Below are 113589 nucleotides of genomic sequence, written 5' to 3'. Positions count from 1 at the left end.
GCAGGATCGCCGAGTCCAGCCCCTCGTCACCGGTCTGGTTGTACAGCGACACGTTGCCGCCCGTGACCGGGACGCCCAGCTCCTCGCAGGCCAGCGCCAGCCCCTGCACGGCCTCGGCGAACTGCCACATGACGCCCGGGTCCTCGGGCGAGCCGAAGTTCAGGCAGTCCGAGACGGCCAGCGGCTTCGCCCCGGCCGCGGCGACGTTGCGGTACGCCTCGGCCAGCGCCAGGGCCGCACCGGTGCGCGGGTCCAGGCGGGCGAACCGCCCGTTGCCGTCCAGCGACAGCGCCACCCCGAGGTTGGTCTCCTCGTCGACGCGGACCACGCCGGCGTCGTCGGGGGTCGCGAGCGCCGTCCCGCCCAGGACGTACCGGTCGTACTGGTCGGTGACCCAGGCGCGGGAGGACAGGTTCGGCGAACCCGCCATGCGCAGCAGGGTCGCGCGCAGCTCCTCGTCCGTGGACGGGCGAGGCAGGCGGTCGGGGGTGTCCGCCTGCAGCGCGTCCTGGGAGGCGGGGCGCTCGTAGGGCCGCTCGTAGACGGGGCCGTCGTGGGCGACGGTGCGCGGCGGCACGTCGACGACGGTCTCGCCGTGCCACTGCACCACGAGGTGGTCGCCGTCGGTGACCTCACCGAGCACGGCGGCCTCGACGTCCCACTTCGCGGTCACCGCGAGGAACGCCTCGATGTTCGCCGGGGTGACGACGGCCATCATGCGTTCCTGCGACTCGCTCATGAGGATCTCCTCGGGCGAGAGCGAGGGGTCGCGCAGCGGGACGCGGTCGAGGTGGATGAGCATCCCGCCGTCGCCGGCGGAGGCCAGTTCACTGGTGGCGCAGGACAGCCCCGCGCCGCCGAGGTCCTGGATGCCCTCGACGAGACCGGCGTGGAACAGCTCCAGGCAGCACTCGATGAGCACCTTCTCCTGGAACGGGTCCCCGACCTGGACGGCCGGGCGCTTGGACGGGCCCGTCGCGTCGAAGGTCTCGCTGGCCAGGACGGACACGCCGCCGATGCCGTCGCCGCCGGTGCGGGCGCCGAACAGCACGACGAGGTTGCCGACGCCGCGGGCGTTGGCCAGGTGCAGGTCCTCGTGCTTCATCGCGCCGACGCACAGCGCGTTGACGAGCGGGTTGCCCTGGTACGTCGGGTCGAACACGACCTCCCCGCCGATGTTCGGCAGGCCGATGCAGTTGCCGTACCCGCCGACGCCGGAGACGACGCCGGGCACCACGCGGGCGGTGTCGGGGTGGTCGATCGCGCCGAACCGCAGCGAGTCCATGACCGCGATCGGGCGGGCACCCATCGCCATGATGTCGCGGATGATCCCGCCGACGCCGGTGGCCGCGCCCTGGTAGGGCTCGATGTAGCTGGGGTGGTTGTGGGACTCGACCTTGAAGGTCACGGCCCAGCCCTGGCCGATGTCGACGACACCGGCGTTCTCCCCGATGCCCACCATGAGGTGCTTCTTCATGTCCTCGGTGACGTGGTCGCCGAAGGTGCGCAGGTGGACCTTGGAGCTCTTGTAGGAGCAGTGCTCGCTCCACATGACCGAGTACATGGCCAGCTCCGCGCCCGTGGGGCGGCGCTCGAGGATCTCGCGGATCCGCTCGTACTCGTCGGCCTTCAGGCCGAGCTCGGACCACGGCTGCGGGCGGTCCGGGGTCGCCGCCGCCTCGTCGACGGTGTCCAGCGTCCTCGTGCGCGTGCTCACGCGATCGCCCCCAGTCCGGCCTTCAGCACCGACGTGAACAGGCCGAGGCCGTCCAGCCCGGGACCGAAGAGCTCCTCGACGGCGTGCTCGGGGTGCGGCATGAGGCCCACCACGTTGCCGCGCTCGTTGCTGATGCCCGCGATGTCGCGCAGCGAGCCGTTCGGGTTGCCGCCCAGGTAGCGGAAGACCACGCGGCCCTCCCCCTCCAGGCGGTCCAGGGTCGCCTCGTCGGCGACGAACCCGCCCTCGCCGTTCTTCAGCGGGATCGTGATCTCCTGCCCGGCGGTGAAGTCGGCGGTCCAGGCGGTGGCCGTGGACTCCACGCGCAGCCGCTGGTCCTTGCAGAGGAACTTCTGGTGGTCGTTGCGGACCAGCGCACCGGGCAGCAGGTGCGACTCGCACAGCACCTGGAAGCCGTTGCAGATGCCCAGCACGGGCATCCCGCCCTCGGCGGCGCGCACGACCTCGGTCATGACCGGGGCGAACCGGGCGATGGCCCCGCAGCGCAGGTAGTCGCCGTAGGAGAAGCCGCCGGGCAGCACGACCGCGTCGACGCCGCGCAGGTCGGCGTCGGCGTGCCACAGCGCCACGGCCTCGCCGCCGGCGAGGGTCACGGCGCGGCGGGCGTCGCCGTCGTCGAGGGAGCCGGGGAAGGTGACGACGCCGACCTTCACGCCTGGACCTCGGCGGTGTCGGCCTCGCGGACGCTCACGACGTCCTCGATGACCGGGTTGGACAGCAGCGTCTCGGCCGCCCGGCGCGCCTGCGCCAGGACTTCGGGGGTGACGTCCCCCTCGACCTCCAGCTCGAAGCGCTTGCCCTGGCGGACGGAGGTGAAGACGTCGAAGCCCAGCCGCGGCAGGGCGCCGACGACGGCCTTCCCCTGCGGGTCGAGGATCTCGGGTTTCGGCATGACGTCGATGACGACGCGGCCCATGCGCGGCGCTCCTTCGGGGAGGGGGATCGGCGACCCCCAGGTTACCGCCGCTCAAGGGGGCGCCCGTCCCTGCCGATGGGGGGACGTGGGGACTGACCGAACCCGGCGCCGTCCGGGCGCCTCGGCACTGCTGGACGGTGCCGTGTTCGCGCTGGGCCTCGTCGTCCTCGTCGGCGCGGGCCTGTGGTGGCGCGCGGAGGGCGCGGACACCGGTCTGCTGACGGCGCTGGCCGTGACCGTGCCGGTCGCGGTGGTCCTGACCCGCTTCCCGCTCATGGTGACGGGCATGGCCTCGGGCATCTACGTCCCGTTCGCGCCGGTGCTGCTCTTCTTCCTGCTGACCGGCTACGAGCCGCCGCTGGCCCTGCTGGCGTGGACCCTCGCCGCGCTCCCGGCCTACCTGGTCGACCGCCGCTCCTGGCAGAGCCGCGTCTTCAACGCGGGCTCCTCGATGCTGTCGTCCCTGCTGGCCACGCTCGTGGTGACCGGCGCGGGGGTCCAGGAGCCCGTCAGCCCCGCCAAGCTGCTCTCCGTCCTGGCCGGGGCCGCGACCTACTACCTGGCCGACACGGTGCTGTCGGCCGTCTCCATCGCCGTCGAGCGCCGCAAGTCCGTGTGGCGCGAGCTCGCCGAGCCCGGCTCGGCGATCGGCGGGGCCCTGTTCGTGCTCGTCGCCGTCCTGGGCTACCTGGCCGCCGCCGTGAACATCGCCATGCCCACGTGGGTCGCCTACCTCACCGTCGTGCCCGGCATGGCCGTCGTCGTGGCGGCCTGGGCCTGGCGCCGGGCCCACCAGAGCCGCCGCCAGCAGCGCGAGCTGTTCGAGGCCGCCGTCCACGTCCACGCCGCCACCGACCTCGACGAGCTCGTCCGCGTCGTCGAGAGCCACGGCACGGCCCTGCTCTCCGGCAACCGCCTGGAGGTCCGCGCCAGCCCGCCGGGCCCGGGCGAGACCGGCTGCGAGGTCGACGACGACCACGGCACCAAGCGCTGGCTGGTGGCCCCCGTCGGCACCAACCAGCAGGCCCGGCAGTTCGACGAGGTCGCCCTCGTCTCCCTCGCCTCGCTGGCCTCGGCGGCGTTCCTGCGGGTGCGGATGACGGCCGAGACGCGGCGGATGGCCCTCGTCGACCCCCTCACGGGCCTGCCCAACCGGCGCGCCTTCACGGCGCAGCTGGAGACGGCGGTGCGCGCCGACGCGGCCATCGCGGTCCTCTTCGTCGACCTCGACGGCTTCAAGGCCGTCAACGACACCCTCGGCCACGCCGCCGGGGACGAGCTGCTCACCGAGACCGCGCGCCGCCTGCGCGAGACCTGCGGCGCCGGGGCGTTCCCCGCGCGGCTGGGCGGCGACGAGTTCGCGATCGTGCTGCCCGACCTGTTCCCCGGCGTCGCCGACGACGTCGCCGTGGCGCTCGTCGACCGGCTGCGCGAGCCGTTCCTGCTGGCCGCCGGACCGGCAACCATCAGCGCCAGCGTCGGCATCACGGCGTCCGAGCCGGGCGACGACGCCGACGCCCTGCTCTCGCGCGCCGACGCGGCGATGTACGTCGCCAAGCGCGCCGGCGGCGACGCGCACGTGCTGGCCGCCGACTCCTGAGCGGGCCACCGCACCGGTGCGCAGCGCGTCAGACCCGGCGCGCCTCCTCCAGCGACTCCCCGAGCTGCGGCGGCGGGTCCGAGCGCACCACCGCCGCGACTCCCGCCCCTCCCTCCTCGACCGGCGCGAAGCCGTCGAAGACGCTCACCCGTCCCAGCACGAGGAACGTCGCGGCGTCCGGCTCCAGGACGCGGTCGGCGACCGCGGCGGCAGCGGCGGGGTCCCACCCGTCGAAGATCAGGTGCACCCAGCCGTCCTCGAGGTGCTGCGAACGCACGCCGCGCAGTCCGGGCACGTCTTCAGCGGCCGAGGAGCGGACGGCGCGCGCCCGGCGAGCCTGCCGGCTGACGAAGGCGCGCACCGGCTCCAGGTCGAACGTCCCGTCCACGCCGCCGATCCTGCCCCCGGCCCACCCGGTGCGGGCCGGTTCGGGGAACGTCGCGGTCGGGGCGCCGTTTCGATGACGTGCCCGGTCACGTCGGGAACGTGTCGCGGCCGGCCAGGTCGTGCAGCGCCGCCTCCACGCCTTCGAGCCGCGCCCACCCGATCGAAGCCGCCCACCGTTCCCGCAGGGCGTCGTAGGCGGCGCCCCCCAGGCGGGACATCTCGTAGCCGCGGTCGGTGACCACGAGCCGCTTGCGCCGGGCGTCACTCGGATCGGCCAGTCGCCGGAGGTAGCCCAGGCTCTCCAGGGCCTCGATCGTCTTGGCGGCGGCCTGTCGTGAAACCCCGAGCGCACGTCCGAGTGCTGCGGCGTCGTCGGCCCCCTGGTCGATCGCGCGCAGCGCGAACTCGTGGGTCGCCGTGACAGCGGGATGCCCTCGTTCGGCCAACTCGTCGATGACCTGCCTCGTCAGCGACTCGAACCCGTCGAGCAGCAGGAGGGCCAGCTGGGCGCCACGCGAGGTGTCCACGCCGCTCAGCGTGGCAGTCGATCCCATGATTGACAACCAGGTTGCCCACACCGAGACTGACAACCACGTTGCGCATCAGCGTGACGGCGGCTCCTCGAGGAGGAAGTCATGGCCACCACCTCACCCACCTCGTCCCCCGACCCGTCCCCCACCGCAGCCACGATCCCCGGCGTGGAGCACCACCACGTGGCGATCGACGACACCACGCTGCACCACGTCACCGCCGGCACCACCGGATCACCGATCCTGCTGGTGCACGGTTTCCCCGAGACCTGGTGGGCTTTCCACGCGCTCTTGCCGCTGCTCGCGACCCGGCACCGGGTCATCGCCGTGGACCTGCGCGGCTTCGGCGACTCAGCCCCGGCCGCAGCCGAACACAGCAGTTCGACGGCCGCCGACGACCTGCACCAGCTCATCGGCCACCTGGGGCTGGGGCCGGTGCACCTGCTGGGCCAAGACCTCGCCGGCGCAGCCGTGACCCGCTTGGTCGCCACCCACCCCGAGGAGGTGCTGAGCCTGACCGCGGTGGAGATGGCCCTGCCCGGCTTCGGACTGGAAGCCTTGGCCGACGTCACCCACGGCGGCTCCTGGCACCTCGGCGCTCTGGCTGCTCCCGGCATCGCCGAGTTCATCCTCACCGGCCGCGAACGGGCGTTCCTCGCCGACCTGTGGTTCCCGCACATGACCACCGTGGCCGGCGCCGTCACCGACGCCGACCTCGAGGAGTTCACCCGCACGTACACCCGACCCGACGCGTGGGCCGGCGCCCGGGGCCTGTACTCCTCGGCGCTGCGGGAAGGCGACGACCTGCGCTCCCTGCTCACGGCCACGCCCCTGGAACCACCGGTCCTGGCGGTCGACGCGATGAGCGCCCCGTTCACGGCTGAGACGATGTCCGCGGTCGCCCGCGGCCCCGTCACCTCGACCGTCATCGATCACGCCGGCCACCACGTCGCCCTCGAGGCACCTCAGGCCCTGGCCGAGGCGGTGCTCCGTTTCACCGCGGCCGTCGACGCAGCCCGATGACCGACGCCGCCCCGGGCACCTCTCCGACCCGCGGGGATCAGTCCGGTGCCCGGTCGGCGCGCTCCGGCAGGTGGCGCGTGATCGCGCTGGTGGCGAGGGCGTGCGCAGCGGACGTGGACGTGGCGGCCGCGAAGGCCCGGTCCGGCGTGGTGGCGCGCCGGGCCCGGGCGGCCAGGACACCGTCGTACACGAGCAGCAGCTCAGCGGCCAGCGCCTCCGGGTCGTCCGCGCCCGCCTCGAGAGCGGACCGGCGCAACCTGGTGGCGAGCAGTTCGGTGTCGGCGTCGAACCACGCGCGCGCCGGGTGGCCGGGGTCGACGACCTCGACCGCTGCGCCGAGGAAGGCGCAACCGCGCGTGGTGTCCAGCACGTCCTGGAGGGCGTCGAGGGCGTCGAAGACCGACAGGGCCCGCGCGACGGGGTCCTGCCCTGCGCGCTCGAAGGCCGCGTCCCACGTCTGCCGCCACCGCTGGTGACGTCGTTCCAGGTAGGCGGCCACCAGTCCGTCCTTGCCGCCGAAGTGCGCGTACAGCGTGGCCGGTGCCACTCGGGCGCGGCGCAGGACGGCGTCGACGCCGGTAGCGGCGATGCCCCGCTCGTAGAACAACTCCTCCGCCGCGTCGAGCAGCCGCGCCCGCGGCGACCCCGGACCGGTGGATCCCCTCGACCCAGCCCTCGCCGAACTCCCCGTCACGGGCCTAGTGTAACGATCGTTATGGTGAATCGACCGCCTCAGCCCGCGAGCCGCTCCCCTCGCCGTTCGCCGGCACGATCCCGCCCCCACGCCCCCTCGGCGCCGCCGCAGCGCCGGGCGGCGCGCAGCCTCGTGGTCGCCGGGGCCGGGCTCATCGCCGTGACCTACGGGGTGGCCCGCTTCGGGTTCGGGCTGCAGCTGACCCAGCTCGCCGCGGAGTTCTCCCTCACCCCCGGCACCTCCGGGCTGATCGCCTCCGGCAGCTTCGCCGCCTACTGCGTCACCGCGTTGCTCGCCCGCCGGGTCATCGAGCGGCGCGGCGGGCGGCGAGCGCTGTGGCTGGCCGCGGCCCTGGCCGCCGCCGGAGCGGTCGTCGTCTCCCTCGCCTGGACCGCACCCGTCCTGGCCCTGGGGATCCTCGTCGCCGGGAGCGCGGCCGGGGCGGCCTCACCGGCGCTGGTGGCCGCGGTCTCCACCACCACCCCCCGGGAACTGGTCGCCCGCCGGCAGGCGGTCGTCAACGCCGGCACCGGGATCGGCGTGGCCGCCGCCGGGGTGGTGGCGTTGTTCGGCCCCCAGACCTGGCGCCCGGTCTGGATCGCGGCGGCCGTCGCCGCGCTCCTCACCGCCGCCGTGGTCGACCGGCGCACCACCTGGCCCCCGCGACCGGGCGACGACCACGACCCCGGCCAGGACCCCGCTGCCGCACCGGCCGGAGCGGCCACCGGCGAGGACGGCACCCGGCGGCCGTTGCTGCGACCGGTGCTGGCCGCAGCGCTGGCCGGTCTGGGCAGCGCCGCGGTGTGGACGTTCGGGCGCGACCTGCTCACCACCGTCGGGCAACTGCCCGGGCGCACCACCGCCACGTTGTGGGTGCTGCTCGGCGCCACCGCCGTCCTGGGAGCCCTCAGCGGCGACGCCGTGCGGGTCCTGGGCATGCGCTGGGCCTGGTGGCTGACCGTCGCCCTGTCGGCGATCAGCACCGGCGTCCTGGCCCTCGCCGCAGGTGACGTGGTGGCCGCCGGGATCGCCGTCGTGGTGTTCGGGGGTTCCTACACGGCGCTGAGCGGAGTGCTCATCACGTGGGCGGGCGCCCTGCGCCCGCACTCGGCCGGAGCCGCGACGGCCACCCTGTTCATCGCGTTGACGGCCGGCCAAGCCGCCGGATCCCTCCTCACCGGAGGGCTGGGCGCCGTCCTCGGCCCCCGCGCGGCCTTCCTGGTCTGCTCGGCCGTGCTGGTGTCCGCGGCGGTGGTGCCGCCTCACCGCCCACGCGCGGGACGTCGGTGATCGCCGGGCGACGTCGCGGCTGGGGCGCGCCGCGCGCGCTGCCGGCCCACGCCGGAGTTCCTCACCTGATGTGTGAGCTGCTGTTACATTAGCTGCTGTGACATCGTTGCGGGCACCTGGGCCCGACCCCACGCACCACAGCACCCTCACCCCCCTGTTCGACCTGCTGAACGCCATGGACGACCAGATCGCCACCGTCTACGCCCGGCACGGGGTGACGGGGGTGCGGCCCCGGTTCAGCAAGGCCCTCATCCGCCTGCACCGCCACGGCCCCATGACCATCAAGGCCCTGGCCGCCCACCTCGGCGTGACCCACTCGGCCATGAGCCAGACGGTCACCGCCATGCGCCGCGACGGCCTCCTGGACACCGCCCCCGGCGAGGACGCCCGCACCCGCACGGTCTCCCTCAGCGACGCCGGCCGGTCCCTCGTCCCCTTCCTCGAGGCCGAGTGGCGAGCCACCGAAGCCGCCTGGGCCGAGCTCGACGCCGAGGTGCCCCACCCCCTGCATCGAGTCGTCACCGACCTGCGCGAGGCGCTGGCCCGCCGTTCCTTCGCCGACCGGGTCGACCAGCACCTCGACGGCGTCGAACCGGCGACCACCTCCGCGAGGGAGGCGACCACGCCGCCCACCGCCCGGGACAGCACCCGGGGCCCGGCCCGGCGCAGGCGGTGACGCTGCTGGACCGTTTCGTCGACACCCGTCCCCTGCGGGTCTCCCCGGCCTTCCGGCGACTGTGGATCGGCAGCGCCGCAGCCGGTCTCAGCGGCCAGCTCGCCGCCACCGCGGTGCTCCACCAGGTCTGGGAACTGACCCGCAGCACGTGGTGGACCGGAGCCATCGGCCTGGCCACGGCCGTGCCCACCGTCCTCGGTGGCCTCGTCGGCGGCACCCTGGCCGACACCACCGACCGCCGCCGCCTGGTCCTGGTCACCAGCGCCGTCGCCGCCGTCGCCGCGGCCGGGCTCGCCGCCCAAGCCGGTCTCGAGGCCGCTCCGGTCGCGCTGGTCCTGGCCCTGGTCACGGCCCAGACCGCCGCGACCGCCCTCGGCGCGGCGGCCCGCCGCACCTTCACCGCCCGCCTGCTGCCCACCGGCCTCGTCCCGGCCGGGGTGGCGCTGCACCACGTCGGCTTCCAGATCGCCCTGCTCGCCGGCCCCGCCCTGGCCGGTGTCCTGCTGGCCACCGGCGGCCTGCGCGCGGCCTACGTCGCCGACGTCGTCGGCATCGCCGTCTCCTCCTACGGCGTGCTGCGCCTGCCCGAGGTGCGCCCCCACCCCGCGCCCGGCACCGGACCGGGCCCGGCGCCGGGACGCGGGACGTCGGCGCGACTGCGGGCCACCGGGCAGGGATGGCGCTACCTGCTGAGCCGGCCGGAGCTGCGCGGCTGCCTGGCCGCCGACCTCGCCGCCACCGGACTGGCCATGCCCGTCGCCCTGTTCCCCGCCGTCAACGACGAACGCTTCGGCGGCAGCGGGTTCACCTTCGGGCTGTTCGCCTCGGCGATCGCCGTCGGCGGTCTGCTGGCCGGGTCGGCCTCCGGGACCATCGTCCGCGCACCGGGGGCGGGGCGGCTCGTGCTGGCCGCGTCCGCGACGTGGGGGGCGGCACTGGTGGCGTTCGCCCTGGTGGACTCCCTGCCCGCCACGCTGGCGTGCCTGGCCGTGGCCGGCGCGGCGGACACCGTCGCCGTGATCTGCCGCGGCACGATCGTGCAGGTCACCACCCCCGACGCCTACCTGGGCCGGGTCAGCGCCGCGGAGAACGTCGTCGGGGTCGCGGGTCCCGGGCTGGGCAACGCCCGCGCCGGAGCGGTCGCCGGCGCGACGTCGGCTGCGACCTCGACCCTCACCGGTGGGCTCGCCTGCGTCGTGGTCGTCGCCCTCATCGCCGCCACCACCCCTGCCCTGCGGCGCTGGAGGCAGCCTCCCGCCACGGGCGCCCCCGCCACCTGACGGACCGGTGTCCACGCCGGTGTGCGACTGGTCCGCGGGGCGGTCAGCAGGTCACGCCCAACGCCTGGTTGACCGTGGCCAGGGTGCGGTCGGCGACGGCGCCGGCGTGCTCGCCACCCGCTGCCAGGACGGCCCGCAGGTGGTCGTCCGCGTCGGCGAGCTCACGACGCCGCTGCCGCAGCGGACGCAGGTGCTCGTTGACCGCCTCGGTCACCACCTCCTTCAAGGCCGCGGCCCCGCCGTCGCCGACCTCCTCCGCCACCGCCTCCGGGGTGGTGCCCCGGCACAGCGCAGCGGTCAGCAGCAGGCTGGACACCTCGGGTCGGTGGACGGGGTCGTAGGTGGTGCGCCGCTGCGCGTCGGTCCTGGCCGAGCGGATCAACCGGGCGGTCTCATCGGCGCTGGCGCGCAGGGGGATCGCGTTGCCGGCGCTCTTGCTCATCTTCGCCCCGTCGGTGCCCAGCAGCAGCGGGGCCGACGACAGCAGCGCCTCCGGTCCGGCGAAGACCTCCCGCCCGCCCGCGTACCGGTCGTTGAAGCGCCGGGCGATGACCCGGGCGGTCTCCAGGTGCGGCAACTGGTCCTGGCCCACCGGGACGAGGTTGGCGCCGCAGAACAGGATGTCCGCGGCCTGGTGCACCGGGTAGGTCAGCAGCAGCCCGCTCATCCCCCGTCCGGCGGCCCCACCCCGCGCGGCGGCAGCTGCGGCCTCGGCCTTCACCGTGGGGTTCCGCTGCAGTTCCGCGACGGTGACCAGGCTCAGGAACGGCAGCACCAGCTGGTTCAACGCGGGCACCGCGCTGTGGGTGAAGACCGTCGCGCCGGAACCACCCGGACCGTCCGGGCCGGTCGACGTGGCGGTGCGGGGAACCAGACCGGCGGCGAGGTGGTCCAGCAGCAGTTCCCGCACGTTCCCCCGCACGTCACCAGCCACGTCCCGGTCGGTGATGACCTGGTAGTCGGCGATCACCACGAACACCTCGACCCCGGCCGCCTGCAACCGCACCCGGTTGGCCAGGGTGCCGAAGTAGTGACCCAGGTGCAGCGGACCGGTCGGCCGGTCGCCGGTGAGGACGCGGAACCGCCCCGGGTCGGAGGAGATCAGCTGCTCGAGCTCGGCGCTGCGCCGCTGCGCGGCGACGACGGACGGTGTCGAGGACGCCGCCGGAACAGGAGTGGGCGTGGGGGATGGGGTGGAGTCGGGCACGGGAGTTCCTCAGGTCGGGGAGCCGCCCACCGAGGAGTGCCCGGGAACCACCGTGCGAGGTGGGTCCGAACCGCCGCGGGGCAGCTCGGACAGGTCCGGTCGCAGCCGCTACAGCGACTGCCACCAGGTGCACGGGATCGTCAGCACGCCACCACGCTAGCCAGCCGCTGCCGGGCCGGGCCAGGGTTTTACGCCCTCGTGGCGCCGGCCGGGGAACCGCCGACCGCGCTGTCCTGCCGCACAGCGGGGAGCCGGTCGAGCTCAGCTCACTCGTCGAGCTCGTGGCGGTGCGCCTCACGGAAGACCGACAACTCGTCGTCGTCCAGCCACTCCAGCTGCCACTGCTGATCCAGCCACGTGAAGACGCCCCGGTCAGCATCGTCCAGCAACTGCCGGAGGCCCTCACCCCAGGCCTGGTGGTTCGCCCGGTGCTCCTCACCCGGTCGACCGCTGGGGTCCCACGTCGAGGTGACCTCCGCGTCCCCCCACACGTGGCCGTCGACCAGGTGGAACGGCGCTGACCAGCGCCGCCACCACAGGTGACCCTCCGGCCGCGGGTGGACGAGGTCGACGGTGAAGAACGCGGTCCCCACTCGACCGTCGCGTCCGCGCAGCCGGGCCGCTCGATCGCGGAACCGCTCGAGACGCCGGTCCTGCACCGGGGTCGGGAACGGCGGCGGGCTCCAGGGCACGAGCCGATGCTGGCACGCCGCGACGACCCACCGCTCGGAGCGCCGACCGCGGCAGCGCCGTCACCCTCCGTGCGCCCCCTCACCCGGGTGGGGGTCCTCGGCCCCCGAGCACCCTGGACGACCCGCGCCGGCCGACAGACTGGACCGGTGGAACGGCGGAGACGGCACCCCGTGCCGCGACGAGCGGTGCTGGCCGGAACTCTCACCACGGCCGCCTTCGCGGCGTGGCGGTGGGGGTTCTCCCCCACCGTGGGGACGGGGACCCTCCTCCCCTGGACGGTCCTCGGTCTCGTCGTGGTCCTCGCCACGATCGGCGCCGACCGCCTCACCCGGCCCTTCGTCGGGACCGCCACCACCGCCGTCGCAGCCGCCGTGGCCGACCTGCTCACCGGGGCAGGGCACGACTCGGCGCCGTCCGGGGTGCTCGACGTCCTCGACGAGTTCCTGTACGCGGCCTTCGCCGCCGGTGCGCTGGCCGCCGCGGTCAGTGGCGGGCACCTGCTGTTCGCCAGGCTCCCCCGGGCCCACCGGCCCCGGGCCGGGGCCGTCGCGATCCTCGGCGCCTCGGCGTGGGTGGCGTGGATGGGGTGGTGGCCCCTGGACAACAGCGGCCCCGCCCGCGCGGGCGTCCTGGTCGCCGCGGCCGCAGGAACCCTGGTCCTCGCCACCGTCCTCGGCGAACTCACCCTCGGCCGGTGGCGGGGAGCGGTGTTCGCCCTGGTCCCGGCCGCGCTGCTCGCGGTGGCGCCCCTGGCGGCGTCGGACTCCTTGGGGCTGGTCGTGTGGATGGGTTTGACCACGGGCGCCGCGGTCGTCTGCCTGACGGCGGTGGGCGTGGTCGCGGCCGTCCGCGGAACCCACCGGCGCCTGCGCCCCGCCGCACGCTGACCGGCTCCGGCTCCCCGCCGTCAGACGGCCCGGACCACCAGGACCGCGTGGGGACGTCGCTCCCCTTCCCGGGGCCGCTGCAGGCGGTCGACCTCCGCGAAGCCGGCCGCGGCGAGTCGGCCCACCAGCTCCTCCACCGGCCACCGGTACGCCGTCGTGACCTTGTGCTCGAACGGTTCGCACACCGCGCCCTCGAAGAAACCCACGACGAGCACCCCACCCGGGGCCAGGAGCCGGCGGACACCGACCAGGGCACCGTCCAACTGGCCGGGGTCAAGGTGGATGAGTGAGTACCACGCGAGCACCCCGGCCACGGAGGCGTCCGCGCGGGCCACGTCGAGCAGCGACCCCACCTCGAAGGGCACGCCCGGGTGGGTCCGGCGGGCGTGGGCGATGAACTCCGGCACCAGGTCGATGCCCGTCACCTCGCACCCCGCGGCGTGCAGGTGGCCCGTCAGGTGCCCCGGACCGCAGCCCAGGTCCAGGACCGGGCCGGTCAGGTGCCCCAGGTGCCGTTCGATCAGTCGCAGGTCGTCACGGTGCACGGCCTCCACCGACCCCAGCAGGTCGATGTACTGCCGCGCGAGCGAGGAGTAGGCCTGCTGGACGTCCGGGGAACTCACGGCGCGCACGCTACCCAGCGCCTCGTCCTCCTCAGGGCGCGGCAGGACCCCGTCGCCCCGTCAGGCGGTCAGCCGCCCGCTGGACGCGCGCCAGACGGCTGTCGAGCGCCCGCTGCCGGGCCCGGCGCACCGTCTCGGGGTCAGCCGTCCGGGCTGAACCGTGGTCGAAGGGAGGCGCCGGGTCGTACTCCAACGCCAGCTGCACCCCCCGGGCCACGTCCTCACCGCACTCCAGCGCCGCCAGCTGCAGCGCGAAGTCGATGCCGGACGTGATGCCCGCCCCGGTGACGACCCGACCGTCGACGACCACGCGCTCGGACACCGGTTCCACCCCGAACTCGGCGAGCATTCCCAGCGAGGCCCAGTGACTGGTGGCCCGCCTGCCGTCGAGCAGCCCCGCAGCAGCCAGGGCGAAGGAACCCGTGCACACTGAGGTGACCCAGCGCGCCGTGGCGGCCTGCCGGCGCAGGAAGTCCAGCGCGGCCTCGTCCTCGAACAGGTCGAAGGCGCCCTCTCCCCCGGGCACGAACAGGACGTCCGCCGGTGGGCAGTCGGTCAGGGTGGTGGTGGGCACGACGGACCAGCCGCAGTCGGTGACCACCGGCGCGGTCTCGTGCCAGGCCAGGTGGACCCGGGAGCCGGGGAGGCGGTCGAAGACCTGCGCCGGCGCGGTGAAGTCCAGCTGCGTCACTTGCGGGAACAGCAGTACGACGATCTGCAGCTCAGGCACGGGGCCAGCCTAGGCAGCCGGCGGACGACGGCGCGGTCGTGGCACCCTGCGGGCGCTGTCGCGTTCATCGCACGGTCAGGAGCCTCAGCGACCGCTCCGCTGCGAGCGGTGGTCCCGCCCAGGGCCTGTCCTGCAGATCGTGGAGGGGCGACTTCACGGTCAGGGACGTCACGGTCAGGGACGTCACGGTCATGCCGATCTCCGTGCGTTGTCCTTGCACTTGATCACGGCGAGAGTGGACTCATGCCGCGACGCTGGGTCCCCGCCATCGCACCCGACGACACCGGCGTCCCCGCGCACGGTCCCCTCCTGCTCAGCCAAGCCAGCGGCATCCGCGCCGAGCTCGACCACGTCCAAGCCCACGCCCGACCTGCTGGCCTGATGCTGCACCTGCGCCTGCACGCGGACGGTCCACGCGCCGAGACCGCCCGCTGGCAAATGATCGACGGTCCCCGTCAGAAGCTGGACCCCGCCGGCGGCAAGCCCCCCGGCTCAGAGCCGGTGCTGCGGGTGGCGCTCAACGATCTCGCCGACCAGGTCCACGCCAAGACGACGTCGATGCACACCTTCGAGGACACGACGACTAACGAGGTTCGCTTCGTTCTGGAGTCCAGCTACTGGATCAACGAGCTGCCCGTGGACGGCCGCATGCACGTGAGCTTCACCTGGCCCCAGACGGGGCTATCAGACGCTGCCCACACTCTCGTCCTGACCTTGCCCACCTGAGAGCCACCGTTCGTACCGCACGGTCATCCCGCGATCCGAGCGCGACCCGACCGTGCGCTGGGTCGTGATCCGCAGGACAGGTTCTGGTACGTCTCGGCGGTCGGCCCCGGCCACAGGACGCCGATCAGCCAGTTCCCGACGAGCAGGGCGGCGACGAGTGCGAGGACGACGACCGCACCGAGCACCCGTGCGTCCTTCACGCTCCCCCTCCTCCCTGGTGTCGTGCGTTCGACGACCTCGTGGTCCCGCCGGGGGTCAGTGCCCCGAGTCGGTGGTGGCCAGCACGACCCCCAGCCCGATCATGGACACGCCTCCCACCCGACCGGTGGTCCGCAGGCGGGCCGGGGTGCCGGACAGCCACGTGCGCGCGCGACCGGCGACCAGCGCCCAGACGGTGTCGGAGACCAGCCCGATGACGATCGGCACCAGCGCCAGGACCAGCAGCTGCCGCAGGACGTGCCCGGCGGCGGGGTCCACGAACGGCGGCAGGATCGCGGCGAAGACGATGTAGGGCTTGGGGTTGGTCATCGCCACGACCACGCCGGTGCGCATCGAGCGCCACGGCCGCCCACCCGTGGTGCTGCGTCCATCGGCGGGCACGGCCGGGGTGGCGGGGTGCAGGCCGTGGCCGGCGTGGCGGACGGCCTGCACCCCCAGCCAGAGGAGGTAGGCCGCGCCGAGGTACTTCAGGACGTGGAAGACCGTCGTCGAGGCGGTGAGCAGCGCTCCCAGGCCCAGGGCGACGCAGAGGGCCACGAGGTAGCAGCCGACGGCGTTGCCGACCACGCTGGCCAGGGCGGTGTTGCGGCCGTAGCTCAGGGCCCGGCCGACGATGAACAGGACGCTGGGGCCGGGCACGACGATCAGCAGGGCGCAGGCCGCGGCCAGGCCCCACACCTGGCTGGCGGCGATCAGCACGGGACCGTCCCGTCCTGCTGGGGCGTGGTGACCATCGTGGGCTCCTCCGGTGATCGCGGGTGCTGCGACAGTAACCCGCCGACCGCCACGGCCCCGCCCGCTGCCGCGGTGCGTCCCGACGTGCGGCGCCGCGCGGGCGGGGGGTTCACCGCGCCTCGGGGTCCTGGCCGTGGGCGGCGCGGCCACCGTCGACGGGCACGACGGCGCCGTTGACGAACCCGGCGCCGGGTGAGAGCAGGAACGCCACGACGTCGGCGACCTCGGCCGGGGTGCCGACCCGGCCCAGGGGGTGCAGCGCGGCCATCTGCTGCGCCACCTCCGGGTGGGCGGCCAGGTGCTGCTCGTAGCGGGTGGTGGTGATCGACCCCAGGGCGACGGCGTTGGTGCGGATGCCGTCGGGGCCGTGGTCCACCGCGACGGCCCGGGTCAGCCCTTCGACGGCGGCCTTGGCGGTGGCGTAGGGCAGCGCCCCGCGCACCGGTCGCTGGGCCTGGTGGGAGGAGACGTTGACGATCGCCCCCGGGCGGTCGTGACGGCGGTAGTGGTTGACGGCGGTGTGGCAGCCGGTCAGGGCCAGCACCAGGTTGGCGGTGACGGCCCGCTCGATGTCCTCGACGCCGGCGCTCAGCAGGGTGGCGTCGCAGAAGACGGCGGCGTTGTTGACCCACCCGCTCAACGGTCCCAGCGCCTCGGCGCGCTCGGCGGCGCGGACCGCGACCGCGGGGTCACCGGCGTCACCGGTGAGCAGGTGAACGTCGTCGTGCCGCCGGGCGAGGTCACCGGAGAGGTCACCGGTGACGTCGACGACGACCGGCCCGTCGCGGGTGAGGCGTTCGGCGATGACGCGGCCCACGCCCCGCGCGGCACCGGTGACGACGAAGGAGGGGCGGACGGGCACGGGTGGGCTCCTCGACGGCGGGGCGGAGGCAGGGGCGGACACCCCGAGCGTGGTCGGTGCCCGCCGGGACGCCCACCCCCGACGTGCGGGTCGGCCGGAACCCGTCGGGGAACGGGCTTGACCTTGGTGCTGCATCAACCCTCCACCCTGGTCCCAGGCGTTCCCGCGCAGGGCGGGAGCGGCTCGACGAGGAGGAAGCGGAAGATGTCGGCTCTCATCGAGAAGGTCGTCGGCGACATCGGCGAGAAGAAGCGGTGGCAGCAGTACCGGGCGCGGGTGCGGGAACTCCCGCCCGGTCACCGGACGGCGGTCGAGGCGCTGGAGCGGTACCTGCTGCGCCGCGGGGCGATCACCGAGGGCGGTGTCCTCGTGGACCTGCACGAGGAACTCGTGGGGACCTTCGAGCAGGCCGCCTCGCGGGGCACGCCGATCGGCGAGGTCGTCGGCGCCGACCCCGTCCGGTTCGCCGAGGTCCTGCTGGGCGGGTACGCCGCGGGCGAGTGGATCGCCGGGGAGCGGCAGCGGCTGGTCGCCGCGTTCGCCGCCGCGCAGGCGCAGGACGGCGCGGCCTCGTGAGCACCGCGACCGCTGCCGGGCCCGCGATCCGGGTGCGGGGCCTGCAGAAGGCCTACGGCGAGCTGGAGGTGCTGCGCGGGGTGGACTTCGAGGTGGCGCGCGGGAGCGTCTTCGCGCTGCTGGGCTCGAACGGGGCGGGCAAGACCACCGCCGTGCGCATCCTGTCCACCCTGCTGCGGGCCGACGCCGGGACGGTGAGCGTGGACGGTTTCGACGTCGCGACCCGGGCGGGACGGGTGCGGGAGTCGATCAGCCTCACCGGGCAGTTCGCCGCCGTGGACGGGATCCTCACGGGGCGCGAGAACCTCGTGCTGGTCGCCGGGCTGCGCCACCTGCGGCACCCGGGCCGGATCGCCGACGAGCTGCTCGCCCGGTTCGGGTTGACCGAGGCGGGCGGCCGGAGGGCGTCGATGTACTCCGGGGGGATGCGCCGCCGGCTGGACATCGCCATGAGCCTCGTCGGGGACCCGCCGGTCCTCGTGCTGGACGAGCCGACCACGGGGCTGGACCCGCAGTCGCGCCTGGAGGTGTGGCGGAGCGTGCGGGAACTGGCCGAGCGCGGGACGACGGTGCTGCTGACCACGCAGCAGCTGGAGGAAGCCGAGGCACTGGCGGACCGGATCGCGATCCTGCACCGGGGACGCGTCGTCGTCGAGGGCACGCTGGAGGAACTCCGGGGGCTCCTGCCGCCCGCGGAGGTCGAGCGCGTCGAGAAGCTGCCGTCCCTGGAGGACGTCTTCCTCGCCCTCGTCGGCGGGGAACGAGCCGGCGGGGAACGGGCCGGCGGGCGCGCGCCGGGCACGGGGCGGGGGTGAGGACGGTGGTGGCGACGCACGCCCTCGCGGACACCGCCCGCCTGACCGGGCGGTCGCTCAAGCACGTCACGCGCAGCCCCGACACGATCATCACGACCGCCGTCATGCCCGTCGCGATCATGCTGCTGTTCGTCTACGTCCTCGGCGGCGCGATCGACACCGGGCCGCGGGCGGGCTCGGGTTCCTACGTCGACTACACGCTGCCCGGGATCCTGCTCATCACCGTCGCGATGGGCGTCTCCTACACGGCGTTCCGGTTGTCCACCGACGTGCAGGGTGGTTTCTTCGACCGGTTCGGCTCCCTGCCCATCGCCCGGTCGGCGCCGCTGTGGGCGCACGTGCTGACCTCGCTCGCGGCGAACCTCACCTCGCTCGTGCTCGTGGTGGGTGTCGCGCTGCTGATGGGTTTCCGCAGCGGGGCCGGCGTGCTGGGTTGGCTCGCAGCCGTCGGCGTCCTGGTCCTGTTCACCCTGGCGCTGACCTGGGTGGCGGTGGTCGCCGGGTTGTCTGCGACGTCGGCGGAGGGCGCGGGCGCGTTCTCCTACCCGTTGATCCTGCTGCCCTTCGTCAGTTCCGCGTTCGTGCCGACCGGGCCGATGCCCGGGCCGGTGCGGTGGTTCGCCGAGCACCAGCCGGTGACCTCGATCGTGGACACCCTGCGGGCCCTGTTCGCCGGGCAGCCCGTCGACGCGGGCGCCTGGGTGGCGCTGACCTGGTGCGTCGGTGTCCTCGTCCTCGCCCAGGTGCTCGCGTCGGTCGTCCACCGCCGCAGGAACGCCTGAGGGAGGATGCGGTCGTGCTCACCATCAGCCAGCTCGCCGCGCACGCCGGGGTGACCGTGGCCGCGGTGCGCCACTACCACCGGATCGGGCTGCTGCCCGAACCCGACCGCGACCGCTCGGGGTACCGCAGCTACGACGCGGCGGCGGTGGTGCGGCTGATCCGCATCCACGTCCTGGCCAGCGCCGGGGTGCCGCTGGCGCGGGTGGGGGACCTGCTGGACGCCGACGCGCAGGAGTTCACCGAGGGCGTCCGGGAGATCGACGCGCGGCTGCGGGCCGAGGTCCGCCGGTTGCGGGAGACCCGCGAGCGGCTGGCCCGGCTCGCCGCCGGTGAGCAGCTGGCGCTCCCGGCCAGCGTGGTCGGCTACCTGGACCGGCTGCGCGGGCTGGGGGTGGAGGAACGCTACGTCGAGAAGGAGCGCGACGCCTGGATCGTCATCGCGGCCCGGATGCCCGACCAGATCGACGCCATCATCGCCGACAAGCACGAGCGCCTGGACGACCCCGACCTCGTGCGGCTCTACAGCCTGCTGAGCAGCGCCCTGGACTGGAGCGCCGAGGACCCGCGCGTGGTCGAGACCGCTGACGTCCTGGACCGCATCATGACGCGGGCGTTCGCCGCCGGCGACGTCGGCGGGGAGGGCCCGGACGACGAGGTGGTCGCCCTGCTGGACGCCGCAGCGGCCGGGACCTCCCCCGCCGCCGGGCGGCTGCTCGCCCTCCTGGAGGAGCGGGGCTGGAAGGGCATCACGCGCGTGCGGCGCGTCCCCGCCGCGCCGAGCCGCGCGTAGCCCCCGACGCCGCGGTGTGCCGGTCCGCCCCCGGCGGGGAACTGGTGGCCGTGCGCGGGCTACTGGCGCAGCCTGGTCCCGGGCTGGCTGGAGCTGTCCGCCGGCAGGTCGACCTGACCGCCCGCGAACTCCTTGGGCCGGAACCGCCCGGCCCGCAGCCGGCTCTCGATGTCCTCCAGGCTGTGCCCGGTCAGTTCCGGCATCTTCCGGAACAGGAACACGAACGCGGCGACGTTGAACGCGGCGTACAGCCAGAACGTCTGCCCCGTCCCGATGGTGTCCATGACGGTCAGCAGCGTCAGCGTGATGAGCAGGTTCGTCCCCCACAGCGACGCCGACTGCGCGGCGGCCCCGGCGGCCCGGGTGGCCAGCGGGTAGATCTCCGAGCCGGTCAGCCAGCCCATGAGCTGGATGCCGCCGGCGGTGAAGGCCATGAACGCGATGAGGGTGGCGATGATCCACGGCACCTGCGCCTTGCCGTCGTTCCCCGTGACGAAGAACGTGCCCAGCACGATCAGCATCAGCGCGGCCCCGGGCAGGGTGAGCAGGGTCAGGCGCCGGCGCCCGACGCGGTCGATGACGGCCAGGCCGATGAGCTGGACCACGAGGTACGTGGCCCCCAGCCCGACGGAGACCCGCAGCGCCGTGCTGTCGGGGAAGCCGTTGTCGGTGAGGATCGTCGGGGAGTAGTACACGATCATCTCGATGCCGGACAGCTGGGTGAAGACCGCCAGCCCGCACCCGACGACCAGCGCCGGCCGCACCCACGCCTCCCGCAGCCCCCGCCAGCCGCGCGTGCTGGCCCGCTGCTCCTCCTCGACGAGCTCGCTCATCTCCGCCAGCTCACCGCTGACGTCGGCGCCGCCGGGGCGGACCCGTTCCAGGGACCGCCGGGCGTCGTCGCCGCGGTCCGCCGTCAGCAGCCACCGCGGGCTCTCCGGCAGGCGCAGCATGAGGGCGAACATGACGGCCGCGGGGACGGCCGCGGCGCCGATGGAGACGCGCCAGTCGACGGCCTCGCTGGCGCCCACCAGCGTGGCCAGCAGGATCCCGACGCCGATGGCGATCTGGAAGCACAGCACGAGCCGGCCGCGGTACTTCGTGGGCGCGAGCTCGGCGACGTACACCGGGGCGGTCTGGGTGGCCCCGCCCACGGCGAAACCCAGCACCAGGCGCGCCAGGGACAGCAGCTCGGGGTTCGGGGCCAGCGCGGCCCCGACGGTGCCGACGACGAACACCACCGCGACGACGAGCAGGGTGCCGCGACGGCCGCGACGCTCCCCCAGGCGGCTGCAGGTCAGCGCACCGATCACCGCCCCGGCGAGGATCGAGGCCGCGATGAGCTGCTCCCAGCCGTTGCCGATCTCGAACTCGTCGCCGATCTGGAGCAGCGCGCCGGAGATGATGCCGGTGTCGTAGCCGTAGAGGAGCCCGGAGATCGCCGAGACGAGGGCGACGACGACCACCGCCCCCGTCAGCCCGTTCCCGTCCGCAGTGCGTCCCCGCCCGGTCGTTGGGCTCACGGTTCCTCCAGCGTCCCCCGGGGGCGGCTGCCCCGACGTCCCAATCAAGCACTCCCGCGCGCGGACCGCCCGTCGGGGCGTGTGCCGCCGCCGCGGGCCGTCCGCGAGGATCGGGGTCCGCACCGCACCCGAGGAGGCCCCCCGTGACGACCCGCCCGGCCCGACGCTTCGACCAGGTCGACGTGTTCTCCCCCGACCTCCTGGGCGGGAACCCGCTGGCCGTCGTGCACGACGCGGACGGCCTCGACGACGAGGTCCTGCGCCGGTTCGCGGCGTGGACGAACCTGTCCGAGACGGCGTTCCTGCTGCGCCCCACCGACCCCCGCGCCGACTACCGCGTCCGCATCCTCACCCCCGACGAGGAGTTCGACTTCGCGGGGCACCCGACGCTGGGTTCGGCGCAGGCGTGGCTGGCCGCGGGCGGGACCCCCCGGCGCGACGGGGTCGTGGTGCAGGAGTGCGGGATCGGCCTGGTCGAGGTGCGCACCGACGGGGAGCGCCTGAGCTTCACCGCCCCGCCGCTGCTGCGCGAGGAACCGCTGGGGCCCGCGCTGCGCGAGCGCCTGCTCCGGGGCCTGCACCTGGACGGGGACCGGCTGGTGGCGGGCGCGCACCTGGACAACGGGCCCGGCTGGGTGGTGGTGCGGGTCCCCGACGCCGCGACGGTCCTGGCGCTGGACCCCGACCCGGCCGAGCTGGCCGGCCTGTCGGTGGGGGTCGTGGGGAACCACCCCGCCGGGCACGGGTGCGCGGTGGAGGTGCGCGCCTTCAGCGTCTCCCGCGACGGCCGGACCCTCGTGGAGGACCCCGTGACGGGCAGCCTCAACGCGGCCGTGGGGCAGTGGCTGGGCGACCTGCCGGACCGCTACGTCGCGGCCCAGGGCGCCCGGCTGGGCCGCCGCGGCCGGGTGCACGTCGTGCGCGAGGGCGGGCAGGTCCACGTGGGCGGCGCGGCGCGGGTCGTGGTGTCCGGCCAGGTGCGCCTGTGAGGCCCGCCCCGGGTCAGGCGCCGCCGCGCACGGCGTGGCGCAGCAGCACCGCGCCGCCGTCGAACCGCCGCACCTCCAGCAGGTCCAGGTCGACCCGCAGTCCCGTCGGCAGGGCCGGTCTGCCCCCGCCGACGCTCACGGGGTGCAGGAGCAGCAGGCACTCGTCGACCAGGCCGTGCCGGAACGCCTCCGCCCCCAGCGTCGCGCCGCCCACGCTCACGTCCCGGTCCGAGGTCTCCTTCAGCCGCCGGACGGCGTCGGGGTCGAAGCGCCGCTCCAGCCGCGTCCGCGCCGTCGGGACCTGCGCGAGCGTCGAGGAGTAGACGACCTTGTCGGCGTCGCGCCAGATCCCGGCGTACTCGCGCACGACGGCCGGTTCGCCCGCCAGCCACTCGTCGTCCTCCCAGACGCGCATGGTCTCGTACATGCGCCGGCCGTACAGCGACGTGCCGATCCCCCGCTCGTGCTCGTTCCAGAACGCGTGCACCTCCTCGTCGGGCACGGACCAGTCGAAGGCGCCGTCGGCGTCCTCGAGGTGGCCGTCGAGCGAGGTGTTGGCGGCGTAGACCAGCTTGCCCACGGGTGCCTCCGGGTGGACGGGGCTCCAGCCTCCCCGGTCGTGGTGCCGGGGGCAAGGTGCACCGGTGGACGGGCCCGTACCGTGCGGGGGTGACCGACGAGGAGATCCGGGCCGAGTTCGAACGACGGCTGCGCGAGCACGTCGACCCCGGTCTCGTCCGCGACGGCGACGTCCACGTCCTGCACCGCTGGGACCGCCGGGCGCAGGACCCCCCGTTGCGGCTGCACGCCACCGCGGGGCAGCTGGGGCGCCGCTGCCGCGTGGACGAGGGCACCCGCGACGCGCTGTGGCCCGGTTCCCCCGTCGAGGTCGCCGGCCTGAACCTCCTGTTCGTGAACCTCGACGAGGTCGTCGACCTCGCCCTGGACACCGCCCCGGGCGACGTCACGTCGTGCTCGACCCGTACCTGGCCGTGCTCACCGACCCGTCGGTCCCCGACGAGGAACCCCCACCGCCGCCGTCCCTGCCGGACCCGCCCCCGGGGGAGCACCGGTGGGTGGCCCACGCACCGCTCAGCGGTGAGACGTTCCCCCCACCGGGGCCGGACCCGCTCGGCGGGTGAACGCGACGCCCGCGCGGGCGCGCCCTCAGACCTTCCCGCGCAGCAGGCGGCGGAAGTAGACCTGCGGCAGGACGTACCGGTCGAACCACCACGCCGACCGGCGCGGCGTGAACGGGGCCGGCAGCGGCAGGGGGCGGGGTCCGCTGCGGTCGGCCTGCACGAGCATGAGCGCCTTCCGCGAGGTCGTCACCGGCATCACGGTGTACCCGTCGTAGGAGCGCAACCGGCGCCCGACGCGGGCGGCGGCGAGGTTGTGGGCCAGCACCTTCACCTGCTTGCGCAGCGCCCCGCCGGAGGAGCGGGTGCCGATCGAGGCGGCGTCGCCGAGCGCCCAGACGTCGGGGTGGTCCCGGGACCGCAGCGTCAGCGGGTCGACGTCGACGAGCCCGGCGGGCGAGGAGCCCCCCAGCCCGCTGTCGGTGATCCACCCGGGGGCGCGGTAGTGCGGCACGACGTGCGCGTAGGCGACGTCGTCCAGCCGCCGGGTGCCGTCGGGGGTGTCCACCTCGACCGAGCGCAGCACCGGGTCCACGGCCCGCACCCGGGACCGGCGCAGCACCGTGACGCCGTAGGAGGCGAACGCGGCCTCCAGGTGCTCGTCGGCCCCGGCCACGTCCAGCGCCCGCTCCTCCGGCAGCACCACGGTGACGTCCAGGTCGCCCAGCACGCCCTGGCGGCGCCAGTGGTCGCAGGCCATCAGGGCCGGTTTGAGGGCGGTGGGACCGCACGGGGCGGGTTCGGGCGGGACGGTGAAGACCACCGTGCCCCGCCGGACCCCCTTCAGCGCGGGCCACACCAGGGGCGCCGAGCCCGGGACGTACGTCGACCCCGCCCACCCGGCGGCGTAGGCGTCCTGCAGGCCCGGGGTCGCGGCCCAGTCCTCCCGCATCCCGGGGCACAGCACCAGCGTGGTGTACGTGATGACGGCTCCCCGCGCGGTCCGCACGGTGCGCGTCCCGGCGTCGACCGACGCGACGGCGTCCTGCACCCAGCGGCACCCCTCGGGCAGCACCGTGGCCGTGGGGCGTTCCACGTCGGCCGGGGTGGCCCGGCCGGCCCCGACGTAGTTCAGCAGCGGGCGGTAGCGGTGCACCGGCGACGGTTCGACGATCGCGACGTCGCGGGCGCCGTCGCGCAGGATCTTGGCGGCCAGGGAGGTCCCGGCGTTGCCGGCCCCCACGACGAGGACGTCGGCGTGGGTGACCGGCTCGCCGGGGCGGGCGGGAGGGCGCGGGGTGGGCACGGGGCAACCCTCACCGCCGGACCCCGCTCCCGCCAGTCGGCGCGGCGCGGCCTCAGACCAGCCGCATCGCCTCGGTGAGGGTGGCCCGCAGGACCTGCTCCATCTCGTCGAACTCCGCCTGCCCGGACGTCAGCGGCGGCGCGACCTGGATGACGGGTTCGCCGCGGTCGTCGGGCCGGCAGTACAGGCCGTTGCGGAACAGGGCCCCGGGCAGGAACTGCTTGATGAGCGTCTCGCGCTCGTCCGGCCCGAACGTCTCCTTCGTCGCCTTGTCCTTGACGAGCTCGACGGCCCAGAAGTAGCCGTCGCCGCGGACGTCGCCGACGATGTCGAGGTCGAGCAGCTTGCGCAGGGTGGCGCCCAGCGCCTGCTCGTTGTCCAGGACGTTCTGGTTCAGGCCCTCGCGCTCGAAGATGTCGAGGTTGGCCAGCGAGACGGCCGCCGAGACGGGGTGACCGGCGAAGGTGTACCCGTGCGGGAAGAAGTTCTTGCCCTGCAGGAACGGTTCCATGACGCGGTCGGTGGTGATCATCGCGCCGATGGGCCCGTACCCGGAGCTCATGCCCTTGGCGCAGGTGATGATGTCCGGCTGGTAGCCGAACTTCTCGGCCGCGAACATCGTGCCGTGGCGGCCGAAGCCGCAGATGACCTCGTCGGAGACGAGCAGCACGTCGTGGCGGTCGCAGATCTCGCGGACCCGCTGGAAGTACCCCGGCGGCGGGGTGAAGCACCCGCCGGAGTTCTGCACCGGTTCCAGGACCACGGCGGCCACGGTCTCGGGGCCCTCGAAGAGGATGGCCTCCTCGATGCGGTCGGCCGCCCACTTCCCGAACAGCACCGGGTCGGTGGGGGCGCCCATGCGCTCGGCGCGGTAGATGTTCGTGTTCGGCACCCGGAAACCCCCCGGGGTCAGCGGCTCGAACGCCTGCTTCATGGCCGGCAGGCCCGTGATGGCCAGCGCGCCCTGCGGGGTGCCGTGGTAGGCGGTCGCGCGCGAGATCACTTTGTGCTTCATCGGTTTCCCGGTGAGCTTGAAGTACTGCTTGGCGACCTTCCAGGCGCTCTCGACGGCCTCACCGCCACCGGTGGTGAAGAACACCCGGTTCAGGTCCCCGGGGGCGTACCCGGCGATCCGGTCGGCCAGCTCGATCGCCGGCTCGGTCGCGTACCCCCACACGGGGAAGAAGGCCAGCTCGCGGGCCTGCTTGGCCATGACCTCGGCGAGCTCGGCGCGGCCGTGGCCGACCTGGACGACGAACAGGCCGGACAGGCCGTCGAGGACCTTGCGGCCCTGGTCGTCCCAGATGTACGCGCCCTCGCCCTTGACGATGACGGGCGCGGGCCGGTCCTGGTAGGCGCCCATGCGCGCGAAGTGCATCCACAGGTGGTCGCGGGCGGCCTCGGTGAGCCCGGAGCCCCCCGTCCCCGCCACGCTCTGCTCGGTCACGGTCATGTCCGCCTCCTCCAGGTCGCACGACGTGCGGTTCCGATCGTCCCAGCCTGGCCGTGGGCGGCCGCGAACTCCAGCGACGTTCCGTCGGCCCCCGGCCCCGTGCGCCGACGTCCCGTCGTACCCTCGGCCCGTGCTGACGGTCGCCGACGTCCTGGCCCTGCCGGTGCTCGCGGGCGGGTCCCCGCACGTCGTGGCCGGGCACGACCGCCTCGACGCACCCGTGCGCTGGGCCCACGTCACCGAGCAGGCCGACGTCGCGGGCCTCCTCGACGGCGGCGAGCTGCTGCTGTCGACCGGCCTGGGCTGGCGCGGCGCCGCGTTCGACGCGCGGGCGTTCGTCACCTCCCTCGTCGAGGCCGGGGTCGCCGGGCTCGTCGTCGACGTCACCGAGCACCTCGTCGCCCTGCCCCCCGAGCTGGTGCGGGCGGCGCGCGCCGCGGCGCTTCCGCTGGTGGAGCTGCACCGGGTGGTCCGCTTCGTGGAGGTCACCGAGCAGATCCACGGCCGCCTGCTGCACGACCAGTACGAGCGGCTGCGCTTCGCCGAGCAGGTGCACTCGACGTTCGCCTCGCTGGCGGCCGCCGCGACCTCCACGCAGGAGGTCCTGGACCGGGCGGCGGGGCTGCTGGGCGGCCCGGTCGTGCTGGAGGACCTCGGTCACCGCGCCGTGGCGCACGCCGCCGGACCCCACGGGGCCGGGTTGCTGGTGGACTGGCCCCGCCGGTCGCGGCGCGAGGCCGCCAACGAGGGGTGGCTCGTGGTCGCCGCGGGCCCGGCCGGGGACCGCTGGGCCCGCCTCATCGCCCCGGGCCCCGTCGCGGCCCCGGACGGCCGGCTCGTGCTGGAGCGCGCCGCGGAGGTCCTGACGGTCCTGCGCCTGCTCCAGGGCGGCACGGCCGGCGGGGACGACCTGGCGCTGCGCGCCCACGACGACCTCGTCCACGACCTGCTGCGGGCCCGCGCCGTCGACGAGACCGCGCTGCGGCAGCGGCTGCGGGCCCTGGGGGTCAGCGCCCGCGGCGGCTACACCGCCGTCGCGGTGGTCGGCGCCGAGCGGGCCGAGGTGTCCCGGGCCCTGGCCGCCACCCGGGTCCCGGGGGTCACCGGCACGGTCGGCGACCGCGAGGGACCCGTCGTCGGGGTGCTGCTGGTGGGCGCCGCCCGCACCGTCGAGGAGTGCCTGCCGCGGCTGGCGGCGGCGCTGCCGGGCGCGGCGACGCTGGCGACCTCCGACCACGTCGAGCAGATCAGCGCGACGGGGCCGGGGTTCGCCGAGGCGCGGCACGTCGCGCAGGTGGCCGCGGCCTCCCCGGGCCGCGCGCCCGGGCAGGTGCACCGCACCGCCGACCTGGGGGTGCGCGGGCTGCTGTGGCGGCTGCGGGCGGACGCGCGGCTGGCGGAGTTCGCCGAGCTGCAGCTCGCGCCGCTGCTCGACCGCGCCGACGACCTGGCGCTGCTGCGCGACTACCTGGAGGTCGGCGGGTCCATGACGCGGCTGGCCGGGCGGCTGCACCTGTCGCGGCCGGCCGCGTACGGGCGGGTCGAGCGGCTGTCCCGGCGGCTGGGGCGCGACCTGGAGGACCCCGAGGTGCGCCTGGGCCTGCACCTGGCCCTGCTCACCGAGCCCACGTCCCCCGGCTCCCCCGGCCCGGCCGGTTCCCCGGGCGGCGGTCCCTGACGGGCGCGCGGTGGCTATGTTCGGGGCCATGCGCCTCACGCACTTCGGCCACTCGTGCCTGCTGGTGGAGACCGGCGCCGCCCGGGTGCTCGTGGACCCGGGCACGTTCAGCCACGGCTTCGAGGAGCTGGAGGACCTGGACGCGGTCGTCGTCACGCACGCCCACCCCGACCACGTCGACCTGGAGCGGCTGCCGACGCTGCTGGAGGCCAACGACGGCGTCCTGCTGCGGGCCGAGCCGTCGACGGCCGCCTCCCTCGCGGAGTCGGGCCTGCCCGCCGAACCCCTGCACCCCGGGGAGTCCGTCGCGTTCGCCGGTGCGCGGGTGGCGGCCGTCGGGGGGCGGCACGCCCTCATCCACGCCGACGTCGCCCGCATCGGCAACGTGGGGCTGCTGGTCTCGGCCGAGGGCGAGCCGACGCTGTTCCACCCCGGCGACGCCTACGAGGCCGTCCCCTCCGGCGTCGACGTCCTGGCCGTGCCGGTGAACGCGCCGTGGGCGGCGTCGAAGGAGACCGTGGACTTCGTGCGGGCCGTGGGCGCCCCCGTCGGGGTGCTCATCCACGACGGGCTGCTGTCCGCGCCGGGGCGGGCGGTGTACGGCGGGCACGTCCGCACCCTCGGCGGCCTGGACGTGCGCGAGTTCGAGGGCCCGCTGGAGCTCTGACCCGCGCCCCCGCCCCGGTGCGGCACACTCGTCCCGTGCCGAGCCTGTTGATCACCGGGGCCTCCGTCGCCACCGTCGACCCCGCCGGGACCGAGCACCGCACGGGGTTCGTCCTCGTGCGCGACGGTGTCGTCGCCGCCGTGGGCGCGGGCGACCCGCCCGCCGGGACCACCGCCGACCGCGTGGTCGACGCGCGCGGGCACCTGGTGACGCCGGGGTTCGTCAACACCCACCACCACCTCTACCAGTGGGCGACGCGGGGTTTCGCCGTCGACTCCGGCCTGTTCGACTGGCTCGTCACGCTGTACCCGGTCTGGGCCCGGCTCGACGCGACCGACGTCGAGGCCGCCGCCCGCGCCGGGCTGGCCCGGCTGGCCCTCAGCGGCTGCACGACGACCAGCGACCACCACTACCTGCACCCGCACGACGGCGGCGACCAGCTCGCCGCGACGGTCGGGGCCGCCGCGACGGTGGGGCTGCGGTTCTCCCCCACCCGCGGGTCGATGGACCTGGGGACCTCCGCGGGCGGGCTGCCGCCGGACTCGGTCGTGGAGACGGTCGACGTGGTCCTGGCCGCCACGGCCGACGCGGTGGCCCGCCACCACGACCCCTCCCCCGGTTCCATGGTCCGCGTCGGCGCCGCGCCCTGCTCGCCGTTCTCGGTCTCCCCGGACCTGCTGCGGCAGACGGCCGCGCAGGCCGCCGAGCTGGGCATCCGGCGGCACACCCACCTCGCCGAGACCGACGACGAGGAGGAGTTCTGCGCCCGCGTGTTCGGCCGGCGGCCCGTGGAGGTGCTCGAGGACCTGGGGTGGCTGGGCCCGGACGTGTGGCTGGCGCACTGCGTGCACCTGTCCGACGCGGACATCGCGACGCTGGCCCGCACGGGCAGCGCGGTGGCGCACTGCCCCAGCTCGAACGCGCGCCTCGGGGCCGGCGCGGCCCGCGCCCGCGACCTGCTGGACGCCGGGGTGCCGCTGGGCCTGGGGGTCGACGGCGCCGCCTCCAGCGAGCAGGGCAGCCTGGCCGACGAGCTGCGGCAGATGGTCTACACCGCGCGGCTGCGCGGGGGCCCGGCGGCCATGAGCGCCCGCGACGCGCTGCGGGCGGCCACGGCCGGCGGGGCCGCGGTGCTCGGCCGGGCCGGGGAGATCGGCTCGATCGAGGTCGGCAAGCGCGCCGACCTGGCCGTGTGGGACCTCACCGGGCTGGGGCACGCCGACCTCGACGACCCGGTCGTGGCGCTCGTCATCGGCCCCACGCCGCCGCTGGCGCTGTCGACCGTCGAGGGGCGCGTCGTCGTCGAGGACGGCGAGCTGCGCACGACGTCCGAGCAGCAGGCGGTCACCGACCTCGTCGCCGCCCGCCGGCGGGTCCTCGACCGGGCCTGACCGGAACCCGGCCCTCCGGGCGCGGGGGCCCCTCTCCCCGCGACCCGGCCCGGAGCGGCACCGCGGCGGCGGGCAGGATGGGCGCGTGCCCAGCAGCCCCGTCCTGTTCCTCGCCGTCCCCGCCGCCGACGGCACGACGACGTTCACCCCCGCGGACGCGCTCGCGCCGCAGCTGCGCGTCGACGACCTCGGCGCGACGCGCGGCGACGGCGTCTTCGAGTCCGTCGCCGTCGTCGGCGGCACGCCGCAGGGCCTGGCCCACCACCTCGACCGGTTCGCCCGCTCGGCCGCCCTGCTGGACCTGCCCGCGCCGGACACCGCGGCGTGGGCGGACGCGGTGCACCGGGCCGCGGCGGCCCACGAACCCCGCCCGGAGCTGCTCGCCAAGCTCGTCCTGACCCGCGGGGTGGAGGGCTCGGGGGTCCCCACGGGCTGGGTGCACGTGTTCCCCGGCGCCGACCACACCGAGCAGCGCACCGCGGGGATCGACGTCCTCGCCCTCGAACGGGCCTACCCCAGCGACGTCGTGGTCCGCGCCCCCTGGCTGCTGCAGGGCGCCAAGACGCTGTCCTACGCCCTGAACACGGCCGCCCTGCGGTACGCCCGCGCCCACGGCGCCCACGACGTCGTGTTCGTCTCCACCGACGGCGACGTCCTGGAGGGCCCGAACTCGACCGTGCTGGCCAGGTTCGCCGACCGCTGGGTGACGCCGCCGCCGGAGCTGGGGATCCTCGACGGCACGACGCAGGCCCGCGCGTTCGCGTGGGCGCGCGGCCGGGGCGACCGCACGGAGGTCGCCCGGCTCGGCGTCGACGACCTCAAGACCGCCGACGCCCTGTGGCTGTTGTCCAGCGGCCGGCTGTCCGCCCCGGTCCGCAGCCTCGACGGCGTCCCCCGTCCCACCGACGCCGCCCTGCAGGCCGAGCTGCTGCACCACCTGCTGACCGTGGCCGACTGACCGTCACCGCCGGGCGGGGAGGTCGCGGCCGTCAGAGGCCGTAGGTCTCCAGCAGCCGCAGCCACACCTCGCTGATCGTGGGGTAGCTCGGGACGGCGTGCCACAGCCGGTCCACCGGGACCTCGCCCACGACCGCGACCGTCGCGGAGTGCAGCAGCTCCGCGACGTCCTGCCCCACGAACGTCACCCCCACGACGACCCGCCGGTCCTCGTCGACGACCATGCGGGCCCTGCCCGTGTAGCCGTCGGCCACGAGGGAGGCGCCCGCGACGTCCCCGATCTCGTAGTCGACGACCTTCACGTCCAGCCCCGCCTCGCGCGCCTGCGCGGCCGTCAGCCCCACCTGCGCGACCTCGGGGTCGGTGAAGACGACCTGCGGGACGGCGCGGTGGTCGGCCGTGGCCGTGAACCTCGACCACGGCGGCGTCTGGACGGGGCCGGCGGCGCGGGCGGCGATGACGTCACCGACGACCCGGCCGCCGTACTTGCCCTGGTGGGTGAGCTTGGGCCGGCCCGAGACGTCACCGGCGGCGTACAGCCAGGAGCCGTCGACGCCCTCGACGAGCCCGGTGTCGTCGACGCTCAGCGCGCCGCCGTCCTCCAGCCCGACGGTCTCCAGCCCGATCCCGGAGGTGGCCGGGCGCCGGCCGGTGGCGACGAGGAACTCGTCGGCCTCCACGACGGACCCGTCGGACAGCTCGACCCGGACCGCGCCGTCGCGCGTGACGCGCGCCGGGGAGACGCCCCGGCGCACGTCGACGCCGTCGGCCCGCAGCGCCGCCTCGACCAGCTCACCGGCGAACTCCTCCTGCCCGCCGAGCAGCCCGCTGCGCGCCAGGAGGGTCACGGTCGAGCCGAGGCGGGCCCAGGCCTGGGCCAGCTCGACGGCGACGACGCCGCCGCCGAGGACGGCCAGCCGGCCCGGGACGGCCTTCGCGCTCGTCGCGTCCCGCGACGTCCACGGGCGGCTGCCGGCGAGCCCGGGCACGTCGGGCAGCACCGGCACCGACCCCGTGGCCAGCACGACGGCCTGCCGCGCGGTCAGCACGGTCGTCGTCCCGTCCGAGCCGGCGACCTCGACGCGGCGCGGCCCGGCCAGCCGGGCGATGCCGCGCACGAGGGTCAGCCCGGCCGACTCCAGCCACTGCACCTGCGAGGCGTCGTCCCAGTCGCTGGTGAAGTACGTGCGGCGGGCCAGGACCCGCTCGGCGTCCAGGGGGCCGGTGACGGCCTCGGCGGCGCCGGGCAGCCGGCGGGCGGCGGCCAGCGCCTGCCCCGGGCGCAGCAGCGCCTTGCTGGGCATGCACGCCCAGTAGGAGCACTCGCCCCCGACGAGCTCCTTCTCCACCACGACGACGGACAGGCCGGTGCGGGCGGCGCGGTCGGCCACGTTCTCCCCGACCGGTCCGGCCCCGACGACGACGACGTCCACGACCTGCTCGGTCCCTCGCTCAGCGCTCACGACCCGGACGGTAGGGCCTGCGGCGGTGGTGCGGCGAGGGGGGCACGGGTGTGGTGTGATCGTCGGGTGGGTCGACGCACGGTGGAGTTCAACGCCTCTCCCCGCCCGACGCTGGGCGTGGAGTGGGAGATGGTCCTGGTGGACCGCGGTTCGCGCGACCTCGCGTCGCGGGCCTCGGAGGTGCTGGAGACCGTCGACCGGGAGGCCTCCCCCACCGGCCCGCGGATCACCAAGGAGCTGCTGCGCAACACGCTGGAGGCCGTGACGGGCGTCTGCGACACCGTCGCGGAGGTGGCCGAGGACCTGTCCGGGACGCTGTCGGCGATCCGCCGGGTGACCGACCCGCTGGGCCTGGACCTCATGTGCGCGGGCACCCACCCGTTCGCGCGCTGGGACGAGCAGCTCGTGACGCCCGACCCGCGGTACGCCGAGCTGCTGGAACGGACCCAGTGGTGGGGCCGGCAGATGCTCATCTGGGGCGTCCACGTCCACGTCGGCGTGAACTCGGTCCACAAGGTCCTGCCGATCCTCAACACCCTGCTCAACCACTACCCGCACCTGCAGGCCCTGTCGGCGAGCTCGCCGTACTGGACGGGTTTCGACACCGGGTACGCCAGCAACCGGGCGCTGATGTTCCAGCAGCTGCCCACGGCGGGGCTGCCGTTCCAGTTCGAGCGCTGGACCGAGTTCGAGGACTACGTCGACGACATGTTCGTCACGGGCGTCATCGACGGGCTGTCCGACGTCCGCTGGGACGTCCGCCCCTCCCCGCGGTTCGGGACCATCGAGGTCCGGGTGTGCGACGGGACCCCCACGATGCGGGAGCTGCGGGCGATGACGGCGCTGGTGCACTGCCTCGTCGTGCACCTCGACGACCGCCTGGAGGCGGGCGAGGAACTGCCGACGATGCCGCCGTGGCACGTGCAGGAGAACAAGTGGCGGGCCGCCCGCTACGGCCTGGACGCCGAGATCGTCGTCGACGCCCGCGGCCGCGAGCGGCTGGTCACCGACGACCTCGACGAGTGGCTGAACCGGCTCGAACCCGTCGCCCGGCGGCTGGACTGCGCCGACGACCTCGCGCTGGTCGCCGACGTCCCGCGCCGCGGGGCGAGCTACCAGCGACAGCGGGCGACGTTCGAGGCGGCGTGCGCGCGGGGCGAGGCCGACCCCCTGCACCACGTCGTGGACGCGCTGGTGGCGGAACTGCGCGAGGGGTGAGCGGCCCTCCGCGGGACGGGGCCGTCGCGGGGGCGCCCGCGGGCGCGGTGCCGCGGTGACGCTGACCTCGCGGACGTTCGGCCTGCTGTCCGCCTTCACCCGCGAGAACCCCTCGATGCGGCTGGGGCAGCTGGCCGACGCCGCGGGCCTGCCCCTGACCACGACGCACCGGATCGTGGCGGACCTGCTCGCCTGCGGGGCCCTGGAGCGCGACGCGTCGGGTTCCCTGCACGTCGGGCTGCGGCTGTGGGAGATCGGGTCCCTCGCCCCGCGCGGCCACACCCTGCGCGAGGTCGCGCTGCCGTTCCTGGAGGACCTCTACGTCGCGACCCGCGAGAACGTCCAGCTCGCGGTCCGGGAGGGGCTGGAGAGCGTGTTCGTCGAGCGCCTCACCGGCCGCGAGGCCGTGACGGTGATGACCCGGGTCGGCGCGCGGTTCCCGCTGCCCTCCACCGGTGTCGGGCGGGCCCTGCTGGCCCACGCCCCTGCCGACGTGCAGGAGCAGGCCCTGGCGCAGCCGGTGCGGCGCTGGACGGAGCGCACCGAGACCGACCCTGCGCGGCTGCGCGCCGTGCTGGCCGAGGTGCACCGCACGGGCGTGGCGATCAGCGACCGGGAGGTGACCGACGACGCCGTGTCCGTCGCCGCGCCCGTGCGCGGGCCCGGCAGGGAGGTGGTGGCGGCGGTCTCCCTCGTCGTGCGGTCCGGCACGGCCTCCACCGCCGCCCTCGTGCCGGCGGTCCGCGCGGCGGCGCTGGGCGTCTCCCGCAGCCTGGGCGCGCCACCTTCCGCTGGCCGGAAGAACGGGTGGCGCGCGACGGCGGTCCCGGACCACCCTCACCCGACCCGCGCGAGGACGCGACGGGCCGCCGAGAGCACGTCGGGAGAACCACCGTGACCGAACTGGACGCCCCGGGCCGGGTGGCCGCCAAGATCTTCCCGCACCCCCTGAACGCCTGGTACGCCGCGGCGTGGGACCACGAGGTCACCGCGAAGGCGCCGATGGCGCGCACCGTGGCCGGCCGGCCGCTGGCCCTGTACCGCACGCAGGACGGGCGCCCCGTCGCCCTCGACGACGCGTGCTGGCACCGGCTGGCCCCGCTGTCGATGGGCACGCTCGTCGGACGCGACGGCATCCAGTGCCCGTACCACGGCCTGCAGTACAACTCCGCCGGACGGTGCACGGGGATGCCCGCTCAGCGCACCGTGAACCCCAGCGCGCTCGTGACGTCCTACCCCGTCGTCGAGCGGTACCGGTACGTGTGGGTCTGGCCCGGGGACCCGTTGCTGGCCGACGCCTCGGCCGTGCCGGACATGCACCAGATGGACTCCCCCGAGTGGGCCGGGGACGGCCTGACCATCGAGGCCCCCTGCAACTACCAGCTCGTCCTGGACAACCTCATGGACCTGACCCACGAGGAGTTCGTCCACGGTTCCAGTCTCGGGCAGGCCGAGCTCAGCGAGAGCGAGTTCACCACCCGGCTGGAGGACGACGGCAGCGTCACGGTCACCCGGTGGATGCACGACGTCGAACCCCCGCCGTTCTGGCTGAAGAACATGCGCGACCGGTTCCCGGGGTTCTCCGGCCGCGTCGACCGGTGGCAGGTCATCCACTACTACGCGCCGTCGACGATCTGCATCGACGTCGGGGTGGCCGAGGCCGGCACCGGTGCCCCCGAGGGCGACCGCTCCCGCGGCGTCAACGGGTACGTGATGAACACCGTCACCCCCGAGACCGACACGACCTCGCACTACTTCTGGGCGTTCATGCGCAACTACCGCCTGGACAGCCAGCTCATCACGACCCAGCTGCGCGAGGGCGTCCGCGGGGTGTTCGCCGAGGACGAGGCGATGCTGGTCGCCCAGCAGCGGGCGATCGACGCCCACCCCGACAAGGTGTTCTACAGCCTCAGCGTCGACGCCGGCGGCATGTGGGTGCGCCGCCTGCTGGACCGGATGCTCGCCGCGGAGGGGCGCGCCGTGCCCGCCTCCGGCGCCCCGGTGCCTCGGTGAACGGCGGGGTGACCGGCGGGGTGACCGGGCGCTGGGTGACCGGCGGGGTGACCGGGCGCTGGGTGACCGCGCGGGTGGTGGAGACCGCGGACGTCGCGGTCGGCGCGCGGCGCGTCGTGCTGGAACTGCCCGGGCCGACCCGGCGCGCGGACCCGGGCAGCCACCTGGACGTGCGCGTCCCGGTGGCGGGGCGCACGGAGGTGCGGTCCTACTCCGTCGTGGACGGTTCGGCCGACGGCCGGCGGCTGGCCCTGACGGTGCTGCGCTCGGCCACGAGCCGCGGCGGTTCGGCGCACCTGCACTCGCTGGCCCCCGGGGACCCCCTGGTCTGCACGGGCCCGCTGCAGAACTTCCCCCTGCGGACCGGGGCGGAGCGGTACCTGCTGCTGGCCGGGGGCGTGGGCATCACCGCGCTGGCGGCGGCGGCCCGCACCCTGGCCCGGCGCGGTGACGCCGTGGAACTGGTCTACGCGGGCCGCTCCCGCGACCGGATGCCCTACCTGCAGGACCTGGGCGCCGAGCTCGGGGACCGGCTGCGCGTCCACGTCTCCGACGAGGGCACCCGCCTCGACGTCGCCGCGCTGGTCCGGCGGATCGCCGCGGACGCCCCCGGGACCGAGGTCCACGCCTGCGGGCCGCTGGGACTGCTCGACGAGCTGCGCGCGGCGTGGGCGCGGGCGGGGCTGCCGCCGACGGCCCTGCGCTACGAGACCTTCGGCACCTCCGGCCGCCACGAGGCGCAGGCCTTCGAGGTGCGGGTCCCCCGCTGGGGCCTCACCACCCGGGTCGGGGCGGGCAGCACCGTCCTGGAGGCGCTGCAGGCCGCGGGCGCGGACCTCATGTACGACTGCCTCAAGGGCGAGTGCGGGTTGTGCGTCCTGCCCGTCCGCGCGACGGCCGGGACGCTGGACCACCGGGACGTGTTCCTCAGCGACGAGCAGAAGGCCGCGGGCGACCGCCTGTGCGTCTGCGTGTCCCGGGTCACCGCCGCGGACGGGTCGGGGGTCGTCACCCTGGACGTCCCCTGACCCGTGCGCGGGGCGGGTCGGGCCGGCGGGTCAGGCCAGCGCGTCGGCCAGGGTGGTCGACGAGAGACCGTGCGCCGCAGCGACTTCGGCGTTGACGAGCGAGCCGTCGTGGGTGGACAGACCCGCGGCCAGCGCGGCGTCGGCCGTCAGCGCCGCCTTCCAGCCGGAGTTCGCGAGCTTGGCGACGTACGGCAGGGTCGCGTTCGTCAGCGCGTAGGTGGAGGTGTGCGGGACGGCGCCGGGCATGTTCGCGACGCAGTAGAACACCGACCCGTGGACGGTGAACGTCGGGTCGTCGTGGGTCGTGGGGCGGGAGTCCTCGAAGCAGCCGCCCTGGTCGATGGCGATGTCGACGAGCACCGACCCCGGGCGCATCTGGGCGACGAGCTCGTTGCTCACCAGCTTCGGCGCCCTGGCCCCCGGGACGAGGACGGCGCCGATGACGAGGTCGGCCGAGCGGACCGCGCGGGCCAGTTCGTAGGAGTTCGAGACGATGGTGCGCACGGCGCCGCCGAAGCGGGCGTCGACCTCGCGCAGCTTGGGGATGGACAGGTCCAGCACGGTGACCTCGGCGCCCATGCCGAGGGCGATCTGCGCGGCGTTCTGCCCGGACACCCCGGCCCCGATGACGACGACGTCGGCGCCGCGGACACCGGGGACGCCGCCCATGAGGACCCCGCGGCCGCCGGCCGCGCGCATCAGGGAGTAGGCGCCGACCTGCGGCGCGAGCCGGCCGGCGACCTCGCTCATGGGGGCCAGCAGCGGCAGCGAGCGGTCGGGCAGCTGGACGGTCTCGTAGGCGATGGACGTCGTCCCGGCGGTGAGCAGGGCGTCGGTGCACTCGCGGGACGCGGCGAGGTGGAGGTAGGTGAACAGCACCTGGTCGCGGCGCAGCCGGTGGTGCTCGGAGGCGATCGGCTCCTTGACCTTCAGCAGCAGGTCCGCCGCGCCCCACACCTCCTCGACGTCGGACAGGACCTTGGCCCCGGCGGCCTCGTACTCCTGGTCGGGCAGGGAGCTGCCCAGCCCGGCGCCGGCCTGGACGAGGACCTCGTGGCCGTGGCCGACGAGCTCGTGGACACCGGCCGGCGTCAGCGCGACGCGGTACTCGCGGTTCTTGACCTCGGTGGGGACCCCGATGCGCATGGTGCTCACTCCTCCTCGTGCGTGTCCTCCGGTAGGTCCAGGGTGAACAGGCTTCGACCGGGCGACAAGCGGCCTGCAGAAGATTCGTGGCAGGCTTGGCTCGTGGAAGATGCTTCGAGCCGCACCCCGCCGGGAGGCGTCCAGCCGAAGAAGCTGCGACGGGTCGTGGACCCGGTCGACCGGGCGATCCTGCGCGTGCTGGCCGAGGACGCCCGCACCACGAACGCGGCGCTGGCGCAGCAGGTCGGGATCGCCCCCTCCACCTGCTTGCTGCGGGTCCGGGCGCTGCGCGAGTCCGGCGTCATCCGCGGCTTCCACGCCGACGTCGACCCCTCCGCGCTCGGGCTGGACCTGCAGGCGATGATCGCGGTCAAGCTCGCCGCCCACGCCCGCGGCAGCATGGGCCCGTTCGTGGCGCGGATGCGCCGGCAGCCGGAGGTGCTGGACGTCTACTTCGTCGCCGGGGCCGACGACTACCTGCTGCACGTCGCCGTCGAGAGCACCGCGGCCCTGCGCGACTTCGTGGCCGAGCACCTGTCGCAGGACCCGGACGTGGGGCTGACCGAGACCAGCCTGATCTTCGAGCACACCCGCGCCGCGGGCCGCTCCTGACCGCCCCCGCCCCTCCCTCGACCCTCCGGTGATCGATCAGCGCGGGGTCGAGGCGCTGGGGTCAGGGGGTGGTGGGTGGTGGGTCAGGCGCGGGAGGCGACGCACGCGCCGACCACGGGGGGTTCCAGCGGCCGCCCCACCAGGGGCGGCAGCTCCCCCGCCGGCGGGCAGACCGCGTCGGCGATGAGCAGGGCGTAGCGCCGCCAGGCGTCGGGGTGCTCGTCGCGGCTGCGGTCGGCGATGGAACCGATCATGGAGGTCACGGCCGCGACGTCGTCGCGCTCGAACCCCTGCCGCACGACGCCTTCGGCCTGCGCCCGCGCGACGACGCCGTCGATGACCGTCCACAGCCGTTCGCGCAGTTCCAGCGCCTCGGCGGTCTGCGGCGCCGCGCGCATGACGGCCGTGGACAGCGAGCGGTCGCTGGAGCGCAGCTCCATGGCCCCCAGCAGGTACTCGCGCAGGGCCTCGCGCCCGGTGGGCCGGGCGGCGGCCCGCTCGGCCAGTTCCAGGAGCGTCTCGTACTTGGCGGTCACGAGGCCGCCGAGCAGCGCGTCCTTGTCGGGGAACCGGCGGTACACCGTGCCGACCCCGACTCCGGCCTCCTCGGCGACGTCGTGGAGCGTGACGTCGAGGCCGCGCTCGGCGAAGAGCCTGCGGGCGGCGTCGACGATGAGCGCCCGGTTGCGGACGGCGTCGGCTCGCAGGGGACGGGCGGCGGTCGTGCTCACCCCCTCAGGTTACCCGGCGCCGGGAACAAGTGGACACATCTCGTCCGTTTGCGTGTACGCTGGTGGAAGTGGACGTCAGACGTCCGCTTCAGCCGGCCCGTCGCTCCTGCCGGCACCCCGATCACCTGGAGAACTCCATGAGCTCCGACACCGCACGGACGAGTGTCCCGGCGCACGCCACCGTGCACCCCAAGCACGCCGCCCCCCGCGACCACCGCTGGCTGGTCCTCGCCGTCATCGGCATCGCCCAGCTCGCGGTCGTCCTGGACGCCACCATCGTCAACATCGCCCTGCCCTCGGCCCAGCGCGACCTGGGTTTCGCCGACGACCAGCGGCAGTGGATCGTCACGGCCTACTCCCTCGCCTTCGGCTCGCTGCTGCTGCTCGGCGGCCGCCTCGGGGACCTGTTCGGCCGCAAGAACACCTTCGTCGTCGGCCTCGTCGGTTTCGCCGCGGCCTCCGTCGCGGGCGGCCTGGCCGCGAACTTCGGCCAGCTCGTCGCGGCCCGCGCCGGCCAGGGCGTGTTCGGCGCGCTGCTCGCTCCGTCCGCCCTCGCCCTGCTGACCACGACCTTCACCGACCCCAAGGAGCGCGCCCGCGCGTTCGGCGTCTTCGGCGCCATCGCCGGGTCCGGCGCCGCCACCGGGGTCCTGCTCGGCGGGGTCCTCACCGAGTACACGACGTGGCGCTGGTGCCTGTACGTGAACGTCGTCTTCGCCGTCCTCGGCGTCACCGGCGCCCTGCTGCTCATGCCGAAACCCGTCCGCGGCCACCGCCCGCGGCTGGACCTGCTGGGTACCGCGACGATCACCCTGGGCCTCATCGGCATCGTCTACGGCTTCTCCTCCGCCGAGCGCGACGGCTGGGCCGACGCCACGACCATCGCCTGCCTCGCCGTCGGCGCGGCCCTGGTCGCCCTGTTCGTCCTCGTCGAGTCCCGCGCCGCCCACCCGCTGCTGCCGCTGCGCGTCGTCCGCGACCGCGACCGCGGCGGCGCCCTCGTCGCGATCGGCCTGGTCGGCGTCGCGATGTTCGGGATCTTCCTGTTCCTGACGTACTACCTGAACCAGACCCTGGGTTTCTCCTCGCTGGAGACCGGGCTGTCGTTCCTGCCCATGCCGTTGTCCATCATGACGGCGGCCACCCAGATCACCCCGCGGCTGCTGCCCCGCGTCGGGCCGAAGGTCCTGCTGCGGGCCGGTGGGCTGACCGCCACCGCCGGGATCCTGCTGTTCCTGCGCACCGACGTCGACAGCACCTGGGCCGGGACGGTCCTGCCCGCCCTCGTGGTCACCGGCCTCGGCATGGGGCTCATCGTCTCCTCGGCGATGAACACCGCGACCGCGGGCGTGGCCCGCGAGGACGCCGGCGCCGCCAGCGCCAGCGTCAACACGTTCCAGCAGGTCGGCGGTTCCATCGGCACGGCCCTGCTGTCCACGGTGTTCGCGAGCGCCGCCGCCCACCACGGCGGGAACCCCGCCGAGGCGGTGCTGCACGGCTACCACGTCGCCTTCACCGGCGGGGCGATCGCGGCGTTCCTCGTCGCGGTGGTCTCCGGCGGCATGGTGAACCGGCACGCGGTGCGGCAGGAACGCCTCGCGGCGGTCTCCGCCGTCCCGGCGCCCAGCGCGGCGCACTGACCGCGGCGACCCGCACCCACCCGGGGCCGGGGACCGACGGTCCCCGGCCCCGAGTGCAGGTGCGGGTCAGGAGAACGCGCGGGCGACGACGGGCAGCGCCACCGTCATCGCCAGGGCGTTGAGCACCATCGCCGCGCTCGACCAGCCGCCCGCCACGTCGGACTTCGCCAGCGCGCGCGACGTGCCGATGCCGTGGGCGGCCACCCCGATCGCGAAACCCCGCGCCCGCGGGTCCCGGACGCGGACCCGGTCCAGCAGCCACGGCCCGGCCGTGGCGCCCAGGACGCCCGAGACGAGCGTCAGCACGACCGCCAGCGTCGTGTTCGCCCCGATCGTCTCCCCCACCGTGAGCGCGACGGGGGTCGTGACCGACCGCGGCAGGGTCGTGAGGACGAGGTCGTCGGGGGCTCCCAGCGCCACGAGCGCGCCGACCGTCACGGTGACGCTGACCGCTCCCGTGACGACGAGCGTGAGGAGCACCGCGAGCCGGTCGGCCAGCAGCGCCCGCCCCGAGCGCAGCAGGGGCAGCGCGAGGGCGACCGTCGCGGGCCCCAGCAGCAGGGTCAGGACCGACACCGAGGCGAGGTACTCGGCGTAGGGGATCCGCAGGACCTCCAGCACGACCGCGACGACGACCATCGTCACGAGGACGGGCGCGAGCAGCGCCGGCCGGCCCAGCCGCCGGTGCAGCTCCCCGGCCCCCAGGTAGGCGGCCAGGGTGAGCGCCAGCCCGAAACCGGGGGCGTGGACGAGCGCGTTCACGCCCCCGGCCCGCGTCGCAGCAGCCGCTGCAGCAGCAGCCCGGCGACGACCAGACCGGCCGCGAAGGACCCCACGACCGCGAGCGCCAGCGGTGCGGCCTGCTGGACGAGCGTCGACAGCTGGGTCAGCGCCCCCACGCCGGGGGGGACGAAGAGGAGCTGCAGGTGCTTCAGCAGCGGTTCACCGGCGGGTTCGGCCCGCCGCGCGAACCCCGGGAACCGCGCCCCCACGCCGAGCAGCACGACGAGCCCCACGACGGCGCCCGGGACCGGCAGGTGCGTGAGGTCGACGAGGACCGTGCCGAGCAGCTGCAGCCCCAGCAGCAGCGCCAGCGCGGCCAGCACGGCCGGGACGTGGGCGGGCCAGCCGCGAGCGGACCGCGCCGGGCCCGCGGGGGCCGGTGGGGTCAGTCCCACCAGAACCCCCACGCCCGGTGCCCGACGAGGGCGGCGGCGTGCTCCCGCACACCGCCGGGGCCGAGCTGGGTCACCTCGCCGGGGCAGAACGCCAGGTGCTCGGCGGTGACGGGCAGGGCCTGCGGGAGCGAGGCCGGCGGGGCGGCGACGCTGACGTGCAGGGTGTCGAAACCCAGCGCGACGACGCGGACGCCGAAGCGGTCCTCCCAGCTGCGCAGCACGGCGGACAGGGTCGCGGGGGCGACGTCGCTGTTGACGGCGCCGAACCAGCCGATCGCGGCGAGGACGTCGGCACCCCGGTCGGCGGCGACGAGGCCGAGGTGGTGGTGGCCGCTGCGCGTGACGAGCTCGTCGGCGAACCGGGCCGCCGCCGCGAGCGGGTCCTCGACGGCCGGCAGGGCCGGTGAGAGCCCGGGCCAGGCGGGGCCGGGCCCGTCGGGGTGCTCCTCGTCGCCCTCGAGGGCCCCGGCGTGCTGCCCGGCGAGGAACGCCTCCACGTCGACGGGCACGACGTCGGCGGGGCCGGAGAACTCCCCCACGAGCCAGGGCCGTTCGAGGTCGTCCCGGTCCAGGCCCTCCAGCAGCACCGGCCACAGACCGGTGACCGGGTGCCGCCCGGCGTGGCGGGCCCAGTCACCGGGGGCGGCCGGTGCCTCGCCCACCCACAGCACCGGGCCCGCGCCGGGCATCCCCGCGGGGGCGACGAGGCGGCCGGGGGGCAGGTCGGGGACGGCGGCGAGGAGGTCGGGCGGCGGGAGGCGGGGCACGGGACCACCGTGCCAGGCCGGGGCGGCGCCGACCACGCCGGACGCCGCTCCCCCTCCTCCTCCCTCTCCTCCCCCGGTGATCAAGCACTTGTGGACAGGAGTGCTTGATCACCGAAGTGCTTGATCACCGAGGAGGTGGGGCGGGGAGCCGGGGTCAGCCGAACCCGGGGGGTGGGCGGTGGTGGCCGGTGGCCTGCTCGTAGTCGTGGGCCAGGGCCAGCAGCGCGGCGTCGGCGCCGGGCGGGGCGACGAGCTGCAGACCGACGGGCAGCCCCTCGGGGGTGGACCCGGCGGGCACCGTGACCGCGGGGAACCCGGTGTTCGCGGTGACCCCGCAGAACGCCGTCCCGGCCCGGTCCGGGGTGGCCGGTGCGGTCGCCGTGGGCATCGCCAGCGCGGCCAGGTCGTGCGCGGCGAAGAACTCCCCGAGCAGCCGCCGGCCCGTGTCCTGCGCCGCGACCGCCGCGTCGTAGGCCGGGTTGGGGACGTCGGGCAGCGCCAGCCAGGTCGCCAGGACGTCGGGGGGCACCGTCGAGCGGCCGTCGGCGACCACGTCGGACAGCGTCAGCCGGCCGTGCGGGGCGGTCAGCTCGGCCAGCCCGTCGGGCCAGCGGGCCGGGGTGGTGCCCAGGAACGCGTCGAGGCTCGCGCGCACGTCCAGCCACCCGCCGTCGGCGAGCCGCGCGGCGAACCCCGGGGTGAACGGGACCTCCACGACGTGCGCGCCCCGCGCGGCCAGGTCGCCCAGCGCCCGGTGGACCAGCGCGTCCACCGGCGCCGCCGCGGGCCCGGTGTGGGGTTCCCACGGGAACCAGCCGATCCGCTTGCCCCGCAACGCACCGGCGGGGAACGGCGGGGCCAGCGAGGGGTCCGCCGCGAGCACCGAGGCCAGCAGGGCGGCGTCGGCGACGGACGTCGCCAGGGGCCCCACGGCGTCCTGCCGGGGCGACAGGGGCACCACCCCGTCGAGCGGGACGGTGCCGCGCGTGGGCCGGAAACCCACCAGGCCCTGGTGGGCGGCGGGGCCCAGGACCGAGCCGCAGGAGTCGGTGCCCAGCCCGGCGGGGGCGAAGCCCGCCGCGACGGCCGCGGCCGTGCCGCCGCTGGACCCCGAGGTGCTGAGCCGCCGGTCGTGGGGGTTGCGGGCCAGGCCCCGCACCGAGGAGCGGGTGAACGTCCCGTGCCAGCTGAGCTCGGACAGGTTCGTCGTGGCCAGGACGAGGGCCCCGGCCCGGCGCAGCCGGCGCACCACGACGGCGGCGTCGCGCGGCCGGTAGGTGGCCAGGGCGGCGCTGCCCGCCGACGTCGGCAGGTCACCGGTGGCGATGTTGTCCTTCACGACCAGCGGCACCCCGTGCAGGGGGCCGCGGACGGTGCCGGCGGCCCGTTCGGCGTCGAGGCGGGCGGCGTGCCGCCCGGCGGCCGGGTCGACCGCGACGAGGGCCCGCAGGCCCGGTCCGGCGGCGGAGTCGTCGTCGTGGGCGGCGGCGCGGGCCAGGTGCTCGCGCACGAGGTCCACCGAACCCGCCCGGCCCGAGGCCAGGAGGGCCAGCTCGTCACCCACCCCCCGGCCGGGGTTCACCCGGGGGGCCGGGGCGGACGGGCGACGGTCGCGGTGCGGCCGGGTGGGCGTCACCCGGCGAAGGGCTGTCCCGTCAGCCGCTCGTAGGCGTCGACGTACCGCTCGCGGGTCTTCTCCACGACCTCGGCGGGCAGTTCCGGCGGGGGCTGGGAACCCGTCCGGTCCCAGCCGGAGGCCGGGGACGTCAGCCAGTCCCGGACGAACTGCTTGTCGAAGCTGGGCTGGGCGCGGCCCGGTTCCCAGCTCTCGGCGGGCCAGAACCGCGAGGAGTCGGGGGTGAGGACCTCGTCGCCGAGGACCGTGGCGCCGTCGGCGCGGCCGAACTCCAGCTTGGTGTCGGCCAGCACGATCCCGCGCTCGCGGGCGATCCGCTCGGCGCGCCGGTACACGGCCAGGGTCAGGTCGCGCAGCTCGGCGGCCGCCTGCGCGCCGACGGTGGCGGCGACGTGCGCGAAGGACACGTTCTCGTCGTGCTCGCCGACCTCGGCCTTGGTGGCGGGGGTGAAGATCGGCTCCTCCAGCCGGGAGCCGTCGACGAGCCCGGGCGGCAGCGGGACCCCGCACACGGCCTGGTCCCGCTGGTACTCCACGAGGCCGGAGCCGGTGAGGTAGCCGCGGGCGACGCACTCCACGGGGAACATCTCCAGCTCCCGGCACACCATGGCCCGCCCCGCGACGGCGGCGGGCACGTCGGTGGACAGGACGTGGTTCGGGACGATGTCGCGCAGCTGCTCGAACCACCACAGCGACAGGGCCGTCAGGACCGCGCCCTTGCCGGGGACGGTGGTCGACAGCACGTGGTCGTAGGCGGAGATGCGGTCGCTGGCGACGACGAGCACGGTCCCGTCCCGGCCGGTGGCCGGGACGTAGAGGTCGCGGACCTTGCCGGAGTAGGTGTGCGTCCAGCCGTCGAGCTCGGGGGCGCTCACGCGCGGGCCGCCGTCAGCGCGATGTCGCGGCGGAACCGGCCGCCGTCGAGGTCGACGAGCTCCACGGCCTCGTAGGCCGCGGCGCGGGCCGCGGCGAGGTCCTCGCCGACCCCCACCACGGACAGCACGCGCCCGCCGGAGCTGACAATGCCGGTGCCGTCGGGCGCGGGGGCGGTGCCGGCGTGCAGGACGCTGGCCCCGCCGACGGCCTCGGCCTCGGCCAGCCCGCGCAGCAGCCCGCCGGTGACGGGGGCCTCGGGGTAGCCGGGCGAGGCGAGGACCACGGTGACGGCCGCGTCGTCGCGCCAGCGCAGCGGCGGCTGCTCACCGAGCGCACCCGTGGCGCAGGCGTGCAGGACCGCCCCCAGCGGAGTGGCGAGCCGGGCGAGGACGACCTGGGTCTCGGGGTCGCCGAACCGGGCGTTGAACTCGATGACGCGGGTGCCGCGGGAGGTCAGCGCCAGGCCGCAGTACAGGACGCCGCTGAAGGGGGTGCCGCGCCGGGCCATCTCGTCGACGACGGGCTGGGCGATGCGCTCGACGACCTCGGCCGCCAGCCCCGGCGGGGCCCACGGCAGCGGGGAGTAGGCCCCCATGCCGCCCGTGTTGGGGCCCTCGTCGCCGTCGAGGGCGCGCTTGAAGTCCTGCGCGGGGGCCAGCGCCACGACGGACGTGCCGTCGGTGAGGCAGAAGACGCTGACCTCGGGGCCGTCGAGGAACTCCTCCACGACGACGGGGCCGTGCTCCAGGCACGTGCGGGCGTGGGCCAGGGCCGCCTCCCGGTCCGACGTCACGACGACGCCCTTGCCGGCGGCCAGGCCGTCGTCCTTGACGACGTGCGGGGCGCCGAACGCGTCGAGGGCCGCGGCGACCTCCTCCTCGGTGGTGCACAGGTGCGCCATGGCGGTGGGGACGGCCGCGGCGGCCATGACCTCCTTGGCGAAGGCCTTGGACCCCTCCAGCCGCGCGGCCTCGCCGGAGGGCCCGAAGACGGGGATCCCGGCGGCGCGGACGGCGTCGGCGACACCCGCCACGAGCGGGGCCTCCGGGCCGACGACGACGAGGTCGACGCCGAGCCGGGTCGCGAGCGCGGCGACGGCGTCGGGGTCGGTCGCCTCCACGGGCTCGGCGGGGGCCACGAGGGCGGTGCCGGCGTTGCCGGGGGCGACGACCACGCGGTTCACCCCCGGGTCGTCGAGCAGGGCACGCACGAGGGCGTGTTCGCGGGCACCGGAGCCGATGACGAGGACGTCCACGGGCACCGAGGGTAGAGGTTCGGAGTGGCTGCCCGGTCCGCGTGCGGGATGATCGCGCCGTGCCCCGCACGATCCCGTACGCGCTGACCGTCCGCCGCCGGGCCCGCACGGGCTGGCAGCGCTGGCAGGGCTCGTGGTGGCAGATCGCGCAGTGCGGGGTGGGGGCGGGTCTGGCGTGGATGCTGGCGCAGGCGCTGTGGGACCAGCCGTACCCGGTCTTCGCGTGCGTGGCGGTCGTGGTGTGCCTGGGGGTGCAGAACAACCAGCGGCTGCGGCGGGTCGGTGAGCTCGGCGTCGGCGTCACCATCGGGGTGCTGCTGGGGACGCTCGTCGTGCACGCCGTGGGGCGCGGCCCGCTGCAGATCACCGCGATCGTGGCCGCGTCCATGTTCGTGGCCCGCTTCCTGGACTCGGGGATCCTCCTGGTCAACCAGGCGGCCCTGCAGGCGGCGTTCATCGTCGCCTACCCGCCCACGCCGGGGGGCGGGGGCGGCGCGCGCTGGCTGGACGCCATGACGGGCGTGGTGGTGGCGCTGGCGGTGGCGGCGCTGCTGCCGCCGGACCCGCGGCGCGACGTGCGGGGGCGGGCCCGGGCGTACGCGGGGCAGCTCGCGGACCTGCTGGAGGACGGCGCGGACGCCCTGCGGACGCGGGACGCGGCGAAGGCCGAGGACGTGCTGAACCGGGCCCGGGGCACCCAGGCGGAGCTGGAGGGCTGGTCGCAGTCGGTCAACGCCGGGCAGGAGGTCCACCGGCTGTCGCCGCTGCGGCGCAGCGGGCGCGGGGAGATCCTGCAGCAGAAGAAGCTGCAGGCCGGGATGGACCGGGCCACGCGCAACCTGCGGGTGGCGCTGCGCCGGGTGAGCACGGCCCTGAAGTACGACGAGCCGATGCCGGACTCCCTGGCCGGGGCCATGGAGGGCCTGGCGGCGGCGGTCCGCGCGGTGGGCGAGCCGGCCTACCCGGGCGAGTCGGTGCCGCCGTCGGTGGCGGGGCTGCAGGAGCTGGCGGTGACGCTGGGCCCGCGGACGCTGGGGGCCGAGTCGCTGTCGGCGACGGTGGTGGTGGCGCAGCTGCGCTCGAGCGTCGTGGACCTGCTGCAGGCGCAGGGGATGGGCGCCGCGGAGGCGCACCGCCTGCTGCCGGGGTGATCGCGCGGATCCGCGATGATGTCCCCCGTGAACGCTCCTGCCACCGCTCCCGCCGCGATCGAGTCCGCGAACCCCGCCGAGGCCGGCGGTCCCGTCACCTCCTACGCCCGCGCCGTGGGCGCCCTCGTGCTGGGCCTGGGGGTCCTGGGCCTGGTGCCCGGCGTCGTGACGCACTACTCCGAGCTGGGTCTCTACAGCTCCGGCGCGAACCTGTTCGGGCTGTTCCGCACGTCGGTCGTCAGCGCGTCGCTGCAGGTCCTGTTCGGCCTGACGGTCCTGTCGGTGTCCGGGTCGGTCCGCCAGGCCCACAAGGCCGTGGTCTTCACCGCCCTGGCCTACCTCCTGGCCGGCCTGTCGGGGGCGGGGCTGGTGGTCAACGCCACGCGCAGCGACCTCGTGGTGAACGTCGCCAGCAACTGGCTGCACCTGGCGCTGTTCGCCGTGGTCCTCGGCGGGGCCGTGCGGGCGCGCAGGAAGCACGTCGCGCAGCTGGGCGTGTTCTGATCACCCGCTGACGCCCGGGGCCCGCCGCGCCAGCGGCAGGTCGTAGTAGTCCTCGGTCTGGACGCGGGTGAAGCCGACGGACGTGTACAGGCCCAGGGCGCGGTCGTTGCCGACGGCGACCTCCAGCCGGACGGTCCGCGCGCCGTCGGCGAAGAACTCCCGGCAGACCCGGCGCAGGACGTCCCGGCCGATCCCCCGGCCCTGGTGCCGGGGGTCGACGGCGAACCCGTAGACCCCGCCGGTGTCCGCTTCCCGTTGCAGCCGGACGGTCCCCACCGGTTCCCCGGCGTGCTCGACGACGAGCGTGCGGCCGGTGGCGAACCCGGCCTCCAGGTGCGTGGGCGCCTGGCCGAAGGCGTCGGTGAGCAGGCGGGTCAGGACGGCCAGGTCGTCGGTGGTGGCCGCCCGCAGCGTCGTCCGCGGGTCCGGCGCGCCGGGCTCGGGCGGGGCGTCCAGGCGCAGGGCGTGCTCGGAGTGCTCCAGCGGCGCCCCGCGCCGCTGCGCCAGGTGGTGACCGGCGGCCGAGGACCGCGGCACGATGAGCAGCGCCTGACCGAAGCCGCGCTCGCGGCAGACGTCCACGGCGGCCGCGAGCAGGGCCGAGCCGATCCCCCGGCCGCGGGCGACCGGGTCGACCGCGCCGACGAGCTCGGCGACGCGCCCGTTCCAGGAGTCGATCCCGACGAACCCCAGGACCCGGCCGTCGACCCGCCACAGCAGGTCGTTCACGGCCTCCCCGGACCGGTTCCGCAGGTCCCCCCACTCGATCTTCAGCCGTCCCCCGTCGTGGGCGACGACGCGGCGCTCGAGGTCGGCGACGGCGCGCAGGTCGTCCTCGGACAGGCGGGTCCTGAGTTCCAGCACCGGGCCAGTCGACCGGCCGGCCCGGTGTAGGTCAACCGGTTTCCCGCGCCGCGGGGCCCGGGCGCGCCGTCAGGCGGTGCGCCGACGGCGGTAGGCGGCGGTCTTGTGCCGGTTGCCGCAGATCTCCATCGAGCACCAGCGGCCGGCGCCGCTGCGGGAGGTGTCGTGGAAGGCCCAGCGGCACTCCGGTGCGGCGCACAGCTTCAGCCGAGCCCAGCGGCCGGTGGCCGCGGCGGTGGCGACCGTCTCCAGGAGGACGTCGAGGCCCGGCACCCCGGTGTCGGCGCGCAGGCGCAGGCCGGAGCCGGGGCCGGGGGCCAGGTGGACGGGGAAGCCGGCCAGCGCACCGCCGCGGGGGCCGGGGTCGGGGTCGAGGAGGGCGGCCCGCAGCGCCGTCCGCAGCCGCAGCGCGGTCTCGAGGTCGGCGGGGTGCAGGACCGCGCCGGCGGTGGCCAGGTCGTGGGCGCGCAGCCAGGAGGTGAGGGCCTCGACGGAGGTGAGGTCGTCGACGGCGGTGTGCTCCTGCCCGTGCCGGGTGAACGTGCGCTCGTCGAGGGTGTTGAGGAACCGCGCCACGAGGTCGAGGTCGTCCACCGTCCGGTCCACGACACCAGCTTAGCCCGACGGCGGTGTTGACAGCCCCTACGACACCGGTTCTACGCTTCAACGGTGTCGAACTGCTCCCCGACGACGACCAGGACCAGGACCGCCACCGGGCCCCGTGGCCCGCTGCCCCCCACCCGGGAAGGGAGATCCGCGTGAGAGCGAACGCCTTCGAGCGCACCGACCAGGCCGTCCTGGACGACCTGCACGAGCGGCTGGCCCGCCACCGCCGCGTGGCGGTCGCCGCCTCCGTCCCCGGCCGCGACCCGCTCGACCTGGGTCTGCCCCCGGACCTGCTGGACGCGCTCCTGGAGCACTGGCGCGACCGCTTCGACTGGCGGGCCCAGGAGGACCGCATCGAGGCCCTCGGGTGGTTCGGGACCGAGCGCACCGACGTGCCCGTGCGGGCCGTGGTCGCCCCGGCGCGCGCCGGCGCCCCCGGCGGCGCGGACGCCCCCGTCGTCCTGCTGCTGCACGGGTGGCCCGACTCGGTCCTGCGCTTCGAGCGGCTCCTGCCGCGGCTGGGGGACGTGACCGTCGTCGTCCCGGCGCTGCCGGGGTTCCCGTTCGCCGCCCCCGTCCCGGGCGGCGGCCTGGCCGCGTCGGCCGCCGCGGAGGCCGTCGCCGCGGCCATGACCGAGTTCGGGTTCGACCGGTACGTCGTCTCGGCCGGGGACGTCGGGTGCGACGTCGCCGAGGCCCTCGCCGCCCGCCACCCCGACGCCGTCTCCGCGCTGCACCTCACCGACGTCTCGCAGCACCACTTCCTGCGGGACCTGCCCGCCGACCTGGACGCCGAGGAGCGGGCCTACGTCGAGCGCGGGCACCGGTGGCAGCGCACCGAGGGCGGGTACATGCACGAGCAGTCGACCCGGCCGGGCACCCTCGCCGTCGCCCTCGGCGACTCCCCCGCCGGGCTCGCGGCGTGGATCGGGGAGAAGCTGCTGCGCTGGACCGACGGCGACGGCTCCCTCACCGACGTCTTCAGCCTCGACGAGGCGCTGACGTGGATCACCGCGTACTGGGTCAGCGGCGCGATCGGCACCTCCTTCACCCCCTACGCGGCCGAGGACCCGAAGCGGTGGCCGCGCCTGGAGGTGCCCACCGTGTTCACGCTGTTCCCCCGGGACCTCGTCAACGCCCCGCGCCGGTTCGCCGAGCGCTTCTTCGACGTGGTCGCCTGGCGCGAGCACGACCGCGGCGGCCACTTCGCGGCCTGGGAACGGCCGGAGGACCACCTGTGGGGGGTGCGCACCGCCCTGGACGTGCGGCGGCGGTGACGGGGACGGCCGTCCGCGCCTCAGCGCGTGGGGACCCGCGGTCCCGGCTCGGCGCCGGGACCGAGGGCGGCCAGCAGGTCCCCGTCGCGGGCGTGGCGGTCGGCGACCTCCGCCAGCGTCAGCTGCCGCAACGACCCCGGGTCCTCCAGCTCGGCCCACGTCCGCGGCGCGGCGGCGCAGGGGCGGTGCCGCCCGCGCGGGGAGTACGGGGCGACGGTCGTCCTCCCCGCGTCGTTCTGGCTCCAGTCCAGCAGCACCCTCCCGCCGCGCCGGGTCTTCGTCACCCGGCTGACGACCAGGTCGGGGCGGTCCCGCTCCAGGCCCTCGGCGAGGCGGCGCGCGTAGGAGCGCAGCACGTCGGCGCCCTGGGCCCCCGAGACCGGTGCGTACAGCTGCAGTCCCTTCGACCCCGACGTCACGGGGTGGCACCGCAGCCCGTCGGCCTCCAGGCGCTCCCGGGCGGCGCGGGCCACCTCCGCGCACTCGGCCAGCCCCGCCCCCTGCCCGGGGTCCAGGTCGACGACGAGCCGGTCGGGGTGGCGCACGCCGCCGCGGGGCCCGACGCGCCACTGCGGCACGTGCAGCTCCAGGGCGGCCAGGTCCGCCAGCCACACCAGGCCGGCGAGGTCGTCGACGAGCGGGTAGCGGACCGTCCCGCGGCCCCTCGTGCTGCCGAGGGACTCCAGCTCCACGGTCCGCAGCCAGTCCGGCGCGCCGCGCGGGACGCCCTTCTCGAAGAACGACCCGCCGGTGACGCCGTCGGGCCAGCGCCGGCGGGTCAGCGGCCGCCCGCGCACCTGGGCCAGCAGGGCGGGCGCCACGGCCGTCACGTAGGCGACGACCTCGGCCTTCGTGGTGCCCGTGGCGGGGTACAGGACCTTCTCCAGCCGCCGCAGGCGCAGGTGGCGGCCCTCGACGTCGACGACGACGTCGTCCTCGCCGGCGCCCACCTCACTCCTCCCGCACGTCCGAGGGCGCCAGGTCGGCGCGGACCCCGCGCAGGGCGGGCTGCCGCAGCCGGCCGGCGGGCGTGCGGCCGAGGTGGCGGACCTCGACGACGGCCACGGGGGCGGTGAACGTCGCGCCCGCCGCGTCGGGGTGGGGGACGTCGACGACGGGCGCGGGCAGGTCGTGGCCCGCGAGCGCGGCGCGCAGCTCGTCCTCCATCGCCGCGTCGAGCCCACTGCCGGCCCGCCCCGCGTACCGCAGCTCCCCGCCGGGCCCGGGGACGGCCAGCAGCAGGGCGCCCATGCGGGCGGGGTCGCCCTCGACGGACCGCCAGCCGACGACGAGGCACGCCTGGTGGTCGCGGTGGGCGTGCTTGACCCAGTCGGCGCTGCGGCGGCCGGGCCGGTAGAGGGAGGTCCGGCGCTTGGCGACGACGCCTTCGAGCCCCTGCTCGCGGGTGGCGGCCAGCAGCGCGGCGGCGTCGGCGTAGACGGGTGAGACCTGCCAGGCCGTGCCGGCCGGCTGCAGCCGGTCGAGGGACTCGCGGCGCTCCTGCCAGGGCCGGTCGAGCAGGCCGACGCCGTACAGCCGCAGCACGTCGAAGGTCACGAGGGTGACGGGGGTGCGCTCGGCGGCGCGGGCCGCGGCGCGGGGGTCGGTGACGTGCACCCGGTCGGCGAGCGCGGAGAAGGACGGCTGGCCGTCGCGCAGGGCGACGACCTCGCCGTCGAGGAGGACGTCGGCGTGGGTCCCGGCGAGCGCGGCGAGGTCGGGGAAGGTGCTGGAGACGTCGCGGCCGGTGCGCGAGCGCAGGACGACGCGGCCCTCGCGGACGTCGGCCAGGACCCGCACGCCGTCCCACTTCACCTCGTAGGCCCACTGGTCGCCGTCGGTGGGGACCCCGCAGGCGGGGCCGCGCCCCGCTGCGGGGGTCGCCAGCATGGGGAGCACGTCCTCACTCTGCTGCGGCGGGCGGGCCCCGGCCACCGGGGTCGTGGCTACCACCGCCTCCTATTGGTTAGCCTGTCCTCACATCGACGAGGGGTGGGGCATGAGCACGGACACCGGAACGGCCGCGCGGGGGACCCGGACGCGACCGCGACAGGCCGCGTACGGCCTGTTCGAGGTGCAGGTGGCGGCCGTCCAGCGCCTCGGGGCGAGCTTCGTGCGCCTCACCTTCACCTCCCCCGAGCTGGCCGGGTTCGGCGCCGGCGGGTACGACCAGCGGATCAAGCTGCTGCTGCTCAAGGAGCCGTTCGCCGCCCACGACGTGCCCGGGGACGACTGGTACACGTGGTGGCGCGAGCTGCCCGAGGACGTCCGCCCGACGATGCGGACCTACACGGTGCGCGCGTTCCGGCCCGCGACGGCGCACGCCCAGGCCGAGCTGGACGTCGACTTCGTCCTGCACGGCGTGCAGGACGGGCAGGGCGGTCACGCCGGGCCGGCGTCGCGGTGGGCGGCCGAGGCCGTCGTGGGCGACGCGCTCGTGCTGGTCGGCCCGACGGCCCCGGGCGGCGGGCGCGCGTGGGGCGTGGAGTGGGCGCCGCCGGCGGAGGCCCGCACGCTGCTGCTGGCCGGCGACGAGACCGCCGTCCCGGCCGTCTCGGCGATCCTGGAGCAGCTGCCGGCCGGGGTGAAGGCGACGGCGCTGCTGGAGGTCCCCTCCGCCGGTGACCTCACCGGCCTGCTCTCGGAGGCGGACCTGACCGTGGAGTGGCTGCCGCGCAACGGTTCGCACGCACCGGGGGAACTGCTGCAGCGGCGCGTGCACGAGGTCGCGTCGGCCCTGGTGGACGAGGTGTCCGCGCAGGCCGCCCCGGGCACCGAGCTGGAGGACGTCGACCTGGACGCCGGGATCCTCTGGGAGGTCCCCGAGCACGCCGTGGCCAGCGGCCCGCAGGCGCTGTACGCGTGGCTGGCCGGGGAGTGCGGTGTCGTCAAGGCGCTGCGGCGCCACCTCGTGCGCGAGGTCGGCGTCCCGCGCACGTCGGTGGCGTTCATGGGGTACTGGCGCGAAGGGCGCGCCGAGGGTGAGTGAGGTGGAGCAGGTCGTGCGCAACCCGTTCAAGCGCCAGGCCCCGGCCCCGCGCCGGCAGCGTCTGGGGGTCGTCCAGCGCACCGAGCGGATCGCCCCGCACATGGTGCGCGTGGTGTTCGGCGGCCCCGACCTCGCCGACTTCGGCGTCGAGCACGCCGACTCGTACGTGAAGCTGGTCTTCCCCGTCGAGGGCGTGCGGTACGACGAGCCGTTCGACGTGGCCGCGATCCGGGAGACGCGACCGCGGGCCGAGTGGCCCGTGCAGCGCACCTACACGGTCCGTTCCGTGGCCGGCGGCGAGGTGACGGTCGACTTCGTCGTGCACGGCGACGAGGGTCTGGCGGGGCCGTGGGCGGCCGCCGCGCGCCCCGGCGACGAGCTGTGGATCGTGGGCCCCGGCGGCGCCTACACCCCCGGCGACCACGCCCCCTGGCACCTGCTCGTCGGGGACGCCAGCGCGCTGCCGGCGATCTCGGCGTCGCTGGAACGGGTCCCGGCCGGTTCGGTGGCCGTCGCCGTCGTGGAGGTGCTCTCGGCCGCCGAGGAGCTGGAGCTGACCTGCCCGGCGGACCTGCGGCTGCACTGGGTCCACCGCGGCGCACCCGACCCCGAGGCGCTGCTGGGGTTCCTGCGCTCCCTGGACCTGCCGCCGGGGGCGCCGCAGGCCTTCGTGCACGGCGAGGCCGACACCGTGCGCGCCGTGCGCCGCTGGGCCCGCACCGAGCTGGGCGTCACGCGGGAACTGCTGTCCGCGTCGGGGTACTGGCGCCGCGGTCGCACCGAGGAGGGCTGGCGCTCGGAGAAGCGGGAGTGGAACGCGGCCACCGAGACCGACGACGCGGCCGCCGGCGTCTGAGCGCTACCGCACGACGGTGAGGTCGAGGAACTCCTCGACCCCCAGCCGGGCCAGGGCGAACCGCACGAACGGCGGCATCCCCGCGCGGGTGGGGTCGTGGACCAGCCGGGGGTCGGTGAGTTCCAGCGTCCGTCCCCGGAACCGCAGCGTGCACCCGCCGGCGGCCAGGACGTTGCGCACCCAGTCCGTGCCGGGCCCGTAGGTCAGGGCCAGCCGGATCCGGCCCGCACCGCCGGACTCGACCTCGAACACGTTCACCGGGATCGTGAACTCCCGCCCGGACCGCCGGCCCCGGTGGGTGAGCAGCCCAAGGGACCGGGTGCGCGGCGCGACCCTGCGCACCACGCGGTTCAGGACGGCGCGGTTGGCGCGGGCCACCGCCATCGGGATCGGCACCGCGAACCCCTCCTCACCTCACGCGGGTGCCGGCGGCGCGAGCAGCGCGTCGCACACCTCGACCAGCGCGGCCCGCAGCGGGTCCGCGCGCTCGGCGAACTCCCGCTGCGCGCGGGCGTACTCCGCCTTCCCCTCCGGGGTCTCGATCGCGACCGCCCGGTGCCCCAGCGACGACACGTCGTACGGCGAGGCGCGCATGTCCAGGACGCGGACGTCGCGGGCGAGCTCGAAGCAGTCGAGCAGCAGCTCCCCCGGCACGGCGGGCGACAGCTTCATCGCCCACTTGTAGAGGTCCATCGTCGCGTGCAGGCACCCGGGCTGCTCCTGCGCGGCCTGCTCCGCGCGCGTGGGCTGCAGCGCGTTGAGCGGGACCGCGGTGGGGGTGAAGAACCGGAACGCGTCGTGGTGGCTGCAGCGGATGCGGTGCGACTCCACGACCTCGTCGGTGCCGGCGTGGCCCAGCCGCAGCGGCAGCCCGGCGTGCCGGACCTGCTCGGGGCGCGTGCGGTGGACCATCGCCCACTCGTGCAGGCCGAAGCAGGCCAGCTGCGGGGCCCGGCCGCGCGTGGCGGCCAGGACGTCGCGGGCCCAGCGGACCGTGGTGGCCCGCCGCCGGCCCAGGGTCTCGCCGTCGACCTGCGCGCCGGCGCCGACGGCGCGGTAGTGGGGCCAGTCCCGGCGCTCACCGGCGTCCTTCAGCACGACGCCCACCCCGGGGTGCCAGCGGGCCAGCTTCCCCGGCGACCAGGAGTAGTAGGTGTAGAGGAAGTCCTCCACCGGGTGCGTCTGCCCCCGCGCCCGGCGCGCGGCCGCCTCCCCCGTCAGCGCGTGGGCCCGTGCGGCGTGCTCGCGCTCGCGCTCGCGCCAGCGGTGGGCGGGCAGGACGGTCGCGGCGCGATCCCGCGCGGGGGCCCGGACCGGACCGTACGGTGGGGACGGGAGCTGCGGGAGGGGTGGGTCATGCCGCGCGCGATCTGGAAGGGCGCAGTGTCCTTCGGCCTGGTCAACGTGCCCGTGCGGGTCCACGCCGCCACCGGTGAGCACGACATCCGTTTCCACCAGGTCCACCGTACCGACGGCGGGCGCGTCCGGTTGCGCCGGACCTGCTCGGTGTGCGGCGAGGAGATCGCCTACGAGGACGTCGCCAAGGGGTACGAGAGCCCCGACGGCCGGCTCGTCGTCCTCACCGACGACGACCTCGACGGGCTGCCGGTGGCCAGCGGCCACGAGATCGACGTCGTGCGGTTCGTGCCCGCCGACCAGGTCGACCCGATCACGCTGTCCCGGCCGTACTACCTGGAACCGGAGGGCCGGGCCGCGAAGCCGTACGCGCTGCTGCGCGAGGCCCTCGTCGCGACCGACCGGGTCGCGGTCGTGAAGGTCGCGCTGCGCCAGCGCGAGTCGATGGCCGTCCTGCGGGTGCGGGGCAGGGCGATCGTGCTGCAGACGGTGCTGTGGCCCGACGAGGTCCGCGCCCCCGAGTTCGAGGTCCTGGAGGACGACGTCGACCTGCGCCCGCAGGAGCTGACGGCGGCGGCCTCGCTCGTGGAGTCGCTGGCGGGCGACTTCCGGCCCGAGGAGTTCGAGGACGAGTACGAGGTCGCGGTGCGCGAGCTCGTCGAGGCCCGCCTGGAGGACGCCGGCGCCGCTCCCACCCCGGCCCCGGGCGACGCCCCGGGCGGTGCGGGCGACGAGGAGGTGGTCGACCTGCTGACCGCGCTGCAGCGCTCGATCGAGCGGGCCCGCGGGGGTGCGGGGGCGGCGACGGAGCGGACGGGGACCGCGCAGGCGACGACGGGGAAGAAGACGGCGGGGACGGCGGGGAAGAAGACGGCCAAGAAGGCCACCGCGAAGACCACCGCCCGCAAGAGCGCCTGACCCCCGCGCGTCCCCCGGCCCGGCCACGGGCGACACTCGCTCGGAACCACCCGGCCGCCCCCCGCGCGCACACCCGCCGCGCGGCGCCGGAACACGGAAGGACCGCCCCGCGCACCGCATGAGCGCACCGACCCCCGAACCGCCCGCCGTGCGGCGCAACCTGGTCCTGGCCGCGCTGCTGGCCGCGACGTTCATGGCCACCGTCGACGCCTCCATCGTCAACGTCGCCCTGCCGACCCTGGCCCGCGAGCTGCACGCCCCGGCCTCGGACACCGTCTGGGTGACCACGGCGTTCCTGCTCGCCGCGGCCTGCTGCATCCCGGCGACCGCGGCCCTGGGCGACCGGGTCGGGCGGCGGCGGCTGTTCCTGCTCGGCGTCCCGCTGTTCACGCTGGCCTCCCTGGCCTGCGCCGCCGCCCCCGACCTGGGGCTGCTGGTGGCGGCCCGCGTCGTCCAGGGGGTCGCGTCCGCCCTCGTGCTGGCCGTCCCCATCCCCGTCTACCGGCACGTCGTCCCGTCCGAGCGGCTCGGCAGCGTGCTGGGCCTGAACGCCATGACGGTCGCGCTCGGCACGTCGGCGGGGCCGACGCTGGGCGGGGCGCTGCTGACGGTGGCGCCCTGGCCGTGGCTGTTCCTCGTCAACCTGCCGATCGGCCTGGTCGCGACCGTCCTGGGCTGGCGGTACCTGCCGGGGGTGCCGCCGCGGCCGGGCGGGTTCGACGCGGCCGGGTCGGTGTGGATCGCGGCGGCCATCGCCTGCTTCCTGCTGGGTGTGCGGGGCCTGGGCGACACCTCGACACTGCCGGTCTCGGGGGCGCTGCTGGTCCTGACGGCCGTGCTGGTGGTGCTGTTCGTCCGGCGCGAGGCCCGCACCCCGCACCCGGTGGTCCCGCTGGGCCTGTTCCGCCGGCCCTTCACCCTGGCCGTGCTGACGGCGTCGTGCTCGTTCTTCGGCCAGGGCACGGCGTTCGTCGCGCTGCCGTTCCTGTTCCAGGAGTCCTTCGGGGACAGCGCGTTGCGGTCGGCGCTGCTCTTCACGCCGTGGCCGCTGGTGATCGTCGTGCTCGCGCCGCTGTCGGGGCGGGCGGCGGACCGGGTGGACCCGACGCTGCTGGCCCTGGGCGGGCTCACCGTCCTGGCGGGGGGCCTGGTGTCGCTGGCGCTGCTGCCCCCCGACGCCCCGACGCTGGACGTCCTGCTGCGCACGGCGCTGTGCGGGGCCGGTTTCGCGGTGTTCCAGTCCCCGAACAACCGGCAGATGATGTCGGCCGCCCCGCTGGTCCACGCCGGGGCGGCCGCGGGGGTCCTGAACCTCAACCGGACGGTGTCGCAGTCGGTGGGCTCGGGCGCGGTGAGCGTGGTGTTCGTGGCCACCGGGGTCGGCGCCGGCGGCGGTCACGGCGGGGCGGTGACGGTGGTGCTGGCGCTGGGCGCGGCCGTCACCGCGGTGGGTGCGGGGCTGGCCGCGGTGCGCCTGCGCGGGTCGTGAGCCGGGGCGGGTGCGACCATGACGGCGACGGAGCCGGGCACGGGACCGGTCCGGGGAGACGGAGGAGCGCGGCGATGGCCGAGGTGACGAGGGTCGTGGCGTGCCCGCTGGCGCAGCTGCCGCCGGGTGAGGTGCTCCGCCTCGACCGGGCGGAGCTGCGCGCACCGGTGTCGGTCTTCAACGTCGACGGGGAGCTGTACGCGATCGACGACACCTGCACCCACGCCGACGAGTCCCTGTCCGAGGGCTGGGTCGAGGACTGCGCCGTGGAGTGCCCGCGGCACGCCTCGGCGTTCGACCTGCGCACCGGGCAGCCGTCGAGCCCCCCGGCGATCACGCCCGTGCGCACGCACCTGGTCGAGGTCGTCGACGGGGACGTGGTGGTCGAGGTGGGGACGCCCCGCCCGCGCTGACGGCCGCTCAGGCCCCGCCGCGCGGCGCGTACACGATCACGCCGACCCCGGCGAGGCACACGAGGGCCCCGGCGACGTCCCAGCGGTCGGGCCGGTAGCCGTCGACGAGGACGCCCCAGGTCAGGGACCCCGCGACGAACACCCCGCCGTAGGCGGCGAGGGTGCGGCCGAACCCGGCCTCCGGCTGCAGGGTCGCCACGACCCCGTACAGGCCCAGGGCGACGACCCCGGCCCCGACCCAGGCCCAGCCGCGGTGCTCGCGCAGGCCCTGCCACACGAGCCAGGCCCCGCCGATCTCGCACAGGGCCGCGAGGGCGAACAGCAGGACCGAGCGCGCGGTCACCGGCCCGGTCCCGGCACGGCGCGGTCCCAGGCGCGGGCCCGCAGCAGCCGCAGGCCGTTGAGCGCGACCAGGACCGTCGAGCCCTCGTGCCCGGCCACGGCCAGCGGCAGCGGCAGCTCCCCCACGAGGTCCCACGTGACGAGCACGACGATGAACGCGGCCGCGACGACCAGGTTCGCCACGACGACCCGGTGGGCGCGGCGGGACAGCGCCACGAGCCGGGGGACGGCGTCGACCTCGTCGCGCACGAGGACGACGTCGGCGGCGTCCAGGGCCAGGTCGGACCCGCGCCGGCCCATGGCGACGCCCGTGGCGGCGGTGGCGAGCGCGGGGGCGTCGTTGACGCCGTCCCCGACGAGCAGGACCCGTTCGCCGGCGTCCTGGAGCCCGGTGACGACGCGCACCTTGTCCTCGGGCAGCACCCGGGCGTGCACGACGCCGGTGCCGGTGCGGGCGGCGACGTGGGCGGCGGCCGCGTCGTCGTCGCCCGTCAGCAGGTGCACGGGGCGGCCGGTCAGCGCGGCGCAGGCGGCGACGGCGGCGGGTGCGGCGGGGCGCAGGCGGTCGACGAGGGTGATCGTCCCGATGCGGTGGCCGTCGAGGTGGACGCCCACGACGGTGCCGACCCCGGCGTCCCCGTCCCCGCCGGTGCCCCCACCGGTGCCCTCGCCGGCGCCGGCCCGGTCGGCGCGCTCGACGCGGACCTCGTGGCCCTCGACCCGGGCCACGACCCCGCGCCCGGGCAGCGCCCGGAAGTCCTGGGCGGCGGGGACGTCGAGGCCGCGCTCGCGGGTGGCGCGCAGGACCGCGCGGCCCAGGACGTGCTCGCTGGACTGCTCGGCGGCCGCGGCGGCGCGCAGCACCCGGTCCTCGGTGAACGCGCCGTGCCCGCGGACGGCGGTGACCTCGGGGGCGCCCTCGGTGAGGGTCCCGGTCTTGTCGAAGGCGACGACGGTCGTGCGCCCGGCGGCCTCCAGGACGGTCGCCGACTTCACCAGGACGCCGTGCCGGCCGGCGTTGGCCGTGGCCGACAGCAGGGGCGGCATGGTGGCCAGGACGACGGCGCACGGCGAGGCGACGATCATGAAGGTGATGGCCCGCAGCAGGGCCGACTCGAAGGTGGCGCCCAGCAGCACCGGGACGGCGAGCAGGAGCAGGGTCGCCGCGACGACGCCGAGGGAGTAGCGCTGCTCGACGCGCTCGACGAACAGCTGCGTGCGGGCCTTGGTGGCCGAGGCCTGCTCCACCATCGCCACGACGCGGGCGATGACGGACTCGCCGGCCTCCCGCTCGACGCGGACCCGCAGGGCCCCGGTGCCGTTGAGGGTGCCGGACAGGACGGTGTCGCCGGGACCGCGGGGGACGGGCACGGACTCGCCGGTGACGGCCTGCTGGTCGACCTCGGACAGGCCCTCGACGACGGTGCCGTCGGCGCCGACGCGTTCACCGGGGCGGACCAGCACGAGGTCGCCGACGGCCAGGTCGGCGACGTCGACGGGTTCCTCCGCGCCCGCCGCGTCGAGCCGGGTGGCCCGTTCGGGGGTCAGGCCGAGCAGGGAGCCGACGGAGTCGGCCGTGCGCTGGGTGATGACGGCCTCGACGGCGCCGGAGGTGGCGAAGATCACGATGAGCAGGGCGCCGTCGAGGACCTGGCCGATCGCGGCGGCGGCGACGGCGGCGAGGACCATGAGCAGGTCGACGTCGAACGTCTTCTCCCGCAGCGCCCGCAGCCCGGCCCAGCCGGGCTCCCAGCCGCCGGCGGCGTAGCAGGCGAGGTAGGCCGCCCAGGACGCCCCGCTGGGGGCGCCGGCCAGCTGCAGCGCGCCGCCGAGCAGGAACAGGGCGAGGGCGAGCCCGGCCCAGCGGACCTCGGGGAGCCGGGCACCGGTGCGCAGGACCGAGGGCGGGCGGGGCAGTTCGCGCCCGGCGGGCGCGGCGTCGCGGGCGGCGTCGCGGGCGGCGTCGGGGGCGAGGGTCACCGGGGGCACCCCACGCCGGCGCGCTCGTGGGCCGTGCGCGGTTCGAGGGACCGCTCGGCGTGGCGGACGGCTTCGGCGACGAGCGTGCGGGCGTGCTCGTCGACGAGGCGGTAGAAGACGCGGTTGCCGTCCTGCCGGGTGGTCACGACCCGGCCCCAGCGCAGCTTGGCCAGGTGCTGGGACACCGCGGTGGGGCTCTTGCCGACGAGCTCGGCGAGGTGGTTGACGGACAGCTCGGTCCCGCGCAGGGCCAGCACGAGGCGGATGCGGGTGGGGTCGGACAGCAGCGAGAACACCTCGGCGGCCACCTCGACGTACTGGCTGTCCACGCCGAGCGTGCACCTCGAATCTTCGTCCATGCGCAGATGCTTTGACACGGTGGCGCGGCCCGTCAAACCCGGCCGCGGGGCCCGGCGGCCCGCCCGCGACCGCGGGTGCACAGGAGAAGCACACCCTGGTGAGCACATTGTTCGCCGGTCCGCGCCCCCGATGCGCCAAGATGTCGTCCGTGCGCCGTCTCGACTCCATCGATGCCCGGATCCTCCTCGCGCTCGACGAGGACCCGCGGGCCACCGTCCTGGGCCTGTCGCGCGAGCTGGGCCTGGCCCGCGGCACGGTGCAGGCCCACCTGGAACGGCTCGAGTCCGACGGCGTCCTGCACCGGTTCTCGCGGCGGCTCGCGCCGGCCGCGCTGGGCTTCTCCGTCTCGGCGTTCGTGATGATCGAGATCCACCAGGGTCAGCAGGACGACACCCTGCGGCGGCTGCGCGAGACCCCCGAGGTGCTGGAGGTCCACGGCATCACCGGCGACGGCGACCTCATGTGCCGCGTCGTGGCCCGCGACGCCGACGACCTGTACCGGGTCGGGCAGGAGCTGCTGTCGATCCCCGGCGTCGTGCGCACGCGCACCTCCCTGGCCATGCGCGAGCTGGTCCCCTACCGGGTCGACCCGCTGCTGAGCGACCTCGCCGACTGACCCCCGGCCCCCGCACGGCTCCCGCGTGCCCTCCGCGTGGCACGGAGCGCCCCGCGCCGTGCGGCAGAATCGGGCACGTGTTGCGCTGGCTGACCTCTGGTGAATCGCACGGCCCCGCCCTGGCGGGGATCCTCGAAGGCCTGCCCGCGGGCGTGGAGGTCGACAGCGCGCAGATCCGCCGGGCCCTGGCCCGCCGGCGGCTGGGCCACGGCCGCGGCGCCCGGATGAACTTCGAGCAGGACGAGCTGGAGGTCATCGGCGGCATCCGCCACGGCCTGACCCAGGGCGGCCCGATCGCGCTGCGCATCGGCAACACCGAGTGGCCCCGCTGGTCGGAGGTCATGGCCGCCGACCCCGCCGACGCCGACGGCCGCCGCTACGACGAGCCCGGCCGCATCCCCGCCCGCGGCCGCTCCGCCCCGCTGACCCGCCCGCGCCCCGGCCACGCCGACCTGACGGGCATGCAGAAGTACGGCTTCGCCGACGCCCGGCCCGTCCTCGAACGCGCCTCGGCGCGCGAGACCGCCACCCGCGTCGCGCTCGGCGAGGTCGCCCGCGCCTTCCTGGCCCAGACCGTCGGCGCCGAGGTCGTCTCCCACGTCGTCTCCATCGGGACCCAGGCCGTCGCCGAGGGCACCGTCCCGGCCCGCGGGTCGCTCGCCGCGATCGACGCCGACCCGGTCCGCTGCGCCGACCCCGAGGCCAGCGCCCGGATGGTCGCCGAGATCGACCAGGCCCACAGCGAGGGCGACACCCTCGGCGGTGTCGTCGAGGTCGTCGTGCACGACCTGCCGCCGGGCCTGGGCTCCTACGTCCACTGGGACCGCAAGCTCGACGCGCGCCTGGCCGCCGCCCTCATGGGCGTGCAGGCCATCAAGGGCGTCGAGGTCGGCGACGGCTTCGAGACCGCCCGCCGCCGCGGGTCGGCGGCCCACGACGAGATCGAGCGCGTCGAGGACGGCACGGGCGGTTTCACCGTCCGCCGCCGCACCGACCGCGCCGGCGGCCTCGAGGGCGGGATGACCAACGGCGAGGTCCTGCGGGTCCGCGCCGCCATGAAGCCCATCTCCACCGTCCCCCGCGCCCTGGACACCGTCGACACCGCCTCCGGCGGGGCGGCGCAGGCCATCGCGCAGCGCTCGGACGTGTGCGCGGTGCCCGCCGCCGGGGTCGTCGCCGAGGCGATGGTCGCCCTCGTGCTGGCCGACGCGGTCGTGGAGAAGTTCGGCGGCGACAACGTCGAGCAGGTCCGCGCCAACGTGCGCAGCTACCTCGACGGCCTCACCGTCAAGGTCGCCCCCACCGCCTGACCGGCCCCTCACCCGCTCCGACCACCCCGGGCGCCGCCCGCCGGGCGGTCCCCGGTGTTCACGTCGTGGACACCGCGGGGACGTCCCGGCCCGGTAGACGGGTGCCTCCCCACCCAGGAGGCACCTGTGAAGCACCCCCGCCGCAGCGCCCTGCTCGGCCTGCTCCTCGTCCCCGCGACCGGTCTGGCCCTGGTCCCGCCGGCCTCCGCGTCCCCCGGCCCGTGGCCCGGCCCGTTCCCCGGACCCTTCTCCGGCCCGGGCCGGTTCGTCGAGGAGGCGCCCTTCGCCGTCAGCGGTGAGGTCGCCGAGATCCTCGCCGCCACCCCCGACGGCCGCACCGTCGTCTACACCGACTCCGGCGCCGGGGAGGTCGGGTTCGTCGACGTCTCCCGGCCGCGGGCCCTGCGCGAGCTGGGGACCGTGCAGCTGGAGGGCGAACCCACCTCGGTCGCCGTCACCCCCGACGGCGCGTACGCGCTGGCCGTCGTCGACACCACCGACGGCGACTTCGCGCACCCCTCGGGGTACCTCGCCGTCCTGTCCGTCGCCGGCCGCGGCGTCGTCCGCACCCTCGACCTCGGCGGCCAGCCCGACTCGATCTCCATCGCCCCCGACGGTTCGGTCGCGGGCGTCGCGCTGGAGGACCAGCGCGACGAGGAGCTCGTCGTCGACGGCGTCGAGGGCGGCCTGCCGCAGCTGCCCGCCGGTTCCCTCGCCGCCGTGGACCTGTCCGGCGGCCCCGCCGACTGGTCGGTCTCCACGGTGGACCTCACCGGCCTGCCCGGTGCGCGGTTCCCCGAGGACCCCGAACCGGAGTTCGTCGACGTGAACGCCGACGGGACCGCCGCCGTCACGCTGCAGGAGAACAACGCCGTCGCGCTCGTCGACCTGCACCGCGGCACCGTCGTGGGCTCCTTCTCCGCCGGGACCGTCCACCGCACCGACGCCGACCTGACCGACGACGGCGTCGCCTCCTTCACCGAGGACCTCACCGCCCCCCGCGAACCCGACGGCGTCCAGTGGACCGCCGGCGGGAACCTCGTCACGGCGAACGAGGGCGACCTGGCCGCCGAACCCTCCGGCGGCCGCGGCTGGACGGTGTTCTCCCCCACCGGCGGGGTCCTGTGGGACGCCGGCGCCTCCGCCGAGCAGGCGCTCGCCGACGCCGGCCGCTACCCCGACGGCCGCAGCGACGACAAGGGCGCCGAGTTCGAGGGGGCCGAGGTCGCGGCGTTCGGCGGCCTGTCCCTGGGCCGGCACCGGTTCCGCGAACCCACCCCGTACGCGTTCATCGGCTCCGAGCGCGGCGACGCCGTCCTGGTGTACGACCTGACCGACGAGCTCGCCCCGCGGCTCACGCAGGTCCTGCCGACCGGCGAGGCCCCGGAGGGCGTGCTGGCCCTGCCGCAGTCGGACCTGCTCCTGACGAGCGACGAGGACGCCGGCACCCTCAGCGTCTTCCGGTTCACGCGGGGTCGCTGACCCTCCGGGGGCGGCGGCGGGGCAGCAGGAGGCGCCGCCCGATGTCCGACAGCATCCGCCGCAGCTCCTCGTCGGGGACGTCCCGGCAGGTCGGGTCGCCGATGGGCCCGACCAGCCCGGACAGGAAGAGCACCACGGCGACCCGGCGCTCGGCGTCCGCCCCGGGCCCGGCGAGGAGCTGCTGCATCCGGTCACCGAGCTCGGCCATCCGGGGGTAGGCCGCGTGCAGGTGCGCGATGACCGGGTCCACGGCCGCGACGACGTACAACCGGCGCGCGTCGACGACGACGTCGACGAGGCCGTCGACGAGCGTCTCGACGCGGGCCCGGTGCCCCCGGCGCGCCTCGGCGGACTCCAGCACCGCGAAGACCCGGTCGATGAACGGGGCGACGACGCCGACGACCAGCTCGTCCTTGGTCCGGTAGTGGTAGTAGACCGCGGCCTTGGTGACGCCGACCGCGTCGGCGATCATCTGCAGCGACGTCCCGCTGACCCCGTGCTCGGCGAACAGCCGGACCGCCGCCTCGTGCAGCCGCTGCCGTCCCGGACCCGCCGGTCGCGTCTCGCCGACCGTCGTCGTCACTGGTCCTCCCCGCTCCTGGCCTGGGGGGACTCTAACCCGCGCCCCCGGGTGCGCCCGCGCCCGCGCCCACGCCCGCGCCTACGACTCCCGACGGATCCGCGACCCTCGGAGAACTAGCCGATCGGCTAGTGCTCAGCCGTTGGCAGGGTGCCGGGCGCGGGGTACCGTCGATGAGCCGATCAGCTGGTTCGGCGCGCGTCGCCACCGGTGCCGACGAACCCCGGTCCGCCCCCACCGCGAAGGAGCCCGCCCCGATGGCCACCCTGCTCTACCGACTCGGCAGGTTCAGCGCCCGCCGCCACTGGCAGGTCCTGGCCGTCTGGGCCGTCCTCCTCGCCGCCCTCGCCGGCCTCGCCTTCGGCCTCAAGCAGACCGCCGCGCAGGACACCAGCTTCTCCATCCCCGGCACCCAGGCCAGCGACGGCCTGGACCTGCTGGAGCAGAAGTTCTCCAGCGGCGCCGGCAACGCCACCGCCACCGTCGTCTTCCAGGCCCCCGCCGGCCAGACGCTCACCGGGACCAACGCCACCGTCGTGCAGGACCTGCTCGCCGACGTGCGCGGGCTCGACGGCGTCGCCTCGGTCAGCGACCCGCTGTCCGTGCAGGCGCCGGTGCTCTCGCGCGACCAGCGCATCGCGGCCGCGACCGTCACCTTCGACGGCACCGTCGGTGACGTGACGCCCGAGCAGGTCGAGGCCCTGGAGGCGGCCACCGACCACGACGCCGGCGACGTCCGCGTCGAGGTGACCTCCCAGGTCCAGACCACCGAGGCCGGCCACGCCAGCGAGGCCATCGGCGTCGCCGTCGCCTTCCTCGTCCTCGTCCTCACCTACGGCGCGCTCGCGGCCGCGGGCGCGAACCTGCTGACCGCCGGGCTCGGCGTCGGCGCCGGGTACCTGGGGATCATGGCGCTGGGCAAGGTCGTCTCGCTGTCCACGACGACCCCCGCCCTGGCGGGCATGCTCGGCCTGGCGGTCGGCATCGACTACGCGCTGTTCGTCTTCGCCCGCACCCGGACCGAGCTGCGCCGCGGGGAGGGGCTGGACCAGGCCATCGCCAAGGCCACCGGCACCGCGGGCACCGCCGTCGTCTTCGCGGGCACCACCGTCGTCATCGCCCTCGTCGGGCTGTCGGTGGTGGACATCCCCTTCCTGACCCAGATGGGCCTGGCCGCGGCCGCCACCGTCGCCGTCGCCGTCGTCGTCGCCCTCACCGCCGTCCCCGCGTTCCTGAAGGTCCTGGGCCTGAAGGTGCTGCCCCGCAAGGAACGCCACCGCGACCCCGCGGGCCTGCGGGCCATCGCCGACAGCGACGACCACGCGACCGCCGACCTCGCCGGCCGGGGCCCGCTGGGCCGCTGGGCGCGCGGGGTGACCAAGCACCCCGTCGTCGCGCTGCTCGTCGCCGTCGTGGCCGTGGGGGCCATCGCCATCCCCGTCGCCTCGATGCGCACGGCCCTGCCCTCGGCCGAGAACGCCGACCCGGCGACCTCCCAGCGCCAGGCCTACGACCTGCTCGTCGAGGGTTTCGGGCCGGGGTCGCAGTCGACCCTCGTGGTCCTGGTCGACGGGCCCGAGGCGGCCGCCGTCGCCGCCGAGGTCGGCCCGCGCATCCAGGCCCTGCCCGACGTCGTGGCCGTGACGCCGGCGGTCCCCTCCCCCGACGGCACGGCGCAGCTCATCACCGTCGTCCCCGGGTCCGGCCCCACCGACGAGCGGACCTCGGACCTGGTGCGCGCCATCCGCTCCGCGACCGGCGGCACCACCGGCGCCGACGTCCTCGTCACGGGCCAGACGGCCCTGGACATCGACGTCACCGACGCCCTGAACGACGCCCTGCCGGTCTACATCGCCATCATCGTCGTGCTGGCGCTGCTGCTGCTCATCATGCTGTTCCGCTCCCTGGCGGTCCCGCTGCTGGCCACCGTCGGCTTCCTGCTGTCCCTGGGCGCCTCGCTCGGGTCGGTCGTGGCGATCTACCAGTGGGGGTGGCTGTCCGACGTCTTCCAGGTCGCCCAGCCCGGCCCGCTGCTGAGCTTCATGCCGGTCCTCGTCGTCGGGATCCTGTTCGGCCTGGCGATGGACTACCAGATGTTCCTCGTCTCGGCGATCCACGAGCAGCACGCCCACGGCCGCCGTCCCGTCGACGCCGTGCTCGCCGGGTTCCGCCGCTCCGCACCCGTCGTCGTGGCCGCCGCGCTCATCATGTCCGGCGTCTTCGTCGGGTTCGCCACGAGCGGTGACCAGGTCATCGGCTCCATCGGCATGGCCCTGACCGTCGGGGTCCTGGCCGACGCGCTCGTGGTGCGGATGGTCATCATGCCCGCCGCGCTCACCCTGCTGGGGGACGCGGCCTGGTGGCTGCCGCGGTGGGCGCAGCGCCTCGTCCCGAACGTCGACGCCGAGGGCCGCGGGCTCACCGAGCTCCTCGCCCAGGAGGCCGACGCCCCGGCCGGGCTGCCCGCGCAGCGCGCCGGGCACCAGCCCGAACGCCGCCACCCCGAGCAGGCCGGGCAGGCCGGGCCCGCCGCCGAGCACCACGGCGTCGGTGCCGAGCAGCGCGTCGAGCGGCTCCTGCAGGACCTCCCGCTCGGCCTCGTCGGGGTCGTCACCGACACCGCCGGGAACCCGCTGACCGGGGCGGCCCTCACCGTCACCGACCCCACCGGCCGGCAGGTCGCCCGGACGCGCTCGGACGACGTCGGGTTCTACTCCCTGCCCCTGCAGGCGGGCGGGACGTACGTGCTCATCGTCGCGGCGTCCGACGCCCGGCCCGTCGCGCACCTCGTGCCCGTCTCCGACCGCACCGTCCGGCACGACGTGCGGCTGCTGGGCAGCGCCGCGCTGCACGGGCGGCTGCACGACGGGCACGGGCCCGTCGCCGGGGCCGTCCTGACGCTGCTCGACGTGCAGGGCTCGGTCGTGGCCTCCACCCGCAGCGGCGACGACGGCACCTACCGCTTCGGCGACCTCGTCGCCGGGAACTACGTGCTGAGCGTGCTGTCGCAGACGTTCCGGCCCGTCGCGCAGAACCTCGAGGTCGGGCACGGGCACGACGTCGAGCTCGACGTGGCCCTCAGCCACGGCGGCCGCCTCGTCGGCACCGTCGAGGCCGCCGGCGACGGCCGCCCCGTCCAGGAGGCGTCCGTGACCCTCGTCGACGACGGCGGCGCGGTCGTCGACTCCGCCGTCACCGGCGACGACGGCGCGTTCGCGTTCGACGACCTGTCCACCGGCCGGTACACGGTGACGGCCGCGGGGTACTCGCCGGTCGCCACGGGCGTGGACGTCCCCGAGGCCGGGCACCGCGACGTCGAGGTCCGCCTCGGCGGGGAGCGGGCCGTGCGGCACGACCCGGACGGGGAACCCTCGCGGTCCTGAGCCGCGCGCCGCGGACCCGGGGCCCGCACGGTCCGCCGGCCCCGGGTCCGCTGCCGTCGTGAGCGGTGCGCCTAGCCGGCCCGGGGCCGCGGCGGGGCGGTGCTGCCGCGGACGACGAGGTCCACGGCGAGGTCCATCCGCAGCGCGGGGGGTTCCTCCCCGGCGGCGAGGGTGAGGAGCAGCCCGGTGGCGGCGGCGGCCATCCGGGTCAGGGGCTGGTGCACCGTCGTCAGCTCGGGGCCGACCCAGCGGGCCACGGGCAGGTCGTCGTACCCCACGACGGAGAGGTCGTCGGGGACGTGCAGGCCCAGTTCCCGCGCGGCCCGGTAGACGCCGAGGGCCTGCAGGTCGTTGCCCGCGAAGATCGCCGTCGGCGGGTTCGGGCCGGTCAGGAGGCTCAGCGCCTCGTCGTGGCCGTCCTCGACGAAGAAGTTCCCGTGGCGGACCAGCGCCTCGTCGACGGGCACCCCGTACCGGGCGAGCGCGTCGCGGTAGCCCCCCACGCGCGCCCGGCTGGCCAGGGTCTCGGGCGGTCCGCCGATGACGGCGACGCGGCGGTGGCCGAGGTCGAGGAGGTGACGGGTGGCCTGCTGACCGCCGCTGAAGTTCGCCGAGCCGACGGAGGGGACGTCGCTCTGCTCCTCGCCGACGGGGTCGACGACGACGAAGGGGATGCTGCGCGCCTCCAGCTGGGTCCGCTGGTCGAGGTCGAGGTCGGAGAACACCATGATCACGCCGGTGGGGCGCCGCTCGAGGACGCTGTCGAGCCACTCCTGTCGGGGGGTGCGCGCCCCGGAGCACTCCGAGAGCACGACCTCCACGCCCTGCTCCCGGGCCGCGCCCTCGACCCCCCGGATGACCTCCAGGGCCCAGGGGTTGCCGAGCTCGTTGAAGACGAGGTCGATCAGCCGGGGACCGCGGGGGGTGGCGGCGCGGCGGCGCTGGTAGCCGTGGCGCTGGATGGCGGCCTCGACGCGGGCCCGGGTCCCGCTGGCCACGTCCGGACGCCCGTTGAGGACCTTCGAGACCGTGGGGACGGAGACCTGGGCGGCAGCGGCGAGCTGCGAGATGGTCATGCGCTCGGCCATGGTCCCGCGAACCCTCCCCTGGTGCAGGGTTCGACCCTACCCGGCGCCCCACCGGTCGCGGTGGTGCGCCGGGCGGACCGGCGGCGCGGGGGGAGCGACCCCCGCGCCGCGGTGGCTCAGGCCCAGCCGCCGCCGGACTCCGCGCGGTGCGGGGCCCGGGTGGTGCGCAGCACGTCCTGCAGCGCGGTGTACTGCGGCTTGGGGGCGAGGTCCTCGTCGTAGAGGTTCGCCGCCCCCTGGCCGGGGAAGGTGCCGGGGACCCACGAGTAGGCGTCGCCGAAACCCCACACGGTGTAGGAGATGCAGTTCTTCACCGCGAGGCAGGCCTGCAGGGTCTGCCTCCAGTACGAGGTCTGCGCGGCCTGCACCTCGGCCGTCACCGGCAGGATGCTGCGGACGTCGACCTCGGTCTCGGCGACGAACAGGCCCAGGTCGGCGAAGCGCTGCAGGTTGGCCTGCAGGTCCGGGAACCCGTACTGGGTGTCGAGGTGGGTCTGGAACCCGACGCCGTCGATCGGCACGCGCTCGGCCTTGAGCTCCTTCGCGAGCGCGTGGACGGCGTTGCTCTTGGGACCGGTGTACTCGATGTTGTAGTCGTTGTAGAACAGCTCGGCCTTCGGGTCGGCCTCGTGGGCCCAGCGGAAGGCGTCGGCGATGTAGCCCATGCCGCCCCAGGCCTGGTACCAGATGTCCTGGCGCGGGGTGCCGTCCTCGTTGAAGGCCTCGTTGACGACGTCCCACTGCCAGATGCGGCCCTTGAAGTGGCCGACCTCGTCCTGGACGTGCTTCTTCAGCAGCGCCTTCAGCTCGCTCGCCGGCAGGCTCGAGGTGTCGACCCGGTTGCCCGCGGCGTCGGTGGTGGAGGTGATCGTGGCCTGCAGCCACGAAGGGAGCTGGCTGTGCCAGACGAGGGTGTGTCCGCGCACGCGCTGCTTGTTGGCGCGGGCGAAGTCGACGAGGCGGTCGGCGGCGGCGAAGTCGAGGGTTCCGCGCTGGGGTTCCACGGCCTCCCACTTCATGACGTTCTCCGCGGTCACGGAGTCGAACTGCTGCGCGGTGAGCTGCGCGTACTGCGGGTCGGAGGCGAGCAGGTCGGTGTTGACGGCCGTGCCGATGCGCAGGCCGAAGGGCTTGTCGAGGTTGCGCAGGGAGTCGGCGGGGGAGCTCTTGTAGAGCGAGGGCGCCGAGGTCGGCGCGGCGGCGAGGGCGGTCGCCGGGGTGCACAGGACGGCGGTGACCCCGAGGGCCCCGACCAGGAGGGATCGGCTCAAGCGCATGACGTGCTCCTTCGCACGGGTGGCGGCGAGACGGCCGTGGACCGCTCACCTCGAAACTATCGGGAGATTCCCGACAGCCCGAACCGTAAGCGGGTGGTCGCACTGCGTCAAGGAGTTCGAGGAGGAGTCCCGCCGGGACGCGTCCCCGGCGCACCCGGCCGCCACGACGTCGAGGCGCGGTCGCGCTCGACCCTGGCGCGCACGCGCTCGCAGCGAGCACCCGTCACGGAGGCGAGGTGGGTCCGGCGCGCCCGGTGACGTCCCGCGGCGGGGCCGGGTCCCCACCCCGGTCGCGGCGGCGTTCCCCGGCGCAACGGCCGGGGTCACCGCGCCGTCGCGGGGCTCACCCGCCGGCGGGGCCCCCGTTGGACCCGGCGGGACGCACCATCGTCCGGTGCGGGATGCGGTCCTCGAGGAACTCCTCGCCCACCGGGGTGAAACCGAACCTCGCGTACCAGCCCACGAGGTGGGCCTGCGCGTCGAGGACCACCTCGTGCCCGTCGAGCAGTTCCAGCGCGCGCCGGAGCAGCGTCCCGGCGACCCCGGCGCCGCGGGCGCCCCGCGCCGTCGCGACCCGCCCGATGCGGCCCCGGCCGTCGGGGTCGCGCAGGACCCGCAGCGTCGCGACGGGTTCCCCGCCGGACTCGGCCCACACGTGGACGCAGTCGGGTTCGAGGTCGCGGCCGTCGAGCTCGGGGTAGGCGCACTCCTGCTCGACGACGAACACGTCGACGCGCAGGCGCAGCAGCGCGTAGAGCACCGCGGGCGGGAGGTCGGCGAGCGCCGCCTCCCGCACCACGAGGGGGTTCACCCGAGCAGGTCGTGCCGGACGACGGTCTGCTCGCGGTCGGGGCCGACGCCGACGGCGGAGATGCGGGCGCCGGAGATCTCCTCCAGGGCCTCCACGTAGGCCTGCGCGTTCTTCGGCAGGTCCGACATGGCGCGGGCGGAGGAGATGTCCTCGGTCCAGCCGTCGAAGTACTCGTAGACGGGCGTGGCGTGGTGGAAGTCGCTCTGCGACATGGGGATCTCGTCGTGGCGGACGCCGTCGACGTCGTAGGCGACGCACACCGGGATGCGTTCCCAGCCGGTGAGCGTGTCGAGCTTGGTGAGCACGAAGTCGGTGACGCCGTTGATGCGCGCGGCGTACCGGGAGATGACGGCGTCGTACCAGCCGGTGCGGCGCGGGCGCCCGGTGGTGGTGCCGTACTCGCCGCCGTCCTGGCGCAGCTTCTCCCCGTCGGCGTCGAGCAGCTCGGTCGGGAACGGGCCCTCGCCCACGCGCGTGGTGTACGCCTTGACGACGGCCACGATGCGGTCGACCCGGTTCGGCGGGATCCCCGCGCCCGTGCACGCCCCGGCGGCGGTGGCGCTGGAGGACGTGACGAACGGGTAGGTGCCGTGGTCGATGTCGAGCATGGTGGCCTGGCCGCCCTCGAACAGGACGATCTCGTCGCGGTCCAGGGCCCGGGACAGTTCCAGGCTGACGTCGGTGACCATGGGCCGCAGCCGGTCGGCGTGGGACAGCAGGCTCTCGACGGTCTCGTCGACGGACACCGCGCGACGGTTGTAGACCTTCACGAGCAGGTGGTTCTTCTGGTCGAGGGCGCCCTCGACCTTCTGCCGCAGGATCGACTCGTCGAACAGGTCCTGGACCCGCAGGCCGATGCGGTTGATCTTGTCGGCGTAGGACGGCCCGACGCCGCGGCCCGTGGTGCCGATCTTGCGCTTGCCCAGGAACCGCTCGGTGACCTGGTCCAGCACGCGGTGGTAGGGCGCGATGACGTGCGCGGAGGCGGAGACGAGGAGCTTGGAGCAGTCGACCCCGCGGGCCGTCATGGCGTCGATCTCCTCGAACAGCACGTTGAGGTCGACGACGACGCCGTTGCCGATGACGGGCGTCACCCCGGGGGTGAGGATGCCGCTGGGCAACAGGTGCAGGGCGTACTTCTCGTCCCCGACGACGACGGTGTGGCCGGCGTTGTTGCCGCCGTTGAACTTCACCACGTAGTCCACGCGGGCGCCGAGGGCGTCGGTCGCCTTGCCCTTGCCCTCGTCCCCCCACTGGGCGCCGACGAGCACGATCGCGGGCATGAGATCCCCTGCTTCCTGGTGACACGACTGTCCGGGTGTGACCGGCCCCGCGGACCGGCCACGCCCGTGCCGGTGCACGGGGCGGTCGCCGCAGACCACCGCGAGCTTACCGGGTGGTGGACCCCGGGGGTCAGCGAGCGAAGCGCTCCCGCAGTTCCCGGCCCAGCGCCGTCCCGGACTCCCAGGCCGTCTGGACCCGCGACCGCGGGCCCCAGGCGTCCCCGCAGACGCCGACGCGGCTCTCCTCGTCCCAGCCGAACGAGTCCTGCTCGTGCTGGCGCAGCGGGCTGGCCAGCGACCAGCGGTGGGCCCGGGCCCACTCCGGCGCGGGGGTGCCCTCCCCGGACAGCATCGGCCCCAGCGCGGCCAGCACGGGCTCGACGACCTCGCGCGGGGCGTCGAGGTGCTCGCTGGAGACCTCCGGGGCGGTGTGCGCGACGAGGACGGGCGCCCCGTCGCCGCGGCGCGAGCCGTCGTCGGCGACGAAGACGAGCAGGTCGGAGTCGTTGACGAACGCGCCGTGGAAGTCCGGCCACCACCGCTGCGACCAGGCCGCGTAGACGGCGATGCACGGCCGCCAGTTCCAGCGCGCCGAGACGTCCAGCCGGGTCGCGACCATGCGCGGCAGCAGGTCGGCCGCCTGCGGGTCCGGCATCGCCAGGACGACGGCCGAGGCGCCGCGCCCGTCGACGCTCGGGCCGCCGGGGCCGGCGGACACGCTCTCGGCGTCGATGCCCTGCACGACGTCCAGCGGGGCGCGCCCGGGCGGGGCGACGAGGTCGTCGGTGAGGCTGCGCAGACCCTCGGGGGAGCTCCAGCGCACCGGGCCGGTCGACGTCCTGCCCAGGCCGGCCGTGCCGTCGGCGACGGCGAAGGTGTCGGTCCACGGCCGGGCCAGGCCGCGGCGCTGCCAGTCGGCGACGGTGTCGGCGAAGCCGCCGTCGCCGGCCTGGCCGGAGACCGTGAAGTACGAGGCGCCCAGGTCCGCGACGTGGACCCCGACGCTCGTCTCGACGCGGCGGCCGCTGAGCCGGCCGCCGGAGCGCCGTCCCCGGTCCAGGACGCGGACGGGGACGCCGGCGTCGGCGAGCACGCGGGCGCAGGCCAGGCCGGAGATGCCGGCACCGACGACGAGGACCGGGCGGTCGGGGCTCACCTGCGGGGTCGGGGAGCTCACGAGGGAAGCAGCTCCCGGGCCGCGGCGGGGTCGCAGTCGTTGAGGAACGTGGTGCAGCGCACCGCTTCCTCCTCCTCCCCGATGGCCTGGGCGGCCTGCTGCAGGACGGCGAGCGCCCGCAGGAACCCGCGGTTGGGCTCGTGCGCCCACGGCACCGGCCCGTGACCGCGCCAGCCGGCGCGGCGCAGGGCGTCCAGGCCGCGGTGGTAGCCGGTGCGCGCGAAGGCGTACGCGGTGATCGTCTGCCCGGCGGCGAGGGCGCGCTCGGCCAGCAGCGCCCACGGCAGCGAGGCCGCCGGGTGGGCGGCCGCGACCGCGTCGGGGTCGGTGCCGGCGGCCAGGGCCGCGTCGACCTCGGGGACGGCGGGCAGGTGGGTGGGCGGCGGGCCGCCCAGCAGGTTGGTCCCGGTGGACATCTGCGGTCTCCTCGGTGGCTGGTCTCAGTGGCTGATCTCGGTGGCTGGTCTCAGTGGCTGATCTCGACCCAGACGATCTTGCCCCGGCGGGTGCGGGTGGTCCCCCACCGCCCCAGCGAGGCGACGAGCCGCATGCCGTGCCCGCCGGCGCCGTCGGGGCGCGCCTCGACGACCCGGGGTTCCTCGGGGCTGTCGTCCTCGACCTCGATGCGCAGCGTGCCGGGCAGGTCGAACAGCCGCAGCCCGATGGTTCCCCAGCCGTGCAGGACGGCGTTGGCGACGAGCTCGGACACGACGATCTCGGCCACGGGGCCGCGGTCCAGGCCCCACACGGCGCAGGCGCGCAGGGTCGCGTGGCGGGCCTTGCCGATGGACGACGGCTCCGAGGGCAGCTGCCAGCGGCGCCGGCGCGGGGTGTCGGCGGTCCGCAGGGGCTCACCGCCGAGCTCGGACTCCTCGGGCACGCGCACGACGACGATGGCGGTGTCGTCCTCGGGGGTGTCGCCCAGCCCGGCGAGCAGCTCCTCCCCGATCCCGGCGGCGTCGCGGGCCCGGGACCGCGACAGCACCTCGACGAGCACCTCGAGGCCGTCGCGCATGGGCCGGGCGCGGGTCTCGATGAGGCCGTCGGTGTAGAGCACGAGGACGTCGCCGGGCGACAGGGCCCGCTCGCGGGTGGGCCGGGGCCGCTCGCCGAGGCCGACGAGGGTCCCGGTGGCCTCGCTGAGCACCTCCACGTCGGTCCCGCGGCGCAGCAGCGGCGGCAGGTGCCCGGCGCTGGACCAGGCCATCTCCCACTCGCCGTCGTCGAGGCGCTGCAGGGTCGCGAAGACGAGGGAGGCCATCCGCCCGATCCGCATCCCGGAGGCGAGCTGGTCGACGCGCATGAGGACGCTGCCGGGGTCGTCGAACTCGTGGGCGGCGGTCCGCACGACGGAGCGGATCTGGCCCATCGCGGCGGCGGCCTCGAGGTCGTGGCCGACGACGTCGCCGACGACGACGCCGGCGACCGACCCGCCGGCGGTCCCGCCCGGGCCCTCCCCGGTGGCCGGCAGGACGTCGTACCAGTCGCCGCCGACCTGGGCGTGGTCGGCGTTGGAGGCGTAGAAGGTCCAGACGTCGAGGCCGTCGATGCCCTCCAGGCCGGTCGAGTCCGGCAGCATGCTGCGTTGCAGCGTCTCGGCCAAGGCGTGCTCCCGTTCGTGCAGTCGTGCGTTCTCCACCAGCAGCCCCGTCCGCCGGGCCGCGCCCGCGACGACCGAGCGGTCCTCGGGCCCGAGGCCGCCGGGGTGGGGGCGGACGACCAGGACGCCGAGGACGTCCTCCCGTCCCCTCAACGCGACGGCGAGCGCGCCGGTGCCCGTCCCCGCCCCGCTCAGCTCGCCCAGCCAGGCCGTGACGGTCCCGACGGGAGCGTCGGCGGTGCCCAGGTCCACGAGGTGGCCGGCGCCGGCCTGCAGGACGGGGTCGGGGACGGGGCCGGCGGTGGGGTCGGTGCCGCGCGGGCGCCGGAAGCGGCGGCCGAGGCGGGGGTGCAGGTCACGGCCGTGGGCGGCGACGACCTCGGCCTCCACGGCCTGGGTCCCGGGGCGGGTCCGGACCTCGGCGACGAGCGCGGCGGCGACGAGCTGGTCCCCGAGGGCGGCGGCGACGGCCTGCAGCGTCGCGGCGGGGTCCTCCCCGCCGGTGTCCAGGACGGCGTCGAGCCGGGTGAGGGTGGCCAGCCGCGCGCCGGCGCCGCGGTCCGCGGCGGTGCGGCGGGTCACGTCGGTGTGCCGCGTCAGGACGTGGCCGACGGCGCCGGTGCGGTCGCGCAGGGGCACGGCCCGCACCTGGTGCAGGAAGTCGGTGCCGTCGGCGCGGTGGTCCAGGACGACCACGGTCGTGGGCCGGCCGGTGGCGACGGCCGCGGCGAGCTCGTCCAGGGCCTGCTCGTCGCGGGCGCGCAGCAGGTGGGCGGAGGACCGGCCGACGACCTCGGGGGCGGGGGTGCCCGTGGTGCGCGCGTACCCGCCGTCGGCCCACTCGACGACGACGCCGCCGTCGCGCACGGCCGACAGGGCCGTCCCGGGCGCGGCCGCGACGACGCTCCCCGGGGCCGGTCCGGGGCCGGCCGACGGGTCGGACGGGTCGGGCAGGTCGGCCTCGGCGAGCACGACGACGAGCTGGTCGCGGTCGGGGACCCGCCCGGCCATCACCCACAGGTGGCCCCCCAGGAGCTGCCCGGCCACGGCCAGCCCCTGCGCGAGGCGTTCCCAGACGGGCCCGCCGGGCAGCCCGGCCCGCTCGCGGTAGGCGGCGAGGTCGGCCGGCAGCGGGTCGCCGGGCCCCAGCCCGGCGCAGGCGCGGCCGGCGTCGTCGAGGGCCAGCAGGGCGCCGGTGGCCCGGCCCGGGACCGACTCCAGGAGCAGCACGGCGGCGGGCACGCGCAGCGCGAGCGCCTGCGGTCGGCTGCCGGGCATGCGGTGGGGCTCCTCGGGTCGGGCGGGGTCGGTGCGGGTGCGTCGGGGCGGTGTCGGGGCGGGTCGGCGGGGCGCGCGGACCTGCGCGGGTCGGCGCGGACCGGGCCTCGATAGCATGCAGGGGGGTCGCACGGACCGCGCGTCGAGGGTGGCGCGGGGACCGGTGGGCCCGCCGTGCGGTTCAAGGCCGTGCGGGACGACATCCGCTGCCTGCAGAAGCCGGGCACGGCGATACAGCGGACGTACTGCGGAGGACTCATGACGAATGACGCCACACCGCCGGGAGAGTCCCCCCGGGTGCCCCAGGTGCGCTCGGTGGACCCCGGATCGGTGCACGTCCTCTACGAACCCCGGGCCACCCGCGTCGTGCTCACCGGTGAGATCGACGCCGAGCTCGGGCCGGACCTGCTGGAGGCCGCGGAGGACGCGCTCAGCTCGGGCCGGCCGGTGCAGGTCGACGCCCACCACGTGACGTTCATGGACTCGACGGGGCTGGCCTTCCTGGCCCGCCTGGCGTCGCGGTCCAAGGCGCACCGGGTGACCCTCATCCGCCCGCCGGCGGTCGTGAAGTTCCTCATCGAGACGACGAACATCGTGCAGCTGCTCGACGTCGTCGACGAGGAGCCGGGGCTGACGTCGGCCGCGGCGCGCACCGCGGACGACGACGGCCCCCAGCCGGCCTGAGGACCGGCGCCCCTCCGCGGCCGGGGTCGGCCGCGGAGGGGCGGCGGGTCACTTGACGGACTTGCCGGCGCTGCGCAGGTGCTGCGCGGCCTCGACGACGCGGGCGGCCATGCCCGTCTCGGCGGCCTTGCCCCAGGTGCGGGGGTCGTAGGCCTTCTTGTTGCCGACCTCGCCGTCGACCTTCAGCACGCCGTCGTAGTTCCTCAGGACGTGGTCGACGATCGGCCGGGTGAAGGCGTACTGGGTGTCGGTGTCGATGTTCATCTTCACGACGCCGTAGTCGACCGCGTCGCTGATCTCCTGCTCGGAGGAGCCGGAGCCGCCGTGGAAGACGAGGTCGAACGGCTTGTCCTTGCCGACCTCCCGCCCGATCTCCTGCTGGATCTGCTGCAGGATCTCCGGGCGCAGCTTGACGCCACCGGGCTTGTAGACGCCGTGGACGTTGCCGAAGGTCAGGGCCGTGAGGTAGCGGCCCTTCTCCCCCGCGCCGAGGGCCTCGACGGTCGCGCGGGCGTCCTCGACGGTCGTGTAGAGCTTGTCGTTGATCTCGTGGGCGACGCCGTCCTCCTCGCCGCCGACGACGCCGATCTCCACCTCGAGGACGATCTTCGCGGCGGCCGCGGCGGCGAGCAGCTCCTGCGCGATCTGCAGGTTCTCCTCCAGCGGCACGGCCGAGCCGTCCCACATGTGCGACTGGAAGAGCGGGTCCCGGCCCTCCTTGACGCGCTCGGCCGAGATCGCGATGAGGGGCCGGACGAAGCCGTCCAGCTTGTCCTTGGGGCAGTGGTCGGTGTGCAGGGCGATGTTGACGTCGTAGGCCTTGGCGACGTGGTGGGCGTACTCGGCGAGGGCCTGCGCGCCGGTGACCATGTTCTTGACGGTGGTGCCGGACAGGAACTCCGCCCCACCGGTGGAGACCTGCACGATGCCGTCGCTCTCGGCCTCGGCGAACCCGCGGATGGCCGCGTTCAGCGTGATCGAGGAGGAGATGTTGATGGCCGGGTAGGCGAAGGAACCGGCCTTCGCGCGGTCCAGCATCTCGGCGTAGACGTCCGGGGTGGCGATGGGCATGAGACTCCTCCGTCTGGCGGCTCTGGCGGCTCGATCCTTCCACGGCCCCCGTCGCCCGGGCAGCCGACCCTTCCCGGATGCCGAGGGCGGCCTCCGGTGCGAGCGTGGTCAACATGACGGACAGCCAGCTGAAGGGCAAGAAGGTCGCGTTCCTCGTCGCGCCGGAGGGCATCGAGCAGGTCGAGCTCACCGAGCCGTGGAAGGCCGTGCAGGAGGCCGGCGGGGAACCGGTGCTCCTGTCGACGGCCCCGGGCCAGGTGCAGGCCTTCAACCACCTCGACAAGGCCGACACGTTCGACGTGGACGTCGTCGTCGACGACGCCAGCCCCTCGGAGTACGCCGCGCTGGTGCTGCCCGGCGGGGTCGCCAACCCCGACGCGCTGCGCACGAGCCTGTCGGCGGTGAAGTTCGTGGGCCAGTTCGCGGCCTCGACGCGGCCGGTCGCGGCGATCTGCCACGCCCCGTGGACGCTGGCCGAGGCCGACGTCCTGAAGGGCCGGCGCATGACGTCGTGGCCCTCGCTGCGGACCGACCTGACCAACGCGGGCGCCGAGTGGGTCGACGAGGAGGTCGTGGTGGACCGCAACGGCCCCGGGCCGCTGGTCACCAGCCGCAACCCCGACGACCTGCCGGCGTTCAACCGGGCGCTGCTGGAGGCGATCGCGTGAGCGTGGGCATCGGCTACACGTGCATGAGCGAGCAGTCGGACCCGCGCTGGCTGGTCCGCGACGCCCGCGCCGCCGAGGAGGCCGGGTTCGACACCGTCGTCTTCTCCGACCACGCCTCGCCGTGGCTGACCTCCCAGGGGCACGCGCCGTACGCGTGGTCGGTGCTGGGGGCGGTGGCCGCGACGACCTCGCGCGTGGAACTCATGACGTACGTGACGTGCCCCACGATCCGCTACCACCCCGCGGTCGTGGCGCAGAAGGCCGCGACGGTGCAGATCCTGTCCGAGGGCCGCTTCGTGCTGGGGCTGGGGTCGGGGGAGAACCTCAACGAGCACGTCGTGGGGCAGGGCTGGCCGGCCGTGGAGGAGCGTCAGGACATGCTCGTCGAGGCGGTCGAGGTCATCTCGAACCTCTTCGACGGGGACCTGCTGACCTACGCGGGCGAGTACTTCCGGGTCGACTCCCACCGGTTGTGGGACGTCCCGGAGCACCGGGTCCCCATCGCGGTCGCGGTGAGCGGGGAGAAGTCCGCGACCCGCTTCTCGCCGCTGGCCGACCACCTGATCGCCGTCGAGCCCGACGCCGCGCTGGGCGCCTGGGACGCCGCGCGCGAACCGGGGCAGGGCCCGGGCCGCCGCATCGGGCAGATGCCGGTGAGCTGGGACGCCGACCGCGACGCGGCGGTCGCCCGCGCGCACGAGCAGTTCCGCTGGTTCGCCGGTGGCTGGAAGGTGAACGCCGACCTGCCCACGACGGCGGGTTTCGCGGGGGCCACGCAGTTCGTCCGCCCGGAGGACGTGGCGCAGCAGATCCCCTGCGGGAACGACGTCGACGCGATCGTCGAGGCGGCCTCGGCGTACTTCGAGGCCGGTTTCACCGACCTGGCGCTGGTGCAGATCGGCGGGGAGCACCAGGGCGGGTTCCTGGAGGCCGCGAAGTCGGACATCCTGCCGGCCCTGCGCGAGGCCGCCCAGGGCACCGACCCCTCCCCCAGCTGAGGGTGTTCGCCACCGGGGCGGCGGGGCGGGTGCACCGCCTCCGCCGCCCCGGTGCGCGTGTGAGCCGTCCTCTTTCCTGAGCGTGTCCTGGGCGATACTCTCCGTGACGACACTGGTGTCGTGACGAGGGGGCCCACCGTGAACGGACGCGCAGCGACCTGGAGCACGGCGGTCGTGGCCGCCGCGACCGTCCTCACCGCCACCCCCGCCGCGGCCGCCGCCCCCGCCGCGGTCCCCCGCCCGAGCACCCCCGCCTGCGGCGCGGTCCTGACCTCCAGCGTGCGCCTGGCCTCCGACGTCGTGTGCCCCACCGGCGGCGGCCTCACCCTGGCCGCCGACGGGATCGAGCTGAACCTCAACGGGCACCGCCTCGTCGGGCCCGGCGGCCAGGGGCGCGGCGTGGTGGTCGCCGCCCGGGACGCGGTGGTGCGCAACGGCACGATCACCGGCTGGGGCACCGGCGTCGAGGCCGGGCCCGACGACCCGAGCGTGGACACCCCGCCGGCTGTGAGCGCGACCCTGCGCGGGCTGCGCGTCGACCGCAACACCACCGGGGTCCGCGCCGGCTGGGAGGGGGCGCTGTCGGTGCGCGACACCTGGATCACCGGCGGCGGCCGCGGGGGCGAGTCGTTCTTCGACGGCGTCCTGCGGCTCGACCACTCCGTGGTGTCCGGCAACGGGATCGGCCTGTTCTCGTTCTCCGTCGGCTGGGACGGCCTCGTCGTGCGCGACTCCGTCCTGCGGGAGAACTCCAGCGCGGGCCTGGCCTGCGGTCAGGACGGCCACTACGACGTGGCGCGCAGCACCCTGCAGCGCAACGGTTCCGGCGTCGACGCCTTCGAGTGCAGCGGTCGCGTCGTGGACTCGCGCTTCGTGTGGAACGACCGGCACGTGACCGGTTTCCTCGTCGACGGGGACGTCATGGAGCTGCGCTGCAACACCTACACGCGCGACGGTTCGCCGCTGGAGTTCCCCGTGACGCCCTGTTCCTGACCCGCGGTCCCCGGCTCAGCCGAGCAGGTCCTGCAGGACGTCGGCGAGGGCGACCGACCCGAGTTCGGCGTCGTCGTCGGTGCAGAACTCCTCCGGGGAGTGCGACACCCCGGTGGGGTTGCGGGTGAAGAGCATCGCGGAGGGGACCCGCCCGGCGAGGACGCCCGCGTCGTGACCGGCGCCGGTGTCCAACCGCGGCGCCGTCGGCAGGACGCCCGAGAGCCGTCGCGCCAGCCCGGCGTCGAAGGCGACGGTCGGGCTCAGGGACTCCTCGCGCACCTGGACCGTGCACCCCTCCGCCGCGGCCAGCTCGACCGCGCGCCGGGAGACCTCGGCGACGACCGCGGCCGTCACGGCGTCCTCGGGGTGCCGCACGTCCAGCCACAGGTCCACGCGCGAGGCGATGACGTTGGTCCCGCCGGGCACCGGCTGCAACCGGCCCACGGTGGCGCGGGTCCCCGGGTGCGCCGCGGCGACCTCGCGGGCGGCGACGACGACGCGGGCGGCGGCCAGCAGCGGGTCGCGGCGGTCCTCCAGCAGCGTCGTCCCGGCGTGGTTGCCCTGCCCGTGGACGGTGAAGCGCCACCGGCCGTGGCCGATGACCGAACCGGCCACCGCGACGGGCGCGCCGAGGTCGACCAGCCCCCGGCCCTGCTCGACGTGCAGCTCGACGAAGGTGCCCACGCGGGCCAGCGCCTCGTCGTCCCGGCCGAACCCGGCCGGGTCCAGCCCCGCCGCCCGCGCCACGTCGGCGAAGGTGTTCCCGTCCGGGTCGGTCAGCCCCAGCGCGCGCTCGGGGGTGATCGCCCCGGTCAGCAGCCGCGACCCCAGGCAGGCCACCCCGAACCGGGACCCCTCCTCCTCGGGGAAGACCGCCAGCCCCAGCGGCCGGGCCGGGACCACCCCGCGCTCGCGCAGCAGGTCCACGGCGCGCAGGGCCGACGCGACCCCCAGGGGACCGTCGAACGCTCCCCCGCCGGGCACGGAGTCGAGGTGGCTGCCCGTGACGACGGTGTCCTGCAGCGGCACGCCCGCCGGGTTCCACCACGCCCAGACGACGCCGTTGCGGTCGGTCTCGGCCCCCAGCCCGCGCCGGTCCAGCTCGGCGACGTACCAGTCGAGCAGTTCGCGCTCGGCGGCGGCGAACACGGGGCGCGAGTAGCCGCCGCGCACCGGGTCCCGCCCCGTGTCGGCGATGGCGGCCAGGAGCTGGGACGTCTCGGACACGGCCCGAACCTACCCGCCCCCGCCCCGCCTTCCCCCACCCCGCCTTCCCCCACCCCGCCTTCCCGCTCGAAGCACGGTTCGGGCCCTCCCGCCCTCGCCCCGCGGGCGCGAAGCACACATCGAGCCCCGCCGACACCCCGCACCAGGGCCCGAACCGTGCGTCGAGCGGGAACGCGCGCCCTGTTTCCACAGGCCGGCGCGACGGCGCGTCGTCCACAGGTGCCGGCCGGCGGACCGGCCCGGTGGTCCGCCGTCCCGGAGGCTGACCCGGTGCGACGACGGAACAGATCGATCTTCCTGCCCGAGGTGTTCCTCGGCCGAGACGCCGTGCGCGACGGGGTCTTCAGCAAGAAGGAACTCCGGGGCGAGGAGGTTCAGCGCGTCCTGCGGGGCGTCTACACGGTGCGGGGTGCGCCCCTCACCCACCGGCTGCGCTGCAAGGCGGCCGCTCTCCTGCTGCCCCCCGGCGCAGTGGTCACCGGCCGTTCGCAGGCGACCCTGCTCGGCGTGGAACTGACCCGGTGGGAGGACCCGGTGGAGGTGCTGATGCCCGACGGGGTCCGGTGGGCCACCACGCAGGGCATCGCGTTGCGGCGCGCCAAGCGGGTCGACGCCGGCCCGGTGCGCGACGGCGTCCCGCTGGCGAGTGCGCACCGCATGGCCTTCGATCTGACGACGCGCGTGGACCTGCTCGACGCCGTCGCCGACCTCGACGCCGCGGTGCGGGCGGGCCTGGTCCACCTGCCGTCGTACCGCCTGCGGCTCCTCGACGTCCACGACCCGCACGTCGTGCAGGCCCGCCAGGCCGCCGACCTGTGCGACCCGCGCGCCGAGTCCCGGCCCGAGTCGAAGGTGCGGGTCGTCCTGCACCGGGCGGGGATCCCCGTGGAACCGGGCCACGTCGTCCACGACGCCGCCGGTCGCTTCGTGGCCCGGTTGGACCTGGCCCTGGAGGACTTCCGGGTCGCCGTGGAGTACGACGGGGAGTGGCACGCGCTGCGCGAGCAGTTGTCGCAGGACCGGCTCCGACTGCGCCGGTTGCGCGAGGCGGGCTGGGAGGTGGTCCACGTGACCGCGCGGATGCTCCGCGACCCCCAAGAGGTCGTCGACGCCGTCACCCGGGCCGTCGCCCGCCAGCGCCGTGCGCTCCGCGTGCCCTGACCCCTCTCCTGCTCCAAGCACGGTTCGGGCCCTGGAACGCGCGCAGTCAGGGCCCGAACCGTGCTTCGAGCGGGACGTCGCGGGGGCGGGACGTCGCGGGGCGGGGAGTGGGGATTGGGCGGAGTGGGGGTGGGGTGGGGGTCAGCGCGCGTAGCGGACGTGCGTCGCCAGCGGCGAGTGGACGACCTCGACGGGGTCGAGCCCGAACCCGCTCACCCCGTCGAACAGCCGCTCCCCCGCCCCCAGCAGGAACGGGGCGATGTCGAGGCGGAGCTCGTCGACCACGCCCGCGGCCAGCGCCTGCCGGACGGTGGACGCACCGCCGGCGATGCGGACGTCCTGGTCCCCGGCGGCCTCGCGGGCGCGGGCGAACGCCTCGTCGAAACCGCCGGTGACGAAGTGGAACGTCGTGCCCGTCGTCTCCAGCGGCGCCCGCTCGTGGTGGGTGAGGACGAACACCGGCGCGTGGTACGGCGGTTCCTCGCCCCACCAGCCGCGCCACGACTCGTCCGGCCACCCACCGCGGACGGGGCCGAACATGTTGCGGCCCATGACGACCGCACCGATCGGCCGCAGGAGGTCGGCGCGCCACGCGGCGTCGGCCCCGTGGCCGGGTTCGTCGGCGCGGAACATCCACTGGTGCAGGCGCCGGACCTCCCCGGTGCCCATCGGGTGCTCCAGGGACTGGTCCGGGCCGGCGGAGTACCCGTCGAGGGACGTGGACTGGTGGCAGACGACTCGGCTCATGCCCTGGTGACCTCTCGACGGGACGGGACTCAGCGGTCCGGCAGCGCCTCGGCGAGGAGTTCGGCCAGGTGCTTGGGCCGGACCCCGGTGAGGTTGTCGGACTGGGTGCGGCAGGAGTACCCGTCGGCGACCACGACGGCGTCGCCGCGCTCGCGCAGCGCCGGCAGCAGGGCGTGCTCGGCGACCTGCACCGAGACGTCGTAGTGCCCGGCCTCGGCGCCGAAGTTCCCCGCCAGGCCGCAGCAGCCGTTGAGGACCTGGGCGTCGACGCCGGCCTTGGCCAGCAGCGCGGCGTCGGCGGCGAACCCCATGACGGCGTGCTGGTGGCAGTGCGGCTGCACGACGGCGCGGGTGTCCACCTGCGGCGGGGTCCAGTCGGGGCGCTGCTCGGCGATGAGCTCGGCCAGGGTCTTCACCCGGCGCTCCAGCGCGTGCGCGCGGGGGTCGTCGGGCAGCAGTTCGGCGGCGTCGTCGCGCAGGAGCGCCGTGCACGACGGTTCCAGCCCGACGACGGGGACGTTCGAGGTCCCCAGCGCGTCCAGCGACGTGCGCAACTGGCGCTTCGCCCCGTCCAGCTGGCCCGTGGAGACCCACGTCAGACCGCAGCAGACCTGCTTCTCGGTGAGCCGCACCTCGAACCCGAGGTGCTCCAGCAGCTTCACCGCGGCCTTGCCGACCTCCGGGGAGAAGTGCTCGGTGAAGGAGTCCACCCACAGCAGCACCGGCTCGCCGGGGACGACGGGCCGCTTGGCGAACCAGTCGCGGAACGTCTCGACCGCGAACTCCGGCAGCGGCCGCTCCTGCGCCACCCCGCCCACCGCCTTCGCCGTCCAGGCCAGCGCCGGGACCGACGTCAGCGCGTTGACGAGCTTCGTCAGGACCGGCGCGGCCGTCGCCAGCTTCGACCAGCGCGGCAGCCACCCGAGCAGGTAGTGGTTCGCGGGCCGCAGCCGGCCGGCGTAGAACTTGTCGAGGAACTCGGCCTTGTAGGTGGGCATGTCCACCCCGGCGGGGCAGTCCGCCGAGCACCCCTTGCAGGACAGGCACAGGTCGAGGACGTCCTTGACCTCCTGCGAGCGCCACCCGTCGGTGACGAGGGTGCCGTTGGCCATCTCCTGCAGCAGCCGCGCGCGGCCGCGGGTGGAGTCCTTCTCGTCGCCGGTCGCCAGGTACGAGGGGCACATGACGCCGCCGGAGTCGGCGCGGCACTTGCCGACGCCGACGCAGCGGTGGACGGCGCGGGTCAGGTCGCCCTCGTCGCGGGAGTACGCGAACTTCAGCGGCATGCCGAGGGCGTGCGCGGGGCGGGCGGCGGGGACCCGCAGGTCGGCGGCGACGTCGGCGGGGCGCACGATGACGCCGGGGTTCAGCAGGTCGGCCGGGTCGAAGGCGCGCTTGACCTCCTCGAACGCGGTGATCGCCTCGGCGTCGTACATGAGCGGCAGCAGGCCGCCGCGGGCGCGGCCGTCGCCGTGCTCGCCCGACAGCGACCCGCCGTGCTTGGCGACGAGCCGCGCGGCGTCCTCCAGGAACGCCTTGGCCGCGGCGCCGCCACCGTCCTCGTAGAGGGGGAAGTCGATGCGGACGTGGATGCAGCCGTCCCCGAAGTGCCCGTACGCCAGCCCGTCGACGGCGTGGGAGGCCATGAGCGCGTCGAACTCGCGCAGGTACTCCCCCAGCCTGGCGGGCGGGACCGCGGCGTCCTCCCAGCCCGGCCACGCGGGCAGCCCCTCGGGGGACCGCCCGGCCAGCCCGGCGCCGTCCTCGCGGATGCGCCACAGCGCCCGCGCCTCCGCCGCCGTCGGGATGATCACCGAGTCGAGGGCGCGGGAGTCGGCGACCATCGCCTGCGCGGCGGCCAGGGACTCCTGCGGGGTCTCCCCGCCCATCTCGACGAACAGCCACCCGTCGCCGCCGGGCAGCCCGTCGACCGACCCGCCGCGGCGCACGACGACGTCGGCCAGGCGCCGGTCGATGCCCTCGACCGCGAGGGGGGCGTGCTCCAGCAGGGCCGGGGTCGCGTCGGCGGCCTCGTGCATCGAGGGGTAGCCCAGCACGACGAAGGTGGTGGACGGCGACTGCCGCACGAGGCGGACCCGGGCGCGCAGGATCGTCGCCAGCGTCCCCTCGGACCCGGTGAGCAGCCGCGCCAGCGCGGTGCCGGTCGGGCCGCCGGTCTCGGGCAGCAGGTGCTCCAGGGCGTACCCGGAGACCTGGCGGCCGAAGGTGCCGAACGTCGTGCGGATCAGCCCCAGGTGCTGCGAGGCGACCGCGCGCAGCTCCTCGACCAGCTCGGCGGGGGGTTCGTCGGTCCAGTAGCGGCGCCCGTGCCCGTCGAGGACCTCCAGGGCGACGACGTTGTGGGAGGTGCGGCCGTAGGCCAGGGCGTGCGAGCCGCAGGCGTCGTTGCCGATCATGCCGCCGACGGTGCAGCGGGCGTGGGTGGAGGGGTCGGGCCCGAACCGCAGCCCGTGCGGGGCGGCCTGCCGCTGCAGGTCGTCGAGGATGACGCCCGGTTCGATGAGCGCCGTCATGCCCTCGGCGTCGATCTCCAGGACGCGGTTGAGGTGGCGGGAGAAGTCCAGGACGACGCCGGAGCCGATGGCGTTGCCCGCCACGGAGGTGCCCGCGCCGCGGGAGGTGAAGGGGACGCCCAGCTCGCGGCAGACCGCCCAGACGGCTTCGACGTCCTCGACCGAGCGGGGGAAGACGACGACCTGCGGGACCACGCGGTAGTTCGACGCGTCGGTCGTGTACTCGGCGCGGCGGCGGGTGGAGGCGTCCACGACCCCGGAGGCGGGGTCGGTGCCGAGCACCGCGTTGAGGGCGTCCACCAGGTCCGCGCCGGGGGCCCCACCGTCAGCGGCAGCGGTCGTCGCGCGGTTGTCGTCGATCAGGGTCACGTGCTCAAGTGTGCCGCCGCGGGAGGGGTGCTCGGGCACGGAACGGCCCGGCCGCCGCGTTCAGCGCAGCAGCGCCAGGTGGCGCGGGCTGACCCCGACGTGCACCCGCTGGCCGCGGGTGACGGTCAGCCGGTCCTCCTCCAGGCCGTCGCCGAAGACGACGAGCTCGTCGGACAGGACGTCCAGGGTCAGCGCGCCCTGCGCCAGGGTCCCCGCGACGAGGTCGGCGCCGGTGGTCGGGGAGGGCCAGGCCTCCCGGACGAACCAGGCCAGCGCGGGGTCGGTGGCCGCCGGCAGCCCGGTCGCGCGGCGGGCGCGGGCCAGGGAGGCGAGCCAGCCGGTGGCACCGGTCCCGGTGCCGACGACGACGCCGCTGGAGGCCTGCTCCTCGTGGCGGTGGTGGCCGTCGCGGTCGCAGCCCAGGACGTACCGGGCGGTCTGGTGGCTGCGGTGACCGACGAAGACCTCGTTGAGGGCGTGCAGCTCCTGCCCGTCGTCGGTGCTCGCGCGGACCATGGTGCGCAGCTCGCAGGGGGCGTCGGACACGCTGCGACGCAGCAGGTCGGGTGCGTCGGCGGCGCGGTGCGGGACGAGGACGCCGGCGTTGCGGCCGGGGGCGGGGTCGATGCCGACGACGACCTGGCCGGACAGGTGCTTGGCGACGTTGGCGACGAGGCCGTCCTGGCCGACGACCACGACGACGTCCTCGGGGGCGAACAGGAACCGCGGCAGCTCGGCGCGCTCGACGGCACCGGTGCGCCAGTCGGCGGGGACCGCGGCGGCGACGGCGGCCAGCGCCCGCCGCTGCTGCTCGTCGGCCTCGGCGAGCTCGGCCAGGCGGCGGCTGCGGGTGCGCAGGAAGAAGTCGGCCGCGCCGGGGGTGCCGTGCCGGGCGACGGTCTCGGCGTAGGCGGTGCGCCGGTGCACGAGGACGGCCCGGGGCGCCAGGCTCACGGCCGCACCAGCCGGGCGAGGGCGCCGGTGACGACGTCGGGGGTCAGGACGAGGGTGCCGACGTCCGGCAGCTGCCCGGCGAACTCGCGCAGGGCCAGGGTGAGCAGGACCTCCGGCGGGGTGCCGGCGACGGCGGCCAGGCGGGCGGCCTCGGCGGCGGCGTCGGCCTCGCCCTGGGCGCGGCGGGCGGCTGCGTGGGCCTGGGCGAGCCGTTCCTCGCGCTCGGCCTCGGCGGTGGTGCGGACGGCGTCGGCGGCCGCGGCGTCCTCGACGCCGCGGCGCTGGTTGGCGCCGCGCTGGGCGACGAGCTGCTCCTCGCGGCGGGCCAGTTCGATCTTGCTCTGCAGCTCGTTCTCGCTGATGGCGCGTTCGCGTTCGACGGCGAGCGCGCGGCGCTGGGCGGTGGCCCCGTCGGCCTCGGTCTGCAGGCGCTCGCGGGTGGGGGTGCCGAGGGCCTTCTCGACGTCGGGGTCGGGGCGGACGGCGACGACGCGGGCGTCGACGAGGGCGAGGCCGGTGTGGGCGAGGCGGCTGTCGGCGAGCAGGCCGGCGGTGATGCGCTCGCGGGTGAGCGCGACGCCGTCGGTGAGGGCCTGCAGCAGCGGCAGGCCGGCGAGGACGTCGAGGACGTGCTGCTGGGCGGTCTCGGTGAGCAGCCCGGCGATCTGCTGCAGGGGGGCGGCGCGCCAGCGGCCGGTGGCGGGGTCGAGGGAGAAGTCGACGCGGGTGGCGGCGAGGTCGGGGTCGGCGATGCGGAAGGTGACGGTGGCCTGGACGGTGACGTCGACGAAGTCGGCGGTGCGGGCGTGCAGGAGCAGCGGCAGCTCGCGGTCGTCGACGGGCAGCTCGGACAGGGTGGCCGACAGGGGGCGGAACCAGAAGGCCTGGCCGGTGCCGGTGTGGGCGAGCTTGCCGCGGCGGTGGTGGATGACGTGGGTGGTGGGGGTGCTGCGCAGGTGGCGGGCGAAGGGGTAGCGGGTGATGTCGGCCACGGGGTCCTCCTCGGGACTTGTTGTCGTCGCAGTGACGATAAGCCTCCCCCCACTTGTCGTCAAGTCGACGACAAGTGGGTACGCTCACCGGGTGAGCCACCCCGCCCTCGCCGTGACCGTCGACCTCGTCGTCCTGACCGTGCGCGCGGGCGCGCTGCACGTCCTGCTCGTCGAACGCGGCGAGGAACCGTTCCTGGGCCGCTGGGCGCTGCCGGGCGGGTTCGTGCGACCGGACGAGGACCTGCCGGGCGCCGCGGCCCGGGAGCTGGCGGAGGAGACCGGGCTGCCCCGCGGGCTCGTCCACCTCGAGCAGGTCGCGACCTACGGGGCACCCGGCCGCGACCCCCGCCAGCGCGTCGTGACCGTCTGCTACCTGGCGCTGGCCCCCGACCTGCCCGTCCCCCGCGCCGGCACCGACGCCGCGGACGCGCGCTGGACCCCCGTCGCCGACCTGCCCGACCTCGCCTTCGACCACGAGGACCTCCTGGCCGACGCCGTCGAGCGGGCCCGGGCCAAGCTGGAGTACACCCCCCTCGCGACGGCGTTCTGCCCGGCCGAGTTCACCGTCGCCGAGCTGCGCCGCGTCTACGAGGCCGTCTGGGGCACCGCGCTGGACCCGCGGAACTTCCACCGCAAGGTGACCGGCGCGGCGGGTTTCCTCGAACCCACCGGCACCACGACCACGCGCGACGGCGGCCGCCCCGCCGGGCTGTTCCGCCGCGGGCCGGCCACGACCCTGCACCCGCCGCTGCTGCGCTGAACCCCTGGGCGCTGAACCCCTGGGCACCGCGCGCGCCCGGCACTAGGGTCGGTCGACGTGCCGGTCTACCCCGCCCTCGCCGCGGCGGGGTTCCGCCGGTGGTCGACGTACCGGGCGGCCACGGCCGCGGGAGCCCTGACGAACTCGGTCTTCGGCGCCCTCAAGGCCGCGGTCCTCACCGGGACCGTCGGCACGGCCGGCACCGTCGCCGGGTACGACGCCGCCCAGGCCGCCACGTTCGCCTGGGTCACCCAGGCCCTGCTGGCCCCCGTGAGCGTCTTCGCCGACGACGAGGTGGCCCGCCGCGTGCGGACCGGCGACATCGCCTTCGACCTGGCCCGGCCGGTCGACCCGCAACTGGCGGCGTGGGCCACCGACCTGGGCCGGGCGGCGTACACCCTCCTGCCCCGCGGGCTCCCGCCGCTGCTGGCCGGCCTGCTGCTGACCGGGCTCGCCCTGCCGGCCACCCCGGCCCCGTACGCGCTGGGCGCGGTGGGCACCGCGCTCGGCGTCTCGGTCTCGTTCGCGGCGCGCTGGCTGGTGAACCTCACGGCGTTCTGGCTCACCGAGGTCCGCGGGGTCCTGCTGCTCTACACCGTGCTGGCGACCCTGCTGACGGGGCTCACCCTCCCCGTCGCGTGGTTCCCGGGGTGGTTGCAGGCCCTGGCCGCGGCGACGCCCTTCCCCTCGATGCTGCAGACCCCCGTCGACCTGCTCCTGGCCCGCGCGACGGGCGCGGACGCGCTGCGGCTGGTCGCGACCCAGCTCGGCTGGCTGGCGGCCCTGCTCCTGGGCGGGCGGGTCCTGCTGGCCGCGGGGGCGCGCCGGCTGGTGGTGCAGGGTGGCTGAGAGCACCCTCGCCGCCTACCGCGCGGTCCTGGGCTCGCGCGTCCGGTCCCAGGTGGCCTACCGGGCGTCCTTCGCGGCCGACCTCCTCGCCAACGTCGGCACCGGGGTCAGCGAGTTCGCGACGATCTACGTCGTGTTCTCCCGCGCCACCACCCTCGGCGGTCTCGACGTCTGGCAGGCCTGCCTGGTGTTCGCGCTGGCCAACGTGACGTTCGCCCTCGCCGACCTCCTGCTCGGGCACGTCGACGACCTGCCCACCGCGATCCGCACGGGCACCCTCGACGCGCTCCTGCTGCGCCCCCTGCCCGTGCTGGCCCAGCTCACCACCTCCGACGTGTCGCTCAAGCGCCTGGGCCGGGTCGCGATCGGGGTCGTCGTGCTGGTGGTGGCGTGGCCGCACACCGGGGTCGCGCTGGACGCGCGGGCGCTGGCGCTGCTGGCCGGGGCGCTGTGCGGGGGCACCGCCGTCTTCGGCGCCGTCTTCGTCGTCGCCGGGGCCCTGCAGTTCTGGCTGCTCGACGGCCGGGAAGCCGTGAACAGCATCACCTACGGCGGCGTGACCGCCGCGCAGTACCCGGCCTCGCTGTACTCCGGGGCGCTGCGCTGGCTGTTCTGCTACCTCGTCCCGGCCGCGTTCGTGGCGTACCTGCCGGTGCTGGCGCTGCTGGGCGAACCGGGCCCGGCGGGTCTGCCGGCCTGGCTGGGCTGGTTCTGCCCCGTCGCGGCGGCGGTGGCGTGGGGCGTCGCGCTGCTGCTGTGGCGCGCCGGGGTGCGGCACTACACGGGCAGCGGTTCGTGAACGCGCTGGAGGTGCACGACCTCGTGCGCGAGTACGTGGTGCGGGAGGAGTCCGGCAGCCGGTTCCGCCGCCGGCGCACGGTGGTCCGCGCCGTCGACGGCCTGTCGCTGCGCGTCGCGCCGGGCGAGTCGGTGGGTTTCCTCGGCGCCAACGGGGCCGGGAAGTCGACGACCGTGAAACTCCTCACGGGCATCCTCGTCCCCACCAGCGGGACCGTCCGCACGTGCGGCCTGGACCCCGTGGCCCGCCGCCGCGACCTCGCCCGCCGCATCGGCGTCGTCTTCGGCCAGCGCAGCCAGTTGTGGTGGGACCTGCCGCTGCGCGAGTCGTTCCGGCTGCTCGCCGCGATCCACCGCCTGCCGCGGTCGGTGTGGGAACCCCGGCTGCGCGAGCTCGACGAGCGCCTCGACCTCGGCCGGTTCCTCGCGACCCCCGTGCGCCAGCTGTCGCTGGGGCAGCGGATGCGCGGGGAGGTGGCCGCGGCGCTGCTGCACTCCCCCGAACTCCTGCTGCTCGACGAGCCGACGATCGGCCTGGACGTCCTGTCCAGCGAACGGCTGCGGCGTTTCCTGGACGCCGAACGGGCCGAGCGCGGCACGACGCTGCTGCTGACGACCCACGACACCGGGGACGTGCAGCGGCTGTGCGACCGGGTGCTCGTCGTCGACCGCGGCCGCGCCGCCTACGACGGGGACCTGCCGGGGCTGGTCCGCCGGGTCGGCGCCCGGCGGATCCTCGTGGTGGACCTGCGCGCGCCGGTGACCCCGCGCACGGTCCCGGGCGCCGAACTGCTGGGGGTCGAGGAGGGCGGGCTGCGGTTGCGGTACGCGTTCTCGGCGCAGGAGACCACGGCCGCGCAGGTCCTGGCGCAGGTCGCGCAGGACGCCGACGTCCGCGACCTGTCGGTCGAGGAACCCGACATCGCCGACGTCCTGCGCACGCTGTACGCGACGTCGGGCTGAGGCCCGCGCCCCCGGTCCTCGCCCCGGTCCTCGCCCCGGTCCTCGCCCCGGCGGCGGGTTCGGTGGTGGGTTCTGCGAGGAGCCGGTCCGCGAGCCCCGCGGTCGCTACCCTCGGGGAGGTGATCACCCTCGAGCCGGCCATCCGCGACTACGACTGGGGCACCGACGGCGGGATCTCCCGCCTGCTGGGCCGGGAACCCGCGGGGGGCCCGGAGGCGGAACTGTGGATCGGCACCCACCCGGGTTTCCCGACACCCACCGCCGACGGCCGCACGGTGGCCGACGTCGTGGCCGCCGACCCCGCGGGCGTGCTGGGCGCCGAGACCGCGGGCCGCGGCGGGACCCGGCTGCCGTTCCTGCTGAAGGTGCTGTCCGCCGGCCGGCCGCTGTCGGTGCAGGTGCACCCGAGCCCGGAACAGGCGCGCGCCGGTTTCGCGGACGAGGAGACGCGCGGCGTGCCGCTGGGCGCCCCGCACCGCAACTACGTCGACGACCAGCCCAAACCCGAGATGATGGTCGCGGTGACCCCGATGCGGGCCCTGGCGGGTTTCCGCGACCCGGCGGCGGTGCGCGCGGACCTGCACCGGCTGCTGGGGGCGCCCGGCGGGGGGACGTCGGCGGAGCTGGACGCGCTGCTCGCCGGGCCGGACCCCGCGGCGACGCTGCGCGGGGCGCTGCGCCTGCTGCTGTCCGGGGGCGAACCGGCCGCGGGGTTCGTCACGCGGCTGGTGGCGGCGGCGCGGGCCGCCGACGCGGACGACACCACCGCCGGGGTCGTCCGGCTGCTGGCCGAGCACCACCCCGCCGACCCGGGGATCGCGGTGGGGGCCCTGCTCAACCACGTCGACCTCGCCCCCGGGCAGGCCGTGTTCCTGGGGGCCGGGACGCCGCACGCCTACCTGCAGGGCACCGGCGTGGAGGTCATGTCGGCCTCCGACAACGTGCTGCGCGGGGGCCTGACGAGCAAGCACGTCGACGTCGAGGAGCTGCTGCGGATCGTCGACCCGGTCGTCAGCGCACCGCACCGCGTCGCGCCGGAGGAGACCGCCGCGGGCAGCCGGGTGTTCCGCACACCCGTGCCGGACTTCGCGCTGCAGCGGCTGGAGGGCGGACCGGGCGCGGAACTGGCCGTGGAGCAGAACGGGCCGGTGCTGCTGCTGGTCCTGGCCGGTTCCGCGCTCGTGACGTCGGGCCCGGGGGACGCCGAGGAACTGCGGCGCGGGGGCAGCCTGCTGGTGGGCGCGGCCGAGGGCCCGGCGCGGCTGCGGGCCGGCGACGACGGCGTCCTGGCCTTCGCGGCCACCGTGGGCCGGGCCGGCTGAGGCGCGCGTCCGCCCCCTGCCCGCGCCGGCGGCGCGGGGAGGGGGCGGGTGAGGTGTCCCGCGGGGTCCTGCCGCGGGGTCCTGCTGCGGGGTCAGGCCGCGGCGTCGAGCCCGCGGAACCACTCCAGGCAGCGTTCCAGCGCCGGGCGCGGGTCCAGGGCGTACCCGCCGTCGCCGAACAGCTCGAACGTCGCCCACCCCGGGTACCCCGCGGCCGTCAGCGCGGCCACGACGTCCGCCAGCGGCAGGTCCCCCTCGCCGGGCACGAGGTGCCCGGCGGGGGTGCCGTCGACGAGGTGGACGTGGCGCACGCCGCCGGTCCCGACGCCGAACGCCCGCAGGTAGTCCTGCACCCCCTCCCCCGCGCACGCCATCGCCACGGTGTCCAGGGCGACCCCGAGGGACGGTTCCCCGACGTCGTCGAGCGCGGCGCGCAGGTCGGCGGTGGTGCGCACGAGGTTGGTCTCGCGCCGTTGCAGCGGTTCCAGGACGCACTCCAGCCCGAGTCCGGCGGCGTGGGCGACCACTTCGCGCAGCGACCGGACCGACCGGGCCCGGGCCGGCTCGACCGGTTCGTCCTCGTAGCCGCGCCCGGAGGTGAGGAACAGCAGGTCGCTGCCGAGGTCGGCGGCGATGTCGGCGGCGCGCCGGAACAGCGCCACGCTGCGCCGGCGCAGGCCCTCGTCGCCGGAGGCGAGGTTCACCGGGTACACGACCTGCTCGGGGGTCAGGCACCGCACCCGCAGGCCGTGCCGGTCCAGTTCCGCGCGCAGCGCGGCGACGTCCGCGGCGGTGGCGGTGTCGACCTGCAGGTGCGGCGCGATCCCCCACAGCTCCAGGTCCCGCAGGCCCAGCTCGGCCGCGTCGGCGCAGAACCGCGCGAAGGTGGTGTGCTGGTAGCTGAAGTTCGAGCCGGTGATCCGCAGCCGGGTGCCGGTGGCCGTGGGGCTCACTTGCCCACCCCGTCGGCCAGGCCGCGGATGAACCAGCGCTGGCCGCCGAAGAAGAGCAGCACCATGGGCAGCGCGGCGATGGCCATGCCGGCGAAGACGACGGGGTAGTCGGTCCCGTGCCGGGCCATGAGGTTCGTCAGGCCGACGGGCAGCGTCTGGGTGCCGGCCCCGCTGGTGAAGATCATCGCGAACAGGTACTCGTTCCACGCGAACAGCACGTGCAGGATCACCACCGAGGCCATGATCGGCTTGCACAGCGGCAGGACGATCCGCCAGAACGTGTACCCGGGTCCGGCCCCGTCGATGCTGGCGGCCTCGTCGATCTCACGGGGGATCTCGACCATGTAGGCGCGGATGAGGAACGTCGTGAACGGGATGCGGAACGCGGTGTAGAGGATGACCAGCGCCCAGACGCTGTTGTAGAGCCCGAGGCGCTGGAACAGCTGGACCAGCGGGATGAGGGCGACGGTGGGGGCCAGCATGAGCCCGGCCAGGACCACCGCGGTGAGCGGGCCCTCCAGCGGGACCCGCAGCCGGGTCAGGCCGTAGGCCGCCCAGGCGCTGAGCAGCGCGGTGCTCAGCGTCGAGACGATCGTGACGAAGACGCTGGTCGCCAGGTAGCTGCTGACGCCGCGGTCCCAGGCGGCGGCGAAGTTCCCCAGCCCCCACTGGTGGGGCAGGGCGAAGGGGTTGGCGAACAGCTCGGCGTTGGTCTTGAACCCGTTGAGCACCATCCACAGCAGCGGGTAGACGACCACGACGGCCAGGGACAGCAGCAGCCCCCACAGGCACACCCGGGCCAGGTAGCGGGTTCCGGTCGCGGTCATCACCACTCCACTCTGCGCCGGCGGCCCAGCGCCAGCTGCGCCAGCGCGACGAGGAACGTCACGAAGAACACCACGACGGCGATCGCCGCCGCGTACCCGAAGTCGTTCTGCACGAAACCGCTCTGGTACAGCCACGTCCCGAGGACCTGCGAGGAGTTGTCGGGTCCGCCGGAGGTCATGACCATGACCTCGTTGAACACCTGGAAGGCGCCGGAGATCGTGACGATCACCATGAGCGAGGTCATCTCCCCCACCAGGGGGGCGGTGATCTGCAGGAAGCGGCGCACGGGACCGACCCCGTCGAGGGCCGCGGCCTCCATGATCTCCGGGGGGATGCGCTGGATGGCCAGCGCGAACAGCAGCGTGCTGTAGCCGAAACCCTGCCACTGGCTCATGGCGATGACCGCGTAGACGGCGGTGCCGCTGTCGCCCAGCCAGGCGTGCTCCAGCCCGTCCAGGCCCAGGCCCCCGAGGGCGGCGTTGAGCAGGCCGAGGTTCGGTTCGTAGAGGAAGTAGAACAGCAGGCCCGCGACCGTGATGGAGATGGCCGAGGGGATGAAGTAGACCGCGCGCAGCGCCCGGCGCCACCGGTCGCTGCGCAGGCTCTCGACGAGCGCGGCCAGCAGCAGGGCCCCGAAGACCTGCACCACGACCGAGACGACGGCGTAGGCGATGTTGTTGCGCAGCGACCGCCAGAACACCGGGTCGCCGGCCATCTTCCGGTAGTTGTCGCCGCCGGCGAAGGAGAACGTGCCGCTGAAGATGTCCCACCTCAGGAAGCTGAACCCGAGGTTCTGCACCAGCGGCAGGTAGACGAAGACCGCCAGGACGACCAGGGCCGGCAGCACCCACACCAGGCCCAGGGCCCGGCGCGCCGTCCCGGTCCGGGCCCGGGCGGCGGTGGGCAGCGGCGGACGCCCGACGGGGGCGCGGCCGGCCGGCGCGCGGGAGGAGGTGTCGTGGGCCACCGGCTCAGCCCTTCGCCGCGGCGGAGGCCTTCTGCACGCCGGCGAGGACCTCCTGCGGTGTCCGGTCGCCGTTGACGAGCGCCTCACCCCCGGCGAGCCACGCGCTGGCCACGTCGGGGACGGTGATGGTGTCCAGCCAGGGGATCACGGCGCTGGCCTCGTCGAGCTCCTGGACGGAGGCGGCGACGGCGGGGCTGGAGGTGCCCGCGGCGCCCACGACGGCGCTGGGCTGCCCGTACGGCGGGGCCGAGAGGACCTTGCCGTTCTCCTGGCTGGTGACGAACTTCATGAAGTCCACCGCGAGGGCGGCGTTCTTCGACCGGGCGTTGACGAAGTACCCCTCGGGGGCGCCCTCGATCGCCTCCGGGTCGCCGGCGGCGCCCTCGGGGACGGGCAGGGGGAAGAACCCGAAACCGTCGCGGGCCAGCGGGGTGCCCTCGGCTGCGGTCCCGTCGAACTCGATGATCTCCTGGTAGTACATGGCGGCGTGGCCGTCGGACTGCTGCTGCTTGGCGGTCGTGTAGAGGACGCCGTTGGACTGCGCGCCGGTGCTCGTGCACCGCTGGACGAGCTGGACGAACTGCTCCATGGACTTCACGTAGCCGGGGTCGGTCCAGGTGGCGGTGGCCGGGTCGAAGTCGGCTTCCAGCGTCGCGGTGGGGACGTTGTAGGCGAACAGCTGCTGCAGGTAGTGCAGGCCGGGCCAGCCGTCCTTGTTGCCGAAGGCGATGGGTTCCAGCCCGGCGGCCTGGATCGTGCCGCAGTCGGACAGCAGTTCCTCGAACGTCGCGGGCACGTCCAGCCCGAGGTCGGCGAAGACCTTCTCGTTGTAGCCCATGAACTTGGCGTCGGTGTAGAGCGGGATGCCGTAGTACTTCCCGTCCTGCGCGAAGGCGTCGAGCATCGGCTTGCTGAAGGTCGAACCCCACTCGGTGCCGGGCCCGAGGACGGGGGTGAGGTCGGCGGCCAGGCCGGCGCGGGTGAAGTTGTCCGCCCAGTTGCCCGTCCACGTGAAGTAGATGTCGGGCAGCGCCTGGGAGGCGACCAGCGTCTTGGTCTTGTCCTTGACGCTCTGGTCGGTCTCCTGGATGAGCTTCACGTCGACGTCGGGGTGCTGCTGCTCGTACGCGGCGGCGAGGTCGGTGAAGTAGGGCGCGAGCTCGGCCTGGCCGAACTTGGTGAGGATGCTCAGCTCACCGGAGTAGGTGGGGGACGCGGTGACGTCGGCCACCGCGCCGGTGCCGGACCCCCCGCCCCCGCAGGCGGCGAGGCCGAGGACGGCGGTGAGACCGGCCGCCACGAGCGCGCGGCGCGTGTTTCCGGGCATGGTTGACCTCCTGGTCGTGTCGGGGTGACGAGCGCTGAGGTGCTGCCGGGCGGTCGGGGGCGGCGCCGACGACGGTGTCGACGGCCCCCGGGCGGTGCTCCTGCGTGCGGGTGGTGCGGGTCGTGCGGTGGTGGGTCCTCAGACGGCGGGGGTGCGGCCGGGTTCGTCGGGGGCCGGGACCGCCTCGGGGGTGGGCATGAGGTGGGTCAGGGCCCGGGTGAGGGGGTCGACCCGGCGGTCGTGCCGTTCCAGGGCGTTGCGGCGCACGATGGCGGCCCGCACGACCTGCGCGCCGAGGAAGCGGACGGGTTCGCGGACCACCGGGACGGGCGGGGCCCCGACGAGGCGGCTGCGGCCCCACTCGTCGTCGGTCCCCAGCAGGACCGAGGCCAGGATCCGGGAGACGACCGGCAGCTGGGCCAGCGCGGTGCCGTTCCAGCCGACGCAGTAGTGCACGTCGGGGCGGTCGGTGAGGGTCCCCAGGACCGGGACGTGGGTGGCGACGCAGTCGATGGCGCCCACCCAGTCGTAGGCGATGGGGACGTCGGCCAGCGAGGGGTACAGCCGGTGCAGCTCGGCGACGGCGCTGGCCGCCAGCGGGGGGTTGCGGTTGGTGCGGGCGCCGAGGCGGCCGGCGAAGACGGGGTTCCCGGTGCCCTGCCCGAGCAGCACGCGCCCGTCCACGGTGCGCTGGAAGTACAGCACCTGGCGCTGGGAGTCGCAGATGGACGCCCCGCTCTTCCAGCCCAGGGCGTCGAGGCGGTCCGGGATCGGGACGGTGACGACGACCTGGCTCTCCACGGAGTACATGAAGCGGTTGATCTCGGGGATGGCCCCGGCCCAGGCGTTGGTGGCGAGCAGGACCTTCTCGGCGCGGACGCTGCCGCCGGGGGTCCGCAGCACCGGCCGCGGACCGGACCCGATCTCGGTGACGGGCGTGCGCTCGTGGATGCGCACACCCCGGGCGAGCAGGAGGTCGCGCAGCCCGCGCACGAGCTTGCCGGGGTGCAGGCTCCCGGCGCGTTCCTCCACCACGCCCTGGTACGACGTGGCCGTCCCGGTGCGGGCCAGCATCCCGTCGGCGTCCAGCTCGGTGTAGACGTCGAGGCCGGCGGCGCGGCTGCGGGCCAGGGCGTCGGCCCAGGCCCCCTCCTGGGCCCGGGAGCTGGCGCCCCAGATCCAGCCGTCCAGCCGCAGGTCCATGTCCAGGCCGCCGTCCTGCAGGGCGGCGAGCTCCTCGATCGCCTCCACCGAGGCGCGGGCCAGCCGGACCGCCTCGCGGGGCCCGACGACGGCTTCGAGGCGGTCCAGGCTCTCGCACCAGCTGTGGACCTGGCCGCCGTTGCGGCCCGAGGCCCCGGCGCCGCAGAACTCGGCCTCCAGCACGACGACGTCCGCGTCGGGCTGGGCCTGGACGATGCGGTAGGCCGTCCACAGGCCGGTCAGCCCCCCGCCGACGACGGCGACGCGGGCGGTGGTGTCCCCGCGCAGGGCGGGCAGCTCGTCACCCCGCTCGGGGACGGTGGTGTCGAGCCAGTAGGAACGGTCCTGGGGGGAGGCGGGGACGGGGGTCGGCAGCCTCAGCGCGGTGCGTGCGGACATGGGACCTCTCTCGGGGGGTGGTCGCCGGCCGGGGCCGGCGCGCTGGCCCCTGCGTCGCTCAGCGGCGCAGGACGTTGAAGGTGAAGGCGTCACCGCGGTGGTAGTCCTCGGCGAGCAGGACCCGGCGGCCGGTCGTGGTGATGGCGGTCTCGGTGATGAGCAGCCACGGGCCGAAACCGTCGAGGTGGTACTGGGTGCGCACCTGCTCGGGCAGCTCGACGGCCTGCAGGCGGGCGGCCGAGGAGACGGGCAGGTGCCCCTGGATGGCGAGCAGCTCGGTGAGCGAGCCGGTCCAGTCCACGTGGCGGACGGGGCCGGGGATGCAGAAGGCCGGGATGGTGTCGACGCTGTAGATGAGGGGGTCGTCCCCGTCCGAGCGCAGCCGCTCGAGGCGGACGACCCGTTCGCCCTCGGCCAGGCCGAGGGCCTCGACCGCCTCGGGCGAGGGGTCGGTCTCGGTGACCGACAGCACCATGGTGCGGCTGCTGCGCCCCAGGCTGGCCAGCATCTGGGTGGCGGACTCGAACCGGGTGATGGGCCGGTCCACGCTGAGGCTGCCGAGGGAGGACAGGAACCGTCCCCGGCCGCGCTCGGCCTGGACCAGCCCCTCCTGCTCCAGCAGCTTCAGCGCTTCCCGGACGCTGCTGCGCCCGACGTCCCACAGGCGGGAGATCTCCGCCTCGCTGGGCAGCCGGTCCCCCGGCTTGAACCCCTGCGCCCGCAGCAGGTCCATGAGCTGGTCGCGCACGATGCTGGGCAGCGGCCGCTTGTCGGGCATGGTGGTCCCCTCCTCCGTCGAGGGGAGCGACGCTACTGAACCCACCGGGACGAGCCCGACGAGCGGCACCTGCGGAGTCTCCCGCGGGAGCGCGGCGAGCGCCGCGGTGAGCGGGGCGCTCGGGCGGGTGCCGGGCACGCTGGCCTCCGGGGTCGGGTGGTCGGAACGGTCGGTGGTCGGGTCTCAGTAGTCCAGGCGCCGGTAGTAGCGGCGGGTGGTGAGCGGGTGGTCGCGCAGCACCTCCAGGTGGGCGCTGAGCCGTTCCAGGGCCGTGGCCAGCAGGACCGGGGAGACGAGCGCGCGCACGGCGGCGGAGGTGCCGGGCAGCTCGAAGTCGGCGGTGTCCAGCACCAGCAGCTTCTCGGTGTGGTCGGGGACGAACTTCTCCACGCGCTCGGCCAGCGGGCGGGTCTCGTCCTCGCCCTTGAGGACGACGACGCTGACGCCGGCCTCGACGAGTTCGAGGGTGCCGTGGAAGAAGTCGGAGGCGTGCACCGGGCGGGTCCGGATCCACTGCATCTCCTCCAGGATGCACATGCCGTAGTAGTACGCCTCGGGCCAGGCCGACCCGGCCGCGGTGATGACGTGGTACGGCTCGTCCTTGATGGTGCGGGCGATCTCCGCGGCGCGGGACTCGAACGCGCGCTTGACCTCGACGAGCTGGGCGGGCAGCGCCTCCAGCTCGGCGACCGTCTGCGGGTAGGCGTCGTGCTCCCCGCGCAGGTGCATGACGGACAGGGCGATGAGCAGGGTCTGCAGGTAGTACGACTCGCTGGAGGTGTCGTCCTCGGCGAAGTTCGTGAAGTTCACGTCGGCCAGCTGCGCCATCGGGGTGTCGGCGTGCCCGGTGAGGGTGAGGACGCGGGCGCCCTTGGCGCGGCAGAACTCCAGCGCCTCGACGGCCTCCTTCGTGGTGCCCGACAGCGAGGGCATGACGACGAGGGACTGCGGCCCGAGGTGCACGTTGTCGCGCACCACGAGCTCGGCGGCCATGTCCAGGTGGACGGGGAAGGTCGAGGTGGTCTGCAGCAGGCGCGCGGCCGGGTGGGTCAGCAGGGTGACCCCGCCGGCGCCGAGGAAGAACAGGTTCTGCGCGCCGGCCTCCAGCGCGTCGGCCACGGCCCGGTGCAGCTGCCCGGCGAGCCCGACGGCGCCGGACTGGATGCGCACGAAGCGCTCTTCGTCGAAGTTCAGCATGGTTCCACTCCCTGGGTGGTGGGTCCCGCCGGCCCGGAGGGGCGGCGGTCGTCGGGGTCCCGGCGCGGCGCCGGGAAGGTCACGAGGGGTCCTGCGGCCAGCCCGCGAGGTGGCCGCACGTGGCGGCGGCCCACTGCGAGCCGGTGCGCAGGGCGGTGGGCACGTCGTGCCCGTCCACCCGCGCGGCGATGAAGCCGGCGATGAAGGAGTCACCGGCCCCGGTGGTGTCGACGACGTCGGCGGCGGTGGCGTCCTGCCACCACTCCCGCTGCCCGTCGGTGGCGTAGGCGCCGGCGGCCCCGCAGGTGGCGACGGCCAGCCGGGCCCCGCCGGCGAGGGCCTCCCGGGCGGCGGCCGGCGCCCGGGAGCGGTCGTCGCCGACGGACAGGAAGGCGACCTCCAGCCCGTCGTGGCCGGGGCTGACGGCGCAGTCCTGGCTGAGGCGCACCGGGCCGCGGGCGCGCAGGGCGTCGCGGACCTGCTGCGCCGCAGCGGTCATGCCGAGGTGCACCCAGTCGCAGCGGGCGAGCAGGTCCAGTTCGGCCTCGGCGGGGACGAAGCGGGCGGTGACGCCGAAGTCCTCGCGGGCGAAGGAGCGCTCGCCGTCGGCGGCGACCTCCACCAGCGTCACGGCCGTCTCGCCGGGATCGGTGCGCAGACCGGTCACGCCCACGCCCTGGGCCTCGACGGCCGCGCGGACGACCTGCCCGTCGGGGTCGTCGGCGACGGCGCCGGAGTAGTGCACGGGCCGCCCGTGCCGGTGCAGCTGCACCGCGACGTTCAGCGCGTTGCCGCCGACGAAGGTCCGCTCGACCTCGCCGACGTAGCGGTCGATGGTGTTGTCACCGATGACCCCGATCACCCGGCACCTCCCATCAGACTTTGCAGCAACTTGTCTGACAAAAGAATGTCCAAGCAGACAACTGCTGTCAACGGTTTCGTCGCACGCTGTTCGTACGACTTCCGCTCAGCCGACGGGTTCCTCCGCCGTCACCGCGCGCAGCACCTCGGTCAGCGCCCGCACCGTCGCCCGGCCCGCGTCCGCGCGGTGGCGCACCAGCACGATCCGGCGCTCGACGACGTCGTCCAGCTCCAGCACCCGCACCGGCTCCGTCCCCAGCCGCCGCATGAGCGGGGTCACCGGGGTGACCCCCAGCCCGCGGCCGGCCAGCAGCAGCGCCGCCGACGTGTCCGTCACCTCGTGCAGCACGTCGGGTTCGAAACCCGCCGACCGGCACGCGTTGCGCACCGCCGCCCCGAACGGCGTGCAGGCCGGCGTGAGGATCCACGGCCACCGCGCCGCCGCGGACAGCGTGGTGCGTCCCGGCCCGGGAACCTCCGGCGACACCGCCAGCGCGAACCGCTCGGTGAGCAGCGGCACGAGTTCGGTCTCGGGCCGCCGCGGCATCGGTGCGTCGGGGTACTCCACGCCGAACGCGACGTCGACCTCCCCGCGCCGCACCGCCGCCGCGGTGTCGTCCACGTCGACCTCCCGGCTCGTCAGCCGCAACCCGGGGTGGACCTGCGCCGACCGCAGGACCAGCGGCGCGAGCAACGTCGCCGCGGTGCTGCCGAAGACCCCGATGCGCAACTGACCCCGGACCTCGGTGCGCGCCGCCCGCGCCGCGGCCAGCGCCGCCTCCTCCGCGCGCAGCACGGCCACGGCCTCCTCGGCCAGCACCCGCCCCACGTCCGTCAACCGGACCCCCCGGCCCGAACGGACCGTCAGCGGGTGCCCCACCACGGATTCCAGCCGCGCGATCTGCTGCGAGACAGCGCCTGCGGTGTACCCGGTGTCCTCGGCGACCGCCGCGATGCTGCCCCGCCGGGCCAGTTCCACCAGCGCCCGCAACCCCACGCGACCCAGCTCGTCCATGCAGGGAACCTAACGGTTCGACCGCAGAACCCGTCGCTTGTCCGGTGGGCCCGCGGGCGGCACGGTGAACCCACCGAACCACCGGACCGGGAGGAGAACCGTGACCACGACGCACGGAGGGGTACCCCGCGCGACCGGCACCGGGAACGTCGAACGCGCCGCGGTCGTCGTCATCGGCGGCGGCATCCTCGGCGTCGCCGTGGCGGACGCGCTGGCGCGGGCGGGGACGACCGACGTGGTCGTGCTCGAACGCGACGACCTCGCCGCCGGTTCCTCCGGCAAACCCCTCGGCGGGGTGCGGGCCGTGTTCTCCGACCCCGCCAACGTGGAACTGGCCCGCCGCAGCCTGGAGTCCTACCGGGCCCTCGCCCGCGGCGAGGGGCACGGACCGGGGCGCGGGCGAGGGCCCGACGTCGGCCTGCGCGAGGTCGGGTACCTGTTCGCCCTGCGCGACGCCGCCGACGTCGAGCGCCACGCCGCCGGCGCCGGCGTGCAGAACGCCCTGGGCGTCCCCACCCGGCTCGTCGACCCCGCCGAGGCCGTCCGCCGCTGCCCCTACCTCGACCCCACCGGGCTGCTGGCCGCGGTGTGGTCCCCCGACGCCGGGTTCGCCCGGCCGCGGGCCGTCGTCCACGCCCTGGCGCGACGGGCGCGCGCGGCCGGGGTGCGCTTCCGCACCGGCGCCGAGGTCGTCGCCGTGGAGGAGGGACCCGCCGGGCAGGCGCGCGTGAGGTTGTCTGACAACTCGGCCGTGCTGGCGCCCGCCGTCGTCTGCGCGGCCGGCGCGTGGTCCGGCGCGCTCGCCGCCCTGGCCGGGGTGGACCTGCCCGTCGTGCCCCGCCGCCGCCAGGTCGCCTTCGCCCCGCCCTCCCCCGCGCGCCCGCACGCGGTGCCCTTCACCATCGACCAGTCCAGCACCGCCTACTTCCACGGCAGCGAGGACGGCGGCCTGCTGCTGGGCTGGGCCGACCCCGCGGAACCGGCAGGTTTCGACCGCGAGGTCGACACCGCCTGGCACACCGGGCTGCGCGCGGTCCTGCGCCGGGTCGCCCCCGCCCTGGCCGACGTCCCCCTCGAACGCGGGTGGGCCGGGCTGTACGAGGAGACCCCCGACCGCAACGCCCTCATCGGGGAAGCCACCGGCACGCCCTTCCGCTTCCTGTACGCCACCGGCTTCTCCGGCCACGGGTTCCTCCAGGCGCCCGCCGCGGCCGAGTGCGTGCGGGACCTGCTGCTGGGCCGCACCCCCGCCCTCGACGTCGGCGCCTTCAGCGCCGACCGCTTCGCCGCGCCCGTCCGGCGCACCGAGGTGGCCATCGTCTGACCGCGCCCCGTCCGCCGCCGCACCCGCCCCACCCGAGGAGACCCCGTGAGCACCACCACCGAGCCCACCACCGCATCGACCACCGGACCCACCACCGAGCTGCGCACCGACCCGCGCGCCGTCGCCCGCGCCGCGCTGCGCGCCTGCGGCGTGGACCCCGACCGGCCGGCGCCCCCCGCCACCTCCCCCACCACCGGCGGGGCTGCCTTCGACGTCGTCAGCCCCCTCGACGGGCAGGTCGTCGCGACGGTGCCCGCGGCCGGTGCCGCCGACGTCGAGGCCGCGGTCGCCGCCGCCCACGAGACGTGGCTGCGCTGGCGCACCGTCCCGGCCCCCGTCCGCGGGCGCCTGGTCCGCCGGCTGGGCGACCTGCTCACCGAGCACCGCGAACCCCTCGCCGACCTCATCGGCGTCGAGGTCGGCAAGATCCGCTCCGAGGCGCTGGGTGAGGTGCAGGAGATGGTCGACGTCTGCGACCTCGCCGTGGGCCTGTCCCGGCAGCTGGAGGGCCGGACCCTGCCCTCCGAGCGCCCCGAGCACCGGCTGAGCGAGACCTGGCACCCCGTCGGCGTCGTCGGGGTCATCTCGGCGTTCAACTTCCCCGCCGCCGTCTGGGCCTGGAACGCGGCGCTGGCCCTGGTCTGCGGCGACACCGTCGTGTGGAAACCCTCCGAGCGCACCCCGCTCGTCGCGCTCGCCGCCTCCGCGCTGCTGGAACGGGCCGCGGCCGAGCTGGGGATGCCCGCGGGCCTGAACCGAACCGTCGTCGCCGACGCCACCGGGGCGGCCCCCCTCGTCGACAGCCCCCTGGTCCCGGTCCTGTCCGCGACCGGCTCCGAGCGCCTCGGCCGCGAGATCGCCCCGCGGGTCGCGGCCCGTTTCGGGCGCGCGATCCTCGAGCTCGGCGGCAACAACGCCGCGATCGTCACCCCCAGCGCCGACCTCGACCTCGCGGTGCGCGGCATCGTGTTCGCCGCGGCCGGGACCGCCGGCCAGCGCTGCACCACGCTGCGGCGGCTCATCGTCCACGAGTCCGTCGCCGACGAGCTGCTGGCCCGGCTGAGCACCGTCTACTCCGGCCTGCGCGTGGGTGACCCCTTCGACCCGGCCACCCTCGTCGGCCCGCTGTTCTCCGCCGCGACCCACGACGCGATGCGCGCCGCCGTCGACGAGGCCGTCGCCGGGGGCGGGTCGGTCGTGGTCGGCGGCGAGCGGGTCGCGGTCGGGCCGCAGCGGGCGCACTACGTGCGGCCGGCGGTCGTGGAGGTCCCCGCCCAGCTCGACGTCGTGCGCCGCGAGACGTTCGCCCCCGTGCTGTACGTGCTGCGCTACCGCGAGTTCGAGGAGGCCCTCGCCCTCAACAACGACGTGCCGCAGGGGCTGTCGTCGGCGGTGTTCACCCGCGACCAGCGAGAGGCGGAGCTGTTCACCTCCGTCGTCGGGTCCGACTGCGGCATCGCCAACGTCAACATCGGCACTTCCGGCGCCGAGATCGGCGGCGCGTTCGGCGGGGAGAAGTCCACCGGCGGCGGGCGCGAGGCCGGGTCGGACTCCTGGCGCGCCTACATGCGCCGGGCCACCACCACCGTGAACTTCTCCCGCGACCTGCCGCTGGCGCAGGGCGTCGACTTCGGTTCGGGCGCAGCGTGATCGCCGACGACTTCAGCCACGTCGACGAGTGGGGGCCCGAGAAGGTCGTCACCGTCGCCGAACCCCGCAGCGGGATGCGCGGGGTCCTGGTCATCGACAACACCGCCCGCGGCATGGGCAAGGGCGGTACGCGCATGGCCCCGGACCTCACGGTCTCGGAGGTGGGACGGCTGGCGCGGGTCATGACCTGGAAGTGGGCCGCGGTCGACCTCGGCTTCGGCGGCGCCAAGGCCGGGATCCGCTGGGACCCGGCCTCCCCGGACAAGGAGCTGCACCTGCGCCGGTTCGTGCGGGCCCTGGCCAACGAGGTGCCCTCGGAGTACGTCGTCGGCCTCGACATGGGGCTCGGTGAGGACGACGCGGCCGTCGTGCAGGACGAGCTGCGCGACCGCGGCGCCGCGGTCGGCAGCCCCCGCGAGACCGGCGGCGTTCCCTACGACCAGTGGGGCGTCACCGGCCACGGCGTCGCCGGGGCCGCCGCCGCGGCGCTGGCCTGGACCGGCGGTGCCGTCGCCGGGTCCCGCGTCGTGGTCCAGGGTTTCGGGGCCGTGGGCCGGGCCGCCGCCCGCCGCCTGGACGCCCTGGGCGCGCAGGTCGTCGCGGTCTCCACGGCCGCCGGGGCCGTGCACCGCCCCGACGGCCTCGACGTGCCCGCGCTGCTGGCCGCCGCCGCGCACGGCGACGGCCTGGTCCACCACGTCGCCCGCGACGTGCCCGGCGCGCGGCTGCTGCCCGCCGGGGCGGAACTGCTGCTGGACACCGACGTCCTCGTGCCCGCCGCGCGCCAGGACGTCCTGGACGCGCAGCTGGCCGCGGGGGTGCGGGCCCGCGTCGTCGTCGAGGGCGCGAACCTGCCCGCCGACGCGGCGGCGCTGCGGGTGCTGCACGAGCGGGGCGTCGTCGTGGTCCCCGACTTCATCGCCAACGCCGGCGGGGTGGTGGCCGCGGCGTTCGCGATGGACGCGCGGTACTCGGTGTTCCCCGTCGAGGAGCAGCGGGTCCTCGACGCGGTCGCGGACCGGTTGTCCCGCAACACCGTGGACGTCCTGGACGCCGCCCGGCGGGCCGGGGAACCCCCGCACGCGGCCGCGCGCCGCCTCGCCCAGGACCGGGTGCGCGCGGCGATGGACCGCAGCGGCCGTCCCGGGCGCGTCCACGTCCGTCTCTGAGCGAACCCCTGAGGAAGGAGCACCGATGGCGCACGTCCCGACCTGGGAACTGCGGGCCCGCTTCGCCCTGGCCCTGGCCGCCACCTACGGCCGCGAGGTCCCGGCCTACGAGGACCTCGTGGAGGTCTCCCGGGCCGTCAACGCCGACGTCGCCGCCCGGCGCGGCCGGTCGGCCGAGCGCCTGGGCAGCGTCGAGCGGGTCACCGCCGAGCGGCACGGCGCGATCCGGGTGGGCTCGGCCCGCGAGCTGGGGCAGGTGGCGCGGGTGTTCGCCGCGTTCGGCATGCACCCCGTCGGGTTCTACGACCTGCGCGACGCCTCCCGCAGCTCGGTCCCCGTGGTCTCGACGGCGTTCCGCCCCGTCGACCCGGAGGAGCTGGCGCGCAACCCGTTCCGCGTCTTCACCTCCGTGCTGGCCACCGACGACCGCCGGTTCTTCGACGACCCGACCCGCGAGCGGCTGGAACGGTTCCTCGCCGCCCGCCGGCTGTTCGGGGACGAGCTGCTGGACCTGGCCGACGCGGCCGCCACCGGCGGGGGTCTGGACGAGCCGGCCGCCGGGCGGCTGCTGACCCTGGCCGCGGCCGCGTTCGCGCTGTCCGGCGAACCGGTCGACAAGGCCTGGTACGAGCACCTGGAGACCGTCTCCTCCGTCGCCGCCGACATCGGCGGGGTCCCCTCCACCCACGTCAACCACCTGACGCCGCGGGTGCTGGACATCGACGACCTCTACGCGCGCATGCGGGCCCGGGGGATCGAGATGATCGACGAGATCCAGGGCCCCCCGGCCTGGGAGGGGCCCGACGTCCTGCTGCGGCAGACGTCGTTCCGGGCCCTGGCCGAGGACCGGGTGTTCCGGCTGCCCGACGGCCGCGTCGAGCGCGCCACCCTGCGCGTCCGGTTCGGGGAGGTGGAGCAGCGCGGCATCGCCCTGACCCGCCGTGGCCGGGACCTGTACGACGCGATGGTCGCCGAGGTGGACGCGCGCCGGGCCCGGCCGGGTGAGGTGCGCACCCGTGTCGAGGTGGCCCGGGAGGTGTGGCGGGAGAACCTGCCGGCGACCGAGCGCGAACTCCTCGCGCAGGGGCTGGGGTTCGCGACGTGGGCCGTCGGCGACCGCGCGGCGGGGACGGCCGACGCGGACCCGGGCACCCTGCTGCGCACCGGGGTGCTCGTGGCGGAACCGATCGTCTACGAGGACTTCCTGCCCCGCTCGGCGGCGGGCATCTTCCAGTCCAACCTCACCGACGAGGGCACCCGCGACGACGCCCGGGCGGGGGCGGTGTGGGACGCGGCCCGGCTCTCGGAGGCGATCGGCGCCCCCGTGCTGGACCCCTTCGACCTCTACGAGGCCCAGCAGGAGGAGTCGCTGCGGGCGGTGCGGCGTGAACTCGGTCGGCCGCTGGCCGCGGGGTGACGCCGCGGAGCCCGGCAGGGGTCAGAGGGCGCTCTTCAGCCGCCCCAGCACCGGGTTCCAGCCGACGACGCGGCGGGACCCGACGACCCGGCCGTCGAGGTGGAACGGGTCGGCGTCGAGCAGCGCCTCGACGGCCGCGGCGTCGGGGGCCTCGAAGAGCAGGAGGGCGCCGTCGTCGTCGGTGGGACCGGACAGGACGAGCTGCTCCAGGGACGCCAGGTACTCCCGGTGGGCCGGGCGCACGGCGTCCCGCGTCTGGGTGTCGGGCGTGTAGGCGTAGGTGGCGGCGAAGTACGGCATGCCCGGACGCTACCGGGCCGGCACCGGGAGCACCGCGGACCGCCGGGACGCGTCGAGGCGCGGCAGCACGAACCCCACGAGGGGGCCGATGCCGAACGCGAACACCACGGTCCCCACCCCGACGTCGCCGCCCATGAGCCACCCCAGCACGAGCGCCGAGACCTCCACCGCGCACCGGCACAGCCAGATCGGCCGGCCCGTCCGCGCGTGCAGGCCGGTCATCAGGCCGTCCCGCGGCCCGGGCCCGAGGCCGGCGCCGATGTAGACGCCGCTGGCGACGGCCAGCAGCACCATCCCGGCGGCGAACAGCGGGACCCGCACGGCGAGCAGCTCGGGGGCCGGGAGCAGGTCGACGGTCGCCTCGATGACCGTCCCCACGAGCAGGACGTTGAGCAGGGTCCCGATCCCCGGCTTCTGCCGCAACGGGATCCACAGCAGGAGGACCACGAGGCCGATGAGGTTGGTGAGCCAGCCGACGCCGGCGCCCGTCAGGTCGGCGAGCCCGGTGGCGAGCACCGACCAGGGCCCGACCCCGACGTGGGCGAGCACCATGAGGCCCTCGCCGACGCCGTACAGGACGAGGCCGACGAGGAGCTGGACGAGCCGGGCGACGGGCAGTGGACTTCTCACCCCAGGATTGGACCGCATCCAACACCCCCTTCGACAGTGCCAATCCGAGTACGGTGGCCTGGTGCCCACCCTCTCCGCGTCCAGCCTGCGCCACCTCCTCGGCCGGTGGCGCGACGACGGACCGGCCCTGCGCGCGCTCGCCGGGCGCATCCGGCTGCTGCTCGTCGACGGCCGCATCGCCTCCGGGACCCGGCTGCCCGCCGAGCGGGAGCTCGCCGCGGCGCTCGGCGTCAGCCGCACCACCGTCGCGGCCGCCTACGCGCGGCTGCGCGAGGAGGGGCTGCTGCGCAGCGTCCGCGGGTCGGGCAGCGTCCTGGTGCTGCCCGCCACCGGACCCGCCGTCGAGCCGCACCCCCTGGCCTCGGCCACCTTCGACCTCACCCGGGCCGTGCTGCCGGCGGCGCCGGAGGTCCAGGAGGCGCTGCGGGCGGCCGTCGACGACGCCGCCGACCACCTGCGCGGCGACGGGTACGAACTGCTCGGGGTCCCCGAGCTGCGCACCGCGCTGGCCGCGCGGTACACCGCCCGCGGCCTGCCCACGACCCCGGACGAGGTGCTCGTGACCCTCGGCGCCCAGCACGCCGTCGGGTTGGTCTGCCGCAGCGTCCTGACCCCGGGCGACCGAGTCCTCGTCGAGAGCCCCGGCTACCCGCACGCCCTCGACGCGGCCCGCGCCGCCGGCGGGCGGCTCGTCGCCGTGCCGGTCACCGCCGCGCACGGCGAGCGGCCCGGCGGGTGGGACGCGGACGCCCTGGAGGACGCCTTCGCCCGGACGCGGCCCGCCCTGGCCTACCTGATGCCGACGTTCCAGAACCCGACCGGCGCGGTGATGCCCGCGGCGCAGCGGGCGAGGGTCGTGGAACTGGCGCGGCGGTACGGGACCCGGCTCGTCGTCGACGAGACGACCGCCGACCTCGCGATCGACCCGCCGGCGCGGTCCACCCCGTTCCCCGCGGACGTCCTGCACGTCGGCTCGGCCGCCAAGTCGCTGTGGGGCGGGCTGCGGATCGGCTGGGTCCGCGCCGACGCCGCGACCGTCCGGCACCTGGCCGCGCACCGGTCGCCGTGGGAACTGGGCACCCCCGTCCTGGAGCAGCTCGTCGTGGCCCGCTGCCTGCCCCGGCTCGACGACGTCCTCGTCGGCCGCCGCCGCGCCCTGCGCTCGCGCCGCGACGCCCTCGTCGCGGAACTGGCGGAGGTGCTGCCGCAGTGGCGGGTCCCCGGCGTGAGCGGGGGGCTGGCCCTGTGGGTGAACCTCGGCACGGCCACCAGCTCGGCGCTGGCCCTGGCGGCGCGGCGTCGCGGCGTCCTGGTCACCGCCGGGCCCCGCTTCGGCCTCGACGGGGAGTTCGAGCGCTACCTGCGGCTGCCCTTCGGCCTCGACGTCGACGCCGTCGCGCCGGCGGTCCAGCGGCTGGCCCGCGCGTGGGAGGAGGTCCGGACGTCCGGGCCGTTGCTGCGGCCCCTGGAAGTGCTGGTGTAGGCGGTCCGGACCGCCGCCTGAGTTCACCCGCGCGGAGTAGTCCAAGTTGCTTGCAGTGACAGCGGGTGACGGTCACACTGCTGTCCGGGCCCATGGGGGTGGGTCCCCAGCACTCACTCGGGGGGAACCAGTGAAACGCACCACCGCCGCCGCCGGGGCGCTCGCCACCGCGCTCGCGCTCACCGTCGCGGCCGCCGCCCCGGCGGGCGCGGCCACCGGCACCACCACCGGCACGACCGCGCCGACGGTCCAGCTCGCCTCGGCCCAGGTCGAGACCTACGGCCCCGCCGACACGCCGATCTACCCGAAGTGCACGACGGACTACCCGCCCATCAGCGACTGCGGGTACGTCGACCTGCGGCTCACGCTGACCGGTTTCGACGCCTTCGGCGGCGTCGTCGCGTGCGACGACGAGACCAGCGCGGAGGGCTGCCCGATCTCCGGGCTCGGCTCCGTCGGTAGCCGCGGTTCGGCCCGGATGCACGCCGCCGTGGCGTGCGGGGACGACCCGCGCCCCCGGCTGGTCAAGAGCACGCTGCCGATCCTCCCCGCGACGCCGTACTCGGACGTCAACGGGTACACCCGGATCGACTCGAACTCCGCCAAGCTCGTCGCCACCCTGGAGTTCCCCACGCCGGCCGAGTACGGCGTGTGCGGGAAGCGCCCCACGACCCTGCTGCACGCGAAGGTCTTCGGCATCACCGTCGGGTTCGACGGCGAGGGCGGGACCCCCGACCGCACGTTCCGCGTGCCCGGCATCTTCAGCTGGGCGCCCTGACCCACCGGCACGAGGAGGGGGTGGCCGCCGCGGGTTCCCGCGGTGACCACCCCCTCCTGCGTCGCCCGGCCCGGTGCCCCGTCAGCCCTTGACGGCGCCCGAGGCCAGGCCGGCGACGTAGAACCGCTGCAGCGCGACGTAGAGGACGACGCACGGCACCATCGCCACGACGGCCCCGGCCACGAGGTAGCCGTAGTTCACGGCCCCGTACGCCCCGGACTGCAGGTTCACCAGCGACAGCGGCAGCGTGTAGAGGCGGTCGTCGGTGAGGAACGTGAGCGCCCCGAGGAACTCGGTCCAGCTGGCCAGGAACGCGTACAGCGCACTGGTCGCCATCCCGGGGATCAGCATCGGGCGCAGCACCGACACCAGCGCCCGCATCGTGCCCGCGCCGTCGACGCGGGCGGAGTCCTCGATCTCGGCGGGGATCGTCTCGAACGCGTTGCGCATGACGAACACCCCGAACGGCAGGTTCACCGTCGTGTAGAAGAGCACCAGCCCCAGCCGGGAGTCGGTCAGGCCCATGGCGTTCATCTGCAGGTACAGCGGGGTGATGATCGCCTGGAACGGCACCATCATCGTCACCACGACGACGCCGAACAGGACGTTGCGGCCGCGGAAGCGGAACCGCCCGAAGCCGTACCCGGCCAGCGTCGCCACCACCGCGGTGAGGACCGCGGTGCTGATCGCGACGACGAGGCTGTTGCCCACCGACCGCAGGATGTCCAGGTCGCTGCTGAACAGGGCCGAGAAGTTCGCGGTGGTGAGGGAGAACAGGTCCCGCGCGCTGGGGTCGGTCGCGACGATCGCGTCGTTGGACTGGAACGACCGCAGGACCGACCAG

The 113589-nt window shown here is 75.5% G+C and carries 112 protein-coding genes (2 of these 112 cut by a window edge); 51 read left to right on the top strand and 61 right to left on the bottom strand.

The genetic code is table 11. The annotated features are described in order from the left end of the window. The 3 genes in view from purL to purS are tightly spaced (each overlapping or abutting the next) and all read right to left on the bottom strand, a layout consistent with a single transcriptional unit that may run on beyond the window. A protein-coding gene (gene purL, locus BJ968_RS14415; RefSeq protein ID WP_179752963.1) for a phosphoribosylformylglycinamidine synthase subunit PurL crosses the window boundary here: on the bottom strand, window positions 1-1717 show its 5' portion. Its footprint begins 599 nt before the window's first position; the window shows 1717 of its 2316 coding nt (coding positions 1-1717); its start codon is at window positions 1715-1717; its stop codon lies beyond the left edge, outside the window. Further along, a complete protein-coding gene (purQ, locus tag BJ968_RS14410; RefSeq protein ID WP_179752961.1) occupies window positions 1714-2391 on the bottom strand; it encodes a phosphoribosylformylglycinamidine synthase subunit PurQ in 678 nt (225 codons plus the stop codon). The genes purL and purQ overlap by 4 nt, the downstream gene beginning before the upstream one ends. Next, window positions 2388-2654, bottom strand: a complete 267-nt coding sequence (purS, locus tag BJ968_RS14405; RefSeq protein ID WP_179752959.1) for a phosphoribosylformylglycinamidine synthase subunit PurS — start codon at window positions 2652-2654, stop codon at window positions 2388-2390. Before purS ends, purQ begins: the two co-directional genes overlap by 4 nt. Before the next feature lie 85 nt (window positions 2655-2739). On the opposite strand from purS, the gene BJ968_RS26710 reads away from it, so the two are divergent. Continuing rightward, window positions 2740-4254 (top strand): diguanylate cyclase domain-containing protein, encoded by a 1515-nt coding sequence (locus tag BJ968_RS26710; protein ID WP_179752956.1) that lies wholly within the window; start codon window positions 2740-2742, stop codon window positions 4252-4254. A 28-nt stretch (window positions 4255-4282) separates the two neighbouring features. Here the strand turns inward: BJ968_RS26710 and BJ968_RS14395 are convergent, their stop codons facing one another. After that, on the bottom strand, window positions 4283-4642 hold the full coding sequence (locus BJ968_RS14395) for a hypothetical protein (protein WP_179752954.1): 360 nt from the start codon (window positions 4640-4642) through the stop codon (window positions 4283-4285). Between the two features lie 85 nt (window positions 4643-4727). Then, entirely contained in the window at window positions 4728-5168 is a 441-nt protein-coding gene (locus tag BJ968_RS14390) for a MarR family transcriptional regulator (RefSeq protein ID WP_218885063.1), read from the bottom strand. Between the two features lie 108 nt (window positions 5169-5276). On the opposite strand from BJ968_RS14390, the gene BJ968_RS14385 reads away from it, so the two are divergent. Continuing rightward, window positions 5277-6194, top strand: a complete 918-nt coding sequence (locus tag BJ968_RS14385; protein WP_179752951.1) for an alpha/beta fold hydrolase — start codon at window positions 5277-5279, stop codon at window positions 6192-6194. A 37-nt stretch (window positions 6195-6231) separates the two neighbouring features. Here the strand turns inward: BJ968_RS14385 and BJ968_RS14380 are convergent, their stop codons facing one another. Further along, a complete protein-coding gene (locus BJ968_RS14380; protein WP_179752949.1) occupies window positions 6232-6888 on the bottom strand; it encodes a TetR family transcriptional regulator in 657 nt (218 codons plus the stop codon). A 132-nt stretch (window positions 6889-7020) separates the two neighbouring features. Here BJ968_RS14380 and BJ968_RS14375 point away from each other — a divergent pair, with 132 nt between their 5' ends. The 3 genes from BJ968_RS14375 to BJ968_RS14365 all read left to right on the top strand — a co-directional run bounded on the left by BJ968_RS14375 (window position 7021) and on the right by BJ968_RS14365 (window position 10134). After that, the gene (locus BJ968_RS14375; protein ID WP_179752947.1) at window positions 7021-8178 is read left to right on the top strand and encodes an MFS transporter; all 1158 of its coding nucleotides are present in this window, start codon (window positions 7021-7023) and stop codon (window positions 8176-8178) included. Between the two features lie 97 nt (window positions 8179-8275). After that, window positions 8276-8854 carry a MarR family winged helix-turn-helix transcriptional regulator gene (locus BJ968_RS14370; RefSeq protein ID WP_343078036.1) on the top strand — a complete coding sequence of 193 codons (579 nt, stop codon included), beginning with the start codon at window positions 8276-8278 and terminating at the stop codon, window positions 8852-8854. Continuing rightward, window positions 8851-10134 carry an MFS transporter gene (locus tag BJ968_RS14365; protein ID WP_179752945.1) on the top strand — a complete coding sequence of 428 codons (1284 nt, stop codon included), beginning with the start codon at window positions 8851-8853 and terminating at the stop codon, window positions 10132-10134. The genes BJ968_RS14370 and BJ968_RS14365 overlap by 4 nt, the downstream gene beginning before the upstream one ends. Before the next feature lie 43 nt (window positions 10135-10177). On the opposite strand, the gene trpS is transcribed toward BJ968_RS14365, so the two are convergent. Both trpS and BJ968_RS14355 read right to left on the bottom strand, forming a co-directional pair. After that, window positions 10178-11341 (bottom strand): tryptophan--tRNA ligase, encoded by a 1164-nt coding sequence (trpS, locus tag BJ968_RS14360; RefSeq protein WP_179752943.1) that lies wholly within the window; start codon window positions 11339-11341, stop codon window positions 10178-10180. Window positions 11342-11607: 266 nt separating this feature from the next. Next, a complete protein-coding gene (locus BJ968_RS14355) occupies window positions 11608-12033 on the bottom strand; it encodes a hypothetical protein (RefSeq protein ID WP_179752941.1) in 426 nt (141 codons plus the stop codon). Window positions 12034-12204: 171 nt separating this feature from the next. On the opposite strand from BJ968_RS14355, the gene BJ968_RS14350 reads away from it, so the two are divergent. Continuing rightward, window positions 12205-12921, top strand: coding sequence for a hypothetical protein (locus BJ968_RS14350; protein WP_179752939.1), 717 nt, complete (start codon window positions 12205-12207; stop codon window positions 12919-12921). 20 nt (window positions 12922-12941) lie between these two features. Here BJ968_RS14350 and BJ968_RS14345 read toward each other — a convergent pair whose 3' ends face one another. Beyond that, complete coding sequence (locus tag BJ968_RS14345; RefSeq protein ID WP_179752937.1) at window positions 12942-13544, bottom strand: methyltransferase domain-containing protein; 603 nt, start codon at window positions 13542-13544, stop codon at window positions 12942-12944. Window positions 13545-13575: 31 nt separating this feature from the next. After that, window positions 13576-14274: a DJ-1/PfpI family protein gene (locus BJ968_RS14340; RefSeq protein WP_179752935.1), complete on the bottom strand. Its 699-nt coding sequence runs from the start codon at window positions 14272-14274 to the stop codon at window positions 13576-13578. A 243-nt stretch (window positions 14275-14517) separates the two neighbouring features. Between BJ968_RS14340 and BJ968_RS14335 the strand changes: the two genes are divergently transcribed. Next, window positions 14518-15000 (top strand): hypothetical protein, encoded by a 483-nt coding sequence (locus BJ968_RS14335; RefSeq protein WP_179752933.1) that lies wholly within the window; start codon window positions 14518-14520, stop codon window positions 14998-15000. A 23-nt stretch (window positions 15001-15023) separates the two neighbouring features. Here BJ968_RS14335 and BJ968_RS14330 read toward each other — a convergent pair whose 3' ends face one another. From BJ968_RS14330 to BJ968_RS14320, 3 genes are all read right to left on the bottom strand, one after another. Next, window positions 15024-15200 carry a hypothetical protein gene (locus BJ968_RS14330; protein WP_179752931.1) on the bottom strand — a complete coding sequence of 59 codons (177 nt, stop codon included), beginning with the start codon at window positions 15198-15200 and terminating at the stop codon, window positions 15024-15026. Between the two features lie 55 nt (window positions 15201-15255). Next, window positions 15256-15918: a LysE family translocator gene (locus BJ968_RS14325; protein WP_218885062.1), complete on the bottom strand. Its 663-nt coding sequence runs from the start codon at window positions 15916-15918 to the stop codon at window positions 15256-15258. A gap of 145 nt (window positions 15919-16063) precedes the next feature. After that, window positions 16064-16816, bottom strand: a complete 753-nt coding sequence (locus tag BJ968_RS14320) for an SDR family oxidoreductase (protein WP_218885061.1) — start codon at window positions 16814-16816, stop codon at window positions 16064-16066. A 204-nt stretch (window positions 16817-17020) separates the two neighbouring features. On the opposite strand from BJ968_RS14320, the gene BJ968_RS14315 reads away from it, so the two are divergent. The 4 genes from BJ968_RS14315 to BJ968_RS14300 are packed head-to-tail and all read left to right on the top strand — an operon-like array spanning window position 17021 to window position 19780. Next, entirely contained in the window at window positions 17021-17392 is a 372-nt protein-coding gene (locus tag BJ968_RS14315) for a DUF1048 domain-containing protein (protein WP_179752927.1), read from the top strand. Further along, complete coding sequence (locus BJ968_RS14310) at window positions 17389-18207, top strand: ATP-binding cassette domain-containing protein (RefSeq protein WP_179752925.1); 819 nt, start codon at window positions 17389-17391, stop codon at window positions 18205-18207. The genes BJ968_RS14315 and BJ968_RS14310 overlap by 4 nt, the downstream gene beginning before the upstream one ends. 8 nt (window positions 18208-18215) lie before the next feature. Further along, window positions 18216-18989, top strand: a complete 774-nt coding sequence (locus tag BJ968_RS14305) for an ABC transporter permease (RefSeq protein ID WP_179752923.1) — start codon at window positions 18216-18218, stop codon at window positions 18987-18989. A gap of 14 nt (window positions 18990-19003) precedes the next feature. Beyond that, entirely contained in the window at window positions 19004-19780 is a 777-nt protein-coding gene (locus BJ968_RS14300; RefSeq protein WP_179752921.1) for a MerR family transcriptional regulator, read from the top strand. A 59-nt stretch (window positions 19781-19839) separates the two neighbouring features. Here the strand turns inward: BJ968_RS14300 and BJ968_RS14295 are convergent, their stop codons facing one another. Further along, the gene (locus BJ968_RS14295; RefSeq protein ID WP_179756727.1) at window positions 19840-21246 is read right to left on the bottom strand and encodes a sugar porter family MFS transporter; all 1407 of its coding nucleotides are present in this window, start codon (window positions 21244-21246) and stop codon (window positions 19840-19842) included. 200 nt (window positions 21247-21446) lie between these two features. Here BJ968_RS14295 and BJ968_RS14290 point away from each other — a divergent pair, with 200 nt between their 5' ends. After that, complete coding sequence (locus BJ968_RS14290) at window positions 21447-22292, top strand: PhzF family phenazine biosynthesis isomerase (RefSeq protein ID WP_179752919.1); 846 nt, start codon at window positions 21447-21449, stop codon at window positions 22290-22292. Window positions 22293-22305: 13 nt separating this feature from the next. Here the strand turns inward: BJ968_RS14290 and BJ968_RS14285 are convergent, their stop codons facing one another. After that, window positions 22306-22872: a dihydrofolate reductase family protein gene (locus tag BJ968_RS14285; RefSeq protein ID WP_179752917.1), complete on the bottom strand. Its 567-nt coding sequence runs from the start codon at window positions 22870-22872 to the stop codon at window positions 22306-22308. A 391-nt stretch (window positions 22873-23263) separates the two neighbouring features. Between BJ968_RS14285 and BJ968_RS14280 the strand changes: the two genes are divergently transcribed. Further along, complete coding sequence (locus BJ968_RS14280; RefSeq protein ID WP_179752915.1) at window positions 23264-23434, top strand: hypothetical protein; 171 nt, start codon at window positions 23264-23266, stop codon at window positions 23432-23434. Window positions 23435-23459: 25 nt separating this feature from the next. Here BJ968_RS14280 and BJ968_RS14275 read toward each other — a convergent pair whose 3' ends face one another. Continuing rightward, the gene (locus tag BJ968_RS14275; RefSeq protein WP_179752913.1) at window positions 23460-24677 is read right to left on the bottom strand and encodes an FAD-dependent oxidoreductase; all 1218 of its coding nucleotides are present in this window, start codon (window positions 24675-24677) and stop codon (window positions 23460-23462) included. A 52-nt stretch (window positions 24678-24729) separates the two neighbouring features. Then, entirely contained in the window at window positions 24730-26130 is a 1401-nt protein-coding gene (locus BJ968_RS14270; protein WP_179752911.1) for an aspartate aminotransferase family protein, read from the bottom strand. A gap of 130 nt (window positions 26131-26260) precedes the next feature. Between BJ968_RS14270 and BJ968_RS14265 the strand changes: the two genes are divergently transcribed. From BJ968_RS14265 to BJ968_RS14250, 4 genes are all read left to right on the top strand, one after another. Continuing rightward, window positions 26261-27808, top strand: a complete 1548-nt coding sequence (locus BJ968_RS14265) for a PucR family transcriptional regulator ligand-binding domain-containing protein (RefSeq protein WP_179752909.1) — start codon at window positions 26261-26263, stop codon at window positions 27806-27808. Between the two features lie 28 nt (window positions 27809-27836). After that, window positions 27837-28475 carry an MBL fold metallo-hydrolase gene (locus BJ968_RS14260; protein WP_179752907.1) on the top strand — a complete coding sequence of 213 codons (639 nt, stop codon included), beginning with the start codon at window positions 27837-27839 and terminating at the stop codon, window positions 28473-28475. Between the two features lie 35 nt (window positions 28476-28510). Continuing rightward, the gene (locus BJ968_RS14255; RefSeq protein WP_179752905.1) at window positions 28511-29866 is read left to right on the top strand and encodes an 8-oxoguanine deaminase; all 1356 of its coding nucleotides are present in this window, start codon (window positions 28511-28513) and stop codon (window positions 29864-29866) included. Between the two features lie 85 nt (window positions 29867-29951). Further along, window positions 29952-30824, top strand: coding sequence for an aminotransferase class IV (locus BJ968_RS14250; RefSeq protein WP_179752903.1), 873 nt, complete (start codon window positions 29952-29954; stop codon window positions 30822-30824). A 31-nt stretch (window positions 30825-30855) separates the two neighbouring features. On the opposite strand, the gene BJ968_RS25755 is transcribed toward BJ968_RS14250, so the two are convergent. Further along, a complete protein-coding gene (locus tag BJ968_RS25755) occupies window positions 30856-32286 on the bottom strand; it encodes an FAD-dependent oxidoreductase (RefSeq protein WP_179752901.1) in 1431 nt (476 codons plus the stop codon). Between the two features lie 66 nt (window positions 32287-32352). Here BJ968_RS25755 and BJ968_RS14240 point away from each other — a divergent pair, with 66 nt between their 5' ends. The 4 genes from BJ968_RS14240 to BJ968_RS26705 are packed head-to-tail and all read left to right on the top strand — an operon-like array spanning window position 32353 to window position 36545. Continuing rightward, a complete protein-coding gene (locus BJ968_RS14240; protein ID WP_179752899.1) occupies window positions 32353-33504 on the top strand; it encodes a glutamate--cysteine ligase in 1152 nt (383 codons plus the stop codon). 55 nt (window positions 33505-33559) lie between these two features. Further along, entirely contained in the window at window positions 33560-34402 is an 843-nt protein-coding gene (locus BJ968_RS14235) for an IclR family transcriptional regulator domain-containing protein (protein ID WP_218885058.1), read from the top strand. Continuing rightward, window positions 34399-35517, top strand: a complete 1119-nt coding sequence (locus BJ968_RS14230; RefSeq protein WP_179752897.1) for a Rieske 2Fe-2S domain-containing protein — start codon at window positions 34399-34401, stop codon at window positions 35515-35517. The genes BJ968_RS14235 and BJ968_RS14230 overlap by 4 nt, the downstream gene beginning before the upstream one ends. Beyond that, entirely contained in the window at window positions 35514-36545 is a 1032-nt protein-coding gene (locus BJ968_RS26705; RefSeq protein ID WP_218885057.1) for a 2Fe-2S iron-sulfur cluster-binding protein, read from the top strand. The genes BJ968_RS14230 and BJ968_RS26705 overlap by 4 nt, the downstream gene beginning before the upstream one ends. Before the next feature lie 30 nt (window positions 36546-36575). Here the strand turns inward: BJ968_RS26705 and ald are convergent, their stop codons facing one another. Further along, window positions 36576-37691, bottom strand: a complete 1116-nt coding sequence (gene ald / locus BJ968_RS14220; protein WP_179756723.1) for an alanine dehydrogenase — start codon at window positions 37689-37691, stop codon at window positions 36576-36578. Window positions 37692-37793: 102 nt separating this feature from the next. Between ald and BJ968_RS14215 the strand changes: the two genes are divergently transcribed. Beyond that, complete coding sequence (locus tag BJ968_RS14215) at window positions 37794-38303, top strand: Lrp/AsnC ligand binding domain-containing protein (protein WP_179752895.1); 510 nt, start codon at window positions 37794-37796, stop codon at window positions 38301-38303. Window positions 38304-38386: 83 nt separating this feature from the next. Here BJ968_RS14215 and BJ968_RS14210 read toward each other — a convergent pair whose 3' ends face one another. Then, the gene (locus BJ968_RS14210; RefSeq protein WP_179752893.1) at window positions 38387-39034 is read right to left on the bottom strand and encodes a TetR family transcriptional regulator; all 648 of its coding nucleotides are present in this window, start codon (window positions 39032-39034) and stop codon (window positions 38387-38389) included. 137 nt (window positions 39035-39171) lie between these two features. On the opposite strand from BJ968_RS14210, the gene BJ968_RS14205 reads away from it, so the two are divergent. Then, window positions 39172-40674, top strand: a complete 1503-nt coding sequence (locus BJ968_RS14205; protein WP_179752891.1) for an MFS transporter — start codon at window positions 39172-39174, stop codon at window positions 40672-40674. Window positions 40675-40740: 66 nt separating this feature from the next. Here BJ968_RS14205 and BJ968_RS14200 read toward each other — a convergent pair whose 3' ends face one another. The 6 genes from BJ968_RS14200 to purD all read right to left on the bottom strand — a co-directional run bounded on the left by BJ968_RS14200 (window position 40741) and on the right by purD (window position 46386). Further along, window positions 40741-41436 carry an LrgB family protein gene (locus tag BJ968_RS14200; protein WP_179752889.1) on the bottom strand — a complete coding sequence of 232 codons (696 nt, stop codon included), beginning with the start codon at window positions 41434-41436 and terminating at the stop codon, window positions 40741-40743. Continuing rightward, on the bottom strand, window positions 41433-41852 hold the full coding sequence (locus tag BJ968_RS14195; protein ID WP_343078030.1) for a CidA/LrgA family protein: 420 nt from the start codon (window positions 41850-41852) through the stop codon (window positions 41433-41435). The genes BJ968_RS14200 and BJ968_RS14195 overlap by 4 nt, the downstream gene beginning before the upstream one ends. Beyond that, window positions 41843-42619 (bottom strand): DUF4253 domain-containing protein, encoded by a 777-nt coding sequence (locus BJ968_RS14190; protein ID WP_179752887.1) that lies wholly within the window; start codon window positions 42617-42619, stop codon window positions 41843-41845. The genes BJ968_RS14195 and BJ968_RS14190 overlap by 10 nt, the downstream gene beginning before the upstream one ends. 154 nt (window positions 42620-42773) lie before the next feature. Continuing rightward, window positions 42774-44183 carry an amidase gene (locus BJ968_RS14185; protein WP_343078029.1) on the bottom strand — a complete coding sequence of 470 codons (1410 nt, stop codon included), beginning with the start codon at window positions 44181-44183 and terminating at the stop codon, window positions 42774-42776. A 68-nt stretch (window positions 44184-44251) separates the two neighbouring features. Further along, window positions 44252-45130 (bottom strand): phosphoribosylaminoimidazolesuccinocarboxamide synthase, encoded by an 879-nt coding sequence (locus BJ968_RS14180; protein ID WP_179752883.1) that lies wholly within the window; start codon window positions 45128-45130, stop codon window positions 44252-44254. After that, on the bottom strand, window positions 45127-46386 hold the full coding sequence (gene purD, locus BJ968_RS14175) for a phosphoribosylamine--glycine ligase (RefSeq protein ID WP_179752881.1): 1260 nt from the start codon (window positions 46384-46386) through the stop codon (window positions 45127-45129). Before purD ends, BJ968_RS14180 begins: the two co-directional genes overlap by 4 nt. A gap of 59 nt (window positions 46387-46445) precedes the next feature. Here purD and BJ968_RS14170 point away from each other — a divergent pair, with 59 nt between their 5' ends. Both BJ968_RS14170 and BJ968_RS14165 read left to right on the top strand, forming a co-directional pair. Beyond that, complete coding sequence (locus BJ968_RS14170) at window positions 46446-47537, top strand: FUSC family protein (RefSeq protein ID WP_179752879.1); 1092 nt, start codon at window positions 46446-46448, stop codon at window positions 47535-47537. A gap of 27 nt (window positions 47538-47564) precedes the next feature. Beyond that, window positions 47565-48041 (top strand): DUF4383 domain-containing protein, encoded by a 477-nt coding sequence (locus BJ968_RS14165; protein WP_425491500.1) that lies wholly within the window; start codon window positions 47565-47567, stop codon window positions 48039-48041. On the opposite strand, the gene BJ968_RS14160 is transcribed toward BJ968_RS14165, so the two are convergent. Together BJ968_RS14160 and BJ968_RS26700 are read right to left on the bottom strand one after the other, a co-directional pair. Next, window positions 48042-48905, bottom strand: a complete 864-nt coding sequence (locus BJ968_RS14160) for a GNAT family N-acetyltransferase (protein ID WP_179752875.1) — start codon at window positions 48903-48905, stop codon at window positions 48042-48044. A gap of 69 nt (window positions 48906-48974) precedes the next feature. After that, window positions 48975-49511: a CGNR zinc finger domain-containing protein gene (locus BJ968_RS26700; RefSeq protein WP_343078028.1), complete on the bottom strand. Its 537-nt coding sequence runs from the start codon at window positions 49509-49511 to the stop codon at window positions 48975-48977. 152 nt (window positions 49512-49663) lie between these two features. On the opposite strand from BJ968_RS26700, the gene BJ968_RS14150 reads away from it, so the two are divergent. Next, window positions 49664-50788 (top strand): alpha/beta fold hydrolase, encoded by a 1125-nt coding sequence (locus BJ968_RS14150; protein ID WP_179752873.1) that lies wholly within the window; start codon window positions 49664-49666, stop codon window positions 50786-50788. Window positions 50789-50808: 20 nt separating this feature from the next. On the opposite strand, the gene ligD (BJ968_RS14145) is transcribed toward BJ968_RS14150, so the two are convergent. Together ligD (BJ968_RS14145) and ligD (BJ968_RS14140) are read right to left on the bottom strand one after the other, a co-directional pair. Then, window positions 50809-51738, bottom strand: a complete 930-nt coding sequence (gene ligD, locus BJ968_RS14145; RefSeq protein ID WP_179752870.1) for a non-homologous end-joining DNA ligase — start codon at window positions 51736-51738, stop codon at window positions 50809-50811. A 1-nt stretch (window position 51739) separates the two neighbouring features. Continuing rightward, window positions 51740-52678: a non-homologous end-joining DNA ligase gene (ligD, locus tag BJ968_RS14140; protein ID WP_179756717.1), complete on the bottom strand. Its 939-nt coding sequence runs from the start codon at window positions 52676-52678 to the stop codon at window positions 51740-51742. A 109-nt stretch (window positions 52679-52787) separates the two neighbouring features. Here ligD (BJ968_RS14140) and BJ968_RS14135 point away from each other — a divergent pair, with 109 nt between their 5' ends. Both BJ968_RS14135 and BJ968_RS14130 read left to right on the top strand, forming a co-directional pair. After that, window positions 52788-53777 (top strand): siderophore-interacting protein, encoded by a 990-nt coding sequence (locus tag BJ968_RS14135; protein ID WP_179752868.1) that lies wholly within the window; start codon window positions 52788-52790, stop codon window positions 53775-53777. A 1-nt stretch (window position 53778) separates the two neighbouring features. Beyond that, window positions 53779-54633 carry a siderophore-interacting protein gene (locus BJ968_RS14130; protein ID WP_343078027.1) on the top strand — a complete coding sequence of 285 codons (855 nt, stop codon included), beginning with the start codon at window positions 53779-53781 and terminating at the stop codon, window positions 54631-54633. A gap of 3 nt (window positions 54634-54636) precedes the next feature. Here the strand turns inward: BJ968_RS14130 and BJ968_RS14125 are convergent, their stop codons facing one another. Together BJ968_RS14125 and BJ968_RS14120 are read right to left on the bottom strand one after the other, a co-directional pair. Then, a complete protein-coding gene (locus BJ968_RS14125; RefSeq protein ID WP_179752866.1) occupies window positions 54637-55029 on the bottom strand; it encodes a PNPOx family protein in 393 nt (130 codons plus the stop codon). Between the two features lie 18 nt (window positions 55030-55047). Next, entirely contained in the window at window positions 55048-55806 is a 759-nt protein-coding gene (locus tag BJ968_RS14120; RefSeq protein WP_343078026.1) for a 3-methyladenine DNA glycosylase, read from the bottom strand. 183 nt (window positions 55807-55989) lie between these two features. Between BJ968_RS14120 and ku the strand changes: the two genes are divergently transcribed. The 3 genes from ku (at window position 55990) to BJ968_RS14105 (ending at window position 58809) form a co-directional block, all read left to right on the top strand. Further along, a complete protein-coding gene (ku, locus tag BJ968_RS14115) occupies window positions 55990-56907 on the top strand; it encodes a non-homologous end joining protein Ku (RefSeq protein ID WP_179752862.1) in 918 nt (305 codons plus the stop codon). A 118-nt stretch (window positions 56908-57025) separates the two neighbouring features. Further along, entirely contained in the window at window positions 57026-58396 is a 1371-nt protein-coding gene (locus BJ968_RS14110; protein WP_179752852.1) for an MFS transporter, read from the top strand. Between the two features lie 74 nt (window positions 58397-58470). After that, the gene (locus tag BJ968_RS14105; RefSeq protein WP_179752850.1) at window positions 58471-58809 is read left to right on the top strand and encodes a bifunctional 3-phenylpropionate/cinnamic acid dioxygenase ferredoxin subunit; all 339 of its coding nucleotides are present in this window, start codon (window positions 58471-58473) and stop codon (window positions 58807-58809) included. Window positions 58810-58816: 7 nt separating this feature from the next. Here BJ968_RS14105 and BJ968_RS14100 read toward each other — a convergent pair whose 3' ends face one another. The 3 genes from BJ968_RS14100 to BJ968_RS14090 are packed head-to-tail and all read right to left on the bottom strand — an operon-like array spanning window position 58817 to window position 61490. Continuing rightward, window positions 58817-59152: a YnfA family protein gene (locus BJ968_RS14100; RefSeq protein WP_179752848.1), complete on the bottom strand. Its 336-nt coding sequence runs from the start codon at window positions 59150-59152 to the stop codon at window positions 58817-58819. Continuing rightward, the gene (locus BJ968_RS14095; protein WP_425491499.1) at window positions 59149-61131 is read right to left on the bottom strand and encodes a heavy metal translocating P-type ATPase; all 1983 of its coding nucleotides are present in this window, start codon (window positions 61129-61131) and stop codon (window positions 59149-59151) included. The genes BJ968_RS14100 and BJ968_RS14095 overlap by 4 nt, the downstream gene beginning before the upstream one ends. Continuing rightward, on the bottom strand, window positions 61128-61490 hold the full coding sequence (locus BJ968_RS14090) for an ArsR/SmtB family transcription factor (protein ID WP_179752846.1): 363 nt from the start codon (window positions 61488-61490) through the stop codon (window positions 61128-61130). The genes BJ968_RS14095 and BJ968_RS14090 overlap by 4 nt, the downstream gene beginning before the upstream one ends. Window positions 61491-61630: 140 nt before the next feature. Here BJ968_RS14090 and BJ968_RS14085 point away from each other — a divergent pair, with 140 nt between their 5' ends. The 3 genes from BJ968_RS14085 (at window position 61631) to BJ968_RS14075 (ending at window position 64899) form a co-directional block, all read left to right on the top strand. Then, window positions 61631-62107, top strand: coding sequence for an Lrp/AsnC family transcriptional regulator (locus BJ968_RS14085; protein WP_179752844.1), 477 nt, complete (start codon window positions 61631-61633; stop codon window positions 62105-62107). 77 nt (window positions 62108-62184) lie between these two features. Next, on the top strand, window positions 62185-63417 hold the full coding sequence (gene aroC, locus BJ968_RS14080) for a chorismate synthase (protein WP_343078024.1): 1233 nt from the start codon (window positions 62185-62187) through the stop codon (window positions 63415-63417). 126 nt (window positions 63418-63543) lie between these two features. After that, window positions 63544-64899: a hypothetical protein gene (locus BJ968_RS14075; protein WP_179752842.1), complete on the top strand. Its 1356-nt coding sequence runs from the start codon at window positions 63544-63546 to the stop codon at window positions 64897-64899. Here the strand turns inward: BJ968_RS14075 and BJ968_RS14070 are convergent. Beyond that, window positions 64883-65482, bottom strand: a complete 600-nt coding sequence (locus BJ968_RS14070; RefSeq protein ID WP_179752840.1) for a TetR family transcriptional regulator — start codon at window positions 65480-65482, stop codon at window positions 64883-64885. The genes BJ968_RS14075 and BJ968_RS14070 overlap by 17 nt on opposite strands. Before the next feature lie 254 nt (window positions 65483-65736). Here BJ968_RS14070 and BJ968_RS14065 point away from each other — a divergent pair, with 254 nt between their 5' ends. Beyond that, window positions 65737-68862 carry an MMPL family transporter gene (locus BJ968_RS14065; protein ID WP_179752838.1) on the top strand — a complete coding sequence of 1042 codons (3126 nt, stop codon included), beginning with the start codon at window positions 65737-65739 and terminating at the stop codon, window positions 68860-68862. Window positions 68863-68933: 71 nt separating this feature from the next. On the opposite strand, the gene BJ968_RS14060 is transcribed toward BJ968_RS14065, so the two are convergent. From BJ968_RS14060 to BJ968_RS14030, 7 genes are all read right to left on the bottom strand, one after another. Beyond that, on the bottom strand, window positions 68934-69950 hold the full coding sequence (locus tag BJ968_RS14060; RefSeq protein ID WP_179752836.1) for a LacI family DNA-binding transcriptional regulator: 1017 nt from the start codon (window positions 69948-69950) through the stop codon (window positions 68934-68936). 116 nt (window positions 69951-70066) lie between these two features. Then, window positions 70067-71227, bottom strand: coding sequence for an endo-1,4-beta-xylanase (locus BJ968_RS14055; protein ID WP_179752819.1), 1161 nt, complete (start codon window positions 71225-71227; stop codon window positions 70067-70069). A 343-nt stretch (window positions 71228-71570) separates the two neighbouring features. Further along, window positions 71571-72038, bottom strand: a complete 468-nt coding sequence (locus tag BJ968_RS14050) for a GNAT family N-acetyltransferase (RefSeq protein ID WP_179752817.1) — start codon at window positions 72036-72038, stop codon at window positions 71571-71573. Then, window positions 72035-73321, bottom strand: a complete 1287-nt coding sequence (locus BJ968_RS14045; protein WP_179752815.1) for an adenylosuccinate synthase — start codon at window positions 73319-73321, stop codon at window positions 72035-72037. Before BJ968_RS14045 ends, BJ968_RS14050 begins: the two co-directional genes overlap by 4 nt. A 130-nt stretch (window positions 73322-73451) precedes the next feature. Next, window positions 73452-74498 carry an FAD-dependent oxidoreductase gene (locus tag BJ968_RS14040; protein WP_218885055.1) on the bottom strand — a complete coding sequence of 349 codons (1047 nt, stop codon included), beginning with the start codon at window positions 74496-74498 and terminating at the stop codon, window positions 73452-73454. Beyond that, a complete protein-coding gene (locus BJ968_RS14035; RefSeq protein WP_179752814.1) occupies window positions 74495-74914 on the bottom strand; it encodes a DUF3151 domain-containing protein in 420 nt (139 codons plus the stop codon). Before BJ968_RS14035 ends, BJ968_RS14040 begins: the two co-directional genes overlap by 4 nt. A 50-nt stretch (window positions 74915-74964) precedes the next feature. Then, a complete protein-coding gene (locus BJ968_RS14030; protein WP_179752811.1) occupies window positions 74965-77376 on the bottom strand; it encodes an ATP-binding SpoIIE family protein phosphatase in 2412 nt (803 codons plus the stop codon). A gap of 315 nt (window positions 77377-77691) precedes the next feature. On the opposite strand from BJ968_RS14030, the gene BJ968_RS14025 reads away from it, so the two are divergent. Beyond that, entirely contained in the window at window positions 77692-78060 is a 369-nt protein-coding gene (locus tag BJ968_RS14025) for an STAS domain-containing protein (RefSeq protein WP_218885054.1), read from the top strand. Between the two features lie 48 nt (window positions 78061-78108). Here BJ968_RS14025 and fbaA read toward each other — a convergent pair whose 3' ends face one another. After that, window positions 78109-79131 (bottom strand): class II fructose-bisphosphate aldolase, encoded by a 1023-nt coding sequence (gene fbaA / locus BJ968_RS14020; protein ID WP_179752807.1) that lies wholly within the window; start codon window positions 79129-79131, stop codon window positions 78109-78111. A gap of 113 nt (window positions 79132-79244) precedes the next feature. Here fbaA and BJ968_RS14015 point away from each other — a divergent pair, with 113 nt between their 5' ends. The 3 genes from BJ968_RS14015 (at window position 79245) to BJ968_RS14005 (ending at window position 81790) form a co-directional block, all read left to right on the top strand. Next, window positions 79245-79799, top strand: coding sequence for a type 1 glutamine amidotransferase domain-containing protein (locus BJ968_RS14015; protein WP_179752805.1), 555 nt, complete (start codon window positions 79245-79247; stop codon window positions 79797-79799). Window positions 79800-79801: 2 nt separating this feature from the next. Beyond that, complete coding sequence (locus BJ968_RS14010) at window positions 79802-80797, top strand: TIGR03557 family F420-dependent LLM class oxidoreductase (protein ID WP_343078261.1); 996 nt, start codon at window positions 79802-79804, stop codon at window positions 80795-80797. Between the two features lie 138 nt (window positions 80798-80935). Beyond that, window positions 80936-81790 (top strand): hypothetical protein, encoded by an 855-nt coding sequence (locus tag BJ968_RS14005; RefSeq protein ID WP_179752803.1) that lies wholly within the window; start codon window positions 80936-80938, stop codon window positions 81788-81790. Window positions 81791-81805: 15 nt separating this feature from the next. Here BJ968_RS14005 and BJ968_RS14000 read toward each other — a convergent pair whose 3' ends face one another. Further along, complete coding sequence (locus BJ968_RS14000; RefSeq protein WP_179752801.1) at window positions 81806-83017, bottom strand: allantoate amidohydrolase; 1212 nt, start codon at window positions 83015-83017, stop codon at window positions 81806-81808. Window positions 83018-83287: 270 nt separating this feature from the next. Between BJ968_RS14000 and BJ968_RS13995 the strand changes: the two genes are divergently transcribed. Beyond that, window positions 83288-84178, top strand: a complete 891-nt coding sequence (locus tag BJ968_RS13995; RefSeq protein ID WP_179752799.1) for an endonuclease domain-containing protein — start codon at window positions 83288-83290, stop codon at window positions 84176-84178. Window positions 84179-84319: 141 nt separating this feature from the next. On the opposite strand, the gene BJ968_RS13990 is transcribed toward BJ968_RS13995, so the two are convergent. The 4 genes from BJ968_RS13990 to BJ968_RS13975 are packed head-to-tail and all read right to left on the bottom strand — an operon-like array spanning window position 84320 to window position 89774. Next, window positions 84320-84925 carry a dihydrofolate reductase family protein gene (locus tag BJ968_RS13990; RefSeq protein ID WP_179752797.1) on the bottom strand — a complete coding sequence of 202 codons (606 nt, stop codon included), beginning with the start codon at window positions 84923-84925 and terminating at the stop codon, window positions 84320-84322. A 29-nt stretch (window positions 84926-84954) separates the two neighbouring features. Beyond that, a complete protein-coding gene (locus tag BJ968_RS13985; protein WP_218885053.1) occupies window positions 84955-87828 on the bottom strand; it encodes an FAD-linked oxidase C-terminal domain-containing protein in 2874 nt (957 codons plus the stop codon). Between the two features lie 60 nt (window positions 87829-87888). Beyond that, window positions 87889-88782: a hypothetical protein gene (locus BJ968_RS13980; protein ID WP_179752796.1), complete on the bottom strand. Its 894-nt coding sequence runs from the start codon at window positions 88780-88782 to the stop codon at window positions 87889-87891. After that, window positions 88779-89774, bottom strand: a complete 996-nt coding sequence (locus tag BJ968_RS13975) for an SPFH domain-containing protein (RefSeq protein ID WP_179752794.1) — start codon at window positions 89772-89774, stop codon at window positions 88779-88781. The genes BJ968_RS13980 and BJ968_RS13975 overlap by 4 nt, the downstream gene beginning before the upstream one ends. 91 nt (window positions 89775-89865) lie before the next feature. Here BJ968_RS13975 and BJ968_RS13970 point away from each other — a divergent pair, with 91 nt between their 5' ends. The 5 genes from BJ968_RS13970 (at window position 89866) to manA (ending at window position 94466) form a co-directional block, all read left to right on the top strand. Then, a complete protein-coding gene (locus BJ968_RS13970; protein ID WP_343078023.1) occupies window positions 89866-90534 on the top strand; it encodes an NUDIX hydrolase in 669 nt (222 codons plus the stop codon). Window positions 90535-90591: 57 nt separating this feature from the next. Beyond that, a complete protein-coding gene (locus tag BJ968_RS13965) occupies window positions 90592-91383 on the top strand; it encodes an ABC-2 family transporter protein (RefSeq protein ID WP_179752790.1) in 792 nt (263 codons plus the stop codon). Beyond that, a complete protein-coding gene (locus BJ968_RS13960) occupies window positions 91376-92182 on the top strand; it encodes an ABC-2 family transporter protein (protein WP_179752788.1) in 807 nt (268 codons plus the stop codon). Before BJ968_RS13965 ends, BJ968_RS13960 begins: the two co-directional genes overlap by 8 nt. After that, window positions 92179-93144, top strand: coding sequence for an ATP-binding cassette domain-containing protein (locus BJ968_RS13955; RefSeq protein WP_179752786.1), 966 nt, complete (start codon window positions 92179-92181; stop codon window positions 93142-93144). The genes BJ968_RS13960 and BJ968_RS13955 overlap by 4 nt, the downstream gene beginning before the upstream one ends. A 119-nt stretch (window positions 93145-93263) precedes the next feature. Beyond that, window positions 93264-94466, top strand: coding sequence for a mannose-6-phosphate isomerase, class I (gene manA, locus BJ968_RS13950; protein WP_179752784.1), 1203 nt, complete (start codon window positions 93264-93266; stop codon window positions 94464-94466). A 92-nt stretch (window positions 94467-94558) separates the two neighbouring features. On the opposite strand, the gene BJ968_RS13945 is transcribed toward manA, so the two are convergent. The 9 genes from BJ968_RS13945 to BJ968_RS13905 form a co-directional block, all read right to left on the bottom strand. After that, the gene (locus BJ968_RS13945) at window positions 94559-95419 is read right to left on the bottom strand and encodes a TIM barrel protein (protein ID WP_218885051.1); all 861 of its coding nucleotides are present in this window, start codon (window positions 95417-95419) and stop codon (window positions 94559-94561) included. Continuing rightward, complete coding sequence (locus tag BJ968_RS13940; protein ID WP_179752782.1) at window positions 95416-96246, bottom strand: carbohydrate ABC transporter permease; 831 nt, start codon at window positions 96244-96246, stop codon at window positions 95416-95418. The genes BJ968_RS13945 and BJ968_RS13940 overlap by 4 nt, the downstream gene beginning before the upstream one ends. Then, window positions 96246-97214: a carbohydrate ABC transporter permease gene (locus tag BJ968_RS13935; protein WP_218885050.1), complete on the bottom strand. Its 969-nt coding sequence runs from the start codon at window positions 97212-97214 to the stop codon at window positions 96246-96248. Before BJ968_RS13935 ends, BJ968_RS13940 begins: the two co-directional genes overlap by 1 nt. Before the next feature lie 4 nt (window positions 97215-97218). Further along, window positions 97219-98541: an ABC transporter substrate-binding protein gene (locus BJ968_RS13930; RefSeq protein ID WP_179752779.1), complete on the bottom strand. Its 1323-nt coding sequence runs from the start codon at window positions 98539-98541 to the stop codon at window positions 97219-97221. A 138-nt stretch (window positions 98542-98679) separates the two neighbouring features. Further along, window positions 98680-100143: an NAD(P)/FAD-dependent oxidoreductase gene (locus tag BJ968_RS13925; RefSeq protein WP_179752777.1), complete on the bottom strand. Its 1464-nt coding sequence runs from the start codon at window positions 100141-100143 to the stop codon at window positions 98680-98682. A 58-nt stretch (window positions 100144-100201) separates the two neighbouring features. Continuing rightward, on the bottom strand, window positions 100202-100921 hold the full coding sequence (locus BJ968_RS13920; protein WP_218885049.1) for a GntR family transcriptional regulator: 720 nt from the start codon (window positions 100919-100921) through the stop codon (window positions 100202-100204). Window positions 100922-101104: 183 nt separating this feature from the next. Then, window positions 101105-102118 carry an SIS domain-containing protein gene (locus tag BJ968_RS13915; protein ID WP_179752775.1) on the bottom strand — a complete coding sequence of 338 codons (1014 nt, stop codon included), beginning with the start codon at window positions 102116-102118 and terminating at the stop codon, window positions 101105-101107. Between the two features lie 79 nt (window positions 102119-102197). Further along, complete coding sequence (locus BJ968_RS13910; protein ID WP_179752773.1) at window positions 102198-102980, bottom strand: PfkB family carbohydrate kinase; 783 nt, start codon at window positions 102978-102980, stop codon at window positions 102198-102200. A gap of 105 nt (window positions 102981-103085) precedes the next feature. After that, complete coding sequence (locus BJ968_RS13905) at window positions 103086-103994, bottom strand: LysR family transcriptional regulator (protein WP_179752771.1); 909 nt, start codon at window positions 103992-103994, stop codon at window positions 103086-103088. Between the two features lie 100 nt (window positions 103995-104094). Here BJ968_RS13905 and BJ968_RS13900 point away from each other — a divergent pair, with 100 nt between their 5' ends. The 4 genes from BJ968_RS13900 to hglS are packed head-to-tail and all read left to right on the top strand — an operon-like array spanning window position 104095 to window position 109554. Then, window positions 104095-105318 (top strand): FAD-dependent oxidoreductase, encoded by a 1224-nt coding sequence (locus tag BJ968_RS13900; protein ID WP_179752769.1) that lies wholly within the window; start codon window positions 104095-104097, stop codon window positions 105316-105318. 45 nt (window positions 105319-105363) lie between these two features. Next, entirely contained in the window at window positions 105364-106968 is a 1605-nt protein-coding gene (amaB, locus tag BJ968_RS13895; protein WP_218885048.1) for an L-piperidine-6-carboxylate dehydrogenase, read from the top strand. Beyond that, window positions 106968-108137, top strand: coding sequence for a Glu/Leu/Phe/Val dehydrogenase (locus BJ968_RS13890; protein WP_179756693.1), 1170 nt, complete (start codon window positions 106968-106970; stop codon window positions 108135-108137). The genes amaB and BJ968_RS13890 overlap by 1 nt, the downstream gene beginning before the upstream one ends. Window positions 108138-108162: 25 nt before the next feature. Beyond that, complete coding sequence (gene hglS, locus BJ968_RS13885; RefSeq protein ID WP_179752767.1) at window positions 108163-109554, top strand: 2-oxoadipate dioxygenase/decarboxylase; 1392 nt, start codon at window positions 108163-108165, stop codon at window positions 109552-109554. Between the two features lie 21 nt (window positions 109555-109575). On the opposite strand, the gene BJ968_RS13880 is transcribed toward hglS, so the two are convergent. Together BJ968_RS13880 and yczE are read right to left on the bottom strand one after the other, a co-directional pair. Further along, on the bottom strand, window positions 109576-109854 hold the full coding sequence (locus BJ968_RS13880) for a YciI family protein (protein WP_179752765.1): 279 nt from the start codon (window positions 109852-109854) through the stop codon (window positions 109576-109578). Between the two features lie 9 nt (window positions 109855-109863). Then, the gene (gene yczE, locus BJ968_RS13875) at window positions 109864-110484 is read right to left on the bottom strand and encodes a membrane protein YczE (protein WP_179752763.1); all 621 of its coding nucleotides are present in this window, start codon (window positions 110482-110484) and stop codon (window positions 109864-109866) included. Between the two features lie 61 nt (window positions 110485-110545). Between yczE and yczR the strand changes: the two genes are divergently transcribed. Continuing rightward, window positions 110546-111967: a MocR-like transcription factor YczR gene (gene yczR / locus BJ968_RS13870; RefSeq protein WP_179752761.1), complete on the top strand. Its 1422-nt coding sequence runs from the start codon at window positions 110546-110548 to the stop codon at window positions 111965-111967. Window positions 111968-112097: 130 nt separating this feature from the next. Next, window positions 112098-112745, top strand: a complete 648-nt coding sequence (locus BJ968_RS13865; protein WP_179752759.1) for a hypothetical protein — start codon at window positions 112098-112100, stop codon at window positions 112743-112745. A gap of 81 nt (window positions 112746-112826) precedes the next feature. On the opposite strand, the gene BJ968_RS13860 is transcribed toward BJ968_RS13865, so the two are convergent. Further along, on the bottom strand, window positions 112827-113589 hold the 3' portion of the coding sequence (locus tag BJ968_RS13860) for a carbohydrate ABC transporter permease (protein WP_179752757.1). Its footprint extends 161 nt past the window's final position; 763 of the gene's 924 nt are visible here — the last part of the coding sequence; its start codon lies off the right edge, out of view; it ends in the stop codon at window positions 112827-112829.

It is taken from the genome of Kineococcus aurantiacus (genome assembly GCF_013409345.1).
In the GTDB taxonomy this organism is placed as follows: domain Bacteria; phylum Actinomycetota; class Actinomycetes; order Actinomycetales; family Kineococcaceae; genus Kineococcus; species Kineococcus aurantiacus.
The sequence above is the reverse complement of the archived record's forward strand: the minus strand, read 5'-3'. Positions and strand labels throughout refer to the sequence as shown.

Excerpts from the sequence above, each read along its gene's own strand:
- BJ968_RS14260 (WP_179752907.1), top strand. The coding sequence starts at position 27,837 with ATGCGCCTCACGCACTTCGGCCACTCGTGCCTGCTGGTGGAGACCGGC.
- BJ968_RS13990 (WP_179752797.1), bottom strand. The coding sequence starts at position 84,925 with ATGAGCCGAGTCGTCTGCCACCAGTCCACGTCCCTCGACGGGTACTCC.
- purS (WP_179752959.1), bottom strand. The coding sequence starts at position 2,654 with ATGGGCCGCGTCGTCATCGACGTCATGCCGAAACCCGAGATCCTCGAC.
- BJ968_RS14030 (WP_179752811.1), bottom strand. The coding sequence starts at position 77,376 with ATGCCCGGCAGCCGACCGCAGGCGCTCGCGCTGCGCGTGCCCGCCGCC.
- BJ968_RS13880 (WP_179752765.1), bottom strand. The coding sequence starts at position 109,854 with ATGCCGTACTTCGCCGCCACCTACGCCTACACGCCCGACACCCAGACG.
- BJ968_RS14105 (WP_179752850.1), top strand. The coding sequence starts at position 58,471 with ATGGCCGAGGTGACGAGGGTCGTGGCGTGCCCGCTGGCGCAGCTGCCG.
- BJ968_RS14065 (WP_179752838.1), top strand. The coding sequence starts at position 65,737 with ATGGCCACCCTGCTCTACCGACTCGGCAGGTTCAGCGCCCGCCGCCAC.
- BJ968_RS14335 (WP_179752933.1), top strand. The coding sequence starts at position 14,518 with ATGCCGCGACGCTGGGTCCCCGCCATCGCACCCGACGACACCGGCGTC.
- BJ968_RS14270 (WP_179752911.1), bottom strand. The coding sequence starts at position 26,130 with ATGACCGTGACCGAGCAGAGCGTGGCGGGGACGGGGGGCTCCGGGCTC.
- BJ968_RS14110 (WP_179752852.1), top strand. The coding sequence starts at position 57,026 with ATGAGCGCACCGACCCCCGAACCGCCCGCCGTGCGGCGCAACCTGGTC.
- fbaA (WP_179752807.1), bottom strand. The coding sequence starts at position 79,131 with ATGCCCATCGCCACCCCGGACGTCTACGCCGAGATGCTGGACCGCGCG.
- BJ968_RS13920 (WP_218885049.1), bottom strand. The coding sequence starts at position 100,921 with ATGCCCGACAAGCGGCCGCTGCCCAGCATCGTGCGCGACCAGCTCATG.
- BJ968_RS14090 (WP_179752846.1), bottom strand. The coding sequence starts at position 61,490 with ATGGACGAAGATTCGAGGTGCACGCTCGGCGTGGACAGCCAGTACGTC.
- BJ968_RS14060 (WP_179752836.1), bottom strand. The coding sequence starts at position 69,950 with ATGGCCGAGCGCATGACCATCTCGCAGCTCGCCGCTGCCGCCCAGGTC.
- ku (WP_179752862.1), top strand. The coding sequence starts at position 55,990 with ATGCCGCGCGCGATCTGGAAGGGCGCAGTGTCCTTCGGCCTGGTCAAC.
- BJ968_RS14045 (WP_179752815.1), bottom strand. The coding sequence starts at position 73,321 with ATGCCCGCGATCGTGCTCGTCGGCGCCCAGTGGGGGGACGAGGGCAAG.
- BJ968_RS13930 (WP_179752779.1), bottom strand. The coding sequence starts at position 98,541 with ATGCCCGGAAACACGCGCCGCGCGCTCGTGGCGGCCGGTCTCACCGCC.
- BJ968_RS13915 (WP_179752775.1), bottom strand. The coding sequence starts at position 102,118 with ATGCTGAACTTCGACGAAGAGCGCTTCGTGCGCATCCAGTCCGGCGCC.
- hglS (WP_179752767.1), top strand. The coding sequence starts at position 108,163 with ATGGCGCACGTCCCGACCTGGGAACTGCGGGCCCGCTTCGCCCTGGCC.
- BJ968_RS13905 (WP_179752771.1), bottom strand. The coding sequence starts at position 103,994 with ATGGACGAGCTGGGTCGCGTGGGGTTGCGGGCGCTGGTGGAACTGGCC.
- BJ968_RS14085 (WP_179752844.1), top strand. The coding sequence starts at position 61,631 with ATGTCGTCCGTGCGCCGTCTCGACTCCATCGATGCCCGGATCCTCCTC.
- ligD (WP_179756717.1), bottom strand. The coding sequence starts at position 52,678 with ATGCTGGCGACCCCCGCAGCGGGGCGCGGCCCCGCCTGCGGGGTCCCC.
- BJ968_RS14015 (WP_179752805.1), top strand. The coding sequence starts at position 79,245 with ATGACGGACAGCCAGCTGAAGGGCAAGAAGGTCGCGTTCCTCGTCGCG.
- BJ968_RS14135 (WP_179752868.1), top strand. The coding sequence starts at position 52,788 with ATGAGCACGGACACCGGAACGGCCGCGCGGGGGACCCGGACGCGACCG.
- BJ968_RS14385 (WP_179752951.1), top strand. The coding sequence starts at position 5,277 with ATGGCCACCACCTCACCCACCTCGTCCCCCGACCCGTCCCCCACCGCA.
- BJ968_RS13940 (WP_179752782.1), bottom strand. The coding sequence starts at position 96,246 with ATGACCGCGACCGGAACCCGCTACCTGGCCCGGGTGTGCCTGTGGGGG.
- BJ968_RS14315 (WP_179752927.1), top strand. The coding sequence starts at position 17,021 with ATGTCGGCTCTCATCGAGAAGGTCGTCGGCGACATCGGCGAGAAGAAG.
- BJ968_RS14035 (WP_179752814.1), bottom strand. The coding sequence starts at position 74,914 with ATGTCCACCGGGACCAACCTGCTGGGCGGCCCGCCGCCCACCCACCTG.
- BJ968_RS14055 (WP_179752819.1), bottom strand. The coding sequence starts at position 71,227 with ATGCGCTTGAGCCGATCCCTCCTGGTCGGGGCCCTCGGGGTCACCGCC.
- BJ968_RS13925 (WP_179752777.1), bottom strand. The coding sequence starts at position 100,143 with ATGTCCGCACGCACCGCGCTGAGGCTGCCGACCCCCGTCCCCGCCTCC.
- BJ968_RS14205 (WP_179752891.1), top strand. The coding sequence starts at position 39,172 with ATGAGCTCCGACACCGCACGGACGAGTGTCCCGGCGCACGCCACCGTG.
- ald (WP_179756723.1), bottom strand. The coding sequence starts at position 37,691 with ATGCGCATCGGGGTCCCCACCGAGGTCAAGAACCGCGAGTACCGCGTC.